Consider the following 115,343-nt stretch of genomic DNA (forward strand, 5'->3'; position numbering starts at 1 on the left):
AGTATCGTAAGGAAATGGTAGACCAACAAGCTAAATTTATGAGTGAACAATTGGCAGTTGAGATTGATTTAGATAGGAAAAAACACGAAAAAAAGTCCTTAAAGCCCGCAAAAGAAAGTGAGGCTAAAGAAAAGAAAATCTCAACGACGGATCCCGAGTGTGGTTGGTTTCATAAGGGCGAACACAAGGAAGTCTTTGCCTATTCTGCTCAAGTTGCTTGCGATAAGCATGGTTGGGCCTTAGCTTATACGGTTGAAGCAGGAAATGTTCATGATAGTCAGGCTTTCCCTGCCCTATTTTCAAAGTTAGAGCCATTCTCGCCCCACTATATTATTGCGGATTCAGGCTACAAGACACCAGCTATTGCCCATTATTTATTAGAGCGAAACATCATTCCTGTCTTTCCTTATACTCGTCCAAAGAGAGTAAAGGGGAACTTAAGGCCTAGTAATTTTGTTTATGATGCAAGTTATGACCATTATGTTTGTCCAGAGAATCAAGTGTTAAGCTATCGCACAACCACTCGAGAAGGCTACCGTGAGTATAAGAGTAATCCCAAAGTATGCGTTTCCTGTCCTTTATTATCCGTTTGTACCCAAAGCAAGAATTTTCAAAAAGTAGTAACGAGACATGTCTGGAAAGATGCCCTTGAATTTTGTGAAGAGATTCGTCACCAAAGAGAAATGAAAGAGCTCTATAAGAAGCGCAAAGAAACAATTGAACGACTCTTTGGGACGGCTAAGGAATACCATAATTTGAGATACACTAGAGAGAAAGGAAAGTCCAAAATGCAGGATCAGGTTGGGCTTACTTTGGCGTGTTTAAATATCAAAAAACTGGTGAAATGGATAGGAAATATCCCTTTTTATTTTTCTCAAATTCAGATTTTGGTATAGATTAGTAGATGATGAGACAAACTATTTTTTAAAAGAGAAAAAGACAAACGCCAAAAATGACGTTTGTCTTCGTTCTGTACTAGCTATAAGCTAGTTGAAGCATCTAATTTTTAGGAGGGCTGGATGGCTAACTTCATTATAGAACTTTCAGTAAAGCAAAAATCATAAAAAGTATAATAAAATTTTCTGAAAATAATTGACAAGAGCTGAATTTTCTTGTAAAATAAATAAAAATTAAATACAACACCGAATGAAGTTTAATAGAAGTGGAAAGTCCTTTGATTTTTCATGACTGTAAATGGACGGAACTCTGGAGAGACCGTAAAGGCACCGAAGGGGCAAGGCAGGCAACTGCTCAAACTCTCAGGTAAAAGGACAGAGCAATGATAGAGCGCTTTTTGGCATTTATCGATGCATTCCAGAGTACATGTTTTTAACATGTACTTTTTCTTTTGGGGTTGAATAGATAGGAGAAAAGGATGTTAAATTTGCTAAAAGAGCTAGATGCTCTGGTATGGGGCCCACCCCTTTTAATTTTATTGGTTGGTACAGGGATTTACTTGACTCTTCGTTTAGGACTTTTACAAATCCTGCGTCTCCCTAAGGCATTCCAGCTTATTTTTACCAAGGATAAAGGGTATGGGGATGTTTCGAGCTTTGCTGCCTTGTGTACAGCCCTAGCAGCAACTGTTGGTACAGGAAATATCATCGGGGTTGCAACGGCTATCAAGGTTGGTGGACCAGGTGCTCTTTTTTGGATGTGGGTGGCTGCTTTCTTTGGAATGGCAACCAAGTATGCAGAAGGACTACTTGCTATTAAATATCGAACCAAGGATGATCATGGTGCGGTAGCAGGAGGACCGATGCATTATATCCTTTTAGGGATGGGCGAAAAATGGCGCCCTCTTGCAATCTTCTTTGCTATAGCTGGAGTACTAGTTGCACTTTTAGGGATTGGTACTTTTACCCAGGTGAATTCCATTACAGAATCCGTGCAAAATACGGCTAGTATTGATCCGACAATTACTGCACTTGTTTTATCTATTTTCGTAGGGATCGCAGTCTTTGGTGGGCTTAAGTCCATTTCTAAGGTGTCAACTACAGTTGTTCCCTTTATGGCTATTGTCTACATCTTGGGAACCTTGACAGTCATTTTCTTTAATATCGAGAAACTCCCTGCAACTCTGGCCTTGGTCTTTACATCAGCTTTTAGTCCCATAGCTGCAGTGGGAGGATTTGCAGGAGCTAGTGTTCGGATGGCTATTCAAAATGGTGTGGCGCGTGGTGTCTTCTCAAACGAGTCTGGATTGGGTTCAGCTCCCATTGCGGCTGCGGCAGCTAAGACCAACGAACCGGTGGAGCAAGGTTTAATTTCCATGACAGGAACCTTTATTGATACCTTGATCATCTGTACATTGACTGGTTTGACAATCTTGGTGACTGGGGTTTGGAATGGTAATTTAGATGGTGTTGCTCTAACTCAGTCAGCTTTTTCTACAGTATTTTCTTTCTTTGGTCCTGCCCTTTTAACAATCTTTTTAGTACTCTTTGCCTTTACTACGATTTTGGGATGGAACTATTACGGAGAGCGTTGTTTTGAATTTCTTTTTGGCGTTCGCTTTATCTGGCTTTATCGTGTTGTCTTTGTACTCATGGTCTTGCTGGGAGGATTTATCGAGCTGGATATGGTCTGGGTCATTGCGGATATTGTTAATGCCCTCATGGCTCTACCAAACTTGATTGCACTCTTAGCCTTATCACCAGTTGTTATCGCTGAGACTAAGAAGTATTTTGATAAATAATGTATGGTTGATATTCCCATTTATAGATAAGACTAGCATCTGTTTGTGAGATGCTAGTTTTTTCACTACTAGGGCTAGTCTTTTATTTTATACTCAATGAAAATCAAAGAGCAAACTAGGAAACTAGCCGCAGGTTGCTCAAAGCACTGCTTTGAGGTTGTAGATAGAACTGACGAAGTCAGCTCAAAACACTGTTTTGAGGTTGCAGATGAAACTGATGAAGTCAGTCACATATATACGGCAAGGCGACGTTGACGCGGTTTGAAGAGATTTTCGAAGAGTATTATGTCATAAGATGAATGAAATTCAAGAGTACCTCTTTTATGATATTCTTTATTTGCACTTTTATTTATTGTATAATAGTCAGCATAAATCTGTTTTTGGTCTGATATGTCTTGTTTCATCTAAGTGCGAAATAAAAATAAACTGGAGGTGTTTATGTCAAAAGATATTCGAAAATTAGTGATTTCACAGGGACTAGCGAATCTAGCAGATGTCTTTTTTAGAGTCATTGTGATTGCAAATGTGTTTGTCTTATCTGGTTCGGTCATTTCAACCTCCCTAGTGCCAATTCTGATAGGTCTATCCTCCTTTTTAGCTAGTTTCTTAGTTCCATTAGTAACGAAGAGATTCGCTTTAAATCGTGTTCTTTTCTTGACTCAATTGGGTAAGACGACTCTGCTAGCGATTTTGGTTTTTCTACTCAAGCAATCTGAAACTATTTCCCTCCCTCTTTTATATGCTATTGTTACCTTAATCTCCGTTTTGGATGGTTTTGCAGCGCCTGTTTCCTATGCGATTGTTCCACGCTATGCAAGTGATTTAGCTAAAGCGAACGCGGCCATTTCTATGAGTGGAGAAAGTGTGCAACTCGTTGGTTGGGGCTTAGGAGGCTTCTTATTTGCGAGTCTGGGAATGAATCCTAGTCTGCTCATTGTGTTAGTTTTGTTTACAATTTCGACGATTTTGATGTTCGGTTTGCCACTAGTCGAAAAAGAAGAGTTATCCTCTGAAACAAGTCTTGAGACGTTAACAAAAGGTTGGCGATTGGTGGCTAAAGAATCAAGATTACTTTTTATTGTCCAAGCCAATCTTTTAGAAATTTTAGCCAATGCTATCTGGGTATCTTCAGTTTTACTTGTGTTTGTGACTGAGATTTTACATCGGTCAGAAAGCTATTGGGGCTACGTCAATACAGCCTATTCCTTGGGGATTATCTTGGGAGGAGCTATTATCTTCCGTCTAGCAGAGAAAGTTGTTACCTATAAATATCAGACTATGACCTTTTCTTTGTTAGCGACAGCACTAGTAACTCTGTTGATAGTGTTATTTCCAAATCCACCTGCTTTTCTATTCCTATCTCTAGTAATTGGTTTTCTATCTCAGATTAAGGAAGTTCCTGAGAGCGTATTTTTACAGGAATCGGTTGATGAGAAGGAACTTGTGAATGTTTACTCCGTTATCGAAGTTGTCTCTACATTGGCCTTTTCTGTCTCTGTTTTTCTAATGAGTTTTATCACAGAATATTTTGGTGTATTTATTGGCTTTGGCTTGGCTATATTCTGTTTGCTAGTAGAGTCCATCTTAGTTTTAAGAAACAAGTATCAGATAAATTAACAGTGTGATCACACATCTGGTGTGATTTTTTTTGTTTTCATAAAAATTTTTTATCAGTGTAATTTAAAATATATATTATGCAAGGTATAGATTCTGTGTTAGACTTATTGTCAACGAAAAGCTAATGACTCATCAATCAAGGCAAGGATTTGTTCAATAGGCTGATGAGATTTCGTAAGATTTTCGCAGAAACCATTCAATTACAAAACGAAAAGAGGTCCCCTTATGACAACATTTACTATCCACACAGTAGAATCAGCACCAGCAGAAGTGAAAGAAGTTCTTGAAACGGTACAAAAGGACAACAATGGTTATATCCCAAATCTTATCGGTCTTTTGGCCAATGCCCCTACAGCCCTAGAGGCTTACCGAACTGTCGGCGCTATTAACCGTCGCAACAGTCTAACACCTGTGGAGCGCGAAGTGGTACAAATCACTGCAGCCGTAACTAATGGTTGTGCCTTTTGCGTCGCTGGACATACAGCATTTTCTATCAAACAAATCCAGATGAATGATGACCTACTTCAAGCCCTTCGCAATCGTACTCCAATCGAAAGCGATCCTAAGCTGGATACCCTAGCTAAGTTTACCTTGGCAGTTATCAATACCAAAGGGCGCGTAGGAGATGAAGCTCTTGGAGAATTTCTTGAAGCAGGCTATACACAAGAAAATGCCTTGGATGTTGTTCTCGGTGTCAGTCTAGCAAGTCTTTGTAACTATGCCAACAACCTAGCTAATACACCGATTAATCCAGAATTACAACCTTATGCATAAGAGGAGGACAAAGTATGGGATTTTTTTCAGAAGAATTTTTAAGTTGGTTAGACCAGCACGCCGATGAAATTGACAAAAAATCATGTCAAGCTGGAGAAGAGCTGATTGAGAAAATTGCTGCAGAAGGTGCCTTTCGTGTAGGAGTACCAAAAGTTCTTGGAGGGCTAGGTGGAAGTGATCAAGATGTTATCGATATCCTTGCAGAACTCGCTCAACATTCCTTAACAGCCTCCTTTATCTCATGGGGGCAACGAACTTTAATAGACAATATTCTTCATACTGATAATGCTTATTTCAAAGAAGTTTACTTGGAAAAACTCTTATCAGGAGAATATGCAGGTGCTACGGCCTTATCTAATGAGGTCAAGTATCTATCTGACTTAGAGGAACTAAATGTTCGAATCCTTGAAGAAAATGGGAATTATTACCTAAAAGGCCGACTTCCTTGGGTGACCAATGCTCGTAAGGATCGCTTCCTCACTATTTTTGTAGCAGGATTTGCAGATGATCCGAGTACAAGTTATGTAGTAGCCGTACCATCGGACGCAGAAAACTTTAGTCGTTCCGAAGATTTGGAATTTGTTTCTCTCCAAGGAGGTAATACAGCAGCTCTGACTTTTAACAAGGTCCCTTTAAAGGAAGAGTGGATTCTATCCAAGGATGCTCATCAATTTTTAGCGCAAAATCGTCCAGCCTTTTTAGGCTACCAATTTGGCCTAGCTTTTGGTTTGGCTGAACGTTCACTCTCAGAAGTCGAAAAAGAATTGGGGAAACGAGGTGTCTTGAAGGAAGAATGGCAACATCAGGTCGAACAGTTAGATGATATTTGACATTCTCTCTATCAAGGACTATCTGAAGAGTCCTATTTCGTTAAAAATCCGCGTGAACTATTCCAGTTACGAATCGATATTGTTGATGTTGTTGCCCAAAGTCTCTTGTTAGAACTACAAGCTGGTGGCGGTAGAGGATACTTTAGTAAATCGACATCTTGCTTCATACGTCGTTGGAATGAAGGTGCCTTTTTACCAATTGTTTCTCCTAGTGCTGTGCAATTGCGACATATTCTAGCGAGAAACTAAAAATAAATAAAATAAAAACGAGGTTTATCTTTTAAACTTCGTTTTTTAATCCTCCATTTAAGCGCTTTTATGCTATACTGATAATAACATGACTATTGGAGGTTCACATGAAAAAACTCCCCTTGGCCTTTTCAGGGTGCTTATTGGGATTGGCTGGAGCAGGCAATCTCATCCTGGATATTTTTCCACTATTATCCCACGTCTTTAGTTTGTCAGGCTTGATTTTATGGTTTTATTTTTTATACAGTCATCTTAGTGATTGGCAAGAAAGCCAGCAAGAACTCAAGAAAGCTCCTCTATTATCGGGAATGGCAACCTTTCCCATGGCAGGGATGATTTTATCAACTTATTTGTTACGAATCTTACCTACGAGTATGAGTATCATAGCGCAAGCTCTTTGGTGGTTTGCCTTTTTACTGGATGTAGGTTTAATCATCTACTTCACTAAAAATTATGTGCAGACTAAACCAAGAACGAGTGCAACGCCAAGTTGGACAGTTCTTTATGTGGGGATAGCAGTAGCAAGCTTGACCTACCCAGTGGTGGGCATAGTCGAGATTGCCTATGGCGCTTGGATTTTTGGCTTTACCTTAACCCTTTTCCTTTATCCTCTGATTTATCAAGATTTGAAAAGCAATCCATTGCCACGGGCTTTACTGGGGCAAGAAGGAATCTATTGTGCTCCCTTTTCTCTACTGTTAGCAGCACTCGTTCGGATCGGAGGTTCAGCTCTTCATGTCTGGATTTTGCTAGTCATGATCCTTGCTTCACAAACTTTCTTTTTCTTTGTTCTCAGTCGTTTACCAAGGATTTTAAAACAGGGATTTCAACCAGCTTTTTCAGCCCTAACCTTCCCAACTATCATCACAGCAACTTCATTGAAAATGGCCCAAGGCATCTTGCAGTTTCCAGTCCTAAACCTTCTCGTTTGGTTAGAGATTATCATTTGTTTAACGATTCTTGTCTATGTATTAGTAGAATATATGCGGTATTTAAGGAACTAAAAAAGCCCCTAGCACTGAAGTGTTAGGGGTTTGTTGTCGAGCATAGAAACAATCAATTGGTTCAGCTTTCTCCTACTGTTCTTCATGTTCGGATAAAAAATAATAAGTCATAGTACCGAAGATTGATCCTACTCCAAGTCCTACTAGTAGGAAAAGTGCGATCATTTTGAGTTCTAGAAACTGCAAGAAGAAATCTGTAATCGAGTGATTTTCAAGGATTACTTTTTTGGAAAATAGGATAAATAAGTAGAGAGTTGGGATGCTAATTCCAACTAACCAACTTCTTAACTTGATTTGATGCTTGCTGTAAGTGATTTGTGTAATCTCGGATTGATCATCATCTTCTAAGTGGAGCCCTCTAGTAGAATATCTTGCCTTGAGACTGAGGGCAAAAATCATCAAGAAGTAGAGATAGGGCATAGCCGTTCGAACTATCTCTATAAAGCGCCCAAACAACAGATAGAATAGGAAGAGGAAGAAGGAAGAGTAAAAGATTTGGACCATGGAACGGGCGCAAGCCTTGTAGATGACCTCTTGACGGCATTCATCAAAGGGGCCTTGAATATGAAAGAAATTTCGAACTAAGCGAGTGGTTAAGTCTTCTTTTTTCATGGTAGTGACCTCTTAATAACCTTGTTTTTGATTAACTTCTTTAAAGAGTTGATAGAGAGTATAGAAGTAGACTAGACTAAAAACGATACAGATGGTTAGAAATAATAGATATCTCCAATCCATAGAATTCGTTAACAGTTGCGGGAAAGATACGAGGATAAAGCAGAGAGATGCGTTTAAGAGGCGTATTTTTTTTGATGTGATTTTCTGAAATCTTTGTCCTTTGTTCAAGACAGGAAGGGCTAAGAGGAAGATGATCAGAAAAGGACGCGTAATTTGGCCATAAACTAGGAAAACTGTCATAAAGATACTGACCAAAATATGGCTGAGAATTAAAGTTTGTAGAGATTTCATAAGTTTCCTCCTAATCGTCGTCTTGATCTTCTCTAGCTTTTTGAATACGAAGAGTGACGACAATATGTACTGTTAATCCGAAAAAGAAGGCTGCAACGATGGTTGACAAGATGCTTCTTGTATTCAAAAGAGCGGTAAGATAGCTTTTGCTATCATCCATTAGGATATTGAGAAGTGGCATTCCAAAGAACATGGCTATTCCATAGCCAAGACCAGCTTTAAGACCAGGATTACGTAACTGTTTCTTTTCTTTCTGGTTCAACACGTCAGGATCAATAGCAGCAATACCAGTTTTTGTAGTTTGACTAGTGACATAGATAGCACAAATCAAGGAAACCAGAAAAATAATGATTGGATATTCGAAAGCGACCATTTGGGGATATTTATAAGCAAGGACAAAGGGGATGAAATTGCCTAAAGTCATCAGGTAAAAGAGAATCATAAAGACTTTATTCCCGATGTGGTCAGCTTCGCGTCGTTTGTGTTCATCAAGTGGCCCTGAAATGCCATAGATACGTTTGATTAGTTTTTCATTGAGGGGTTCTTTTTTCATGGGTAATTTCTCCTAAATAAACGATGTTACTTTGTTGCTTTTACGAATTGATAGAGATAATAAAGATAAGTGATAGAAGAAAGGATAGCGATAGTTAGCAGTATATAATATTTCCAATTACTTGAAATGAGTGTCAGTTGTGGTAAGGATAGAAAGGATAGAATCATAAAGAATAGTGCTAAGTTGAGTATGCGCGTTTTTTGGGAATCTATCTTTAGATAAGTTAGTCCTTTGTTGAGTGCTGGAACAAAGACTGGAAGGAGGACTATATCGTAGATTGGCAAATTCCCTGAAACGATGATGAAGATGAGCAGTGAAGCAAACAAAAGATGATAGGTAAGTAAAGTTAGTAATGATTTCATAAGGTACGTCCTAATCCTTATCCTGCTCTTTTTTAGCTCTTGCAATACGACGGGAAATGAGGAACCGTATGCTCGCTCCGAAGAAGATAGCACCGAAAATGCTTGCTAAACCATTTCTTATAGTGAGAAGAGAATGGAAATAGTCCTGACCTTCACCAGTAAGTATATGGAGAAGAGGGGTTATAAAAAACATCCATAGGCCAAAGAATAAACCAGCTTTCAGACCAGGGTAGTGTAGTTGCTTATTTTCTTTCTCACTCAACATATCTGGTTCAATAGTTGTAATCCCTGTTTTTTGCATTTGGTAGGTGACATAGCCAGCAGCGATGAGGGCAATCACTAAAATCAGAGGAGGATAGACTAGAGCCACTAGTTGGGGATATTTATAGGCTAGAACGAGTGGAATAACATTGCCGAAAATCATCAGATAAAAGAGAATCATAAAGACTTTATTTCCGATGCGGTCAGCCTCACGTCGTTTGTATTCGTCAAGCGGATCAGAAATACCGTAAGTGCGTTTGATCAGTTTTTCCGTGAAGGTTTCTTTTTTCATTTTTCTTCTCCTTTTTAAAAATCATCCTCCCAAAAGAGACTGTTGAGGTCAGTTTGGAGGCTGCGGGCGAGATTGAGACAGAGTTCCAAGGTTGGATTGTACTTGTCGTTTTCAATCATGTTGATGGTTTGCCTCGAGACGCCGATATCCTTGGCAAGTTCGAGTTGGGACTTGCCCAGTTCCTTGCGGAATTCTTTCACACGATTCATACTTCCTCCTTTTTAGATTGTGTCACATATATTTGACTATAGTATATTCTTTTGAAAATAAAATGTCAACTATTTTTGACATATTTTTAAAAGAATCTTGGTGATAATATTTCTATGTGAAGATCTTCTAGCGATTTTATGCTATAATGAAGAAAAATACAGAATTATAAGAGTGAATTGGATAGACTGAAAGCTATCCACTAAAGAAAGAGCAGAAAATGAACCATAAGATTGCAATTTTATCAGACATTCATGGCAATACGACGGCCTTAGCTGCAGTGCTTGAGGACGCAAAAAATTTGGGAGCGACTGAATATTGGCTTTTGGGAGATATTTTTCTACCTGGACCGGGAGCAAATGACTTGGTGGCTCTTTTGAAAGACCTTCCCATTACAGCATCCGTTCGAGGAAACTGGGATGATAGTGTTTTAGAGGTTTTAGATGGACAATATGGTTTAGAGGATCCCAAAGAAATTCAGCTTCTCAGGATGACTCAGTATCTGATGGAGCGTCTAAACCCAGAGCATATTGATTGGTTGAGAAATCTACCTATGGTAGCCAAGAAAGAAGTTGAAGGCTTGCGCTTTTCTCTTTCACATAATTTGCCTGAGAAAAATTATGGTGGTGATTTGCTGGTTGAAAATAATACCGAAAAATTTGACCAACTGCTAGATGAGGTAACGGACGTGGCGGTCTATGGTCATGTTCATAAACAGCTCTTGCGTTATGGTAGCAAAGGGCAACAAATCATCAATCCAGGTTCGATTGGTATGCCTTATTTTAACTGGAAAGAGCTGAAAAATCACCGAGCCCAGTATGCCTTACTCGAAGTTGAAAATGGTGAATTGGTCAATATCCAATTTCGTAAGGTTGCCTATGATTATGAAGCAGAGTTAGAATCAGCCAAGGAAAAAGGCCTTCCTTTTATCGAAATGTATGAAGAGTTGCGACGTGAGGACAACTATCAAGGCCATAATAGAGATTTGTTAGCTAGTTTAATTGACAAGCATGGCTATGTAGAGGATGTCAAGAATTATTTTGATTTTTTGTAAGAGTTGCTTTAATTAACAGATACTAAATAAACGATTGGACTAGCCAATCGTTTTTAATATATCTTATTGTAATTGAGATTGATCTGGTAGGTAAGAACCACCGAGATAGGTTTTGCTGAGTTTTTCAAGGGTTCCGTCTTGGTAGAGTTCTTTGAGGACCTTGTCAAATTGTTCTTTAAATTCTTTTTGATCGCTTGAGAAGATAATGTAGTTGTTTGGATTGTCATTGCTTTCCAAGTCGACTATGTTCAAGTCTAAACCTCGGTCTTGGATGATTTTTTGAACAGAGATTTTATCAAAGATTAGGAAATCAAATTCACCATTTGAAAGATCAGTCAGACGTTTAGCGACATCCTCACCAGAGTATTGGATAGTTGCAGGATTGTCGGAGTGGTTTTGATTCCAGTATGTAACGACCTTGGCAGTAGAAGTTCCGGTGTCATCCTGGGTTGTTTTACCAGCTATGTCTTGAAGAGAAGTAAGTGCCTTGTCTTTTCTTCTCACAAGAACCAAAGGATTTTTTGCGATAGGTAGCGAGTAGAGGTATTTGTCTGTTATTTCTTTGGTGTAGCTCAAGTTGTTGGCAGCAGCTTGGTAACGGCCAGCATCCACTCCAGGGAAGATACTTTCCCAAGCTGTTTTTTGAAATTCAATCTTGTATTGATCCAGTTTTTCATCGACTGCTTTTAAAACCTCAACATCATATCCGGTCAAATTACCATCTTTTTCAAAATCAAAAGGTGGGATGTCTCCAGCAGTTGCTACGACAATGGTTTTAGGACTAGCAGTGGCAGTAGAAGTACTATCTTGTTTGGCTTGTCCACAGGCGATCAACAAGGGACTGATGGCTAATAATAAGAATAATTTTTTCATAAGATAATGGTATCTAGTTTACCAGACAATCAATCAGATATCTAATATATATTTTTTATGGAGATGATAGAGAAACATTATAATTTTAAAATGGAGCCTAGAACTGAAAGTGGAATTTGAAAAAAGATAATTTGTTTCACTAATGAAAAAACTCTGCAAGCTCTTTCAAAATATGGTAAAATGGAAGCAGTAGAATTAGAAAAGGAACTTGCTTATGAAATTTCTTGAGTTAAATAAAAAACGTCATGCGACCAAGCATTTTATTGATAAACCGGTTGATCCGAAGGATGTTCGCACAGCTATTGAAATCGCAACCTTGGCACCTAGTGCTCACAACAGCCAGCCTTGGAAGTTTGTTGTGGTTCGTGAGAGAAATGCTGAACTAGCAAAATTGGCTTTCGGTTCAAACTTTGAGCAAGTAGCATCTGCACCTGTAACCATTGCCTTGTTTACAGACACAGACTTAGCTAAACGCGCTCGTAAGATTGCTCGTGTTGGTGGAGCAAAGAACTTCTCAGAAGAGCAGCTTCAATATTTTATGAAAAATCTTCCAGCAGAATTTGCACGTTATAACGAACAGCAAGTCAGTGACTACCTAGCCCTTAATGCAGGGTTGGTTGCGATGAACTTAGTCCTTGCATTGACTGACCAAGGAATCGGATCAAATATTATCCTTGGTTTTGACAAATCAAAAGTCAACGAAGTTTTGGAAATTGAAGAACGCTTCCGTCCAGAGCTCTTGATTACAGTGGGATACACAGACGAGAAGTTGGAACCAAGCTACCGCTTGCCAGTAGATGAAATTATCGAAAAAAGATAGGAAGAAAAAATGACAGTTATTGATTTTACAGCAGAAGTAGAAAAACGTAAAGAAGACCTCTTGGCTGACTTGTTTAGCCTTTTGGAAATCAACTCAGAACGTGATGACAGTAAGGCTGATGCGCAGCATCCTTTTGGTCCTGGACCAGTAAAAGCCTTGGAGAAATTCCTTGAAATCGCAGACCGTGATGGTTACCCAACAAAAAATGTTGATAACTATGCAGGACATTTTGAGTTTGGTGAAGGGGAAGAAGTTCTCGGTATCTTTGCCCACATGGACGTGGTGCCAGCAGGTAGCGGATGGGACACTGATCCTTATACTCCAACCATCAAGGATGGTCGTCTCTATGCGCGTGGTGCTTCAGATGACAAGGGTCCTACAACTGCTTGTTACTATGGTTTGAAAATCATCAAAGAGCTTGGTCTTCCAACTTCTAAGAAAGTCCGCTTCATCGTGGGAACAGACGAAGAATCAGGCTGGGCAGATATGGACTACTACTTTGAGCATGTAGGACTTGCGAAGCCAGACTTTGGTTTCTCTCCAGATGCTGAATTCCCTATTATTAATGGTGAAAAAGGAAATATCACAGAATACCTCCACTTTGCTGGTGAAAACAAGGGTGAAGCTCGTCTTCACAGCTTCACAGGTGGTTTGCGTGAAAATATGGTGCCAGAATCAGCAACAGCTGTTGTTTCAGGTGACTTGGCTGATTTGCAAGCGAAACTAGATGCCTTTGTTGCAGAGCACAAGCTTAGAGGAGAAATTCAAGAAGAGAACGGCAAGTACAAGGTTACGATTATCGGTAAATCTGCTCACGGTGCTATGCCTGCTTCAGGTGTCAATGGTGCAACTTACCTTGCTCTCTTCCTCAGCCAGTTTGCTTTTGAAGGACCTGCAAAAGACTTCCTTGACATTGCTGGTAAGATTCTCTTGAATGACCATGAAGGCAAAAACTTGAAAGTGGCTCATGTGGATGAAAAGATGGGTGCCCTTTCTATGAATGCTGGTGTCTTCCGTTTTGATGAAACAAGTGCTGACAATACCATTGCCCTTAACTTCCGTTATCCAAAAGGAACAAGTCCAGAGCAAATCAAATCAGTTCTTGAAAACTTGCCTGTTGCTTCAGTTAGCCTTTCTGAACATGGGCACACTCCTCACTATGTGCCAATGGAAGACCCACTCGTTCAAACCTTGTTGAATGTTTATGAAAAACAAACAGGTCTTAAAGGTCACGAACAAGTCATCGGTGGTGGAACATTTGGACGTTTGTTAGAGCGTGGTGTCGCTTACGGTGCTATGTTCCCAGATTCTATCGATACTATGCACCAAGCCAACGAATTTATTGCCTTGGATGATCTCTTCCGTGCAGCAGCCATCTACGCTGAAGCTATTTACGAATTGATTAAATAATGCTATAGAAGTCTGAGATTGTATGCTTGGACTTCTTTTTGGAGGGAAAACAGATGTCTCAAATTGAAAGAATCAAGCAAGCTATTATAGAGGATCCACAGAATGCCAGCTATACTGAGAAAGGGATTGAACCTCTCTTTGCAGCACCAAAGACTGCCCGGATCAATATTATTGGACAGGCACCTGGTCTTAAAACTCAGGAAGCTGGGTTGTACTGGAAGGATAAAAGTGGCGATCGTTTGCGAGAGTGGTTGGGTGTGGATGAAGACACTTTTTACAACTCAGGTTACTTTGCAGTCCTGCCCATGGATTTCTACTTTCCAGGTCATGGGAAATCGGGTGACCTGCCACCTCGTCCAGGTTTTGCAGAAAAATGGCATCCAAAACTCTTGAAGGAGTTACCAGATATTCAATTAACACTCTTGATTGGGCAGTATGCCCAAGCCTACTATCTACATGAGAAAGTTAGTGGTAAGGTGACAGACCGTGTGCATCGGTTCAAGGATTATTTGCCTGATTATTTCCCTCTTGTACACCCATCACCCCGTAATCAAATTTGGATGAAAAAAAATCCTTGGTTTGAGGCAGAAGTGGTGCCTGACTTAAAAGATAGAATCCAAAAAATTCTCGGAGAAGAAAAATGAAAGAAATTACTTTTAACGATTTTTCCCAGCTTTATCAGAAAGAGTCGCTTTCTGTATTGGATGTGAGAGAAGTAGAGGAATTTGAGGCTCTTCATCTAGAAGGTGCTCGTAATTTCCCTCTCAGTCAACTGGCTGATACTTACGAACAATTAGATAAAACCCAGCCTTACTATGTGATTTGTAAGTCAGGTATCCGTTCCGCACGTGCCTGCCAAGTTTTAGCAGAACAAGGCTATGAGGTTGTCAATGTCCAAGGTGGCATGGATGCCTTAGAATAAGAAAAATTTCCTTCGAAACCTTTTAAAAATGAGAAAGGACTCGAAGGATTTTTTTGTATTAAAATTCGGAAAATTGAAAACATTTTAGAATTATTTCGTGACAGCCTTTTCTGGCCTTTAATCATGTTATACTAAGAAAGTATTTTATTTTTAATAAGGAGAGTTTATGGCTAAAAAAGGTGCTTTAACAGGATTACTCCTGTTTGGAATATTTTTTGGAGCAGGTAACTTGATTTTCCCTCCAACTCTGGGCGCACAGTCTGGAGAAAACTTCCTTCCTGCCATTGCAGGATTTGTATTTTCAGGTGTTGGGATTGCGGTCCTAACCTTGATCATTGGAACCCTTAATCCGAAGGGTTATATCTATGAAATTTCTAAGAAAATTTCTCCATGGTTTGCGACGATTTATCTTGCAGTTTTGTACTTGTCGATTGGCCCATTCTTTGCCATCCCTCGTACAGCAACGACATCGTTTGAAGTTGGTATTAGTCCACTCTTGGATCAAGCAGATAAAGGTTTAGGTTTGATTGTCTTCACCATTCTCTACTTTGTAGCTGCCTACCTAATCTCGTTGAATCCTTCAAAAATCTTGGATCGTATCGGTCGAATCTTGACTCCTGTTTTTGCCATCTTAATTGTTATTCTGGTTATCCTTGGAGCTTTCAAGTATGGTGGGAATGCACCACAAGCAGCCTCAGGAGCTTATCAAGCATCAGCCTTTGGTGCAGGTTTCCTTGAAGGATACAATACGCTTGATGCGCTTGCATCGGTTGCCTTCAGTGTTATTGCGGTACAAACCTTGAAACAACTTGGTTTTTCAAGTAAGAAAGAGTACATTTCAACCATTTGGGTTGTTGGAATCGTTGTAGCACTCGGATTTAGTGCTCTTTACATCGGTCTAGGTTTCTTGGGCAATCATTTCCCAGTAACAGAAGAAGCAATGAAGAGTGGAACTCCTGGAGTTTATATCTTGTCTCAAGCGACTCAAGAAATCTTTGGTTCTACTGCTCAGCTTTTCCTTGCGGCTATGGTAACTGTTACTTGCTTTACAACGACTGTAGGGTTGGTTGTATCAACTGCCGAGTTCTTTAACGGACGTTTCCCACAAGTCAGCTACAAGGTTTATGCGACAGTCTTTACCTTGATTGGTTTTGCTATTGCAAATCTTGGTTTGAGTGCTATTATTAAGTACTCTGTACCAGTTCTCGTTATTTTGTACCCAATTACGATTGCCATTGTCATGATTGTGATTGTGAACAAGTTTGTTGCTCTTTCAAAACCAGGAATGCAATTAACGGTTGGCATTGTCACAGCAATTGCTATTGCAAGTGTTTTAGGATCTACTTTTAAAGTTGAGGTCCTTGCAAATATCGTGAACGCTCTACCATTTGCGGAGGCTTCTCTGCCATGGTTGGTACCAGCTATTATCGGTATTCTACTTTCTCTTGTTCTTCCAAATAAACAAGAAAGTGAAGCTTTTGAAATGGAATAATCACTAAAATCACTTTTGTAGCTAAGTCTACAGGAGTGATTTTCTTTTTTTATCCGATGATAAATGTGTTATAATAGGTAGCAAAAGAGGTGAAGAAATGAATCAAACTGTAGAATATATCAAAGAACTAACTGCTATTGCGTCACCAACAGGTTTTACGCGTGAAATTACGAATTATTTAGTTGAGACGCTTGAAAAACTAGGCTATCAACCTATCCGTACTGCTAAAGGTGGAGTGAATGTTACCATTAAAGGTAAAAATAATGAGCAACAACGCTATGTGACTGCTCATGTGGATACCTTGGGAGCTATCGTTCGTGCTGTTAAACCAGATGGTCGTCTCAAGATGGATCGTATTGGTGGCTATCCTTGGAACATGATTGAAGGCGAAAACTGCACGGTCCATGTAGCTAGCACAGGTAAAACCGTATCAGGTACGATTTTGATCCACCAAACTTCTTGTCACGTTTACAAAGATGCTGGAACTGCTGAACGCACACAGGACAATATGGAAGTTCGTTTGGATGAAAAAGTGACCAATGAAAAAGAAACACGTGCACTCGGTATCGAGGTTGGAGATTTTATCAGCTTTGACCCACGAACTGTCGTGACTGAGACAGGCTTTATCAAGTCTCGTCATTTAGATGACAAGGTCAGCGCAGCTATTCTTCTTAATCTTCTCAAAGTTTACAAAGAAGAAGGGATTGAACTTCCTGTAACTACGCATTTTGCCTTTTCAGTCTTTGAAGAAGTGGGACATGGTGCTAACTCAAGTATCCCTAGTCAAGTTGTCGAATATCTGGCTGTGGATATGGGAGCAATGGGAGATGACCAGCAGACGGATGAGTACACAGTGTCAATCTGTGTTAAAGATGCTTCTGGTCCTTACCACTATGAATTCCGTCAACACTTGGTAGCTCTCGCAAAAGAGCAAGACATTCCATTTAAGCTAGATATCTATCCATTTTACGGTTCTGATGCTTCTGCAGCGATGTCAGCTGGAGCAGAGGTCAAGCATGCTCTTCTAGGAGCAGGTATTGAATCAAGCCATTCTTACGAGCGAACTCATATTGATTCTGTAGTGGCTACTGAGCGTATGGTGGATGCTTATCTCAAGAGTGACTTGGTGGACTAAGATGTGCTTGATTTGTGATCGAATTGAACTCATCAAGTCTGGTGATAATCCCTACTTTGTCAAGGAATTAGAAACAGGCTATGTTGTCATTGGTGACCACCAGTATTTTGAAGGTTACACTCTATTCTTAGCCAAGGAACATGTCACAGAACTACATCATCTAGATCCAAGTGTCAAACTTCAATTTTTAGAGGGAATGAGTTTGGTGCAGGAAGCTGTTTCTAAAGCTTTTTCTGCTGAAAAGATGAATGTAGAGTTGTTGGGAAATGGAGACGCTCATGTCCACTGGCATATTTTTCCTAGACGAGCTGGTGATATGAAGGGACACGGTCTTAATGGGCGTGGTCCAGTCTGGTGGGTTCCATGGGAAGAAATGGCAGCAGAAGATTGTCAAGCGCAACCGAAACAATTAGAAAACTTAATTCAAACTTTATCTGTTGCATTGGATAAAGTTATCATATGAAAGGATAAATCATGAAAAAAAGATACCTTATCTTGTCTGGACTACTAGCCCTAACATTGGCGGCTTGTTCGCAAGAAAAACCAGCAACTTCTGACGCAAAAAGTTCTTCAGAGCAATCAACTGTCCAAGAAGGAACCGCGGGAAGTAAATCTCAGGAAGCTAGTCAAAAGAAAGCGGAAGTGGTCAATAAGGGAGATTACTATAGCATTCAAGGCAAGTACGATGAAATTGTTATCGCTAATAAACACTATCCCTTATCTAAAGATTATAATCCAGGAGAAAATCCTACCGCTAAGGCAGAACTGTTGAAACTTATTGCAGCTATGCAGCAAGCAGGTTTCCCAATCAGCGACCACTATAGTGGATTTAGAAGTTATGAGACTCAGGTTAAATTGTATCAAGATTATGTCAATCAAGACGGAAAGGCAGAGGCTGACCGCTATTCTGCACGACCTGGATATAGTGAACACCAAACTGGTCTTGCTTTCGACCTTATCGGCACAGATGGAGACTTAGTGACAGAAGAAAAAGCAGCTCAATGGCTCTTGGATCATGCTGCTGACTATGGCTTTGTAGTTCGTTATCTTAAAGGTAAGGAAAAAGAAACAGGATATATGGCTGAAGAATGGCACCTTCGCTATGTTGGCAAAGAAGCCAAAGAAATTGCAGCAAGTGGCCTCAGTTTGGAAGAGTATTACGGTTTTGAAGGTGGAGACTATGTTGATTAGTCGCAAAACATCTTGCAAGATTACTTAAAATTTGATAAAATGAATAATAATTAAATAGGAATCTGCAAGACTAGTATCTCAGGGGAAGTATATCAGGGAGGAGAGCCGTGACTGAAAGCTCTCTATATGAAAGCTGGGTGAATTCACTTGCCTATGGATTCAGAAATAAAGGTCTGACTTGTCAGATAAAAACGGATGGTACCGCGTGTCAACGCTCCGAATGGAGTTTTTGGCATGTGGTTTTCTTTTTATCTACGAGAGACTGATGGAGGAATTATGTCAACTATTGAAGAACAATTAAAAGCGCTTCGTGAAGAAACGCTGGCTAGCTTGAAGCAGATTACTGCTGAAAATGAAAAAGAGATGCAAGAATTGCGTGTCTCTGTCCTTGGTAAAAAAGGTTCGCTTACTGAAATCCTCAAGGGGATGAAAGATGTCTCTGCTGAGATGCGTCCAATTATCGGAAAACACGTCAATGAAGCTCGTGATGTCTTGACAGCAGCCTTTGAAGAAACTGCTAAGCTCTTGGAAGAAAAGAAAGTTGCAGCTCAATTAGCAAGTGAGAGTATCGATGTGACGCTTCCAGGTCGCCCAGTTGCGACTGGTCACCGTCATGTTCTCACACAAACCAGTGAAGAAATCGAAGATATTTTCATCGGTATGGGGTATCAAGTCGTGGATGGTTTTGAAGTGGAGCAAGACTACTACAACTTTGAGCGTATGAACCTTCCAAAAGACCACCCAGCCCGTGATATGCAGGACACATTCTATATCACAGAAGAAATCTTACTCCGTACCCACACGTCTCCAGTTCAGGCGCGTGCCATGGATGCACATGATTTTTCAAAAGGTCCTTTGAAAATGATCTCGCCAGGGCGTGTTTTCCGTCGTGATACGGACGATGCGACCCACAGTCACCAGTTCCACCAAATCGAAGGTTTGGTTGTTGGGAAAAACATCTCTATGGCAGATCTTCAAGGAACGCTTCAGTTGATTGTCCAAAAAATGTTTGGTGAAGAGCGTCAAATTCGTTTGCGTCCATCTTATTTCCCATTCACAGAGCCATCTGTTGAGGTGGATGTTTCCTGCTTCAAGTGTGGTGGAGAAGGCTGTAACGTATGTAAGAAAACAGGTTGGATCGAAATTATGGGTGCCGGTATGGTTCACCCACGTGTTCTTGAAATGAGTGGTATCGATGCGACTGTTTACTCTGGATTTGCCTTTGGTCTTGGTCAAGAGCGTGTAGCCATGCTCCGTTACGGAATCAACGATATCCGTGGATTCTACCAAGGAGATGTCCGCTTCTCGGAACAGTTTAAATAATGATTAGAAAAGTAGAAATTGCAGATGTTGGGGTGTTGTCCCAGGTTGCCAAACAAACCTTTCGTGAAACATTTGCTCATGATAATACGGAAGAGCAGTTACAGGAATACTTTGAAGAGGCCTATAGTCTGAGAGTTTTGTCAGCTGAGTTGGAAAATCCTGAATCAGCGACCTATTTCATTATACATGAAGAGGAGATAGCTGGTTTTCTCAAAGTCAACTGGGGAAATGCTCAAACTGAGAAAGAATTAGAGAACGCTTTTGAAATTCAACGCCTCTATGTGCTACAAGCATATCAAGGATTTGGACTTGGTAAGCAACTATTTGAATTCGCTTTGGAGCTTGCCGAAAACAATGGTTTTTCCTGGGCTTGGCTAGGTGTTTGGGAGCATAATACAAAAGCTCAAGCATTTTATAATCGATATGGTTTTGAAAAATTTAGCCAACATAGTTTTCTGGTTGGGCAAAAGGTAGATACGGATTGGTTACTGAAAAAGAAATTAAGGTAAGAAGATGATTCTTCTATATGAAATGATAGGAAAGGAAAAAAACTAGAGTGGCAACGGTCATTCTGGGAAACTAAATTATGTTAGTATCATATAAATGGTTAAAAGAATTGGTGGACATTGATGTGCCATCACAAGAGTTGGCTGAAAAAATGTCAACCACAGGGATCGAAGTAGAAGGTGTAGAATCACCTGCTGCTGGTCTCTCAAAAATTGTCGTCGGAGAGATTTTGTCTTGTGAAGATGTGCCAGAAACACACTTGCATGTCTGCCAAGTCAATGTGGGTGAAGAAGAAGCCCGTCAAATCGTCTGTGGAGCACCAAATGTGCGTGCAGGAATCAAGGTTATGGTGGCACTTCCAGGTGCTCGTATTGCAGACAACTACAAAATCAAAAAAGGGAAAATCCGTGGCTTGGAATCCCTTGGGATGATCTGTTCACTTGGTGAGTTGGGTATTTCTGACTCCGTTGTACCGAAAGAATTTGCAGATGGCATCCAAATCTTGCCAGAAACTGCTGTTCCAGGTGAGGAAGTCTTCTCCTATCTAGACTTGGATGATGAAATCATCGAGCTTTCCATCACTCCAAACCGTGCAGATGCTCTTTCTATGCGTGGAGTGGCGTATGAAGTAGCCGCTATCTATGACAAGGAAGTCAACTTTAAAGACTTTACTTTGACTGAAACTGATCAAGCTGCAACTGATGCTCTTTCTGTCAGCATTGACACAGACAAGGCTCCTTACTATGCAGCTCGTATCTTGGACAATGTGATCATCGCACCAAGTCCACAATGGTTGCAAAACCTTCTCATGAACGAAGGAATCCGTCCAATCAATAACGTAGTGGACGTGACAAACTACATCCTTCTCTACTTTGGTCAACCAATGCACGCCTTTGACTTGGATACCTTTGAAGGAACTGACATCCGTGTGCGTGAAGCGCGTGCTGGTGAAAAATTAGTGACCTTGGATGGTGAAGAACGTGACTTGGAAACAAATGACCTAGTCATCACTGTCGCAGACAAGCCAGTAGCCCTTGCAGGTGTTATGGGTGGTCAAGCAACAGAAATCTCTGAAAACTCTAGTCGTGTTGTCCTTGAAGCTGCTGTTTTCAATGGCAAATCTATCCGCAAGACTAGTGGTCGCCTCAACCTTCGTTCTGAGTCGTCTTCTCGCTTTGAAAAAGGGATCAATGTGGCTACTGTCAATGAAGCCCTTGATGCGGCAGCAAGCATGATTGCTGAGCTTGCAGGTGCAACAGTACGTAAGGGGATTGTTTCAGCAGGTGAGCTTGACACTTCTGATGTGGAAGTTTCTTCGACACTTGCAGACGTCAACCGTGTCCTTGGAACAGAACTTTCCTATGCTGATGTGGAAGATGTCTTCCGTCGTCTTGGCTTTGGCCTTTCTGGCAATGCAGAATCATTTACAGTAAGCGTGCCACGTCGTCGTTGGGATATCACTATCGAGGCTGACCTCTTTGAAGAAATCGCTCGGATCTATGGCTATGATCGCTTGCCAACCAGTCTTCCAAAAGACGATGGTACCGCTGGTGAATTGACTGCGACACAAAAACTTCGTCGTCAGGTTCGTACCATTGCTGAAGGTGCTGGATTGACAGAAATCATCACTTATGCTCTTACAACTCCTGAAAAAGCGGTTGAATTTACGATTCAGCCAAGTCATTTGACAGAATTGATGTGGCCAATGACTGTGGACCGTTCAGTTCTCCGTCAAAATATGGTTTCAGGTATTTTGGATACAGTTGCCTACAACGTAGCACGTAAGAATAAAAACTTGGCTCTTTATGAGATTGGAAAAGTTTTCGAGCAAACTGGTAATCCAAAAGAAGAATTGCCAAATGAAATTAACAGCTTTGCCTTTGCCTTGACTGGCTTAGTCGCTGAAAAAGACTTCCAAACAGCAGCAGTTCCTGTTGACTTCTTCTATGCTAAGGGAATTTTGGAAGCTCTCTTTGCTCGCTTGGGTCTTGAAGTGGCTTATACAGCAACCTCTGAAATTGCTAGTCTTCATCCAGGACGTACAGCCTTGATCTCACTCGGTAACCAAGTCCTTGGTTTCCTCGGTCAAGTACATCCTGTTACAGCCAAGGCTTACGACATTCCAGAAACCTATGTGGCAGAGCTCAACCTTTCAGCTATTGAGACAGCTCTTCAACCAGCCGCTCCATTTGTGGAAATTACTAAATTCCCAGCAGTCAGCCGTGATATTGCTCTTCTCTTGAAAGCAGAAGTGACTCACCAAGATGTAGTTGATGCCATCAAATCTGCAGGCGTGAAACGTTTGACAGATATCAAACTCTTTGACGTCTTCTCAGGCGAAAAACTAGGACTTGGTATGAAGTCAATGGCTTATAGCTTGACCTTCCAAAATCCAGAAGATAGCTTGACTGACGAAGAAGTCGCACGCTACATGGAAAAAATTCAAGCATCACTTGAAGAAAAAGTGAATGCAGAAGTGCGTTAAAAACCTTCAATCCATCCCTAGGGATGGATTTTTTAGTAAAAAAAATCATCAAGCTTTAGCCTGATGATTGAATCAAATTGACGGGGAAACAACTTCTTTTTAATACTGTTACAAGATGATCAGACATCGGTATTTTTTGTCATCCAATCAGCTATGAAGTGATAGGTATCGTTTCGATTATTCTCGTTTAGAATTTCGTGACGAGCCTCTTCAACTAATCGAAGGCTTACTTTCGAATGTGAAGCCTTTAGGAGTTTTACAAATCTCTCTATACCTTTACCATTTTCGCCTAGAGGGTCTTCTTGTCCTGAAATCACGAGAATTGGGAGTTGGCTTGGAATCTCATCGATCACTTGTTTACTCGCTACTTGGTTAGAAAAGTAAAAAATAGATCTGTACATAGGAATAGTAGGTATGAATTGACAGAATGGATCCTTCAGATAAGCATGATTGGATTCCTCATTTTTTGAGAGCCAATCGACAGATGTTTTAGGATTCTTAATACTTCGATTAAAGCTATCAGTTGATAGATAAGTCAAGAGTTTACTACGGTGTTTATTCCCTTTTATAAGTCGGATGCATTCTGTTAGTATGAGAGCGAAACTAGTCAGAAATTGAGGCTGTTGGCCAGTCGCCATGATAATCAAGGCATTGATAGGTGGTTTTCGTTTAGCTACATAATAGCGACACATAAGAGAACCCATAGAATGCCCTAGAAGGACGATTGGAAGTTCTGGATAGCTTTCTTGAATAAAAGAGGTCACTCTTTCAATATCATCGATGAGTTCTTCGGGAGATTCAGGAAAGACTCCGAGTTGACTTGGATTTTGAGCAGTATAGCCGTGGCCGAGATGATCATGGCCGATAACAGTAAAGCCTTCGTTATTCATGGCTAGAGCAAATTCTTCATATCGTTCCACGTACTCTACCATTCCATGTACAAGCTGAAGAATGGCTTTTGGCTGTTCAGCTTCCCAAATGATTAAGTTATTGTTGTTTGGTTCGAGTTTAAGTCTTTTTTCATATGAGATTCCTTGCTTATGATAATCTATAGTCTATCAAAAATATACCATAAAAGAGCACGATAAGCTAGGCAGAATGATGAAGATTAGTAGTAACAATTCAGGACTGAAAATGAACATTTGAGGACATAGCCAACGGATTTATCAAGAAATGAGTATAATAAATTTATCACTTAAAATCTGGAGAACTAAAATGCTTGGTGATAAGCTAATAAAGTTCCTATCCAGAAAATATCCTTCTTGAAATCAAGATTTAAAAATGTACATAAATCATTGTAAATGCTATCAAAAAGGAGTATAATGAATGCAATAAATTTCGGAGGTGGATGATGCTCGAAGTAAGAAATCTAGAGAAAAGTTTTGGGCCTAAGCAAGTTTTGTTTGGTGTTGACTTTCAAGCACGACCAGGGCGTATTTTAGGGCTGGTTGGTAAAAATGGAGCTGGGAAAACAACTATTTTTCACAGTATTTTGAAATTTTTAGACTATCAAGGGGAGATTGAGCTTGATGGTCAAGACATTCGTCAGGAGACCTATGCTCGCATTGGTTATCTCCCTGAAGAACGCAGTCTTATGCCTAAATTGACAGTCCTTGAACAAGTTCGTTACTTGGCGACCCTAAAAGGCATGGACACCAAGGAAATCAAAGAAAAACTCCCTCAATGGATGGAAAAACTGGAAGTTAAGGGGAAACTGACGGACAAGATTAAAAGTCTCTCAAAAGGAAATCAACAGAAGATTCAGTTGATTATCACTTTGATTCATGAACCAGACTTGATTATCCTAGATGAGCCTTTTAGTGGCTTGGATCCAGTTAATACCGAACTTCTTAAGCGGGTTATCTTGAAAGAAAAAGAACGTGGCGCGACCATTATCTTTTCTGACCATGTCATGACCAATGTCGAAGAACTTTGTGATGATATCCTCATGATTCGTGATGGGCGTGTGGTCTTGCATGGACCGGTTCAAGAGGTCCGAAATCAATACGGCAAAACACGACTTTTTGTTTCAAGTGAACGAAGCAAGGAAGAACTGGAGAGCCTTCCTCATGTCAAACAGGTTAGCTTGACCAAGCAAGGTAGCTGGAAGTTGATTTTAGATGATGAAAGTGCAGGTAGAGAACTCTTCCCAATCTTGACTCAAGGTCAATATATCGCGACTTTTGATCAACAAGCTCCAACAATCGATGAAATCTTTAAATTAGAATCAGGGGTGGAAGTATGAGAAATATGTGGGTTGTAATCAAAGAAACCTATCTAAGACATGTCAAGTCTTGGAGTTTCTTCTTTATGGTGATTTCGCCTTTCCTCTTTTTAGGTCTTTCTGGAGGAATTGGTGTTCTCCAAGGTTCTTCCTTGGCTCAAAATAGTAAGGTAGCAGTAGTTAGTTCTGTTCCTCTTGTTACAGAAGAACTTAAATCGACCAATGGTCTTAACTTTGACTATAAGGATGAAGTAAGTGCTCAAGCCGCTATCAAGGATGAGAAAATAAAAGGCTATCTGACCATTGACCAGGAGAATAGTGTCCTCAAGGCAGTCTATCATGGTGAGACTTCACTAGAGAGTGGCATTAAGTTAGCAGTGACCGCTAAGTTGAATGAACTTCAATCCCAACTCAACCGTTCAGAAGCAAATTTGTCTCAGGAACAGGAAAAACGCTTGGCTCAAACGGTTCAATTCACAGAACAGATTGATGAAGCCAAGGAAAATAAAAAGATGGTCCAAACCTTTGCGGCTGCAGGACTAGGTTTCTTCCTCTATATGATTTTGATTACTTATGCTAGTGTCACTGCTCAAGAGGTAGCTAGTGAAAAAGGAACCAAAATCATGGAAGTGGTCTTCTCAAGTATTCGTGCTAGCCATTATTTCTACGCCCGCATGATTGCCTTACTTCTAGTCATTTTGACTCATATTGGTATTTATGTTGTAGGTGGTCTTGGAGCTATTTTCTTCTTTAAGGATATGCCTATCTTGGCAAATTCAGGTATTCTAAATCACTTGGGAGAAGCCTTTTCGATCAATACCTTGTTGTTTGTCTTGGTTAGTCTCTTTATGTATGTAGTCTTGGCTGCCTTCTTAGGTTCTATGGTTTCTCGACCAGAAGATTCTGGTAAGGCCTTATCGCCTTTGATGCTTTTGATTATGGTAGGTTTCATAGGGGTAACAGTATTAGGAACTTCTGGTGATAATTTAATCTTGAAAATCGGTTCTTACATTCCATTCGTCTCAACCTTCTTTATGCCTTTCAGAGCTATCAATGGTTACGCAAATGGACTAGAAGCTTGGATTTCGCTTGCTATAACGGTTATTTTTGCAGTAACTGCAACAGTCTTTATCGGACGCATGTATGCTAGTTTGGTCCTTCAAACGGATGATTTGGGGATCTGGAAAACCTTTAAACGAGCTTTAAGTTATAAATAAAGTATCTGACCTGTGAGTGTATCTCCCAGGTCTTTTATACTCTTCGAAAATCTCTTCAAACCACGTCAGCGTCGCCTTGCCGTATTCAAGTAAGCTTCCTAGTTTGCTCTTTGATTTTCATTGAGTATTAATTAGCTGAAATATTTCATATTTATTTCTCCTAAACCTTTGACTATTAAGCAAAATTATCGTACAATAAAGAGTACATGATAAAATGAGATCAGAGTTTATCCACTCTGGCGTTAGTAGTAAAAAATGAGGAGAAACGCTTTGGAATTAGAAGTATTTGCTGGGCAAGAAAAAAGTGAACTATCTATGATTGAGGTGGCTCGTGCCATCTTGGAACTCCGTGGTCGTGATCACGAAATGCATTTTAGTGATTTGGTTAATGAAATCCAAAACTATCTCGGTACCTCTAATAGCGATATTCGTGAAGCTTTGCCTTTGTTCTACACAGAGTTGAACTTTGACGGTAGCTTTATCTCACTTGGAGATAACAAATGGGGTCTTCGTTCATGGTATGGAGTTGATGAAATCGATGAGGAAATCATTGCTCTTGAAGAAAGTGATGATGAAGAAGTAACACCTAAGGCTAAGAAAAAACGTGTCAACGCCTTCATGGATGGTGATGCAGATGCTATTGATTACAGTGCAGATGATCCAGAAGATGAGGATGCATACGAAGAAGATCCAGCTCTTTCTTATGATGATGAAAATCCAGATGATGAGAAGAATGAAGTGGAAGCCTACGATGCTGAAATCAATGAAATCGCCCCAGATGATCTAGATGAAGAAGTCGATCTTAATGAAGAAGACGACGAAGACTCTGAAGAAGAGGAAGAATAAAAATAAAAAGGAGTTGGAGCTGGAATCGGTCTATCAAGTCTCGATTTCCTAGTCCCAGACTCTTTTTAGTTTGAATGAGTTATGCAAAATAGAATGCCAAGTCAACGATTTGTTCTATTTGACAAATGATTCATTTTGAGGTAATATATTGTTCGGGCACCTCTTTTAGAGGTCGGAGCTCCCTAGTTATTAGGGAGCTATTTTTGTTTTTCCAGGAAGCTTTTCTTCTTGGGGTGTAGTTATTGATGAAGGTCTTGTTTTCTCAATCCCCTGTTAGTGAACAAGACCTTGAGCATTTTAGAAAGAGGAATCTATGTCTACGAAATATATTTTTGTCACTGGTGGTGTGGTATCGTCTATTGGGAAAGGGATCGTTGCAGCGAGCCTTGGGCGTCTTTTGAAAAACCGTGGTTTGAAGGTGACCATTCAAAAATTTGACCCTTATATCAATATTGACCCAGGAACCATGAGCCCTTACCAGCACGGAGAAGTATTTGTAACAGATGATGGGGCTGAGACAGATTTGGACCTAGGCCACTATGAGCGTTTCATCGATATCAACCTCAACAAATACTCAAACGTGACAACTGGTAAAATCTACAGCGAAGTTCTTCGTAAGGAACGCCGTGGAGAGTACCTTGGAGCAACTGTCCAAGTTATTCCTCATATTACAGATGCCTTGAAAGAAAAAATCAAGCGTGCTGCTCTTACGACTGACTCTGATGTTATTATTACAGAGGTTGGTGGAACAGTCGGCGATATCGAGTCCCTTCCATTCTTAGAAGCTCTTCGTCAGATGAAGGCAGATGTGGGTGCAGATAATGTTATGTATATCCATACGACCTTGCTTCCTTACCTCAAGGCAGCTGGTGAAATGAAAACCAAACCAACTCAACACTCTGTCAAAGAATTGCGTGGTCTGGGAATCCAGCCTAATATGTTAGTCATCCGTACTGAAAAGCCAGCTGGACAAGGAATTAAAAATAAACTAGCCCAGTTCTGTGATGTGGCACCAGAAGCAGTTATTGAGTCCTTGGATGTGGATCATCTTTACCAAATCCCACTTAATCTGCAGGCACAAGGCATGGATCAAATTGTTTGTGACCATTTGAAAATTGATGCGCCTGCAGCAGATATGGCAGAGTGGTCAGCTATGGTTGACAAGGTTATGAACCTCAAAAAACAAGTCAAGATTGCCCTTGTCGGTAAGTATGTTGAGTTGCAAGATGCCTACATCTCAGTTGTTGAAGCTTTGAAACACTCTGGTTATGCCAATGATGCAGAAGTCAAGATTGATTGGGTTAATGCTAACGATGTGACAGCTGACAATGTGGCAGAACTTCTATCGGACGCTGACGGAATCATTGTGCCGGGTGGTTTTGGTCAACGTGGAACAGAAGGAAAAATTGAAGCGATTCGCTATGCGCGTGAAAATGATGTACCAATGCTGGGAGTCTGCTTGGGTATGCAGTTGACCTGTATCGAGTTTGCCCGTAATGTCTTAGGTCTTGAAGGAGCTAATTCAGCAGAGCTAAATCCTGATACCAAATACCCTATCATCGATATCATGCGTGATCAGATTGATGTTGAGGACATGGGTGGTACCCTTCGTTTGGGACTTTATCCTTCTAAGTTAAAACGTGGTTCTAAGGCAGCGGCAGCTTATCATAACAAAGAAGTGGTCCAACGCCGTCACCGTCACCGTTATGAGTTTAACAATGCCTTCCGTGAACAGTTTGAAGGAGCAGGTTTTGTCTTTTCAGGTGTTTCACCAGACAACCGCTTGGTCGAAATTGTGGAAATTCCAGAAAATAAATTCTTTGTGGCTTGTCAGTACCACCCAGAGCTTTCAAGTCGTCCAAACCGCCCAGAAGAACTCTACACTGCTTTTGTAACAGCAGCTGTCGAAAATAGTAAATAGTCATGATTAAACCTTTGAGAGTCATCTCAGAGGTTTTAATTTGTTTTCACTATCATGAAAATCTGGAAAAAGGACATTATTTTTGGTAAGATAAGGGTATGGATTTTGAAAAAATTGAACAAGCATATACCTATTTACTAGAAAATGTCCAAATCATTCAAAATGATTTGACGACAAATTTTTACGATGCCTTGATTGAGCAAAATGGAATCTATCTGGATGGTCAGACAAATCTGGAAGATATCAAGAAAAACAATCAAGCATTAAAACGATTGGCTCTTCGAAAAGAAGAGTGGTTACGAACCTACCAATTCTTGTTAATGAAGGCAGCGCAAACAGAACCTCTCCAAGCAAATCACCAGTTTACACCAGATGCCATTGGTCACTTGATGATTTTTCTGATAGAGCAACTGTGGCCTGCTGAGAATCTAAGTTTATTAGATTTGGGGTCTGGGATGGGAATTCTGGGCGCTAGCTTCTTAAGGTCCATGAATAAAAAGGTAGATTACCTTGGGATTGAACTAGATGACCTCTTGATCGATCTGGCTGCAAGCATGGCAGAAGTTATGGATCTTCAAATGGGCTTTGTCCAAGGAGATGCAGTACGTCCACAAGTATTAAAAGAAAGTGATATTATTGTGAGCGACCTCCCGATTGGCTACTACCCAGACGATCAGATTGCCTCACGTTACCAAGTGGCAGCAAAGGATGAACATACTTACGCTCATCATCTATTAATGGAGCAATCGCTCAAGTATCTGAAGACGGGAGGCTATGCTATTTTCCTTGCTCCAACAGATCTTTTGACGAGTCCTCAGAGTGATCTCTTGAAATCCTGGCTGACTGATCAAGCTCAACTAGTCGCTATCATAGCTTTACCAGAGGATCTATTCGCTCAAGGAGCCCAGTCTAAGACCATTTTTGTTTTGCAAAAGAAGGTGGGAGAAGGGACAGAGCCCTTTGTTTATCCACTTACTAGCCTTCGGGATCCTGAAATTTTGTTGGAATTTAAGGAAAATTTTCAAAATTGGTGTCAAGAACATGAAATCTAGTATAAATTTTGATATAATAGTTGAAAACGCTTAAAAAAGGGGAAACATTATGACAAAAACCATTGCAATTAACGCTGGAAGCTCTAGCTTGAAATGGCAACTTTACCAAATGCCAGAAGAAAAGGTATTAGCAAAAGGGTTGATTGAGCGAATTGGATTGAAAGATTCTATTTCTACAGTTAAGTTCGATGGTCGTTCAGAGCAACAAGTTCTTGATATTGAAAACCACACCTTGGCTGTAAAAATCTTACTTGATGACTTGATTCGTTTTGATATTATTAAATCTTATGATGAAATTACTGGTGTTGGACACCGTGTCGTTGCAGGTGGAGAGTACTTCAAAGAGTCTACAGTCGTGGAAGGTGATGTAATTGAAAAAGTTGAAGAGTTAGGTCTTCTTGCCCCATTGCACAATCCTGCAAACGCTGCGGGTATTCGCGCCTTCAAAGAATTGTTGCCAGATATTACGAGTGTCGTTGTTTTTGATACTTCCTTCCATACAAGTATGCCAGAGAAAGCTTATCGCTATCCTCTACCAACAAAATATTACACAGAAAACAAGGTTCGTAAGTACGGAGCCCATGGAACTAGCCATCAGTACGTTGCTCAAGAAGCAGCAAAACTCTTGGGTCGTCCACTTGAAGAGTTGAAGTTAATCACTTGTCACATCGGTAATGGTGCTTCTATTACAGCTGTTAAGGGTGGGAAATCTGTTGATACCTCAATGGGATTCACTCCGCTTGGTGGTGTAATGATGGGAACTCGTACAGGGGATATTGACCCAGCCATCATTCCTTATTTAATGCAATATACAGAGGACTTTAACAAGCCTGAGGACATCAGTCGTATTCTCAATCGTGAGTCAGGATTGATGGGTGTTTCTGGTAAATCTAGTGACATGCGTGATGTAATTGCTGCTATGGAGGCAGGAGATCACGATGCTACTTTGGCTTATGAAATGTATGTTGACCGTATCCAAAAACATATTGGTCAATACCTTGCAGTCCTAAATGGAGCAGATGCTATTATTTTCACAGCAGGTATCGGTGAAAATTCTACTAATGTACGTGAAGATGTTATTTCAGGAATTTCTTGGTTCGGTTGTGATGTAGATCCAGAGAAAAATGTCTTTGGTGCAACCGGAGATATTTCGACAGATGCAGCAAGTGTACGTGTACTGGTAATTCCAACGGATGAAGAATTGGTCATTGCACGTGACGTTGAACGTTTGAAAAAATAACAGATCAAAAAATCGACCTTCAATAATAAAGGTCGATTTTTTTGATCTAGGAAAACTACCATTTAGTCAGCGAAACTTCACCACTATTGAGCCAAATCTTTTTCCCCTTGGCTAATTCTATCTGCAGTTGTCCTTGGTCAGAGATGTCACAGGCTTTTCCTGAAATAGTTTGGTGATCTTGCTTAAAAGAGACTTCTTTTCCTAAAACGATAGAGTGCTTTTTATAGAGGTAGAGGAGTTCATCGGCTTCTGTTTCATAGAAACATTTCCAGATTTCAGCAATCAATTCATTGCGAGTAATGGGAGTATGTTGAGAAAATAAGCTTCCAGCTTTAGTTTGTAGATTCTTGGGAAATTCAGCGATCGAAAAGTTGATTCCGACCCCAATGATAACATCTGTAACGAGTCCAGTTTCGACAGAGGTAATGGCTTCTGTTAGAATACCAGCAATTTTTTTCTGGTTCAGATAAATGTCATTGACCCACTTGATATCGACGTCGATTAAACTAAGGTTTTTGATAGCCTTGTAGATAGCTCCAGCTGTCAGAAGTGTATAGGCTGGAAGATTCTGATAAGGGAGATTGGGTTGTAGGTGAAGGGACATGTAAATCCCCCCCCTATCAGGTGAGTAATAAGGACGTTGAAAACGGCCACGTCCCATAGTTTGGCTAGTGGAAAGGTAGAGTTTATCCCCTTTGGCACCAGCTTCCATAGCCTCTTTAGCATCAGTTTGGGTAGATTTTGTTGAGGGTTTAAACTGGACAGTAATGGGACTATTCGCTTCGATTTCCTGAGGCAAGATAAGGTCTCCGTCCAGAAGTTTATACCCACGATTTTTGATACTGTCAATCTCCAGTCCCTCTTGTTGGAGACGTTGGATCGCCTTCCATACTGAAGTTCGAGATAGGTTTAATCTCTCAGCTATTTTTTCTCCGCTTAGATAATCAGTCTCAGTAACTAGTATTTTATAGACTTCTTGGTAGGATTTCATGCTAGACCCTTTCTGGAATAATTAGATTTATTGTACCATATTTTTAAAAAAGGGATAGCGTTTTTTAGAGTAATCTTAGCTAACTATAAAATTTTACCCAGTTTTAGTTAGGTTGATAGAGGCAAAGAGGTTTTCAAATCGCTTGAAAAATGGTAAAATGTTCTAATAGCTTATTTATCTGAATGTGATATTCAGAAGGAAAGGATCTGTTGTGAAATCAATAGGTGTCATTGAAAAGTTAAAAAGTTTATCGAAACAAGAAGGACTTCTTTTAGGAGTTATTCTGAGTATTTTTCTTCCTTTTTATCTTTTTGTTGTTATTTTTATCTCTTACTTACTTTGGTTAGTATATACTGGGGAGATGAAGGGGATCTTGAAACGTTTGTCTCAACACCCTGTCTTGCTCTTTTTTATTGCTTATAGCACTGCAATTTCTCTTCTGGCACAAAATGTGATGGGAGTAGTTTCTTCGGTGGCCATGTTTCTGTTTGCCATCTTCTTTTACTACTATCAATCCCAGTTGACTCCTAAATTTTTCAGGTTGACGATTGAAGGAATATTAGCCTTAAGTGTCTTTGCAGCAGCCTTTGCAGCCTTGGAACATTTCCAAATTGTAAAGAAATTTGATTATACCTTCCTCTCACCACGAATGCAGGTTTGGCATCAGAATCGAGCGGAGGTTGCCTTCTTTAATCCCAATTACTATGGAATTATCTGTTGTTTCTGTATCATGATTGGTTTTTATCTGATTAGCACAACGAAGTTAAGATGGTTACGAATCTTTTCTATGATTGCCATCTTTGCTAATTTATTCGGTTTAAACTTTACGCAGAATCGCACAGCTTTTCCAGCCATCATCTTTGGAGCGATTATTTATCTCTTCACAACTATTAAGAACTGGCGTGCTTTCTGGCTTAGTGTTGGAGTTTTTGGGGTTGGTTTAGCCTTTCTATTTTCAAGTGATTTGGGTGTTCGAATGGGAACCTTAGATTCATCTATGGAAGAGCGTGTTTCTATTTGGAATGCTGGGATGGCCTTGTTTAAGCAAAATCCATTCTGGGGTGAAGGACCGCTAACCTATATGCACTCTTTCCCTCGTATTGGAGCACCTTATCATGAACATGCTCATAGTATTTATATAGATACGATTTTGAGTTATGGAGTTGTTGGTACAGTTCTCTTGGGGATTGCTTCTTCCACTCCAGTACGAATGTTGATTGATATGAGTCAAGTACCTAGTAAGCGTCCTATCCTTGGACTTTACCTCTCTTTCTTGACAGTAGTAGCTGTGCACGGAATTTTTGATTTGGCTCTCTTTTGGATTCAATCATCCTTTATTTTCCTTTTAGTGATGTGTAGTTTACCACTAAAACATAGTATGATTGATGAATTTGTTGATTAAGAAAAAGATAGTAGAAACTAACATTTTCTACTATCTTTCTTTTTCAATTCAATTATTGAATAGCTTGAACCAAGTCTTCAGCTTGTTGTTTTAGGGAAGAAGCAACACTGTCTTCAAGGACTAATTTGCCATCTGCCCAAGCAGAATCATTGACACGAGCTGCAGTGAATTCACCAACAACTTTTGTACGGATGAATGGCAAGAGGTCTTTGTAGATTGCAAAGAGTTGTTCATGACCAGCATTGGCTACAGATGATACTGTTACAATCTTATCTTGAAGAGCAGATGCTCCACGTGTATCAGACAAGTCAATTGCGCGTGAAAGCCAGTCAAGCAAGTTTTTCACTGTACCAGGAATCGAGAAGTTGTAGACTGGAGAGAAGATCCAGATAGCATCAGCAGCAAGAACTGCCTCACGTGCAGCAGCAACAGCTGGAAGTGTAGGAACTTCAAGGTCTTGACTAAATAAAGGAATTGTAGAGTAGTCAAGGTAGCTGACTTCAACATTTTCAGCAAGAGCTTTTTCAGCTTCTAGCGCCATTTGGTGGTTGAAAGAACCTTCACGAAGTGAACCAACGATAAATAATACTTTTTTAGACATAGGGAGTCTCCTTTAGATTTTAATCAGAGTTATCTCTGTTGTTATAAACAATGTTACAACAAAAGGGAATTATTTGCAAGAAATCTGCTCAGAAAATAAAAATCGATGATAGTCAAGATTATTTTTAGGAGTAGAGATTATGAAAAGTCTGTGAAATCAATGATTCAAGCGTCATATACTCCTGTCATAAGAGAAGTTCCGTGCTAAATCCTCCCCTTTATTCACTTGTAATTCACTAGGATAGATGGTAAAATAGACGAGTGAAAATGAGACAGAAAAAAGAAAAAAATTCCTTATTATTTCAGTACAGCATTGGCTTGACCCTGCTGGCTCTAGTTGTGACTTCTTCCTTTCTCTATTTGGTGTGGCTTAGCATGAAGCCTTATCAGACAGCAAAGGTAGAAGGGGAAAAACTTGCCAAGCAGTATGCGAATCTAGAAACGGTCAGCCAGGTTGATTTCTTTAATGGCTTAGAAAGCTATTATAGCGTTCTTGGTCAAGATAAGAATCAGAAACAAGTTGCTGTTTTAATAGAGAAAAGTAATAACAATATTTACGTATATCAACTAGAAAATGGTATTTCACAAGAAAAAGCAGAAGCAGTTGTTAGAGAAAAAGGAGCTACTGAAATTGATACGGTTACCTTTGGACGCTATGCTGAAAAGCCTGTTTGGGAAATCAAGTCTGGAGGAGACTATTATCTAGTAGATTTTGAAACTGGTGCCCTAATCGAAAAGGAGAAGCTATGAAATTATCTAAACGTGTCTTAGAAATGGAAGAAAGTGTCACTCTGGCTAGTGATGCAAGAGCAAAGAAGTTAAAAGCTGAAGGAAAAGATGTTCTTTTCTTAACTTTAGGTCAGCCCGATTTTCATACTCCTGAAAATATTCAAGATGCTGCTGTTGCAGCCATTCGAGATGGACGTGCTTCTTTCTATACGGTAGCTTCAGGTTTGCCTGAGTTAAAAGCAGCAGTCAATACCTATTTTGAACGTTATTATGGTTATTCTGTAGCAGCTAACGAAGTTACCTTTGCTACAGGTGCCAAGTTCTCTCTCTACACCTTCTTTATGGCTGTAGTCAACCCTGGAGATGAGGTCATCATTCCTACTCCTTACTGGGTTAGCTATGGGGATCAGGTTAAGATGGCAGAAGGTGTTCCAGTATTTGTCCAAGCCAAAGAAGACAATCACTTTAAAGTGACTGTTGAGCAATTAGAAGCAGCTCGTACAGTTAAGACCAAGGTCTTGGTTCTTAACTCACCATCTAATCCTACCGGTATGATCTATTCTCGTGAGGAACTCTTGGCCATTGGAAATTGGGCTGTTGAACATGACATTCTCATCCTAGCAGATGATATTTATGGTCGTTTGGTCTATAACGGAAATGAATTCGTCCCAATCTCTAGTCTATCAGAAGCCATTCGCAACCAAACCATTGTCATCAATGGAGTGTCTAAGGCCTATGCTATGACTGGTTGGCGTGTAGGTTATGCAGTGGGTGATCCAGAAATCATTGCTGCCATGAGCAAATTGACAGGTCAAACGACTTCTAACCTAACCGCTGTTTCACAATACGCAACAATCGAGGCGCTAACTGGACCGCAAGATTCTGTGGAAGTTATGCGTCAAGCATTTGAAGAACGTTTGAATACCATCTATCCACTCTTGTGTGAAGTCCCTGGTTTTGAAGTTGTCAAACCACAAGGAGCTTTCTATCTCTTCCCAAATGTTAAAAAAGCTATGGAGATGAAAGGCTATACCGACGTAACAGCATTTACAACGGCTATTCTTGAAGAAGTTGGTCTGGCCTTGATTACAGGAGCCGGATTTGGAGCACCAGAAAATGTTCGTCTCAGCTACGCAACAGACTTGGAAACTCTAAAAGAAGCCATTCGTCGTTTGCACCAATTTATGGAAAAATAAGAAGTTAAACCTCCGTCCTTATGGCGGAGGTTTTTGTTGCTAAAAACTTATGAATTTCTGTCAAACTAGCTAGCTATCAGGCATTATTTGTGGTACAATAATGAGTAATAATGTCTTTGGACAAGTTAAACGAAAAAAGGAAGATAAATGATGACAAAACGTGTAACAATTATCGAAGTAAAAGATTACGTTGGTCAAGAAGTCACTATCGGTGCTTGGATTGCCAACAAATCAGGAAAAGGGAAAATTGCCTTTTTACAATTGCGTGACGGAACAGCCTTTTTCCAAGGTGTAGCTTTTAAACCAAACTTTATCGAAAAATTTGGAGAAGAAGTAGGTCTTGAAAAATTTGACACCATCAAACGCCTAAGCCAAGAAACATCTGTTTTCGTGACAGGGATTGTCAAAGAAGACGAGCGTTCTAAATTTGGTTACGAATTGGATATTACAGACATCGAAGTGATCGGTGAATCTCAAGATTACCCAATCACTCCAAAAGAACACGGAACAGACTTCTTGATGGACAACCGTCACTTGTGGCTTCGTTCTCGTAAGCAAGTAGCTGTCATGCAAATCCGTAATGCTATCATCTATGCAACTTATGAGTTCTTCGACAAGAACGGCTTTATGAAGTTTGATAGCCCAATTCTTTCAGGAAATGCTGCAGAAGATTCTACAGAACTTTTTGAAACTGACTACTTTGGAACACCAGCCTACTTGAGTCAATCAGGTCAGCTTTACCTTGAAGCTGGTGCTATGGCCCTTGGTCGCGTCTTTGACTTTGGTCCAGTATTCCGTGCTGAAAAATCAAAAACTCGTCGTCACTTGACTGAGTTCTGGATGATGGATGCTGAGTACTCATACTTGACACACGATGAGTCACTTGACTTGCAAGAAGCTTATGTGAAAGCTCTTCTACAAGGTGTTCTTGACCGTGCACCTCAAGCCTTGGAAACCTTGGAACGTGATACAGAGCTTTTGAAACGCTACATTGCAGAGCCATTCAAACGCATCACTTACGATCAAGCCATTGATCTCTTGCAAGAGCATGAAAATGATGAAGATGCTGACTACGAACATCTCGAGCATGGTGATGACTTCGGTTCGCCACATGAAACTTGGATTTCAAATCACTTTGGTGTACCAACCTTCGTGATTAACTACCCAGCAGACATCAAGGCCTTCTACATGAAACCAGTTCCTGGTAACCCAGACCGCGTTCTTTGTGCAGACTTGCTCGCACCAGAAGGTTACGGAGAAATCATCGGTGGTTCTATGCGTGAGGAAGACTACGATGCTCTTGTGGCTAAGATGGAAGAACTTGGCATGGATCGTACAGAATATGAATTTTACCTTGACCTTCGTAAATATGGTACAGTACCACACGGTGGATTTGGTATCGGTATCGAGCGTATGGTAACCTTCGCAGCTGGTACAAAACACATCCGTGAAGCTATTCCATTCCCACGTATGTTGCACCGTATCAAACCTTAATAACCATAAAAACGCCGTCTGGCGTTTTTATACTCTTCGAAAATCAAATTCAAACTACGTCAGCTTCACCTTGCCGTATATATGTTACTGACTTCGTCAGTTCTATCCACAACCTCAAAACAGTGTTTTGAGCAGCCTGCGGCTAGCTTCCTAGTTTGCTCTTTGATTTTCATTGAGTATTACTTTAAATGAAAGAGGTAGAGAAAATGTAGGCAAATCTAAGTAAGTCTTTTAGAAACAGTCATATTACATATTGAAAGAGAGAAAACGATGTTTAAAAGAACTTACAAACGCAATATTCCACTCTTAGCAGGTCTGGAATTCACTTCTTATTTTGGAATCACCAGTTTTTGGATTTTATTTTTTATCCAAAATGGTCTTTCCTTACTTCAAATCGGTCTACTAGAAAGTATCTTTCACGGTACAAGTCTCTTGTGTGAAATCCCGTCTGGTATGTTGGCCGATCGATTTAGCTACAAGACCAATCTCTATTTGGCTCGCTTGGCCAGTATTGTATCCTCTATCTTGATTTTGTTTGGTCAGGGGAATTTTTGGATCTATGCTTTTGCTATGATGGTCAACGCTTGGTCCTACAATTTTGATTCGGGGACCAGTACCGCTTTCTTATATGATTCTGCGGTAGAAGCAGGTCAAAAGGGCCGCTATCTTCAGATTTCTAGTTTTTTGTCTGGTGTGGCAGAAGTCACCCGAACCCTAGGTACAGTTGTGGCAGGCTTCTTTATTCACGGAGCACTTGCCTGGACCTATCTGATTGCTATAGGATTTTCATTTCTTTCTATTATTTTGATTTATTTTATGAAAGAACCAATGGCCAAGAGAGAAAAAAATGAAGCCTTAACCTTTAAAACAATTGTTCTGCAAGTCCGAAAAGAATGGCAGGAAAAGCTAGTACTCTTTTACTGGATGCTGACTTATCAGCTAGTCGGAACACTCATGTGTATGTTTTACTTTTACTATCAGCAGAAAGTAAGTGACTTAGCAGGATGGCAAGTTTCACTGGTTATGCTGATTGGTAGTTTGCTAAATCTATTGGCGGTTTATGTAGCTAGTCAAATCGGTAAAAAATGGAATAGTAATCGAGTTTTTCCGGCTCTTGTTGCACTAACGGGCTTGGCCTTGTTGTTGGTGTTTTCAGGGACCCCCTTTGCTTTTCTTCTTGTATATCTTTTAACTGATACACTTTATGCAGTTTATCAGCCTATCTATTTCAATGACTTACAAGGTTATTTACCGTCCAGTGTGAGAGCAACTATGCTTAGTATCAATTCCATGCTCTTTAGTCTTTCCATGATTGTCATATTTCCACTGACAGGCTGGATGATTGATCGTTGGGGTCTTGTAGCTGTCTTTTTAGTTCTAGGTCTTATCTTGCTTTTAACCTGTCCTATCTTAATAATTAGTCTGACAAGGATGGGCAAGCTATTAGAGAAGGACTTAAAAACTGAGTAAAGCACGAAAACCTATTTGCTCAAAGAATCATCCTGTGGTACAATAGCAAGAGGAAAAGGAGAAGAGTATGATCGATGTAGAAGAAATTCTAAGTAAGATGAATCCCAATCAAAAGATCAACTATGACCGTGTCATGCAAAAGATGGTTCAAGTTTGGGAAAAAAATGAAGAAAGACCAACCATTCTCATGCACGTCTGTTGTGCTCCTTGTAGTACCTATACTTTAGAGTATTTGACCAAGTATGCAGATGTAACCATTTATTTTGCTAATTCAAATATCCATCCTAAAGCTGAGTATCACAAGCGTGCTTATGTGACCAAAAAATTTGTCAGTGATTTCAATGAACGAACTGGCAATCATGTCCAATACCTAGAAGCACCCTATGAGCCCAACGAATACCGTCAGCTGGTCAGAGGTTTGGAAGAAGAACCTGAAGGTGGCGATCGCTGCAAGGTTTGTTTTGATTATCGTTTGGACAAGACAGCGCAAGTGGCTATGGACTTAGGATTTGATTACTTCGGTTCAGCCCTAACCATCAGTCCTCACAAAAATTCACAAACCATCAATAGTATCGGGATTGATGTGCAAAAAATCTACACAACTCATTATCTTCCGAGCGACTTTAAGAAAAATCAAGGCTATAAACGTTCAGTGGAGATGTGTGAAGAGTATGACATTTACCGTCAATGTTATTGTGGCTGTGTCTATGCCGCTCAAGCTCAAAATATTGACTTGGTACAGGTCAAGAAGGATGCAACCGCCTTTATGGTAGATAAGGATATCGAAAAAGACTATTCGCATATCAAGTTCACTGTTACAAAATTAGATATTTAGATGAAAACCTGCCCAATGTGGCAGGTTTTTTGCTAGGAAAAGGTGATATGGAGAGAAATCTATGGACCAATCTTTGAATTCCTAGTCCATGACTCGCGAGCCTTCAATAAACTAGTTGAGACTTAAAACTTGTGGATAAACATGAAGTTTAGGTTAAAAGTATTTTTTGGAATTTAGAATGCTGATAAATAGCTCAATACTGTGGTAAAATTATTCCTTTTTTGCATTTATACAACTTATGTTACACTACCTTTATTCTTGTGATATAATGTCAATTATAGAGTGGAGGTCATTCAGAATGATTGATAAGGTAATTGAACAATATAAAAATCATGATAATCTTGATATTCGAGTAGAATTGCATAAGAAGTATTCAAAAAATAAACTGGGATTTAATAATTGGATATTTTCTAACTACCAAATCACTGATGAAGTAAAGGTGCTAGAATTAGGATGTGGTACAGGAGAACTGTGGAAAAGCAATCTTGATTCTATAGACAAGCTGAAGCAATTGATTATAACGGATTTTTCTAATGACATGGTAGAAACTACGAAGTCAGTGATTGGAAATAGAGACAATGTTAACTATGAAATAATTGATATTCAAAAGATTTCTTTTAAAAATGAAACTTTTGATATTGTTATTGCTAATATGCTTCTACATCATGTAAATGACATTGATAAAGCTATCTCTGAAGTGAATAGAGTATTAAAAAAAGGAGGAATTTTTTATTGTGCTACATTTGGTGAAAATGGAGTTGTAGATTATTTGGCAAGCTTATTTAAAGATGTGGTTAATCAAAATTTGGAAAATAAAACTTTTACTTTACAAAATGGGAAGACTTTTTTAAATAGGTATTTTGACACTGTGGAAAAATTAATTTATGATGATGAGCTACAGGTGACAAGTATAGACGATCTAGTTCAATATATTCAATCCTTGAAAGGAATTTCCGAAATAGGTTCACTAGAAGAGGAAATAATTCGTAATAGATTGGAAAGTGAGTTTAATAATGGTATGCTAATCATTCCTAAAGAATATGGTATGTTTATAGCTCGAAAAGAAAGTTAAGGGAAGGAAATTGTGAAAAATTACGGAGAAGCTTTTAGATATTTTAGAAAATTAAACGGATATTCTTTAGAGTATGCTGCAGCTGATTCTATATCTAAATCTCAACTTTCTAGATTTGAAAGGGGAGAAAATGAAATTTCTCTTTCAACGTTTTTTGAATTATTATCAAATATCAATGTTTCGATCGAGAATTTTTGTAATTATCTAGAACATTATAAAAGATCGGAGCTTGATGATTTTTTGGTTAATTTATCTCCAAATTTTTATAGTTTGAATACTAAAGGATTGGAGGAAATAAAAAATGAGCAACAAAAACTTTTTGAGAAGAGTGGAGAAAAAACTTATAGAATAAATACAATTATGGTTCAGGGACTATTAAATCAGATAGATTGTAATCATATAGTTAGTAGAGATGATCTAAATTTAGTATATGACTATTTATTCCAGAAGGAACGATGGGAGTCCTATGAGATAGCGCTGATTGGTAATTTATATCATCTTTTTGAAATAGATTATATCTACAGGGTCGGAAAAGAAATACTAGAGCGTACACATTATTACGAAAAAATCGGTAAGAATAGAAATTTAGTTGTGTCTGCTTGTTTAAATTTTTGGTTCTGTTGCCTTGAGAATTCACATCTAATATATGCAGACTACTTTGAAATGAAATTAAGAAAATTATTAAAAGATGACACAAAAGTCTTTGAAAAATCTACATTCAAGTTTGTAGAAGGATATAAAATATACCTGATAGAATCTAAAGAATCTGGAATTAAGCAAATGCAAAATGTCATTAAATATTTTGAGTTTATTGAGTCTAAAAATATTGCTTTATATTTTCAAAAACGATCAAATGAGCTGGTAGATTAAATAGCATTTTCTCTGTTAAGTCATTTTTTCCAAAGATTGTACTATAGGATTGATGCTATGCGGAAATACAATAACTAAATTTTTTGATAGGAAGGTGACCTGTATTTTTTATACTAATCATCTTCGTATTTTTTGTATTAGACGATAGAAGATTGTTGTAAACTTACAAGGAATAAAGACATTAAAAAAGTATTAGTATATCTATTTATTTTGTATATCTTGCGAATTCTATCATAATGGATTTATTCCTTTTTGTGTTTACACAACTTATTTTACACTACCCAAAAAACGAGGTCAGGATTTTAATCCTGACCTCTGACAACTTTACCGATTCTTTAGTTCTACGTAGCGTTTGTACCAAATGTTGACATAGGCTTCTGAGAAAGGACCTCGCTCATTGTTAATCCAATCAACAAGAATCTTAACATGCTCTTTCAGAATATAGTCTAGATCAGAAGAATACTTCATTTTTCGCTTATGTCGTTCATACTCCTCAACGTCCAAGAGGCGTTTCTCACCATCTGTAAAAACTTTAACATCCAAATCATAGTCAATGTATTTTAAAGCTTCTTCATCCAGATAGTAAGGACTAGCCATATTGCAGTAGTAGGAGATACCATTTTCACGAATCATAGCGATAATATTAAACCAATATTTCTTGTGAAAGTAAACAATAGCCGGTTCTCGAGTTACCCAACGACGACCGTCACTTTCGGTAACAAGTGTGTGGTCGTTGACGCCGATAATAGCGTTCTCTGTTGTTTTTAGTACCATGGTGTCCCGCCAAGTGCGGTGGAGACTCCCATCATGCTTATAACTTTGAATTGTAATAAAGTCGCCTTCTTTTGGAAGTTTCATAACTAACCAACTTTCTACAATTTATAAGTTTATCGTTTACTATTGTATCACATTTTTGTTTAAAGTTCTTAGTTTTTTCATGAAAAAATTAAAGATATTCTCTGAGAGCGCTGGCTATATCCGAAAAATCATAACCTTTTCTAGCTAAAACTTGGGTCAAACGTTGTTTCAGTTCGTATCCTTCATACTTTCGTGAGTATTTGGGGTATTGCTTATCCAACTCTTTAAAAATCAGCTCTTGGACAGTTTCTTCATCGACCTGGTTATCTAGTTGATCAAAGGCAGCCTTGGCTTCTGAGTAGGAAAAACCTTTATTGGTTAGGCCTTGGATAATCTTATCTTGTAGAGCACGGGCAGGCAATTTTCCCTGGTATTTTTTCAATAGTTTTTCAGCTGTACGCTCTGCGACTTCCGCCATATCAAATTCTTGTAAGACTTCTTGGATAATGGCCTTAGCAACCCCTTTTTGAGAAATCTTCTGCATCAGCATATAGCTTCCCTTATCTCCTGAAAGCTGATTGGAATTGATGATAGCTTGTGCATATTGGCGGTCATTGATCCAATTGTCATCCTTTAGAGACTGAATGACTTTGGGAATGATTTTCTCATCAATTTCATGTTTGGCAAGATAATCTCTAACTTCTTTTTCAGTACGGACCTTGAAGGATAAGTGGTAGAGAGCTAGATTTTTACTGTAGGAAAATTGCGCAAAGGATTTAATCTCAGTTAGTTCCTCAGCTGAAATCTCTTTCCCTTTTGTCAACATAAAGCGAACAATGGTATCCTCTGTAATGTAGCAGGATTGGTCGCTATCAAGTTCGAGCAGATAGAGTCTTTTTTTCTTTTCAAGTTTTGTGATTTTCATATTTTCCTCTTACCCAAATGCTTCAAAGGCAGCAACGAGTCGAAGTTTGTTGCAATCAACCAGCTCTCTCCCGTAATAGTTAAGAAATAGTTCAGCGTATTTAGGGTCCTTTAGGTTATAGTTTAGGGACCAAACTGCCCAAAAGAGATCGATATGCCGGTCACTGAAATCAGCCAAACTAAGATCAATAAAACAAGAGAAGTGGTCAGCATCTTTGAGAATAAAGTTTGGTAGACAGGCATCCCCGTGAATAAAGGCATCTGTTTTTAAAAGGTGCCCTTGTTCTTGGATGAGTTGGAAGGCCTCTTCGCGACTGTTAATTTGGAATTGGGGTAGGAGCGCCTTGGCATAGAACTCCCCTTTTTCATAGTTTTTAAAGGCTCTTTCTTTATAGGCTTTTAAATGATTTTTTGATGGAAAATTTTGTGGGTTTAAGTTGTGAAGCTTTTTAAGAGCCTCTGCCATGGTTCGGCAGATTTTTTCTGGCTGGTCTAAAAAAGCGAGAGCATCATGACCAATAGCCTCTTTAGTCAGGAGGTAGTCTTTATCTGTAGATAGGTAGTGGATGACTGGAGTTCCTATTCCCTCTTGTTCAAACCAACTTGCAATGCTAGCTTCTCGCTCTAATCTTCCCTTTTGATCAATTTTTAAATAGTAACCTGAATCAAGATAGAGAACTCTTGCGCCTGAATGAGAAGAGCTGTCAGAAAGGGTTGCCCCCTCTATATAAGTTCGTAATTGTTCAGGAAAATCCAATGGGGAAAAAGATATCTTTGTATTCATGGTTTTATTGTAACATATTCTTAACCATTGAGAAACTACGTGGTATAATAGACTTATGAATCTAAAAGTCAAACAAAAAATTCCATTAAAAATCAAGCGCATGGGGATTAACGGGGAAGGAATTGGTTTTTTCCAGAAAACCCTCGTTTTTGTTCCTGGTGCCCTCAAGGGAGAAGATATCTATTGTCAGGTAACTTCTGTTAAGCGTAACTACGTCGAGGCTAAGCTGCTTGAGGTCAATAAAAAATCCAAGTTTCGAGTGGTTCCAGACTGTACCATTTATAATGAGTGTGGAGGCTGTCAAATCATGCACCTGCATTACGACAAGCAGCTGGAGTTTAAGACGGACCTTCTCCATCAAGCTCTGAAAAAATTTGCCCCTGCTGGCTACGAAAACTATGAGATCAGACCAACTATTGGTATGCAGGAACCCAAGTATTATCGAGCTAAACTACAATTCCAAACGCGAAAGTTTAAAGGTCAAGTCAAGACTGGTTTGTATGCTCAGAATTCCCATTATTTGGTCGAGTTAAAAGACTGCCTGGTTCAAGACAAGGAGACGCAGATTATTGCCAATCGCATTGCTGAACTCTTGACCTATCATCAAATTCCGATTACAGATGAACGGAAAATTCTTGGAGTTCGGACCATCATGGTTCGTCGAGCACGGAAAACTGGGCAAGTCCAGATTATCATTGTGACCAATCGCCAATTGAATTTGACTCAATTTGTGAAAGACCTAGTCAAGGATTATCCTGAAGTAGTGACTGTCGCAGTCAATACCAATACTGCTAAAACTAGTGAAATTTATGGGGACAAGACTGAGATTATTTGGGGTCAAGATAGTATACGTGAGGGTGTTTTAGACTATGAATTTTCTCTTTCGCCTCGAGCTTTCTATCAGCTCAATCCTGAACAGACGGAAATTCTCTATAGTGAAGCCGTTAAGGCCTTGGACGTGACTGAGAACGACCATCTAATTGATGCCTATTGTGGTGTTGGGACCATTGGTTTTGCCTTTGCAAAAAAAGTCAAAAGTTTGAGAGGGATGGATATTATCCCAGAAGCCATTGAGGATGCCAAAGCAAATGCCCAGCGTATGGGGTATACCAATACTCACTATGAAGCAGGGACTGCAGAAGAAATTATTCCTCGTTGGTACAAGGAAGGCTATCGTGCAGATGCCTTGATTGTGGATCCGCCACGTACAGGTTTAGATGATAAGCTCTTGGATACCATTGTCAAATACGCTCCTGAAAAGATGGTTTATGTATCTTGTAATGTGTCTACCTTGGCGCGTGATTTAGTTCGTCTGGTAGAGGTCTATGATCTACACTATATCCAGTCTGTTGATATGTTTCCACACACGGCTAGAACAGAAGCAGTGGTCAAATTGACCAAGCGAAAGCCAGCTTCCAAATAGAAATGGCAACTGGAAAGTTTTTGAAAAGAAGACTTCTAGTTACAGAGTAAGATTTGCAAGCTGTCTATAAATATGATAAAATAAGTAGAAAATAAAATGAAAAAAGAGGTATGTGAAATGTCACGTAAACCATTTATCGCTGGTAACTGGAAAATGAATAAAAACCCAGAAGAAGCAAAAGCATTCGTTGAAGCTGTAGCATCAAAACTTCCTTCATCAGACCTTGTTGAAGCAGGTATCGCAGCTCCTGCTCTTGACTTGACAACTGTTCTTGCTGCTGCTAAAGGTTCAAACCTTAAAGTTGCTGCTCAAAACTGCTACTTTGAAAATGCAGGTGCTTTCACTGGTGAAATTAGCCCACAAGTTTTGAAAGAAATCGGTACTGACTACGTTGTTATCGGTCACTCAGAACGCCGTGACTACTTCCACGAAACAGATGAAGACATCAACAAAAAAGCAAAAGCAATCTTTGCTAACGGTATGCTTCCAATCATCTGTTGTGGTGAGTCACTTGAAACTTACGAAGCTGGTAAAGCAGCAGAATTCGTAGGTGCTCAAGTTTCAGCTGCTCTTGCTGGATTGACTGCAGAACAAGTAGCTTCAACAGTTATCGCTTATGAGCCAATCTGGGCTATCGGTACTGGTAAATCTGCTTCACAAGACGATGCACAAAAAATGTGTAAAGTTGTTCGTGACGTTGTAGCTGCTGACTTCGGTCAAGAAGTAGCTGACAAAGTACGTGTTCAATACGGTGGTTCAGTTAAACCTGAAAACGTTGCTGAATACATGGCTTGCCCAGACGTTGACGGAGCTCTTGTTGGTGGTGCATCACTTGACCCAGAAAGCTTCTTGGCATTGCTTGACTTTGTAAAATAAGCCTTAAATATCTGAGACAGACAGTTCCCTCTCTCGAGGTTTTGGCTGCCTGTCTTCTTTTTAGTAAAATGGCGTGCGAAAGCACGCTCTTTTCTGCATTTTAGAAGAAAAAGAAAGGAGAATTATGCTTTATATTTGGTCTTATCTCAAACGTTATCCCAAGTGGCTACTATTAGACTTCCTCGGAGCTATTTTCTTTGTCATTGTCAATCTTGGGCTACCGACTGTACTGGCTCGCATGATTGACCAGGGAATCAACCAAGGAGACAAGGATAAGCTCTATTTTTGGGCTATCGTCATGTTGATCATAATCGTCTTGGGAACATTTGGACGGGTTGTTCTGGCTTATGCTGCTAGTAAACTGACCACGAATATGGTTAAGGACATGCGGGATGATGTCTATGCTAAGCTGCAAGAGTATTCTCATCACGAATATGAACAAATTGGTGTGTCTTCACTAGTCACTCGTATCACCAGTGATGCTTTTGTTCTCATGCAGTTTGCAGAGCAGACGCTTAAGTTGGGTGTTATCACTCCTATGATGATGCTGTCGAGTATTCTCATGATTTTCTTGACCAGTCCTTCACTAGCTTGGATTGTTGCTTTTTCCGTTCCTTTTCTAGCTGTAGTAGTCATTTATGTGGCGGTGAAAACGCGTCCCTTATCTGAAAAACAACAGAAAACTTTGGATAAGATTAACCAGTATGTCCGTGAAAATTTGATGGGGCTACGAGTGATTCGTGCCTTTGCTCGTGAAGATTTCCAAGAAAAACGTTTCGAAGAGAAAAATGCAATCTATGCAGATAATTCGAATCGTTTGTTCAAATTGACTGGTTTGACAGAGCCGCTTTTTGTGCAAATCATTATTGCCATGATTGTAGCTATCGTTTGGTTTGCTTTGGATCCTCTCAAACAGGGAAGTTTGCAGATTGGGGATTTGGTGGCCTTTATCGAGTATAGTTTCCACGCTCTCTTGTCCTTCCTTTTCTTGTCAAACCTCTTTACCATGTACCCTAGAACGGCCGTATCCAGTGAACGCTTGAAGGAAATCATGGATATGCCGATTTCCATTGATCCAAATGAGGACGGAATTCAAGAAACAGAAACCCATGGTTATCTAGAATTTGATAATGTAACCTTTGCCTATCCTGGGGAAACAGAAAGCCCTGTTTTGCATAATATTTCCTTTACTGCTAAACCGGGAGAAACCATTGCTTTTATCGGCTCAACTGGTTCAGGTAAGTCTACTCTAGTTCAATTGATTCCTCGTTTCTACGATGTTACGCTAGGGAAAATTAAGGTCGATGGTGTTGATGTCCGAGATTACCGTCTCAAATCACTCCGCCAGAAAATTGGATTTATTCCACAAAAAGCCTTGCTCTTTACAGGGACTATCGCAGACAATCTCCGTTACGGAAAAGAGGACGCTAGTCATGAGGACTTGCACCAAGCAGCTGATGTAGCCCAAGCCAAAGACTTTATCGAAAGTCGAGAAGAAGGTTTTGCAACTCATCTGGCTGAAGGGGGAAGCAATCTATCAGGTGGTCAAAAGCAACGCTTGTCGATTGCCCGCGCAGTCATCAAGGGTCCAGACATCTACATTTTTGATGATTCTTTCTCAGCCTTGGACTATCGTACAGATGCTATCTTGCGCCGTCGTCTCAGGGAAGTGACGCAAGATGCTACGGTATTGATTGTTGCGCAGCGTGTTGGAACTATCATGGATGCTGACCAGATTATCGTCCTTGATAAGGGCGAAATCGTTGGTCGTGGCCGTCATGAAGAATTGATGGAAACTAATGACATCTATCGAGAAATTGCTGAGTCGCAGTTGAAAAATGCGTCTCTGACAGAAGAATAGGAGGTGAAGGATGAAACAACAATCTAGTCTAGCTCGTCTATGGAGCTATTTAAAAGCCTACCGTTTCTCTGTTTTCTTTGCAGTCTTCTTGAAAATAGTCAGCGTCATTATGAGTGTTATCGAGCCTTTCGTATTGGGACTTGCTATCACTGAGTTAACCAGCAATCTTCTTGCCATGGCAAATGGTGTTGCAGGAGCAGGGATTAATACCAGCTATATCGCAGTGATTCTGATGATCTATCTCTTGCGTGGCCTTTTTTATGAGTTGGGGTCTTATTACTCAAACTACTTCATGACCAATGCTGTCCAGTCTATGATACAGGATTTGCGAAATGAAATGAGTGAAAAAATCAATCGTATTCCTGTGTCTTACTTTGATAAGCATCAGTTTGGAGATTTGTTAGGTCGTTTTACAAGTGACGTTGAAACTGTTTCGAACGCTCTACAACAATCTTTCTTACAAATTGTCAACGCAGTCTTTACCATTCTTTTTGTTATGGGAATGGTCCTCTATCTAAATCTTCAGTTAGCTATCATTGTTATCTTGTCGATTCCGATAACTTATTTTGGAGCTAAAACAATTCTGAATCGTTCGCAACCATACTTTAAACAGCAGGCAGCCATTCTAGGACGTATGAATGGATTTGTACAGGAAAACTTGACAGGTTTCAATGTCCTCAAACTTTTTGGCCGTGAAGAAAACTCTCAAGAGAGATTTGAAAAGATTACGGATGAATTGCAACAAGTTGGATTCAAGGCGAGCTTTATTTCAGGATTGATGATGCCAGCCTTACACATTGTATCTGACTTAACTTATCTGATAGTCGCTGTCCTAGGAGGATTGCAGGTTATTGCAGGTCGCTTGACGATCGGTAATATGCAGGCTTTCGTTCAGTATGTATGGCAGGTCAGTCAACCAATCCAAAATATCACTCAATTAGCGGGACAAATGCAAAGTGCCAAGTCTTCACTTGACCGTGTCTTTGAAGTTTTGGATGAAGAGGAAGAAGTCCAAACTGCGGAAGTAAAAGACTTGGCACCATTGACAGGTCAAGTTAGCTTCAAGAATGTCGATTTCCAATACGTGGAAAACAAACCATTGATTCGCAATTTCAACCTAGATGTTAAACCTGGAGAGATGGTAGCTATAGTTGGACCTACTGGAGCAGGTAAAACAACTTTGATTAACCTTCTTATGCGTTTTTACGATGTGACAGCTGGTGCCATTTTAGTGGATGGCCAAGATATTCGTGACCTGTCTCGTCAGGACTACCGTCGTCAGTTTGGGATGGTCCTACAGGATGCTTGGCTCTATGAGGGCAGTATCAAGGAAAATCTTCGCTTTGGAAATCTTGAGGCAACAGATGAGGAAATCGTCGAAGCGGCTAAGGCTGCCAATGTGGACCACTTTATCCGTACTCTTCCTGGTGGCTACAACATGGAGATGAACCAAGAATCAAGTAATATTTCTCTTGGTCAGAAGCAGTTGTTAACTATCGCGCGTGCTCTCTTGGCTGATCCAAAAATTTTAATCCTTGATGAAGCGACATCATCAGTTGACACCCGTTTAGAACTCTTGATTCAAAAAGCTATGAAGCGTTTGATGAAGGGAAGAACAAGCTTTGTCATTGCACATCGACTTTCGACTATTCAGGAAGCTGACAAAATTTTGGTGCTGAAAGATGGGCAGATTATCGAACAAGGAAATCATGAAAGTCTCCTAGCTGCAAAAGGTTTCTATTATGATCTTTATCAAAGTCAATTTTCTAGTAAAAACAGTGAAAATAGCTAGGATAAATAGCCACTCATTTTCTTAAATTATCAGTCAATTAGAACTTTTTTAATATGGGTTAATTTTCTTGCTTTTGTCTACTAGGTGTAGTATACTGAGATAGTAATCAATAAATATGGTTGCAAAAATAATATTATGAGGTGAGAAAAATGGTAGAATTGAAAAAAGATGCATTAAAAGACGTAACAACATTATCTAAATCAGCGCCTGAAGCGCTAGCAAAAACAAAGGAAGTGCTTAACCAAGCAGTAGCAGACTTGTATGTGGCTCACATTGCCCTTCACCAAGTACACTGGTACATGCGTGGTCGTGGTTTCCAAGTATGGCATCCTAAGATGGATGAATACATGGATAGCCTTGATGGTTACCTTGATGAAATCAGCGAACGCTTGATTACACTTGGTGGCAAACCATACTCTACATTGACAGAATTTCTTCAACACAGTGAAATCGAAGAAGAAGTTGGAGAATTCCGTAATGTAGAAGAAAGTTTGGAACGTGTTCTTGAAATTTATCGTTACCTCATCACTCTTTTCCAAAAAGCTTTGGATGTAACAGATGAAGAAGGTGATGATGTAACCAATGATATCTTCGTTGGTGCTAAGGCAGACCTTGAAAAAACAGTCTGGATGCTTGCAGCAGAATTAGGACAAGCACCTGGTTTGTAAGATACTCTATTTTGTCAAAAATCCGTAGAAGTTTTCTACGGATTTTTTCTATTCAGGAGGGCATTCCAAAACAGTCTTTTTTGAAGATTTTTGATAAAATAGAACTATCAATGAAAAGGATGAAAGCATGACAAAGAAAATCGTAGCCATTTGGGCTCAAGATGAAAAGGGTGTGATCGGAAAAGAGGATCGCTTGCCATGGCATTTGCCAGCAGAGTTAAAACATTTTAAAGAAACAACCTTGAATCATGCCATTTTAATGGGTCGTGTAACCTTTGATGGGATGGGACGACGATTGCTTCCAGGACGTGAGACTCTGATTTTGACGCGCAATCCTGAAGAGTCAATTGAGGGGACTCTGGTTTTCCAAAATGTTGAGGATGTTTTAGACTGGTACCATCATCAGGCTAAGAATCTCTATATCATTGGTGGCAAGCAGATTTTTCAGCTTTTTGAACCTTATCTCGATGAGATTATTGTGACACAAATTCATGCTCAAGTTGAAGGGGATACCTATTTCCCAGAAGATTTTGACTTGACTGCTTTTGAGACTGTTTCAAGCAAATCTTATTCCAAAGATGAGAAAAATGTCTATGATTTTACCATCGAATACAGAAAGAGAAAGGAAGTCTAATGGAGCGTAGTATTTTTGGTTTTTTCACAGCTCTTTTGTGTGCTGTCTGTCTTGTGGCTGGATCACACGCTTTTCGTAAAAAGCGCTACGGACTTGCTACTCTACTTTGGCTTAATGCTTTTACAAACTTGGTGAATAGCATTCATGCTTTTTATATGACCTTATTTTAGATAGAAAAATCATTTAGAACGGAAGGGAATCATGCCTACAAATAGGAAAAATGATATGATGGTTTATTGCTCATTTTGTGGCAAAAGCCAAGAAGAAGTTAAAAAAATAATCGCTGGGAACAACGCCTTTATCTGTAATGAATGTGTGGAGTTGGCCCAGGAAATTATTCGTGAGGAGTTGGCTGAGGAAGTCTTGGCAGACTTGTCTGAAGTACCAAAACCAATCGAACTCTTAAACATCTTGAACCACTATGTGATTGGTCAAGATCGTGCCAAACGTGCTTTGGCAGTTGCTGTATATAACCACTACAAACGCATCAATTTCCATGACACTCGTGAAGAATCAGAAGATGTGGATTTGCAAAAGTCAAACATTTTGATGATTGGTCCAACTGGTTCAGGGAAGACTTTCCTTGCTCAAACTCTTGCTCGAAGTTTGAATGTGCCTTTTGCTATTGCTGATGCAACGGCTCTTACTGAGGCTGGTTATGTTGGTGAGGACGTGGAAAATATCCTCCTCAAACTTTTGCAAGCAGCTGACTTTAACATCGAACGTGCAGAACGTGGAATTATCTACGTAGATGAAATTGACAAGATTGCTAAGAAGAGCGAGAATGTTTCTATTACACGTGATGTTTCTGGTGAAGGTGTGCAACAAGCCCTCCTCAAGATTATCGAAGGTACAGTAGCAAGTGTTCCTCCACAAGGTGGACGTAAACATCCACAACAAGAAATGATTCAAGTAGATACCAAGAATATCCTCTTCATCGTGGGTGGTGCCTTTGATGGCATCGAAGAAATTGTCAAGCAGCGTTTGGGTGAAAAAGTTATCGGTTTCGGACAAAACAACAAAGCAATTGACGAAAACAGCTCTTACATGCAAGAAATCATTGCAGAAGATATTCAGAAATTCGGTATTATTCCTGAGTTGATTGGACGCTTGCCTGTCTTTGCAGCCTTGGAGCAGTTGACAGTAGGTGACTTGGTTCGCATTTTGAAAGAGCCAAGAAATGCCTTGGTTAAACAATACCAGACCTTGCTTTCATATGATGATGTTGAGTTAGAATTTGACGACGAAGCCCTCCAGGAAATTGCCAATAAAGCAATCGAACGCAAAACTGGTGCGCGTGGTCTTCGCTCAATCATCGAAGAAACCATGCTAGACGTTATGTTTGAAGTTCCAAGTCAAGAAAATGTGAAAACAGTTCGTATCACAAAAGAAGCGGTTGACGGAACGGCTAAGCCAATCCTAGAGACAGCCTAGAGGTGACTATGGAAATCAATACACACAATGCTGAGATTTTGCTGAGTGCGGCTAACAAATCTCACTATCCGCAGGATGAACTTCCAGAAATTGCGCTCGCAGGTCGCTCAAATGTTGGTAAATCAAGTTTTATCAATACCATGCTCAATCGTAAGAACCTAGCTCGTACTTCAGGAAAACCAGGAAAAACACAACTACTTAATTTCTTTAATATTGATGATAAGATGCGTTTTGTAGATGTACCTGGTTACGGTTATGCCCGTGTGTCCAAAAAGGAACGCGAAAAATGGGGACGCATGATTGAGGAGTACTTAACCACTCGAGAAAATCTTCGAGCAGTTGTCAGTCTCGTTGACCTTCGTCATGATCCGTCAGCAGATGATGTACAGATGTACGAATTTCTTAAATATTATGAGATTCCTGTCATCATCGTGGCGACTAAGGCAGACAAGATTCCGCGTGGTAAATGGAATAAGCACGAATCAGCTATTAAAAAGAAATTAAACTTTGATCCAAGTGATGATTTCATCCTCTTTTCTTCAGTGACAAAAGCAGGAATGGACCAAGCTTGGGATGCTATTTTAGAAAAATTGTGAGGAATACATATGGCAAAAACAATTCATACAGATAAAGCTCCAAAGGCAATCGGACCTTACGTTCAAGGAAAAATCGTTGGCAACCTTTTGTTTGCTAGCGGTCAAGTTCCTCTATCTCCTGAAACTGGAGAAATCGTAGGAGAAACGATCCAAGAACAGACTGAACAAGTTTTGAAAAACATTGGAGCTATTTTAGCAGAAGCAGGGACAGATTTTGACCATGTTGTTAAAACAACTTGCTTCTTGAGTGATATGAACGACTTTGTACCTTTTAACGAGGTATACCAAACAGCCTTTAACAAGGAATTTCCAGCTCGTTCAGCTGTAGAAGTAGCTCGTCTTCCTCGCGATGTTAAAGTCGAAATTGAAGTCATCGCAGAGATTGGATAAGCGAGTTGAAGTTTGGTTCTTCCAAACTTCTTTTGATATAAGGAGACAAAGATGACAAAGAAACAACTTCACCTGGTGATTGTTACAGGGATGAGTGGTGCAGGGAAAACTGTAGCCATTCAATCCTTTGAAGATTTAGGATATTTTACCATTGATAATATGCCACCTGCCCTCTTACCCAAATTTTTACAGTTGGTTGAGACCAAGGATGATGATCATAAGTTGGCCCTAGTGGTTGATATGCGTAGTCGTTCTTTCTTCTCAGAGATTCAGGCTGTCTTGGATGAATTGGAAAATCAAGATGATTTGGACTTTAAAATCCTCTTTTTGGATGCGGCTGATAAAGAATTAGTGGCACGTTATAAGGAAACAAGAAGAAGTCACCCACTAGCAGCAGATGGTCGTATCTTGGACGGAATCAAGCTGGAACGCGAACTCTTGGCACCCTTGAAAAATATGAGTCAAAACGTGGTTGACACAACAGAGTTAACTCCTCGTGAACTCCGTAAGACCATTGCAGAGCAGTTTTCAGATCAAGAACAGGCTCAGTCCTTCCGTATTGAGGTTATGTCTTTCGGGTTTAAATATGGCATTCCTATTGATGCTGACTTGGTATTTGATGTTCGTTTCCTCCCAAATCCTTACTATCTACCAGAACTTCGCAATCAGACAGGTGAGGACCAGGCCGTTTATGACTATGTTATGAATCATGAGGAATCTGAAGATTTCTACCGCCATTTGTTGGCTTTGATTGAACCAATCCTACCTGGCTACAAAAAAGAAGGAAAATCTGTTTTAACCATTGCAGTAGGTTGTACAGGTGGGCAGCACCGAAGTGTTGCCTTTGCCAAACGATTAGCCAATGATTTGTCTAAGAATTGGCCTGTAAATGAAAGTCATCGTGATAAAGATCGAAGAAAGGAAACGGTAAACCGTTCATGAGAAAACCAAAAATTACGGTGATTGGTGGAGGAACCGGAATCCCTGTTATTTTAAATAGTTTAAGGGAAAAGGATGTGGAAATTGCAGCCATTGTAACCGTTGCGGATGATGGCGGTTCTTCAGGCGAATTGCGTAAAAATATTCAACAGTTGACACCTCCAGGGGATTTACGTAATGTTCTTGTGGCCATGTCAGATATGCCAAAATTCTATGAAAAGGTCTTTCAATACCGTTTTTCTGAGGATGCAGGTGCTTTTGCTGGTCATCCATTAGGAAACATTATCATAGCTGGCTTATCTGAAATGCAGGGTTCAACCTATAATGCTATGCAATTACTGAGTAAATTTTTCCATACGACAGGAAAGATTTATCCATCTAGTGACCATCCCTTGACACTCCATGCCGTCTTTAAAGATGGAACAGAAGTAGCTGGAGAAAGTCACATTGCAGACCATCCAGGCATGATTGACCATGTTTATGTCACCAACACTCTAGACGATGAGAAACCGCAGGCTAGCCGCCGAGTTGTGAATACCATTCTTGAGAGTGATATGATTGTCTTGGGTCCAGGCTCCCTCTTTACTTCGATTTTGCCTAATATCGTCATTGAGGAGATTGGTCAGGCTCTTCTGGAAACCAAGGCTGAAATTGCCTATGTCTGCAACATCATGACTCAGCGCGGAGAGACAGAACATTTCTCAGATAGTGATCACGTAGCAGTCTTGCATCGTCATCTTGGTCGTCCCTTTATTGATACAGTACTTGTCAATATCGAAAAGGTTCCAAGAGACTATATGGACACTAATCGTTTCGATGAGTATCTAGTTCAGGTTGAGCATGATTTCGATGGTTTGCATCAACAAGTTCCCCGTGTCATTTCATCCAACTTCCTACGTTTGGAAAATGGTGGTGCTTTCCATGATGGGAATTTAATCGTGGATGAATTAATGCGCATCATACAGGTGAGAAAATGAGTTTCACAGTAGCAGTAAAAGAAGAAATCCTAGGTCAACACCACCTGAGTCGCTATGAATTATCAGCTATTATCAAGATGTCTGGAAGCGTAGGTTTGTCTAGTTCTGGCTTGACCTTATCCGTTGTTACAGAGAGTGCCAAACTTGCCCGCCATCTCTATGAATCGTTTTTACACTTTTATGGTATCAAGTCGGAGATTCGTCATCATCAGAGAAGTAATCTTCGTAAAAATCGGGTATATACTGTGTTTACAGATGAGCAAGTCCAAGAACTTTTAGCGGATTTGCGTTTGGCTGATTCTTTCTTTGGTCTGGAGACGGGAATTGATCCAGATATTTTAGGAGATGAAGAAGCAGGTCGTGCCTATCTTTGTGGTGCATTTTTAGCAAATGGGAGTATTCGGGATCCCGAGTCAGGCAAGTATCAGCTGGAAATTAGTTCAGTTTATCTAGATCATGCCCAAGGGATTGCGGCGCTCCTTCAGCATTTCTTATTGGACGCCAAGGTGATTGAGCGAAAAAAAGGTGCAGTGACCTATCTCCAGCGGGCTGAAGACATCATGGACTTCCTAATAGTGATTGGAGCCATGCAGGCGCGTGATACTTTCGAAGGCATCAAAATCTTACGTGAAACTCGTAACGACCTCAATCGTGCTAATAATGCAGAGACGGCTAATATTGCTCGTACGGTTTCTGCAAGCATGAAAACCATTAATAATATCAGTAAAATCAAAGATAGAATTGGCTTGGATAATCTGCCAGCAGACTTGCAGGAAGTTGCCCGTCTGCGTATCCAGCATCCAGACTATTCTATCCAGAAGCTGGCAGATAGTCTGACAAATCCCTTAACCAAAAGTGGTGTCAATCATCGCTTGAGAAAGATCAACAAAATCGCAGAGGAATTGTAAAATATAATATATTGATGTTCAAAAAAGATACATCGAGATTGATGTTTAAAAATTTTTAAAATAACCTCAAATTTCAAAAATTCTACTGAAGTTTCATTCAGTGGAATTTTTATTTTTAATCTTCATTAAATTGCATAGTTATAGTTTTTTTAAAATTAATAGATAATTATGTATTTTCTTTATAAAATCTTTAAATTTATATTTTATTATTGAAGTGTAAATTTAAGGAGGATCAAAATGGAAAAAAATATTTTAGAGACGCGGAACTTGTCAAAGAAATTTGGGAATCAACTTGTAGTGAATAATATTTCATTACAAGTGAAAGAGAATTGTATCTACGGATTACTTGGTCCAAATGGTGCTGGGAAATCAACTACACTAAAGATGATAACAGGAATGCTCCACAAATCGTCCGGAGATATTATCTTTAATGATCATATATGGAGTAGAAAGGATCTCGAACAAATTGGTGCCTTGATAGAGTTACCTCCCTTGTATGAGAACTTAAGTGCAAGAGAAAATTTAAAAGTAAGAACAATGTTACTTGGATTACCCGAATCAAGAATTGATGAAGTTCTACAAATCGTTGGTCTATCAAATACAGGTAAAAAAAGAAGTGGAAAATTTTCTTTGGGAATGAAACAACGATTAGGAATTGCAATAGCACTGTTAAATAATCCTAAATTATTAATTTTAGATGAACCAACCAATGGCTTAGATCCATTGGGAATTCAAGAATTAAGGGAGATGATTCTTGGCTTCCCAAAACAAGGCATTACAGTAATTCTATCTAGCCATAATATTTCCGAAGTTGAGCAAGTTGCAGATTATATCGGGATAATATGTGAAGGTGAATTAAAATACCAAGATATAAAAGACTCTCAAGAAAGTTTAGAAAATTTATTTTTGGAAGTAGTAAAGAAGGAGAATTAAAAAATGATGAATTATATTCTTGGTGATTATTTAAAATATAAAAGAACTTTTTTAAAAAAAATAATCTATATAATACCTATATCTTTGATAATTCTATCTTATTTACTGGTACCACCATATTTTACAGTAGATTCATATAATTGGTGGTATACTATAATTATGCCAATCACTTATGCACTGATTCCTGCTTTAATTAATCGATACGAAGACAAAAAAATAAAATATAGGGCAGTTTATCCTCTCAGTATTGATTTGAGAAAGATTTGGATATCAAAAATTATAGTGGCAAGCTGTTTGATTCTGATGGCCAGTTTGGTTCATTTGATAGCAGTTTTAATTGTACAATTTATTTTTGGAGATCAAATATTTTTAAGCTATAGCTTTAGTACTTTATTAGTCTCAAGTATAGTATTAGTGGTATCAAGCATATGGCAAATTCCATTTTGTCTACTATTAGCTAAAAAGTTTGGTTTTTCTACTAGTCTTATGATAAATGGTTTATTAGGTGTTGCACTTGGAATTGTGTTTTCTGCTGGAAATTATTGGCTGTTATCTCCATATAGTTGGAGTATAAGAACGATGGTTCCAATGCTGAAAATTATGCCAAATGGACTACCAGCAGATTCAGGAAATATGATGTTAAGTACATCCATTTTGCCTCCATGTATCTTCTCAATTCTGTTATTTCTTCTATTATCTTACTTATCATCTATTTGGTTTGCAAAACAGGAGGTGGGATAGTGATAAATATTTTAAAGTCTGAACTATATAAGATAAAACATACTTGGTTACCCTGGTTATATCTGTTTCTCCCAATACTATTTGTGATTATGATATATGCTGGTTTTAAATTTACGAGCCTAAGTAGGTATTCAATAGAGGATGTCACATTAAATTATTTGATTACGTTAGGTGCATTGTTCCCGATTATTATTGGTTTTATTACTGCAAAGGTAATAGAAATGGAAGCAGAAGCAGGTTGTTTTCAGATAATGTTAACTGGTTCGCAATCAAGAACTAGTATGTATATTGGTAAGTTATTATCCTTATTGTTGTGTGCATCTCTATCACTTGTTTTACTCCAAAGTAGTTTTTTGATGTTTTTTAATTATCAAGAATTTTATGATTTGATATTGGAATCAGTCTTAATGATTATCGGAGTTGTTCCGTTATATTTAATACATCTGGTTATTAGCCTCAGATTTGGGAGTGGTGCCTCTATTGGTCTTGGTTTCTTTGAAATATTGATAGCTCTGCTTGCTGTTACAAGTATGGGGGATAAGATTTGGTATTACATACCAAGTTCTTGGTCTTCAAGACTTTGTGGTCTTTATTTTGTAGATAAAATATCTGGTGAAAACTTATTTTATTATGAATTTTTTAAATGGTCTTTAGTTGCAACACCAATGATAGTTGTAATTTTATTTGTAAGTTTGATTTGGTTTAGTAAATGGAACGGCAGAACTAATATGGAATAGAAATGAAGGTGGTAATAAGATGGTGAAAATATTAGCTATAGATGATGAAATGGATCTTTTGATCTTAATCAAAAATATTTTAACGCAAAAATTATATCATGTAGATATTTTTCAAAATCCAACAGAAGTACCTATTTCTAAATTAACAGAGTATGATTTAATCTTGTTAGATATAATGATGCCAAAAATCGATGGTATATCTTATTGTAAATCTATTAGAGATAGAGTAGACTGTCCCATCTTATTTTTAACTGCAAAATCTTTGGAAAGTGACATTGTTTCAGGTTTTTCAACAGGAGCTGATGATTACATTTTAAAACCTTTTGGAGTAAATGAATTAATTGCGAGAGTTGATGCTCATTTACGTCGAGAAAACCGAGAGAGACATTTAAGTTTAAATCTTGGAGAAATTAGATTTGATTTATCAGCGAATATAATTTATGTAAATGATAAGAAAATTCCTTTTACAAAATCTGAGTATCGAATTTGTGAACTTCTGGCACGTAGACGTGGACAAGTATTTTCAAGGGAACAGATTTATGAGATGATATTTGGATATGATGGAATAGGTAATTCTTCAGCTATTTCAGAACATATTAAAAATATTCGCGCAAAATTACAGAAGGAAGGTGTATCTCCAGTAGTAACTGTATGGGGGATTGGATATAAATGGGAATAAAATTAAAAGGTCAATCACTAAAAATAATATTTTTAGAATATCTAATAAGTGTAGGAATTGTACTGTTTCTTTCGCTTGGTTTAGTAATTCTGATGTTCGCAGCCATGTATTCATTAGGATTTATTTTACCTGCTGATTACACAGAAAATCAGATTTATGAGAGGAAGAATGCGATAGCCAATACAGAGACCTTTGATAAAAATCTTATACCAGATAATGCCTCATATCTATTAATTTCAAAGGATGGAAATATCATTACTAGTTCAATGAGTAAAGATGAAGAAGATCGAGCAATTCGATACTATAATAATGAGAGAGTATATAATACCCCATCTTATAGCTATATAGAAATTTTACGAAATGACGGTTATTGTATTATTCAATATTCAGTAAAACCCTATTTTACAAATAAATTCATGGCAAAATATTTTCCTAATGTCAATGTAGTGTATGTCAGTATTCTTATTTTAGTTAGTTTACTAAATACATTGGTTGTTACAATAGTATGGGCTAAATATCTTGTGAAACAACTCTCACCTATATTTGCTGCTTCCGAAAAAATATCAGAACAAACTTTAGATTTTGAACTGCATTATTCAAGAGTCAAAGAATTTAATGAAGTTCTATTTAGTTTAGAGAAAATGAGAAATGCTTTGCAAGAGTCATTAATCAAAGAGTGGATACAGGAAGAAAACAAGCAAAAACAGATTTCTGCTTTGATACATGACTTGAAAACCCCAGTATCTATTGTTCAAGGAAATGCTGAGTTGCTTAAAAAGACATCTGTGACAGAGGACCAGAGTATTTATATAGATTATATACTGAGGAATAGCAATAGAATATCTGAATATATAAAAACACTTCTAATCATGAATAAGAATTCTAATGCCACTGAATACCAGCCACAATCGTTGGCAGTAAAAACTGTATCAGAACAATTGGTAACAGTTTCTAAAGAACTAATGTCAATTAATTCTAACAATCTAAAAACTAATGTAGTAGTTGAAGATGGTATAATGAGTGTAGACTTGAAACTCTTAGAGAGAGCATTGCAAAATGTCTTAGCGAATTCAATTGAAAATAATAATGGAATAGTTACATTGGAATTGAATTTAAAAACTGTAGATGAATTTTTAGAAATATCAGTATTAGATAACGGGAAAGGTTTTTCTGATATCGATTTAATTCACGCAAAAGAACAGTTCTATCGTGGAGATTATAGCAGGCATTCTGCAACCAATTATGGTATTGGATTATTTATTACTGAACAAATAATTAAATTACATGGTGGATCAGTAATCTTGAAAAATAGAGAAGCTTGTCGTGGTGCTGAAGTTAAATTTATATTACCGATACAGAATGATAAATGAGCCAGATTAACACTTAACTTATGTAATAATTAATCTAACAGCCACTAACATCAAACTTTATAACATGTTCATAACTGTATTTAACGTCAATTTGTAAATGTTAACTTCGAACTTTCACTACAAATTACACTAAGATAGAATATTATCTAGTATTACTCATACGGTGCACAGAGTTTGTTAGTCTGAATATGTCGGAATGAGGGGAAATATTAAAAAACTAATCAATAAGTATTAAACTTTATATAAAAAGCAAATAAAGGTGGTTAGTGGAAAAGTTTTTAAAATCATAAAAACGCATAATAGCAAGTTCTTTAGATACTTGTTATTATGCGTTTTATCATGAAATTTCACTTGATTTTTTAATAAAATTGTAATTTTGACATTATAGACTTGTAGAGTGTTTTGGTTGTACTTTTTGTTCGGGGTCAATGTAGTTGATAGCATTATTAACGGCAGTTGGTGCTTCACCTAGACCGGTTGCAATCAAGTCAATCTTACCTTCATAGTAGCAGCAGTCACCGATAGCATAAATTCCAGCTTGGCTTGACTCCTGCTTGCTATTGACGATAATCTTGTGGCGGTTAAGGTCTAATCCCCACTTTTTAAGATTACCGACAGAAGATTTAAAGCCATAGTTGACAAAGAGATGATCTAGTTCAAGGTTTTCGGTCTCATCGGATTTAACTTTTGATATTTCAAGCTTGTCTAAAGTTTTTCCATCTCCAAGAAGCTGACTTGGCACAAATGGTGTTTTGATAGTCACAGAAGACTCTTGCAATGCTTGGACGCTATGCTCAAGAGCACGGAAGTTATCGCGACGATGCACAAGTGTAGTTGGAGCAATCTTTTCAAAAGCTAGTGCCCAGTCAACGGCTGAGTCACCACCACCCAGAATGGTTACCTTCTGACCAGCGTATTGTTGCATATTAGAAACATGGTAGTGGATATTGTCGTAGCCTTCAACACCTTCTAATTCGAGTGGACGTGGTTTAAAGGCACCACCACCCATAGCAATAATAACGGTTTTAGAAGTATGGTTTCCCTTATTAGTTGTAATCTTAAAAACATCATCCTCTTTTTCAATCTCAAGAACAGTTTCATTGAGGTGTACAGGCATCTCAAACCCTTCAAGTTGTTCCAAAAGGCGGTTAGTCAATTCTTCCCCTGTGAGGTTTGGAAAACCAGGAACATCGAGAATTTGTTTTTCAGGATATAGGATAGCAGGTTGACCACCTAGTTGAGGAAGAGAATCGATGATTTGTACTTTGGCTTGACGAAGGTGAGCATAAAAGGCTGCGAAAAGACCGACAGGTCCACCTCCTACAATGGTGATATCATATAGTTCAGACATGGTTTCTCCTTAATTCATTTCTATCATTTTATTCTATCATATTTTCTACCAATTTAAAATGAAGTAGGGGGAAGAAAATTTTCATATAAAATGATATAATGAAGAGTAGCTTTTTTATGGAGAGGAGGCCTAGAATGAATTTTCAGCAATTATCTAATCTTCAATACTGGTCTAGTTTATTTTCCAGTCCTTGGAGTATTCTGATAAATGTGATTGATATTCTTATCGTTGCCTATATCTTATACCAATTTACAAAATCAATTGCAGGAACCAAGATTATGATCCTGGTTCGAGGTGTTTTAGTTTTTATCTTAGCTCAGATAGCAGCAAATACCCTGGGCTTGACGACTATTTCTTGGTTGATCAATCAATTGATTACTTACGGTGTTATCGCAGCGGTTGTTATTTTCTCTCCAGAAATACGGACAGGTTTAGAGCGATTAGGACGTGCGACTGATTTCTTTTCAAGTACACCAATGAGTTCAGAAGAACAGATGATTCAGGCCTTTGTTAAAGCGGTAGAATATATGAGTCCGCGGAAAATTGGAGCACTTGTATCAGTTCAGCGTGTCAGAACCTTGCAGGAATATATTTCCACGGGGATTCCTTTAGATGCTAAGATTTCTGCAGAACTCTTAATCAATATCTTCATTCCAAACACACCTTTACATGATGGTGCAGTCATTATAAAAGGTGATCGAATAGCTGTAACATCTGCTTATCTTCCGCTTACTGAAGACACTGGTATTTCTAAGGAGTTTGGAACGCGACATCGTGCAGCCATTGGTTTATCTGAGGTTTCTGATGCTCTCACTTTTGTGGTATCAGAGGAAACTGGAGGTATTTCCATTACCTATAATGGTGTCTTTAAGCATGATTTAACGATGGAAGAATTTGAGGAAGAGCTACGTCGTATACTGATTCCGGAAAATTCACAAGAGCCAAGCTTAACAGAGCGTATATTAGGAGGCTGGAAGAATGAAAAAAAATAGTTTATATATCATCTCCTCACTCCTCTTTGCTTGCGTTTTATTTATTTACGCTACCTCTATAAATTATCAAAACAATAATAATGCAAGACCGGCTCGAACAGAAACCTATACCAATACGGTCGTAAATGTACCGATTGATATTCAGTACGATAGTGAGCAGTATTTTATTAGCGGTTTTAGTTCAGAAGTAACAGTATTTTTGACTGGATCCAATCGAGTCACCTTGGCTAGTGAGATGCAAGAAAGCACTCGTAAATTTAAGGTTACTGCAGATTTAACACAAGCGACAGAAGGAACCGTTGAGGTTCCCTTGACCATTGAGAATCTACCGAGCGGTTTAACAGCCCTAGCAACACCGCAGAAAATCACCGTTAAAATTGGGAAGAAGGCAACACGGGATAATTTACCAGTCACTCCACAGATTGACTCTGGTAAGGTTGATGAACGAATTCTCATCGATAGTGTGACTGTTTCAGATGAACGCGTTTCGGTTACTAGTGATGTTGATACCTTGTCTAAGATTGATAAGATTGTGGCTGTTTTACCAACTAGTGAAAAAATTACAGGAAATTATACGGGTTCAGTTCCTCTACAAGCTATTGATAAGAATGGAACAGTTTTACCAACGGTGATTAAACCGTATGAAACAACCATGAAGATAACAACGAAACAAGTTCGATCAGCAAGTAGTTCTAGCTCATCAATGACAAGCTCATCTTCGGGCAGTTCGTCTTCAACTGGTTCTGAAACCAAGCCAGACTCTTCAAAAAAAGATTAATAAAACAATAGAAAAGGATAAAAAAATGGGTAAATATTTTGGAACGGACGGAGTCCGTGGAGAAGCAAACGTAGAATTAACGCCAGAATTAGCTTTTAAATTGGGACGTTTTGGAGGTTATGTCCTCAGTCAACATACGACTGAAGCACCAAAAGTTTTTGTAGGACGTGACACTCGTATCTCAGGTCAAATGCTTGAAGCAGCGTTGATTGCTGGTCTCCTTTCAGTCGGAATTCACGTTTATAAGCTTGGAGTTCTTGCAACACCAGCAGTAGCTTACTTGGTGAAAACTGAGGGAGCGAGTGCAGGTGTCATGATTTCAGCAAGTCACAACCCAGCTCTTGATAACGGAATTAAATTCTTTGGTGGTGACGGCTTTAAACTAGACGATGACAAAGAAGCAGAAATCGAAGCCTTGCTTGATGCAAGTGAAGATACTCTTCCACGTCCAAGTGCAGAGGGCTTAGGTACGGTTGTAGACTACCCAGAAGGTTTGCGTAAATATGAAGCCTACCTCGTTTCAACTGGAACTCCTCTTGAAGGGATGAAGGTTGCCTTGGACACTGCTAACGGAGCAGCTGCAACAAGTGCTCGTCAAATTTTTGTAGACCTAGGTGCTCAATTAACAGTTATTGGTGAAACACCAGATGGTCTTAACATCAACTTGAACGTTGGTTCAACTCATCCAGAAGCCTTACAAGAACTTGTGAAAGAAAGCCAGTCTGCCATTGGTTTAGCCTTTGATGGGGACAGTGACCGTTTAATTGCTGTTGATGAAAATGGCGACATCGTCGATGGTGACAAGATTATGTACATTATCGGGAAATACCTCTCTGAAAAAGGTCAATTGGCACAAAATACAATTGTGACAACAGTTATGTCCAACCTTGGTTTCCATAAGGCCTTGGATCGTGAAGGGATCAATAAGGCAGTTACTGCTGTTGGAGACCGCTATGTCGTTGAAGAAATGAGAAAATCTGGCTACAATCTAGGTGGTGAGCAGTCAGGTCACGTTATCTTGATGGACTATAATACTACTGGTGATGGTCAGCTTTCAGCGGTTCAATTGACGAAGATCATGCAAGAAACAGGTAAGAGTTTGTCTCAATTGGCCTCAGAAGTGACCATTTACCCACAAAAATTGGTCAATATCCGTGTGGAAAATGCCATGAAAGAAAAAGCTATGGAAGTTCCAGCTATCAAGGCTATTATTGATAAGATGGAAGAAGAGATGGCAGGTAACGGACGCATCCTCGTTCGCCCAAGTGGAACGGAGCCACTCTTGCGTGTCATGGCTGAAGCCCCAACCACTGAGGAAGTAGACTACTATGTAGACACTATTGCTGAAGTTGTTAAAACTGAGATTGGTATTTAGTAAATCTAGCAGAAAATAAAAAAATATGGTACAATGGCAACTATATTGTACCAATGGAGATGAAAATGAATTTAAAACGTGAACAAGAATTTGTTAGTCAGTATCACTTTGATGCGCGTAACTTTGAATGGGAAAATGAAAATGGAGCACCTGAAACTAAGGTTGATGTAAACTTCCAGTTGCTTCAGCATGATCAAGAAAATCAAGTGACCTCTTTAGTAGTTGTTTTGAGCTTTATGATTGTCTTTGATAGATTTGTCATTAGTGGAACGATTTCTCAAGTCAATCATGTTGAAGGCCGTATTATCGACCAACCAAGTGATTTCAGCCAAGAAGAGGTTGAGACACTAGCTCGTCCATGTTTGGATATGCTTAATCGTTTGACTTATGAAGTAACAGAAATTGCCCTTGATATACCGGGAATTAATTTGGAGTTTTAAGAAATGAAATTAGCGGTCATAACAGACTCATCTGCTTTTCTACAAGCGGAAACCTTGCGGAAAGAAGATTTATTTGTGCTAGACATTCCTGTGAATATCGATGGACAGGAGTATGTTGAAGGTGTAAATCTAACCGCTCAAGAATTTTATGAAAAAATGGCTTCAGCAAGCGAATTGCCAAAAACGAGCCAACCAAGTATTGCCAAGTTGGATGAAATTTTATCATCATTGAAAGAAAAAGGATATACTCATGTTCTGGGTCTCTTCCTTTCTTCTGGAATCTCAGGATTTCACCAAAATATCCAGTATATGACGGATGAGTTCGAAGGATTAACCATTGCTTTTCCTGATACTCGTATTACAAGTGCTCCTCTAGGCTATATGGTTGAGAGTGTCTTTAGATGGGCAGAGCAAGGCGAAGAGTTTACTACCATTTTAGATCAGTTGGAAAATCAAATCCAGAAAACTTCAGCCTTTATCATGGTGGACGATCTTGACCATCTAGTTAAAGGGGGACGACTCTCTAATGGTGCAGCCATTTTGGGGAATCTCCTTAGTATCAAGCCAATCCTATATTTCAATGACCAAGGTGTGATAGAAGTATATGAAAAGGTTCGTACAGAGAAAAAGGCTACAAAACGCTTAGTTGAAATTGTTAAAGAAGCAACAGCTAATGGGAATTACCAGATTACTGTCATTCACGGGAATGCTCCTCAAAAAGCAGCAGATTTGCGCCAGCTTTTAATCGATGGTGGAGTGGCTACAGATGTTTCAATTGCAACCTTCGGTAGTGTTATTGGGACTCACCTTGGAGAAGGAAGTATTGCTCTGGGATATACACCCATAATTTAGACTATTTTTCATGGACAGCTAAGGTCCTTTGTATCTTAGAAATTGAACACGCCTGGAGCCATGTTTGAAAAAGATAGTTCTTCCAAGGAGTAGATACTCCTTGCTCAGACCTCCTATTTTCACTTTGTGTTCTTACAGGCTTTGTATCTTAGAAATTGAACACGGACTACCTGCCTCTTGAAAAAAGATGCCTGTCTTGCCTTTCGTGGAAAGTCAGCGCCATTCCCTATTTTTCATGGGCAGCAAACGTCCTTTGTATCTTAAACAGGAGTAGAGATTGAGATGAGTATTCGAGTAATTATTGCTGGTTTTAAGGGGAGAATGGGCCAAGCTGCTTGTCAAATGGTTTTGTCTGATCCTGAACTTGAACTGGTAGCAGTTTTAGATCCTTTTGAGTCTGCATCTGACTGGCAGGGAATTCCAGTATTCAATGATAAGAATGACTTGGCAGGTTTTGAGGCAGATGTATGGGTTGACTTTACAACACCAGCTGTTGCCTATGAGAATACACGCTTTGCTCTTGAAAATGGCTTTGCTCCAGTAGTTGGAACAACAGGTTTCACTAGTCAAGAGATTGAAGAACTAAAAGAATTTTCTCGTTCTAAAAACTTGGGTGGCTTGATTGCTCCTAACTTTGCTTTGGGTGCTGTCTTGCTCATGCAATTTGCGGCACAAGCTGCAAAATACTTCCCAAATGTAGAGATTATTGAGCTTCACCATGACAAGAAAAAAGATGCTCCGAGCGGAACAGCTATCAAAACAGCGGAATTGATGGCAGAAGTTCGTGAGTCTATCCAACAAGGTGCTAGTGATGAGGAAGAACTCATTTCAGGGGCACGTGGAGCTAACTTTGATGGTATGCGAATCCACTCAGTCCGTTTGCCAGGTTTGGTAGCTCATCAGGAAGTTATATTTGGAAATCAGGGAGAAGGATTGACTCTACGTCATGACTCCTATGATCGTAGCTCCTTCATGACAGGGGTGAATTTGGGAATCAAAGAAGTTGTCAAGCGTCATGAGCTTGTCTATGGATTAGAACACTTATTATGAGATTAACACAAATGCCTTCTGAATTTCAGAAGGCTTTACCAGTATTAGAAAAAATTAAAGAAGCAGGCTTTGAAGCCTATTTTGTTGGAGGCTCTGTTAGGGATGCCCTACTCAATCGTCCCATCCATGATGTGGATATTGCGACTTCATCTTATCCAGAAGAGACCAAGCAGATTTTTCCACGGACAGCTGACATTGGCATTGAGCACGGAACAGTTTTGGTTTTAGACGGAGATGAAGAGTACGAAGTAACCACTTTTAGAACTGAGGATGTCTATGTAGACTACCGTAGACCAAGTTCAGTTTCTTTTGTTCGTTCGTTAGAAGAGGATCTCAAACGCCGTGATTTTACAGTCAATGCCTTTGCCTTGGATGAGATGGGAAAAATCATTGATTTGTTCGATGGTTTGAGAGATCTAGATAATCAAGTTTTACGAGCAGTTGGTGTAGCTAGTGAGCGTTTCAACGAAGATGCTTTGCGGATTATGCGTGGTTTCCGTTTTCAGGCCAGTCTTGGCTTTGAGCTTGAACAAGAAACCTTTGAAGCTATGAAAGATCTGACACCACTCTTAGAGAAAATTTCTGTGGAACGTACTTTTGTTGAATTTGATAAACTTCTACTAGCTCCTCATTGGCGAGTAGGTCTGTCTTCTATGATTGCAAGTAAAGCTTATGATTATCTTCCGGATATGGCTGGTGGTCAGGAGAAACTCCAATCTTTGTTTGACTTAGATGCTGATTTTACCTTTGAATCTTCTGAACAAGCTTGGGCTGCACTTTTATGGGTTTTAGAAGTGGAAGATGCTCAACAATTTTTGAAACATTGGAAAACTTCGCGTCAATTCGCCAAGCAAGTTCAGGATTTGCTGACTATTTTGGCCTTGCGTGAAAAGGGAGAATTGAGCAAGCGCGATTGTTACCGTTTTGACTTAGATTTACTCTTGCAGGCTGAAAACCTTCGTCAGGCGCAAGGAAAAGACTTTGATCCACAGGCCATCGAAGAGACTTACCACAGCTTAACCATCCATGATAAAAAAGAAATTCAAATCAATGGTGGGATTTTGATCAAAGAATATGGCTATCAACCAGGACCAGAAATGGGAGAAATTTTAGCAGAGATTGAGTATGCTATTGTAGATGGAGATTTGGAAAATAACTTGGAAGCTATTCATGCCTACTTGAGGGAGAAAAAATGAGTGATTTTATTGTTGAAAAACTAAGTAAATCCGTAGGAGACAAGACTGTCTTTAAGGATATTTCCTTTATCATCCATGACTTGGATAGAATCGGTCTTATCGGTGTCAACGGAACTGGGAAAACAACCCTTTTAGATGTACTTTCAGGAGTTTCAGGTTTCGATGGTGATGTTAGCCCATTTTCAGCAAAGAATGATTACAAAATTGGCTACTTGACTCAGGACCCAGATTTTGATGATAGCAAGACTGTCTTGGATACTGTTCTATCGAGCGATTTGAAAGAAATACAGTTGATCCGTGAGTATGAATTGCTCATGCTCAACTACAGTGAAGATAAGCAAGCCAGTTTGGAGCGGGTTATGGCGGAGATGGATTCTCTCCAGGCTTGGGAAATCGAAAGTCAGGTCAAGACTGTTCTCAGTAAACTGGGGATTCAAGACCTATCAACTCCTGTTGGAGCTTTGTCGGGTGGTCTCCGTAGACGGGTTCAATTGGCGCAAGTGCTTTTAGGAAACCATGATCTCTTGTTACTAGATGAGCCGACCAACCATCTGGACATTGCGACCATTGAGTGGCTGACCCTCTTTTTGAAAAATTCCAAGAAAACGGTTTTCTTTATCACCCACGATCGTTATTTCCTAGATGCGCTTTCGACGAGAATTTTCGAGTTGGACCGTGCTGGTTTGACCGAATATCAAGGAAATTACCAAGACTATGTTCGCCTCAAGGCTGAACAGGATGAGCGCGATGCAGCTCTTCTCCACAAAAAAGAGCAACTTTATAAGCAGGAATTGGCCTGGATGCGCAGACAACCACAGGCTCGTGCAACCAAGCAACAAGCACGTATCAATCGTTTCCATGATCTGAAAAAAGAAGTCTCAGGAACTACAGCTGAGACAGACTTGAGCATGAATTTTGAAACCAGCCGTATCGGTAAAAAGGTGATCGAGTTTAAGGATGTTTCCTTTGCCTATGATGACAAACCGATTTTGCAACATTTTAACCTTTTGGTTCAAGCCAAAGACCGTATCGGAATCGTTGGGGACAACGGTGTTGGGAAGTCAACCCTTCTTAACCTCATTGCAGGAAGTCTTGAACCAACTGATGGACAAGTTATCATCGGCGAAACTGTTCGCATCGCCTATTTCTCTCAACAAATTGAGGGTTTGGATGAAAGCAAGCGTGTTATCAATTACTTGCAGGAAGTGGCAGAAGAGGTCAAGACCAGCGGTGGTTCTACGACTTCGATTGCAGAGCTGCTGGAGCAGTTTCTTTTCCCACGTTCGACGCATGGAACCTTGATTGAGAAATTGTCTGGGGGAGAGAAAAAACGACTTTACCTCCTTAAACTACTCCTCGAAAAACCAAATGTTCTCCTCTTGGATGAGCCAACCAATGACCTAGATATTGCGACCTTGACAGTTTTGGAGAATTTCTTGCAAGGCTTTGCTGGTCCAGTTTTGACAGTTAGCCATGACCGCTATTTTTTGGATAAGGTAGCGACCAAGATTCTCGCTTTTGAAGATGGTAAGATTCGTCCTTTCTTTGGGCATTATACCGACTACCTAGATGAAAAAGCCTTCGAAGCAGAAGCAACAAGCCAAGTTCAAAAGGCTGAGAAGGAAAAAGTTGTCAAAGTCCGTGAAGAAAAGAAACGCATGACCTACCAAGAAAAGCAGGAGTGGGCAAGTATTGAAAGTGATATCGAAGCCTTGGAAAATCGTATCTCTGTTATTGAAGAAGAAATGCAGGCCAATGGCTCTGACTTTGGCAAACTAGCTACCCTTCAAAAAGAGTTAGATGAGAAGAATGAAGACTTGCTTGAAAAATATGAACGCTATGAATATTTAAGTGGCTTGGCTTAATGGAAGAGAAAATCATCAAATGGAGCAGTAAGAAAATCATTTGGACCATTCTTCTCTGCTTAGTTGAGTTAGCTTTTCTTCTTTGGATCCTATCTTTTATGATGACCTATCCCAAGGAGGTATCTTTGGGAATGGTTTTATTAAGGCTTTTTATTGGGTTCTTAATCATCGTTGTTGGCTTAATTTTGTATCAACGTTTGCGACTTCTTTTTTCAGATAAAGAGTATTTGAAATGTACGGCCCAAGGATTTTCCTATAAACCATATCCAAAGAAAGACTGGCAGTTTTATTCCTGGAGGCAAGTAGAAACATTTTCTCTTATGAGAATCAAGGGTGGTGGAAGTTCGAGGGATTTTTACCAGATTGAAGTTTGTTTTTTTGACAAAGACCTTGTAAAAACGAAATCTCTATGGAATCGACTACGAAGTAAATTTTCAAGTGCTAAACCTGCTGTCGACTTGATAATTCCGATTCATTTACTGGATGTTGGTTTGCCAGAGAGAGTATTTGAAACGATGACATACTTTGAGCGAGAGTGGCGTATCGAACAAAATCGTCAAGGCCATCAAAAATCCAAATTCAAATCTAAAAGTAAAAAGAAGGAAAGATTTTATTGAGTCATTCCATTCGCAACATTAAAGAATAGCGTTGAAACCTTGGACTGGCTTTCCAGGGTTTCTTTCTATTTCTCTTTTCTAAGATTTATGGTATAATAGGGAGTAAAAACTTAAAAAGAAAGAAATGCTATGAACTTAAAAGATTACATTGCAAGTATTGAAAATTATCCACAAGAAGGAATTACATTCCGTGATATCAGCCCTTTGATGGCCAATGGCAATGCCTACAGCTATGCTGTTCGTGAAATTGTTCAATATGCTACTGACAAAAAGATCGATATGATCGTAGGACCAGAAGCGCGTGGATTTATCGTTGGATGTCCAGTCGCTTTTGAGTTGGGAATTGGTTTTGCTCCTGTGCGTAAACCTGGGAAATTGCCGCGCGAAGTCATTTCAGCTGACTACGAAAAAGAATATGGAGTTGATACTTTGACTATGCACGCAGATGCTATCAAACCAGGTCAACGTGTTCTGATCGTAGATGACCTTTTGGCAACAGGTGGTACTGTGAAAGCAACCATCGAAATGATTGAAAAACTTGGTGGTATCGTAGCTGGTTGTGCCTTCTTGATTGAGCTTGATGAGCTTAAGGGTCGTGAAGCCATCGGAGATTACGATTATAAAGTACTTATGCATTATTAATGAAAAACAGTCCCTAGGGCTGTTTTCTCTTCATCTGATATAAAAAAAGGCTATATCTAGTTAGAGAAAAACTATAATTGAAAACTATATCTTCTTACAGTATAATAAAGGGAAGGACTTTCGTCAGCTGATTTTTCATTTGACGACTGTATGTTCGTTTGATCCTATAATTGATACAGTAAGGAGATTTCCATGCCGATTCGAATTGATAAAAAATTACCAGCAGTTGAGATTTTACGAACGGAAAATATTTTCGTCATGGATGACCAGCGGGCGGCTCATCAGGATATTCGACCACTGAAAATTCTGATTTTAAACTTGATGCCACAGAAGATGGTTACAGAGACTCAGCTTTTACGACATTTAGCTAATACTCCCTTGCAGTTAGATATTGATTTCTTATATATGGAAAGTCATCAGTCGAAAACAACTCGTTCTGAGCATATGGAGACTTTTTATAAGACCTTCTCGGAAGTTAAAGACCAGTATTTTGATGGCTTGATTATCACAGGAGCGCCGGTTGAGCATCTTCCTTTTGAAGAAGTGGACTATTGGGAGGAATTTACTCAGGTCATCGATTGGTCAAAGACACATGTCTTTTCAACCCTGCATATTTGCTGGGGAGCACAGGCTGGCCTCTACTATCGTTACGGCGTAGATAAACACCAAATGGCTCAAAAGCTTTCGGGAATTTATCCTCAGGATGTTTTAAAAGAAGGTCATCTTTTGCTGAGAGGTTTTGATGACTTGTATGTGTCTCCTCATTCTCGTCACACAGAAATTCTCAAAGAAGACATTGTAAATAAAACCAATCTAGAGATTTTAGCATCTGGAAAAGAGGTGGGAATCTCTATCCTTGCAAGCCGAGATTTAAGAGAAGTTTATAGCTTTGGGCATTTAGAGTATGATCGTGATACCCTAGCGAAAGAATATTTTAGAGATCTAGATGCTGGTTTAGATCCCCATATACCAGAAAATTATTTCAAAAATGATGACATCCATGAACTTCCTTGTATGCGTTGGAGTTCCTCAGCAGCTCTCTTTTTCAGTAACTGGGTAAATTATGCAGTTTACCAAGAAACCCCTTTTGAGTGGAAGAGTGCAGAAGAAGATGTATCTCATTTTGGATATTTATAAGAGGAATTATGACATATTTAGATGCTTTTAAATCAGGGAACTTGGTATTACCAAGTGCTCTGCTCTTAAACTACAATCAACTGTTTTCATCAAGCGATGATTTCTTAGTTTGGCAATTCTTTTATCTACAAAATACAACAGCTTTAGGGGAATTGTCCCCAAGCCAGATTGCTGAGAAAATTGGCAAGCAAGTCTTTGAAGTCAATCAAGCGATTTCGCGCTTGACAGAAAAAGGCTTACTTCAATACCGAACCATTGAACTCAATGGTGAGATAGAAGTGATTTTTGATGCGACTTTAGCTTTAGAGCGCTTAGACCAACTTTTTGAAAAGCAAGAACCTAGCCAAGCGCTACCTGCTAAAAATGATTTGAAAGACTTGGTGGAAACCTTCCAACAAGAGCTAGGTCGTCTCTTAAGTCCTTTTGAGATCGAAGATTTGGAAAAGAGTTTGAAAGAAGACGGGACCAGTGCGGACCTGATTAAAGAAGCCCTACGTGAGGCTGTTTTGAATGGAAAACCAAATTGGAAGTACATCCAGGCTATCTTACGAAACTGGCGTCATGAAGGCATTAAGAGTGTAGTCCAGGTAGAGGCTAAGCGTCAGGAGAGAGAAGCGACTAATCCTCAAAATGTTCAAGTTTCTGCAGATTTTCAAAATGCTATGGATCTTTGGAAAGACTAATTTTAAGTATTGATAATAGAAAAAAATGCCTACAGGCTAGAAAGAAAATCTAGCTTGTGGGCATTTTTTGTGTGTTTTATACTCAATGAAAATCAAAGAGCAAACTAGGAAGCGAGCCGCAGGTTGCTCAAAACACCGTTTTGAGGTTGTGGATAGAACTGACGAAGTCAGTAACACATATACGGCAAGGAGAAGCTGACGTGGTTTGAAGAGATTTTCGAAGAGTATTAATTGATTAGTTAGCCAGTCCCCATACACTAAGAGAGCGTTCTGTAACTGGGAAATCTCCATAACCTTCAGCATTGATAGTTACTTGATCTGAATGGTTACCAAGTAAATCAACAAAGGTTTGGTCAGCACATTCTTGACCGACGAACATGGTTTTAGAGTTTGCTTGGGCATTAGAAATCACGATGGCAAGTGGTGATTGATTTTCAGCTCCTGAACGAACCCAACCGATACAATTAGGGTCATCAAAGTAGTCCGTTTGCTCTCCGTAAGCCAACTCTTTTCGAATAGCTAGCAAACGGTCAAGAACATCTTTGAAATCTTGCTGAGCATATTGACCAGAAATACCATAGTAGTCTCCGTAAAAGACACATGGGAGTCCCTGCTCTCGCAAAAGAATGAGGGCGTAGGCTGCTGATTTAAACCATTCTTCAACAGTGGATTCAAGAGCCTGGCCACGTTGAGTATCATGGTTATCGACAAAGGTTACAGCTCGGTCTGGATTGAGTTGTACTAGACTATCCTCAAAGATGCTTGTTAAATCATAGTCATCTCCAGCCTTGCTTGCTTCAAAGAGATTTTGGTGAAGGCGAACATCGACAAGATCAAAGCGCTCTTCAATCTTTTCAAGGTAATCCAGATTTGCTTCCTTGTCTGGATTCCAGAATTCTCCAAAGACATAGAAATCTTGGCCATATTTTTCTTTGATATCGCGAATGAAGTTGCGCATAAAGAAAGAGTCAATGTGTTTGACTGCATCCAAACGGAAACCTGTTACACCAGTCGTTTCGATAAACCAATTTGCCCAATCGTAGATATTTTGTATGACTTCTGGATGCTTGAAATCTAGGTCTGCATACATGAGATAGTCATAGTTACCATTTTCGTTATCAACTAATTCCTCGTTAGCCCAGCCTTTGTTGTCTCCCTGTATCAGATAGATCCCAGATTTACGGCGTTTAGCATCGTAGTCAGTTCCAGTAAAGTGGTACCAGTGCCAGTGGAAGTCATTGTAGGTATTTTGTCGTCCATCAAAGGTAAAACCTGTCCAGCCATTGATGGTAAAAGGTTCTCCTAGTTCCAGAGTTCGATCTTCTGGATCCACCTCGATAACTTGGAAAGATTCTAAATGGTCAGCGGCTGCCTTATGATTTAAGACGATATCAGCCATAGGTTGAATCCCATGAGATTTTAAAGTTTGGATGGCATGAAGATAGTCTTCTTTAAAGCCATACTTGGTACGTACAGTACCCTTCTGATTAAATTCTCCAAGGTCAAACAAGTCATAGACGCCATAGCCAACATCTTTTTCATTTGTTGCTTTAAAAGCAGGGGGCATCCAAATGTGACTAATGCCTAAGTTGGCTAGATGTTCAGCGTCGTCAGCTAGGCGTGTCCAGTGCTGACCGTCGTGGGGCAAATACCACTCAAAATATTGCATTAGGGTTTGATTTTTCATAGTTGATCCTCTTACTTACAGTGATGAGAATTATTGTAGCACAAAGCCAAAGAATATGCAAACGTTTGCGTTATAATTAAACTCTTTGAATTTTATGTCTATTTTTCAATTGGAAGTGTTGAAATACTATAAAAGAAAAATAGTAGGACTAATGGGAGGAAAAATTTTCTCAGATAGGGTAGGATGATGGATGAATCAATAGTTTCTATTTTGTGAATTGTCACAAAATTTGTTATAATAGTATTTATGAATAAAGTATTCGTCAGTAGACGTGTTGAAAAAAAACTAAACCAAGGTCTAGTACTTTTGGAGGAAATTGATTTTCCAGAACTATCTGAAACTGACCAGGAAGTCGAGCTATTTAGTCAAGATAAACAGTTTTTGGGTAAGGCTTATCTATCTCGTCAAAATAAAGGGATTGGTTGGTTCGTAACTAATCAGAAAGTTTCTTTTGACCAAGTCTTTTTTGAAAACCTATTTACTCAAGCTAAATCCAAACGTGATGCCTACTACCAAGATGATTTAACAACGGCCTTTCGCTTGTTTAATCAAGAAGGCGATGGCTTTGGTGGAATGACTTTGGATCTCTATGAAGATTATGTTATTTTCTCCTGGTATAACTCCTATGTCTATGGGCTTCGCCAACAGATCCTAGCAGCCTTTGCTCAGGTTTTCCCTGAAGTCTTAGGTGCCTATGAAAAGATTCGTTTTAAAGGTCTAGACTATGAGTCTGCCCATATCTATGGTCAAGAAGCACCAGAAAATTTTACAGTTCTTGAGAATGGAGTTCTCTATCAAGTCTTTATGAATGACGGTCTTATGACAGGTATCTTCTTGGACCAACATGAAGTGCGTGGTAGCTTGGTTGATGGTTTAGCTATGGGAAAATCCTTACTCAATATGTTTTCCTACACAGCAGCTTTCTCAGTTGCTGCAGCTATGGGAGGAGCTAGTGAAACAACCTCTGTAGACCTAGCCAAACGTTCCAGAGAACTGTCAGAAGCTCATTTTCATGCCAATGGACTCAGTCTTGACAATCATCGTTTCATTGTTATGGATGTCTTTGAATACTTTAAATACGCTAAACGTAAGGGCTTGTCTTATGATGTGATCGTTCTTGATCCACCTAGCTTTGCCCGTAATAAAAAGCAAACTTTCTCTGTAGCTAAGGACTATCACAAGTTGATTTCCCAGAGTTTAGAGATTTTAAATCCGGGAGGTATGATCATTGCTAGCACCAATGCTGCCAATGTTTCCCGTCAAAAATTTATAGAACAAATCGACAAAGGATTTGCAGGAAGAAAGTACCAGGTTCTTAATAAATATGGACTTCCAGCAGACTTTGTCTACAATGAAAAAGATGAAAGTAGTAATTACCTTAAGGTGATTAGCATGAAGGTAACTAAATGAAATTAGTCGTTTCAGTAATGCCAAAGAGTTTAGAAGAGGCGCAAGGAATCGATGCCATGCGGTATATCGATGCTGATATCATTGAGTGGCGTGCCGACTTCCTACCAAAGGAAGCTATTTTACAGGTAGCTCCAGCTATTTTTGAAAAATTTGCAGGTCGCGAACTCCTCTTCACCCTACGTACTCGTGCTGAGGGGGGCGAGATCGATTTGGATTCGGCAGAGTATGTACAAATTATCAAAGATGTAGCTCAACTCTATCAACCAGAATATATCGATTTTGAGTATTTTTCTCACAAGGATGTTTTTGAAGAGATGCTTGATTTTCCAAATCTAGTCTTGAGTTATCATAATTTCCAAGAAACTCCAGAGAATATGATGGAAATCTTATCCGAGCTAACCAGCCTAACGCCCAAAGTGGTTAAAGTATCGGTTATGGCTCATACAGAACAAGATGTATTGGACCTTATGAACTTTACACGTGGCTTTAAAACATTGAACCCAGAACAAGAATATGTGACGATTTCTATGGGGAAAGTGGGTAAGGTCTCACGTATTACTTCAGATGTAACGGGCTCTAGCTGGTCTTTTGCAAGTCTGGACGAAGCCAGTGCTCCAGGACAGATTTCACTTTCTAGCATGAAAAAAATTCGGGAGATACTAAATGAAGATTGATGGCTACACACGTTTAGCAGCTGTAGTCGCCAATCCTATCAAACACTCCATTTCACCCTTCATTCACAACAGAGCTTTTGAGGCAACTCATACCAATGGTGTCTATCTTGCTTGGGAAGTAGAAGCGACTGACTTGGCAGAAACAGTTACCAACATTCGTCGTTACCAGATGTTTGGAATCAATCTTTCTATGCCCTACAAGGAGCAGGTGATTCCTTATTTGGATCAATTGAGTGAAGAAGCTCGTTTAATTGGAGCTGTCAATACAGTGGTGAATCGAGAGGGAACTTTAATTGGATATAACACAGATGGCAAGGGATTCTTTAAGAGCTTGCCTTCTTTTAAAATATCTGGGAAAAGAATGGTCTTGTTAGGAGCAGGCGGTGCAGCCAAGGCAATTTTGGCGCAGGCAATCTTGGATGGAGTCAGTCAGGTTTCTGTCTTTGTTCGTTCGGGTTCAATAGAAAAAACAAGACCTTACTTAGAAAAATTACAAAATGAAACAGGGTTTAAAGTAGATTTATTTGCTTTAGAAGATGATTCTGAACTGCAAGCAAGGATAACTGATTCGGATTTACTGGTAAATGCGACTAGTGTTGGTATGGATGGAGTATCTCTGCCAATCTCAGCAAGTATCCTTTTACCAGAGAGGCTCTTGGTAGCTGATGTGATTTATCAACCCTTTGAAACACCATTTTTTAAGTGGGCAAGAAACCAGGGCAATCACGCTGTTAATGGCCTAGGCATGTTGCTTTACCAAGCTGCGGAAGCTTTTCAGTTATGGACAGGTAAGGAAATGCCAACCGATCAAATCTGGGAATTACTAAAACAAAAGTATCAAAAATGAAAAAAGGAGAACTGCTATGAAAATCAGAATAGACCTTCCCCACCATCCTTATGATATTCAGATTGAAAAAGGATGCTTGTCTCAAGCAGGAAAATGGTTGCGGGAACTTTGGCAACCGCAAAAAGTCGTTATCATTACCGATAACCATGTGGCTTCTCTCTATGCAGAAAAAGTTAAATTGAGCCTAGAGGATGCTGGTTTTCAAGTGGCAGTTTTTGACTTTCTAGAGGGTGAAGAGCGAAAAAATCTAACCACAGTTCAAAAGGCTTATGAATTTTTGGTCAAGCAAGATTTGACTCGTAGCGATGGTATCGTAGCTCTAGGTGGTGGTGTCGTTGGTGATTTGGCTGGCTTTGTAGCCTCAACCTATATGCGAGGTATTCACTTTGTTCAAATTCCGACCAGTTTGACTGCTCAAGTCGACTCTTCAATCGGTGGTAAGACAGGAGTGAATACTCCTTTTGCCAAGAATATGGTAGGAACTTTTGCCCAGCCAGATGGCGTTTTAATTGACCCAACGGTTCTTGAAACCCTAGGTAAACGAGAGTTGATTGAAGGAATGGGTGAAGTCATCAAGTACGGCTTAATTGAAGATCCAGAACTCTGGGACTTATTATCCGAGATGGATGGTTCTGTGGATAGTATTTTGGAGCATTCAGAAAGTTTGATTGAGCATTCTTGCCAGGTGAAACGCAAGATGGTAGTTGAGGATGAATTAGACAATGGCATTCGTCTATATCTCAACTTTGGTCATACAATCGGCCATGCTATTGAAGCAACTGCTGGTTATGGACGTGTTATGCATGGTGAGGCAGTAGCGATGGGAATGGTTCAGGTCTCTAAAGTAGCCGAACAAAAAGGACTCATGCCAGTGGGAATCACTCAGTCAATCCGAGAAATGTGTCAGAAATTTGGCCTTCCTGTGGATTATGAAAACTGGGATGTTGATAAGCTTTATCAGGCCTTGACTCATGATAAAAAAGCGCGTGGCAACACCATGAAATTAGTCTTGGTACCAGAACTTAGTTCAGCAAAGATTCACCCAGTTTCTCTCGAAGAAATGAAAGATTACTTGGTAAAATAAGGAGAATGTATGAGATATTTAACAGCAGGAGAATCACACGGTCCTCGTCTGACAACAATTATTGAAGGAATCCCAGCAGGTCTTCCTTTGACTGCCGAGGATATCAATGAGGATCTCAAACGTCGCCAAGGTGGTTACGGTCGTGGTGGACGCATGAAGATCGAGAGCGACCAAGTTGTCTTTACTTCTGGTGTTCGCCACGGGAAGACGACAGGGGCTCCCATTACCATGGATGTCATTAACAAAGACCACCAAAAATGGTTGGATATCATGTCTGCAGAGGATATTGAAGACAAACTTAAAAGCAAACGAAAAATCACTCATCCTCGCCCTGGTCACGCTGACTTGGTAGGAGGTATCAAATACCGCTTTGATGATTTGAGAAATTCCCTAGAACGTTCATCTGCCCGTGAAACGACTATGCGAGTAGCAGTCGGGGCTGTGGCTAAACGACTATTGGCTGAGCTTGATATTGAAATTGCTAACCATGTTGTTGTCTTTGGTGGTAAGGAAATCGATGTTCCAGAAAACTTGACAGTCGCAGAGATTAAGAAACTAGCTGCCCAGTCAGAAGTTTCTATCGTCAACCAAGAACGTGAGCAGGAGATCAAGGACTATATTGACCAAATCAAACGCGATGGTGATACCATTGGTGGAGTTGTTGAAACGGTTGTCGGTAGTGTTCCGGTTGGTCTTGGTTCCTACGTCCAATGGGATCGCAAACTAGATGCAAGATTAGCTCAAGCGGTTGTCTCCATCAATGCCTTTAAGGGTGTGGAGTTTGGTCTTGGTTTTAAAGCTGGTTATCTCAAGGGTAGCCAAGTCATGGATGAAATCCTCTGGTCACAAGAAGATGGCTATACTCGTCGGACCAATAATCTTGGAGGTTTCGAAGGTGGTATGACCAATGGTCAATCGATTATTGTTCGTGGGGTTATGAAACCAATTCCAACTCTCTATAAACCATTGATGAGCGTTGATATTGAAACCCATGAGCCTTATAAGGCAACGGTGGAGAGAAGTGACCCAACCGCTCTTCCAGCAGCAGGTGTTGTTATGGAAGCAGTCGTAGCAACGGTCTTGGCCCAGGAAATTCTAGAGAAATTCTCTTCTGATAATCTGGAGGAATTAAAAGAAACTGTTGCTAAACATCGGGAGTATACAAAGAATTATTAAGGAGTGCTTATGGCGAAAACCATCTATATCGCAGGATTGGGTTTGATTGGTGCTTCCATGGCACTTGGAATCAAGCGGGATCATCCTGATTATGAAATTTTAGGATACAATCGCAGTCAGGCATCTAGAGATATTGCCTTGGAGCGAGGAATGATTGATCGTGCGACGGATGATTTTGCCAGTTTTGCTCCACTTGCAGACGTCATCATTCTTACCCTGCCAATTAAGCAAACCATTACTTTTTTACAAGAATTGGCAACTTTGGATTTGAAAGAAGGTGTCATTATTTCCGATGCTGGATCGACCAAGTCAGCTATCGTGGCTACAGCAGAGAAGTATTTTGCTGATAAGTCCGTTCGCTTTGTAGGAGCTCATCCTATGGCAGGGAGTCATAAGACAGGAGCGGCCTCTGCAGATGTCAACCTCTTTGAAAATGCCTATTATATCTTGACGCCATCTAGTCTGACAACTCCGGATACGCTTGAAGAAATGAAAGACTTGCTGTCAGGTCTTCATGCTCGTTTCATTGAAATCGATGCTGAAGAGCATGACCGAGTGACTTCTCAGATTAGCCATTTTCCGCATATCTTAGCATCAGGCCTGATGGAACAAACTGCAAGTTATGCTGAAGAGCATGAAATGGCGCGACGTTTTGCGGCAGGTGGTTTCCGTGATATGACTCGAATCGCCGAAAGTGAGCCAGGAATGTGGACTTCTATCCTCTTATCCAATCGAGAGACTATCATTGAGCGTATTGAGAATTTCAAGGGTCGTTTGGACGAGATTGAGCAAGCAATCAGCAAGGGTGATGAAAACCAAATCTGGAACTTTTTCAATCAAGCGCGTGAGCAACGGCAGGCTATGGAAATCCATAAACGTGGTGGTGTAGATAGCTCATTTGACCTCTATGTAGACGTTCCCGATGAGGAAGATGTTATCTTGCGCATCTTGGAATTGCTAAGAGGAACTTCCTTGGTCAATATCCATATCAATGAGGAAAACCGTGAAGATATTCACGGGATTCTGCAAATTTCCTTTAAGAATGCTCAGGATTTAAAACGTGCTGAGCAAGTCATTACAGAAAATACGAATTACACAGTCGTTATTAAATAAGGAGGACAATTATGTCAAATATTTATGATAGTGCAAACGAACTTAGTCGTGGACTACGCGAATTGCCTGAATATAAGGCGGTTAAGGAAGCTAGAGATGCCATCCAAGCAGATGCAGAAGCTAGCAAGATTTTTGCGGATTATGTTGCTTTTCAGCATGAAATCCAAGTCATGGCCCAAACTGGTCAAATGCCCGACGCTTCTTTCCAAGAAAAAATGGAAAGCTTTGGCAAGTTGATTCAGGGCAACGCTCTCTTGTCAGCCTTCTTTGCCAAACAGCAACAACTTTCTATTTATCTATCTGATATTGAAAAAATTGTTTTTGAACCAATTTCAGAACTTTTAAAATAAGAATTTACCTCATAAAGTCAGGAATTTTTAAGAAATTTCTGACTTTTTATGATAAAATAAGAAAAAGTATTGTCAGTATGAGGTCTAGTATGAAGTTAAAAACAAACATTAACCATTTGAATGGTAGTATTCGAGTACCAGGGGATAAGTCCATCAGTCATCGCTCTATCATTTTTGGGAGCTTGGCTGAGGGTGAGACTAAGGTTTATGATATCTTGCGTGGCGAAGATGTTTTGTCAACCATCCAAGTATTTCGGGACCTAGGCGTTGAGATAGAGGACAAAGACGGCGTCGTTACCATTCAAGGTGTTGGGATGGATGGATTGAAAGTCCCTAAGAACGCTCTCGATATGGGGAATTCTGGGACCTCTATTCGTTTGATTTCAGGTGTACTTGCTGGTGCAGACTTTGAAGTAGAGATGTTTGGAGATGACAGTCTTTCCAAACGTCCTATGGACCGTGTGACCCTTCCTTTGAAAAAAATGGGAGTTAGCATTTCTGGTCAAACAGAGAGAGACTTGCCACCTTTGCACTTAAAAGGTACAAAAAATTTAAGACCTATTCATTATGAATTGCCCATTGCCTCTGCTCAAGTAAAGTCAGCCTTGATTTTTGCGGCTTTGCAGGCTCAGGGTCAGTCTGTCATCATTGAGAAGGAGTGCACTCGTAATCATACAGAAGATATGTTGAGTCAATTTGGTGGAGACTTGAGTGTCGATGGTAAGAAAATCACAGTTCAGGGACCACAGAAACTAAATGGACAAACGGTTGTCGTACCTGGAGATATTTCTAGTGCAGCCTTTTGGTTGGTGGCAGGTTTGATTGTTCCTAATTCTCGTGTGGTACTTAAGAATGTAGGTATTAATGAAACTCGTACAGGGATTATTGATGTTATCCGTGCTATGGGTGGCAAATTAGAGATTACTGATATTGATCCAATTGCTAAGTCTGCAACCTTGACTGTTGAAACTTCAGATTTGAAGGGAACAGAGATTGGTGGAGCTTTGATTCCACGTTTAATTGATGAATTACCAATTATTGCTCTCCTAGCTACCCAAGCTCAAGGGCAAACGGTCATCAAAGATGCAGAAGAACTCAAGGTTAAAGAAACTGACCGTATTCAAGTTGTCGCAGATGCTTTAAATAGTATGGGAGCAACTATCACCCCTACAGCAGACGGCATGATTATCAAAGGGAAATCTGCCCTCCATGGAGCCAGAGTCAATACCTTTGGAGACCACCGTATCGGTATGATGACAGCCATTGCAGCACTCTTAGTTGCAGATGGAGATGTCGAATTGGATCGTGCAGAAGCCATTAATACTAGCTACCCAAGCTTCTTTGATGATTTGGAGACTTTGATTCATGGCTAAGGTTTTACTTGGATTTATGGGGGCAGGAAAATCTACTATTGCTAGAGGATTAGATTATGACTTTGTAGACATGGATGCCTTGCTTGAAGATCGACTGGGGATGACAATTGCTCGTTTCTTTGAAGAAAAAGGAGAAGCAGCCTTCCGTCAGATAGAAGAAGAAGTTTTGGCTGATCTGCTAAAAACGGACCAAGTCGTGTCTACTGGTGGTGGAGTGGTCATTTCTCAGAAAAATCGAGCCTTGCTGAAGGAAAATTCCGATAACATCTATCTAAAAGCAGATTTTGAGACCCTTTACCAGCGAATTTCAGCTGATAAGGACAATCAACGCCCACTATTTCTGAACAATAGCACGGAAGATTTGGCTGCAATTTTTAATGAAAGACAGACTTGGTATGAGGAAGTGGCTAGTAAAGTTATCGATGTGTCCAAGCTAAGCCCAGAGGAAATTATAGAGGAATTGAGATGAAAATTGCCTATCTAGGTCCCAAAGGATCTTTTTCGCACCATGTTGTGCAGACGGCTTTTCCACATGAGGAACTAGAGCCTTTTTCAAATATTACGGACGTTATAAAGGCCTATGAACAGGGAATGGTAGACTATTCAGTAGTTCCAGTTGAAAATTCCATTGAAGGTAGTGTTCATGAAACCTTGGACTATCTTTTCCATCAGGCTCGCATTCAAGCTGTGGCAGAGATTGTTCAGCCAATCCATCAACAGCTGATGGCAGTGCCAGGGCAATCTAAAATTGAGAAAATCTTTTCTCACCCACAGGCCTTGGCACAGGGGAAGAAATTTATTGACGAGCATTATCCAGATGCGCAACTAGAAGTCACTGCCAGTACAGCCTACGCTGCGCGCTATGTTTCTGAGCATCCTGATCAACCATTTGCGGCGATTGCTCCAAGAAGTTCTGCAGAGGAATATGGTTTAGAACTCATCGCTCAAGATATTCAAGAAATGGAAGCCAATTTTACTCGTTTTTGGGTTTTGGGACCTAACTTACCACAAATTCCCTTGAGTTCAGGTTCTGAAAAGATGAGTCTAGCTTTGACTTTGCCAGATAATCTTCCAGGTGCATTATATAAGGCACTTTCTACCTTTGCTTGGCGAGGAATCGACTTGACTAAAATTGAGAGTCGTCCCCTAAAAACAGCCTTGGGAGAATACTTTTTTATCATTGATGTGGACTATGCTGATAAAGAACTGGTCCATTTTGCTCAAAAAGAACTAAAAACGATTGGAATCCAGTATAAAGTACTAGGTGCTTATCCTATCTATACCATACAGGATAAAGGAAAGGAGAAGGAATGACTAGAGAGAATCCTTTGACACACCATGAAAAACTGAGATATGACTATCTTTTGAAAAATATTCATTATTTGAATGAGAAAGAAAAGAGAGAATTTGACTTATTACATGCTAAGTTAGAAGGTCAAAAAAGTTCAGCGGAAGTTTTCAATCCAGAAACTAAAGAACAACTTCTTTCAGACTCTGGTATCGACCTGCCAACCTATGCTAATCGTAGTCGTTCTAGCCGCCGTAGTGGTGGAGCTCAACTGGAAACGAAGGTTCCAAAAGCTAAGAAGCCAAAGAAAAAAAGAGGTTTTCGTTTTAAACGATTATTTGCTTGGTTAGGGATGTTATTGCTTTGTGTAGCAGTAGGAATGATCGTCATGTTCTTAAAGGGATTCCAATCGGCGAATCCTAATAGCTCAAATGGGCCCAAAGATGCCAAAGCTGCTCAGGTTGAGATTTTTAATGGACAGGATACCCGAGATGGTGTTAATATTCTTATTTTGGGTACGGATGGACGTATAGGACAGAATAGTGCAGAAACACGGACAGATTCCATTATGGTTCTGAATGTAAGTGGCAAAGATAAAAAATTGAAGCTTGTTAGCTTTATGCGTGATAACTTGGTCTATATTGATGGATATAGCCAAGTCATCAATGGTCAAAAACAGACTGACCATAAATTAAACTTAGCCTACGAATTAGGGGAACAAGAAGGTAAACAAGGAGCAGAAATGGTCCGCAAGGTGCTCAAGGATAATTTTGATCTAGACATTAAATATTATGCCCTTGTCGATTTCCAAGCCTTTGCGACAGCCATTGATATGCTCTTCCCTGATGGTGTGACCATTGATGCTCAGTTTTCAACTCTAAACGGGGTCCCAGTGACAGAAGCGACTGTAGGCGATGACTTGCACGCAACGGAAACTGAATCACCGACTCAAACCATTAAAGTAGGAAAACAACAGATGAATGGTTCGACTCTTCTTAACTATGCACGTTTCCGTGATGATGATGAAGGGGATTATGGTCGTACTCGTAGACAGCAACAAGTCATGACTGCTGTTTTACAGCAAATTAAAGATCCGACAAAACTTTTCACAGGCTCAGAAGCACTAGGAAAAGTATTTGCCATGACCTCTACAAATCTTCCATATACTTTCTTATTGACTAACGGATTATCAGTCCTTGAAGGAGGTCAGAATGGTATTGAAAGATTGACAGTTCCAGAACTTGGAGACTGGGTAGACGACTTTGACGTATACGGTGGTCAATCACTTCAAGTAGATCAAAAAGCTTACCAAAATAAACTGGCCCAGATGGGATTTAGGTAAACTGAAAAAAACGAATCAGAGCTTGGAATACCTATGGCAACAGGTGTTTCGGGCTTTGATTTTTCACATGGTTAGATGGATTTATAAACTGTTTTTATGGTATAATAGAATGATGTATTCTATTAGGAGAGGAAGAGAATAAGATGAGTGATTTAAAGGCAATTCAAACTCGTAGCTTAGAGATGGCTGAATATTTTGTCGCCTTTTGTAAAGAACACGATTTACTCTGTTATTTGTGTGGTGGAGGAGCTATTGGTGCTCTACGAAATAAAGGTTTTATCCCTTGGGATGATGATTTAGACTTCTTCATGCCCCGCAAGGATTATGAAAAATTAGCAGAGCTATGGCCTCGTTATGCGGACGAGCGTTACTTCCTATCAAAAAGTGATAGAGACTTTGTTGACCGCAACCTCTTTATAACTATTCGAGACAAGGAAACAACTTGCATCAAGCCTTACCAACAAGATTTGGACCTCCCACACGGATTGGCTCTGGATGTTCTTCCCTTGGACTACTACCCTAAAAATCCAGCTGAACGTAAGAAACAAGTACGTTGGGCTTTGATTTATTCCCTCTTCTGTGCACAAACCATTCCAGAAAAACATGGAGCCCTCATGAAATGGGGCAGCACTATTTTATTAGGATTAACTCCTAAATCCCTTCGTTATCGTATCTGGAAAAAAGCTGAGAAAGAAATGACCAAGTATGGTCTAGCAGAAAGTGATGGCATCACGGAATTATGCTCAGGTCCAGGATACATGAAAAAGAAATATCCAATTCAAGCATTTGAAGATAATATTTTCCTACCATTCGAAGGAACAGAAATGCCTATTCCAGTTGGTTATGATGCCTATCTCAGCACAGCTTTTGGTGACTACATGACACCACCGCCGGCAGACAAGCAAGTGCCTCACCACGATGCCCTTATAGCAGATATGGATAAGAGTTACACTGAATATAAGGGAGAATATGGAGCATGATGAAAGAAAAAATTAGCGTTATTGTCCCAGTCTATAATGTAGAAGCTTATTTGGAACGATGTGTTGAGTCAATCTTAAAGCAGACTTATACCAATTTTGAATTGCTTCTTATTGATGATGGTTCGACAGACCAGAGTGGTGAATTGTGTGATCAGTTGGTATCTAAAAATGAAAATATCAAAGTTTTTCATATTAAGAATGCTGGAGTCTCAAATGCTAGAAATGTAGGTATTCAACATTCAAGAGGAGAATGGATTACTTTTATTGACAGTGATGATTTTATTACACCAGATTACTTGGAAACTTTAATAAGTGTAGTTGACAGTGACGAGTCTATAGGGTTTAGTATAGCACGTCTCCATCATATAAAAAATGGTCAAATTACAGAATTACCGAATTTTTCAGGAAAAGAAGAGAAGTGGTCGACAGAGCAGACGATGAGAGAATTATTGACGACAACTAGAACTTCTTTTTTCCCTGTTGCAAAATTATTTAAAAGAGAGATTGTTTCAAGTTTTACATTCAATACAGACTATCATTTGGCTGAAGATGCTTTGTTTTTAACAGAAGTTTTACTAAAAACCAGATGTACTAGTGTATTTGTTGATAAACCAATCTACTATTATGATCATCGTCAGGGAAGTGCAACAACTTCTGTCAACAATCATGTATTTGATACCATAGAGGTCTATAAAATTATTATTTCTGAAGTTTTTCAAATATTTCCAAAACTAAAAACTGAATTAGTGAATAGAGAATGTTGGTCATATATCACAGTGTACGATAAAATAATCTTTACAGATTCAAGTCAATATCCAACAGAAAAAATTAAGTTGAGAAAGTGGATTATTAAACATTTATCTGAGATATTAAAAGATCCTTATTTTACTAATTTTCGAAAAATAGCCGTTTTGTCCCTCCTTGTTTCTCCATGGATCTATAGACAAATCGTCGGCTTAAATCAATAATGTCATTTAAAGGAGTTGAAGATGAATTTTTCAAAAACGAATGAATGCTTTGAAAAATCAAAATTTTGGATTTCATATCTGTTTGTTTTTATTTCGATTTTAAGCATGAGTTCACTAGTGTATAAAGTAACAAGTCCTATTTATAAAGGATTGTCAGCAATTGTTGTTCTTTGTATTTGTTTAACCTTATTTTTAAATTGGAAACGAATAGAAATCGATAAGAAATATCTAGGTTTATTTGGACTCTTAGCAGGTAGTCATCTAGTAGCAACAGTGGTTAATCGTTCGGGTCACTTGCTTGGGAATATGATTGAAATCTTCTTTATGATAGCCTACATTTTGCTATTTACTATGGTGAATTCAGAATATCTTAAGAAGTTAATTCGCTTGATTGCTGGAACGGTTCAATTTGTTTCTTTTTTCTCTGCTATATTTGCCTTTGTTCTTTTAATATTTAGAATTTTAATATTGTTTAAAATTGGAGAACACTCCTATTATTATGGTGTTATGAATGGTCGTTTATGGGGAGTTGTTAATCCAAATGCAAGTGCTATTTTTTCTTATATTAGTATTGTGTTTGCATTGTATCTTATCCACAAAGGAAGTAAGTACTCGGTTTATCTGAAGATAAATAATGTAATTCAATTTCTAAATTTTGCGGCTATGCAAAGTAGAGGTGCCTTATTATCAGCCGTTTTAATGCTGGGATTTTATTCGCTTTTTATTGCCAGAGGAAATCTACTGAAAAAATGTCTCACATTTCTGGTTGCTGGTACCTTAATTGTAGCTAGCAATATTGGTATTAGTTATGTAACTTCAGTATATATTTTAGCTGCTAAGGCAACAGTCATTGACTTAAATAAAGGTGAGTCTTATTCTGAGACAGATTCGGACGTGGCTAAGAAAAATGGTGAACTTCACCTAATCGAAACAACTCCAAGCGGACGTACTTATATTTGGGAAAATGCTATTAAAATGGGAAGTGCAAAACCATTATTTGGATATGGTGTTCGAAACGTCACTGATTATTATACAGAGTACTTTAGCAAATTTGAAATTCAAAATTCACTAATTGGTGGTAATTTCCATAATATATTGATTACAATTTTTGTAAGTTCTGGATTATTAGGACTCATTTCTTTCATACTCATAATCGCTTATGTAAGTTTACGTTTTATAACTTATTTAGTTGTGACTAAGAAAAATGATGAAAAATTAATTATAATTCTATTTTTTGGGATTTTATTTGGTCAATTATTTGAAAGTCAGATCATCTACTCCACAAATTTTATCAACATAATTTTCTGGTTAGTAATTGGTTATGGTTTAACGATTTGTTTGAAAGAAAAAAATATCCGCTATGAGGAAGTAACAGATATTTCCGAAATTCAAAAAATGGAATTAGGAATTATGGAGTACATTCATGAAGTTTGTCAGAAAATTGGTGCCAAATATTTCTTAGCTTATGGTAGTCTAATTGGGGCAGTTCGTCATAAAGGTTTTATTCCTTGGGACGATGATATGGATATTTGTATGCTTCGAGATGATTATGAAAAATTACAAGATTATCTGATTGCACATCCAGATGAACGATATGAACTCATGTCTTATAAAAATAATATCAATTATGTTTATCCTTTCATGAAGATCAAAGATAATCAGACCTATCTAGTCGAGGAGGATGTGCGAATTGATTCGAATATGGGTATCTATGTAGATATTTTCCCTGTAGATGGTTATGAAGATGATCAGGCGTTTAAGGATAAAATGACCAAAATTATTAAAAAACGTCAATTAAGTTGTTATACTTTCAAAGGAATTACGAATACTAAAAGTGTAGTCAATTCAATGATTCGCTATATTTCTGTTATGATCTTTTATTTCACAAACACAAATAAGTATGTTTCTCAAATCAATGAATTAGCAAAATCTAGAAAAGTAGAGGATTATGAACAAGTAGACTACCTTATTTATAAAGATATGAATAAACCTGTTTGGAAACGCGAATGGTTAGAAAATGTTGAAACTGGCAATTTTGAAGGTAAGGAATTCATGATACCAAACCACTACCATGAAATTCTCACTTCAGATTATGGGGACTACATGCAGTTGCCACCAGTAGAGCAACAAGTTTCTCACCATGATTTTAAACTATGGAAAATTATAGAGAATGGATAATTTTTTCGTCTTAGAAAAGAGCAAAAATTAGGAGTGACAAAGATGTCTGAGAGAATTTTAAGCTTAGAAGAAATCAAGCAAGTAGAACTTGATATTCTAGAGTATTTACATAAAATCTGTGAAAAACATGATATTAAGTATTTCATCGATTTTGGAACCTTGCTAGGAGCTGTACGTCACCAAGGTTTTATTCCTTGGGATGATGATACAGATATTTCCTTAGCTCGGGATGAATTTGAAAAACTTTATAAGGTTTTAAAAAATGAAAATCATCCATACTATAAAATGATTTCCTTTAGAGAAACAAAGGGCTATCCATATAGTTATATGAGAGTCTATGATATAAGAACACGTAGAGATGCCAATCTTAGAGATTCTACGGTTGTGTTAGGAACCTGTGTTGATGTATTTCCGTATGATGGTGTTGCAACGGATAAAAGTGACCGTAAAAAAATGAAACTCTATCAATATCTTATTCGCCTCTCTTCTTTAAATTTTAAGGGGATCAAGTCTGAGAATGGGGGACTTAAAAATCTACCTCGCTACCTTGGGTCAGCTATTTTTCAGCTAAGTTCTCCACAAACTTGGAATCAAAAACTAGAGAATATGGCTTTGAAATATAGTTTAGATCAAGCTAAGTATCTTGCTTGTACGATATTTGATCCTAGCCTTCCAGAGGGAATCAAAAAAGAATGGCTCTATGATCTGATTGATCTACCATACGAAAACATCGTAGTGAAGGCTCCTAGAAAATACCATGAAATACTTGTTTATGAATTTGGAGAAAACTATATGACTCCACCACCTATTGAGCAACAAGTTCCAGGAGGAGATAAGAATTATTGGATTGATTAACGAAAAAGTCTAGAAGAAATAGAGAAAGTTTGATGTATTATGAAATCTATTAAAAAATCAATATTATTTAGTGCCTTGTTCTTAGCGGCATCCATAATTCAAGCACCGACAGTCAATGCAGATACTATCTCAGCAGGTGCAGGGAATCGAATCCATTTTATCAATACAAAAGCTAAATCTGGAAGTGATGCTATCCTACTAGAAAGTAATGGTCATTATGCCTTGATTGATATGGGAGAAGATTATGATTTCCCGGATGGTTCGGATCCACGCTATCCAATTCGCTGGGGGATATCCATTCGAAATTATCAGGTCATGGAAGATCGTTTGATTCGCCACCTTGATCAGTTAGGTGTAAAGAAATTGGATTTTATACTAGGAACTCATGTTCATAGTGACCATATAGGTGGAGCAGATGAAATTCTTAATCGTTATCAGGTTGATAAATTTTATTTGAAAAAATATTCGGATAAACGAATTACAAGTACTTGGGGATTGTGGGATAATCTTTTCAATTACGATAATGCTCTCCGCGCTGCACAGAACAAGGGAGTTAAACTTATTCAAGACATAAAGGATGAAGATAGCCATTTTAAATTTGGGGACATGGATATTCAACTTTATAATTATAAAAATGAATATGATGCTGATGGAAACTTAAAGAGGGTTCTTGATGATAATTCCAATTCAATCGTTGCAGTAGTTACAGTAGCAGGAAAAAGAATTTATCTTGGTGGTGATTTGGATAATGCTGAGGGAGCTGAAGATAAATTAGGACCTGTTATTGGAAAAGTGGATATGATGAAATGGAATCATCACTACGATGCCAAGATTTCTAATACAATTGGATTTATAGACCATCTCTCTCCTAGTATGGTCATCCAAACAACTGGAGGAGATATTAACCTCGCTTCAACGAGAGACTATCTTCAAAAGAAAAATATCCAAGTGATTCACGCATCTAGTCAAACTCAGGATGCGACTGTGTTTGATATTAGTGATCAAGGATTTACAAACGTTTCAGGGGATTTTCCAAATATTCCTACTGTTGATGAGAAATGGTATCAAGAAGATGGTTATTGGAAATATCGTTTGAAAGATGGTCAGATGGCTATCGGTTGGAAAGAAATTTCTGGAGCAACATATTTCTTTAATGGAAAAGGTCAAATGCAATCTGGTAGATGGGTGCATGTAAATGATGGCTGGGATCCATATAGTGACGGCGACTGGTATTATCTTAATACAGATGGTAAAATGCATATTGGTGGTTGGTTCTATCATGATAATACTTGGTACTATATTCAGTCGAATGGTGCAAGACGATACAATGAATTAGCTGAAATTGGTGGGCAAAAGTATCTGTTTGATAAAGATGGTAAAATGCTTACTGGTTTACAAGTCTTCAAAGGTAAGAAGATGCTCTTTGCAAGTAGCGGTGCTTTGCAAACAGAAGGGACAGCTTCAAGCTGGCAAAAGCTAGGTTCAAACTGGTATTATTATGATGAAGATGGTCTTCGAACAGTGGGCTTGAAGAAAATCAATGGACTAACCTACTATTTTGATAATAATGGGATCATGCAAACTGGTTGGGCCATGATTGAAGGTCATTGGAATTATTTTGCAAGTTCTGGAGCGATGAAAACAGGCTGGATTAAGGATGGTGACACTTGGTATTATCTAGATAAAGATGGTGTCATGCTAACGGGTCTTCAAGAGATTGATGGCACTCGTTATTACCTCAATGCAAGTGGGGCTATGCAAACTGGTTGGGCCATGATTGAAGGTCATTGGAACTATTTTGCAAGTTCTGGAGCTATGAAAACAGGTTGGATCAAGGATAAGGATACTTGGTACTATCTAGATAAAGATGGTATCATGCTAACCGGTCTTCAAGAGATTGATGGCACTCGTTATTATCTCAATGCAAGTGGAGCAATGCAGATAGGCTGGAAATGGTTTGACAATCATTATAGTTATTTCACAAGCAGTGGAGCTATGAAAACAGGTTGGCTCAAAGATAAGGACTTTTGGTACTATCTAGATAAAGATGGTATCATGCTAACCGGTCTTCAAGAAATTGATGGCACTCGTTATTACCTTAATGCAAGTGGAGCCATGCAGACAGGCTGGAAATGGTTTGACAATCATTATAGTTATTTCACAAGTAGTGGAGCTATGAAAACAGGTTGGCTCAAAGATAAGGACCTTTGGTACTATCTAGATAAAGATGGTATCATGCTAACCGGTCTTCAAGAAATTGATGGCACTCATTATTACCTCAATGCAAGCGGCGCTATGGAGACTGGTTGGAAATTGTTGAACAACCATTATTATTACTTCACAAGCAGTGGAGCCATGAAGACAGGTTGGTTCAAAGATAAAGGGCTTTGGTACTATCTCAAACCTGATGATGGTGTCATGGCAACCGGTCTTCAAGAAATTGATGGCACTCGTTATTACCTCAATGCAAGTGGTGCTATGGAGACTGGTTGGAAACAACTGAATGGCAACTGGTATTATTTCCAAGCAGATGGTTCCTTATTGAGAAATGGGACAACACCTGATGGCTACAAGGTCAATCAAGATGGCATTTGGAGCTTGAATCCTGATAAAGTAGAAGTTCAGGGAAGTCAAGAAGAACCTAAGAAGGATTCTGATAAGCCAGTTGAGAAAGAGAAGCATTCAGCAGAAGTCAATGAAAAAAATGAAGTTTCTGAAACAAAACCGACTTTGAAGGTAGATAAAGAATAATCTTAGTTGCTTTGCTATAAAGCTGATCAGGTGCTGTGTTCAGACCTGTCAGATACTTTTCTTTTAAAATAGTATTTATATACATCTCAGAGAATCAATCAATGTTTTTTGGATAAGAAACTTGATCAGCTCTGAGATGTTTTTCGATTTCTCACAGACTAAATGATTGAGAATAGCCTTCTCGTCTTCAAATAGAAATATTTTGATAAGAAATTTTAAAAAACACCGATTAGATAAATAAGAAAAATTATGGTATAATAAAACGATACAAAAAAGGAGTATATATGGACATTTCAGAAATTCGTCAAAAAATTGACGCCAATCGTGAAAAATTAGCTTCTTTTAGGGGGTCTCTTTGACCTCGAAGGGTTAGAAGAAGAAATTGCCATTTTGGAAAACAAAATGACAGAACCTGATTTTTGGAACGATAATATTGCGGCCCAAAAAACGTCGCAAGAATTAAATGAACTAAAAAACACCTACAATACTTTCCACAAGATGGAGGAGTTGCAGGATGAAGCTGAAATCTTACTAGACTTTTTAGCAGAGGATGAGTCTGATAAGGATGAGTTGGTGGAGAAGTTAGCTGAGCTAGATCAGATGATGACTAGCTACGAGATGACTCTACTCTTGTCAGAGCCTTATGATCATAATAATGCTATTTTAGAGATTCACCCAGGATCTGGTGGAACAGAAGCCCAAGACTGGGGCGATATGCTTCTTCGTATGTACACTCGTTATGGTAACGCTAAAGGCTTTAAGGTTGAAGTCTTGGATTATCAAGCAGGTGATGAAGCAGGTATTAAGTCAGTGACCTTGTCTTTTGAAGGTCCAAATGCTTATGGACTTCTCAAGTCAGAAATGGGAGTTCACCGTTTGGTACGTATCTCACCATTTGACTCAGCTAAGCGTCGTCACACCTCGTTTACTTCTGTAGAAGTTATGCCAGAGTTGGATGATACTATTGAAGTTGACATCCGAGAAGATGATATCAAGATGGATACTTTCCGCTCGGGTGGAGCAGGTGGACAAAACGTCAACAAGGTTTCAACAGGTGTCCGCTTGACCCACATTCCAACAGGAATTGTTGTTGCATCGACTGTTGACCGTACTCAGTATGGAAACCGTGACCGTGCGATGAAGATGCTTCAGGCAAAACTCTATCAGATGGAGCAGGAAAAGAAAGCTGCGGAGGTAGATGCCCTTAAGGGGGATAAGAAGGAAATCACATGGGGAAGCCAAATCCGCTCCTATGTATTTACCCCTTATACCATGGTCAAAGACCACCGTACCAGCTTTGAAGTTGCGCAGGTAGATAAGGTCATGGATGGAGACTTAGATGGTTTCATCGATGCCTATTTAAAATGGCGTATTAGTTAAAAGAAAGGAAGTCACATGTCGATCATTGAAATGAGAGATGTTGTCAAAAAGTATGACAACGGGACAACAGCCCTACGTGGCGTCTCTGTGAAAATTGAACCAGGAGAATTTGCCTATATCGTAGGTCCTTCAGGTGCAGGTAAGTCAACCTTTATCCGTGCCTTGTATCGTGAGGTTAAAGTTGAAAAAGGAAGTTTGCAGGTTGCAGGTTTTAACCTCGTGAAGATTAAAAAGAAAGATATTCCACTCCTTCGTCGTAGTGTTGGAGTTGTCTTTCAGGATTACAAACTTTTGCCAAAGAAAACTGTTTATGAGAACATTGCTTACGCAATGGAGGTTGTCGGTGAAAGCCGTCGCAATATCAAAAAACGTGTTATGGAAGTTTTGGATCTTGTTGGTTTAAAACACAAGGTTCGTTCATTCCCTAATGAATTGTCAGGTGGTGAGCAACAACGTATCGCCATTGCGCGTGCTATCGTAAATAATCCTAAAGTTTTGATTGCTGATGAACCAACAGGTAACTTAGACCCAGATAACTCATGGGAAATCATGAACCTCTTGGAGCGCATCAATCTCCAAGGGACAACTGTTTTGATGGCGACCCACAACAGTCAAATCGTAAATACCTTGCGCCACCGTGTCATTGCCATCGAGAATGGTCGTGTGGTTCGTGACGAAGCGAAAGGAGAGTACGGATACGATGATTAGTAGATTTTTCCGCCACCTATTCGAAGCTTTAAAGAGTTTAAAGCGTAATGGGTGGATGACCATTGCTGCTGTCAGTTCAGTAATGATTACCTTGACCTTGGTTGCTATTTTTGCCTCAGTTATCTTTAATACTGCAAAATTGGCAACGGATATCGAAAACAATGTCCGCGTCATGGTTTATGTCCGTAAAGACGTTGAAGACAATAGTGAAACCATCGTAAAAGAAGGACAGACAGTCACTAACAATGACTACCACAAGGTTTATGATGCCCTCAAGGCTATGCCAGCTGTTAAAAATGTAACCTTCTCAAGTAAAGAAGAGCAGTACCAAAAGCTGACTGAAACCATGGGTGACGATTGGAAGGTTTTTGAAGGAGATGCCAATCCTCTTCATGATGCCTACATTGTCGATACCAATTCACCAAGTGATGTGAAACCAGTCGCTGAAGAAGCTAAGAAAATCGAAGGAGTTTCGGAGGTTCAAGATGGTGGTGCCAATACGGAGCGCCTCTTCAAGTTGGCTTCCTTCATCCGTGTTTGGGGATTGGTCATTGCAGGACTCTTGATTTTCATCGCAGTCTTCTTGATTTCAAATACCATTCGTATCACTATCATTTCACGTAGTCGTGAAATTCAAATCATGCGTTTGGTTGGTGCTAAAAATAGCTACATTCGTGGTCCATTCTTGCTAGAAGGTGCCTTCATTGGGCTATTAGGAGCAACTATTCCATCAATCATGGTTTACTTTATCTATAACCGAGTCTACCAATCAGTTAACCCATCTTTGGTTGGACAAAATCTATCCTTGATTACCCCAGATGCTTTTATTCCATTGATGATCGGTCTCTTGTTTGTCATCGGAATCTGTATCGGTTCACTTGGTTCAGGAATCTCAATGCGTCGATTCTTGAAAATCTAAGTAAGATAGTTTACTAAAATCTATAAAAGTAGGATACCATCAGGCTTGACCGAGTCAGATGGTCCTACTTTTTATGTGGAACTTATAAATTATACTCTTCAAAAATCTCTTTAAACCACGTCAGCTTCCATCTGCAACCTCAAAATAGTATTTTGAGCTGACTTCGTCAGTTATATCGACAACCTTAAAACGGTGTTTTGAGCAACCTGCGGCTCGCTTCCTAGTTTGCTCTTTGATTTTCATTGAGTATCAGTTGCTTGCCAATTCTTGGGAAACAGTGTATGATAGGAAAGGACCTTTTTGCTAAAAGAGTGATAGGGACTAGATGAAAGAAATCTTTTATTTCTACAGTAATATCTAGCTCTTTTGACTTAACATAAATAATGAATGAGGATAAAATGAAACAATTTTTGGAAAAAGTGAGTATACTTTCCCTGTCGTTAGTATTAATCACATCATTTTCAATATCAAGTGCCCTCCCTGCTATGTTTGACTATTATCAGGGCTACTCGGCAGGTCAGGTCGAGCTCTTGGTCAGCCTCCCTTCCTTTGGAATTATGGTAATGCTCCTCTTAAATGGAGTTTTAGAACGACTTTTTCCAGAACGTCTCCAATTAACCTTGGGACTCTTGATTTTATCAATCAGTGGAACAGCTCCTTTCTGGTATCAGGGTTATTACTTTGTTTTTGCGACACGCTTGCTATTTGGGATTGGTGTGGGGATGCTAAACGCCAAGGCTATCTCTATCATCAGTGAACGATACCACGGCAAAACTCGTATCCAGATGCTTGGTTTTCGTGGCTCAGCTGAGGTGGTGGGAGCCTCTATCTTGACCTTGGCAGTCGGTCAACTTTTGGCCTTTGGGTGGACCGCAACCTTCCTAGCCTATGCAGCAGGTCTAGTGGTTCTTGTACTCTTCCTTCTCTTTGTCCCTTATAACAAAGAAGAAGTTCATGAGTCTAAGCAAAAGACAGAAGAAGTAGTAAGATTGACTCGCTCTATGAAACAGTTGATTTTCTTTCTAGCCATCGGGGCTGCAGTCATTGTATGTACCAATACAGCCATTACCTTCCGTATTCCTAGTCTCATGATTGAGGCAGGCTTTGGAGATGCTCAATTGTCAAGTCTGGTACTCAGTGCCATGCAGTTGATTGGGATTCTGGCGGGAATTAGCTTTTCTTTCCTCATCTCTGCCTTTAAGGAAAAACTTTTATTGGTTGCGGGTGTAACCTTTGGTATCGGGCAAATCATCATTGCTCTCTCACCTTCACTCTGGGTAGTCGTTGCAGGTTCAGTCTTAGGAGGATTTGCCTACAGCATCGCTCTTACGACAGTCTTTCAATTGATATCTGAAAGAATCTCAGCAAAACTCCTCAACAAAGCAACTTCCTATACTGTTTTGGGATGTAGTTTTGGTGCTTCGTTAACACCTTTTGTTCTTTCAGGAATTAGCTTAGTAACAACGAATGGTCGAATGACCTTTATCATTCTAGGAGCATGGATGATCGCGACCTCAGTCCTTGTTTCTCTCCTATTGAAAAAAGAAGGTTAACAAAAAGAGGCTGGGCAAAAAGTTTTTAAAATCAGAAAAGCGCATACTATCAGGTGTTGAAAGCCTTGATACTATGCGTTTTATTTTTTTCATTTTCTGATAATACTCTTCGAAAATCAAATTCAAACCACGTCAGCTTCACCTTGCCGTACTCAAGTACAGCCTGCGACTAGCTTTCTAGTTTGCTCTTTGATTTTCATTGAGTATAAAATTGAGTTTTTGCTCAACCTCTTTTTAGTGATCAGGCGAACATTTGCCAAAAGTAATCAATGATGTAGGTCAATCCATAAGTGTAAACAACCAGGGTAAAGGGCTTGGTCAAGATGATGATGGTCATGTAGCGCTTGAAGCTCATCTTGGTCAGAGCAGCCAGCATACAGAGAAAGTCCGCTGGGCTAACTGGCCAAATCATCATAAAAATAAAGAAACGGTCAAAACGATTGCCCTTATCCAACCAGCCAATGTACTTGTCATAGGTGCGCTTGCTGACGACAGACTGAACAAAGGGGGCTCCGTAGAGACGCACCAGGTAAAAGATAATGGCGCAACCAATAACAATACCGAAATAGTTGTAGATCGTCCCCACGATATGACCGTAGATAAAGACACCTGCCACAGAGGTTAGAGCACCAGGAATGATGGGAACGACCGTCTGCAATATCTGTAAAAAGATAAAAAGTGGTGGTCCCCAGATACCGGCCTGTTGGATAAAGGCAGATAGGGTTTCCTTAGAATGCAGAACACCAGCCTGATAGGCCCAGATACAGAAAATCAAAGTACCAACTCCACCGATGATGGAAGAAATATTGATTGCTTGCTGTAGAAGGGGAGAAACAGCTTTCATTTGTTTATCGTGTGACATGTAAACTCCTCTTGAGTAGTATGATTCTACTATACCATATTTTAAGGAGAAAGACTATTTGTATTACGAAAGTGAAGTTAGTGAAATCAGAAGTTTTTCTGATAGGACTATGATATAATAATAGCAAGAATATTGTCCCTGAAGGAGGAATATAGATGCAGGTAAAACCAGAACTGGAAATAGAAAAACAACTGATTAACCAGCTGGTAACTGGTGAAAGCCAATGGACTTATAGAGAAGACTTAAAAACAGAAGAACAACTATGGGACAATTTCTTTGAGAAAATAGCCCAAAACAACGTTGCTCTGCTAGCAGACCATCCCTTGACTGAGCAGGAAAAACGCCAGATTCAGAACCAACTCAACTTTGTCAGCTACTATGATGCTGCCAAGTGGTTGGTCGGAGAAAACGGCATTGCCAAAGTCGAAGTTCAAAGAGAAGATGCTAGCTTAGGTACCATCCGTTTGTCAGTCATTTGGCGTGACAATATCGCAGCAGGAAAGTCTAGCTACGAAGTTGTCAATCAAGTCCAACGAGAAAAAGTAAATCCTATGGATCAAGACCGTAGACTGGATGTTACTCTTCTCATCAACGGCTTACCCATGATTCAAATCGAGCTCAAGAGTTCCCAAGCAGCCTTTATCGATGCCTTTCATCAGATAAAAAAATATGACCGTGAAGGAAAATTCCGTGGTATCTACTCTAGCTTGCAGATGTTTGTTGTGACCAACAAAGTAGATACTCGCTATATTGCTGCAGCTCGTGAAAATAAACTTAACAAACAATTTCTAACCAAATGGGTGGATAAGGACAATCATCCTGTGACAAACTTGACTAGCTTTGCCCATGAAGTTCTTTCGATCCCTCGTGCTCATCAGATGGTCATGCAGTATTCTGTCATTGACGATAGCAAGAAATCTCTCATCCTTTTGCGCCCCTATCAGATCCATGCCATCGAAGCGGTGCAGGAAGCCTCTCGCCAGCAAGCATCAGGCTATGTTTGGCATACAACAGGTTCAGGGAAGACCTTGACCTCTTATAAGGTAGCTCGCAATCTCCTTCAAATTCCATCTATCCAAAAGACGATTTTTGTCGTTGACCGTAGGGACTTGGACCAACAAACCACATCTTCCTTCCTCTCATATGCGACCAATGACGTCATCGATATCGACGATACGGACAATACACATGATTTGGTCAAGCGCTTAGGAAGTAATGATAAACGTGTCGTGGTGACAACCATCCAGAAAATCACGACCATGATGCGCAAGTTTGACCAAGGTCTTTACCAACGAGATGCGGACAAAATCAAGGGACTCCGAGTGGCTTTTGTCGTGGATGAATGCCACCGTGCCGTGACGCCACAAACACAAAAAGACATTAAAGCCTTTTTCCCTCAGTCCCTTTGGTATGGATTTACAGGGACGCCCATCTTTAAGGAAAATAAACGCCAGCAGGTCGGTGACCTAGCTCAAACCACCCAGCAACAGTATGGAGACCGTCTCCATGAGTATACAGTCAAGGAAGCCATCCATGACGGAGCTGTCTTAGGCTTTAAGGTGGATTATCGCAATACCCTCATCACAGACCAGTCTGAAAATGAAATACCAGATACTGTCTACGAAAATGAGGAGCACATGCTGGAAGTCTTGGATGCCATTATCAATAAATCCCGCCAACAACTAGGCTTCCAAAAAGGTGTGGGCAATACCTACAATGCCATCCTAACTGTCAAATCCATCCCTCAAGCTCAAGCCTACTATGACCTTCTCAAAAGAGTCAAGGCTGGTCAAACACGGGTCAAGGTATCAGAGAGAGTCAAGATGGTCCTTCCAGACTTTCCGAAATTTACCATTACCTACTCTGTCACAGAAAATGAAGAGGACTCAAGAGCCAACCAAGACCATATGAAACAGGTCTTAGAGGACTATAACCAAGAGTTTGATACTCACTTTACCATGGCGGATCTTCGTGGCTTCAATACAGATGTCAATAACCGCCTAGCTCGAAAACAGGATAAGTATCTCTATCGCAATGAACAGTTGGACTTGGTTATCGTGGTCAATCGTCTCTTAACGGGATTTGATGCGCCTTGTCTATCGACTCTCTTTATCGACAGAAAGCCCATGCAACCGCAGGATTTGATACAGGCCTTTAGCCGAACCAACCGTATCTTTGATTCTAGTAAGAACTATGGCCATATCATTACCTTCCAAAAGCCTTTAGTCTTTAAGGAAGCAGTCGATAATGCCCTCAAGCTTTACTCAAATGGTGGTGAAAATGATGTCCTAGCGCCTAGCTGGGAAGAGGAAAAGAGAAACTTTTTGAGAAGTTGTAGCAACTTCCAAAATCTCATCACAGATGACCCTGTAGAAGGACTCCAACTCGAACAAATCTCTACTCCACAGTTGAGAAAAATCGCCAAAGCCTATCAAGGATTTGATAAGTACCTAGCTTCTATCCGAGTGTATAAAGAGTATGATGAGGAAGAAATCTATGCAGAGACTGGACTAACTGCAGAAGAATTGGAAACCTATCTAGGCTTCTATCGAAATATCCTTGCCGAACTTAAAAGTCGTTCAGAAGATGGTGATGAGGATGGGGAGCCACTGGATATCCACTACGAACTGGAGTCTATCCAAGTCGATGAGATTAACTATGCCTATATACTGACCCTGATCGAAAGCCTGATCGAGCAAGAGCAAAGCCAGGAAAAGAGTCTCAGTGCACAGGACAGAGAAGCAGTGGATACCTATATCCAAAGTCTGGAGAAGACCAATCCAAACCTTGCCCAGATTATCTCAGAGCTTTGGCAAGAAGTACAGGCAAATCCTGACCGCTACAGAGGTCAATCCATCGCCAATATCCTTGACCAGATGATTGAGGCAGTCATCCAGCAGCATATCCAAGACTTTAGTAAGATCTGGTATGTGGGCGAAGATGAACTCCGCTACTATGTCAATCACTACCGCAAGGGAGCGAAAAAACAACTAGGAGAAAGTCAACTGACTAAGAGTCAGCGCTACAAGGACTATAAAGTTGAGGTGTCAGATGCCCTCAATCCACTCCTCTATAAAAAACAAATCAAAGAAGCCTATACTCAACTGATCGAAGAAGTCATTGAGCCACTTAGGGTTGGGAGATAGGAATTGAAAACTAAATATTTTAGCTTTATAGAAAATTCTAATAAGTAGTATGACTAACCCCCTCAGAAATGAATTTCTAAGGGGATTTTGATGTCTGTAGAAATGTTTGGAAGAACTTGAATTAACTGGTATAATAAATAAAGGCAAATATAAAATGAAGGATTATCCATGAAAAAAAATTATATTGAACATGAAGTAAAAGTAAAACTCATGGATTCGATACTTAATAATGATAGAGATTATCAATGGTTTCTAGATTATCTTGAAAATAATTTTGATTACGATGATATTGATTCATGGGAAGACTTTGAGAATAGGTATGTGTCTTTTTCAAAAGTATTTGATTATTTATCTAAAATACAAAAGATTGAAAATGAAGAATTAAAAACAAATATTGTTTTGTTAAAAGATATTATTTTGATTTCTAGATTCAGGCTAGATTTAATTACATGGTCACACCTATCCATTAAAGTTCAGTCAAATTTTGGGAAAATATTAGCAGTAGCACTATATATCACTAAATTGATGAGTTTAAAAAATCAATTAAAAGATGAAATTAATTTTGGGATTTTTTCTATTAAGAATTTTTGGCAGGCATATAATTTAGATGAAGTTATTGAGCGTAAAGAATTTATTTACGATTATTTGGAAAGTATTTCAATAGAAAACTTTGATAGAGAAAAAGAAATTATTTCTTCTAATTTAAATCATGAGGAAACAACTTGCTCAATGCAATTCCTTGCTGTATTAAAATCATTAGCTTTTAATACAACTACATTTTCTTACAAATATAAAAAATATGAATACAATGTGATAACGTGGCAAGAGAGAGTTGTATTAGGATTTGTAACTCGCCCACTTGATGTCTTGCTAAAAGATGAGGACTTTAATTCACATTTTTCAGTTGAACAATTACAAAAATTAATTGATTATTTCCATGGTGATGGAGTAGTGCGATTTATAATTGAGTCTATAATTTATGAAAAATTTAATCTCTTGCCTTCATCAATGGTAGTTGAAAACCATATACAGTTGTTACTCTTTAATATTTCTATGAAGTCTGATTTTGAACTTTTAAGCTCAAGTTCAGTATTGTTTTTATCAAAACTTTTTAAAGAAAGAGATTTTAAAAATGTAAGTATCAGTAATTATTTGCATCGTAATTTTATTCAAGCTATTCAAAAAGTTGAAGAACCAAAACAAATTGAAAAATTAAAAGATTTAGGCTTCCCAACCAGTGTGCACCAGAATGAAAAATTAAAGGAGTATTCAGTTACTATTTATAAGTCAATTTCTAATGTACATAGTACTGCAGATTTAATTTATTATTTTGATAATGTATCACTTGTTAAGTATTTAGATAATGAATATTTCTATCTAATATGCCAAAAATTTCGAGAAATCGTTATTGAGAAAGAAGAGAAACAATCATTAGAGACAGCTAATATGTTTCTAATGTATATGAAATTTCTTTACTTTATTAGTAATAATCGAGGTGAAGAATTAAATAAAGATTTGGTAACTAATGAAGTTATTTCTATCCAACATATGTGGGAAAATTCTTTTTATGAACAAGAACTTAACAACTTGCAAGAATTTACTTATCAACAGGAAATTTCGAATACAGAAATTGATAAAATTAATGATTTATTAACAAAACATCCATTTACCATAGCGAAACAATGTATATCGGTTACAGAACAAAAGACTATTCAAATTATGGAAACAGCTTCTGAAAATGCTTTGGTTTATTTCGTGAATAAAATAATAATTGATCCAATATTTCCTAAAGAAAGTTCCAATATAGAACTGGAAAGACATGATGTTGATCAATTGTTAGAGAAACAAGTAAAATCAATTATTGATAAAAAGAGTTATAAGTTTCTTAATATTTTAAAAGCAAGTAAATATATGCTTTCTTTGCATGAAGATTATATAAAAAATGTGACCTTTTTATCTGCTGTCTTTAATAGAACAGAGGAGGTGTACCTTTATTTAAATAGTTGTAGCAGATTCAATTTTATTGAATTTGAGAAAGAACTCAAAATTGCTCACATTACTCAGTTATTTCCGTTACTGGAAGAAAAAATTAGAGAACTTGCAAGATTATCAGGTTATAATCCTTTCAAAATGCAGAAGAAAGAATTTATGAATTATCGAGATCCAAGTTCAATTCTCAGAGAGATAATTACTGAAGTTTTTAATCTTACAGATAGCTTTGAGAATATTCCTGATTTGTTATTTGTCTATCATTTTATGTATAATAGTAATTCACTCAATATTCGAAATGAGTGTATACATGGTAGAGATTTTTTAAGTGGTGAAAGATTGATTTTAGCATTTAAAGTTACAATGTTATCCATCCAGATGATTGAGAATAGAATTAAATTAATTAAAGAAAATTCAAGATAAATGAGAAATGATTTATGATAAAAGTAAATAAACCTAAAATAAGACTCAATGAATTTGAAAATATTTGGACTAAATCTAGATTAGGAGAATTATACGAAGTTTATTCCGGGAACACTCCGTCACGATCTGATAGTAGAAATTATCAAAATGGAGAAATTCCATGGATAAAAACAACAGATTTAAATAATTCTCTAATATGCTCTAATGAGGAAAAAATCTCAGTTTATGGAGCAACAAAATTAAAACTTTTACCTGAAAATTCTGTATTGATAGCAATGTACGGTGGATTTAATCAAATTGGAAGAACAGGGTTACTAGCTTATCCTGCTACGATTAATCAAGCCCTAGCTGCTTTGATGCCAGTCAATGAAATTAATCCAAATTTTCTACTAAATTTTTTAAATTTTAAAAAGGAAAGCTGGAAAAATGTTGCAGCGAGTAGTAGAAAAGATCCTAACATTACAAAAAATGATGTAGAAAAATTTATAATATCTTTTCCATCTTTAGAAGAACAATCCGGCATCGGCTCCCTTTTCCGCACCCTTGATGACCTTCTGGCTAGCTACAAGGATAATCTTGCTAACTACCAATCCCTTAAGGCAACCATGCTTTCCAAGATGTTTCCCGAGGCTGGACATACATTTCCTGAGATTCGCTTGGATGGATTTGAAGGTGAGTGGGAGATAAAACGCGCAGATGAGATTTTTAAGTCTGTATCTCAGAAAAATAGAGCTTCATTACCCGTACTGTCTGCTTCTCAAATTGATGGTATGGTTTTGAGAGATGAAATTGGTATTGATATTAAATATGATGAAGCTACTCTTAATAATTACAAGGTAGTTAAACCAGGTCAATTTGTGATTCATTTACGTTCTTTTCAAGGAGGTTTTGCATTATCTAAATTAGAAGGAATAACCTCGCCTGCATATACTGTTATTGATTTTATTGATAAATCAAATAACTTATCCGATTTTTGGAACTCAATTTTGACTTCAAGAGACTTTATAAAACGATTAGAGACAGTCACTTATGGAATCAGAGATGGGAAAAGTATCAGTTTTAAAGACTTTTCTAGCTTGAAATTTATATTTCCAGAGTTCGAAGAACAACAAGCCATCGGTGCTTATTTCTCTAGCCTCGATAACCTCATTGCTGCTCATCAAGAAAAAATTTCGCAGCTTGAGACTTTGAAAAAGAAACTCTTGAAAGATATGTTTATTTAAGGAGGAATTATGCACAGTCCTATTATAGATTTAATTGAACGGATAGAATCAGAAAAGAACAGACTCTATTTTAACTTTGTCCAACTAGCTGATTATGAAAAAGAATCATTAGCGACTTCATATAATACTGTAGATACTTACTTTTTAATACTCATTGATTTGATTAAAAGAGAATTAAATGATATTTTTTTATCTGAGGATGTAACAGAAAAGTACAAAAAACTTCGTGATAATTGGTTAGAAAGCATATACTATTGTTTTGGTAGTGACAATTATTATTATGAATCACAGTTACCGCAAATTATAGAGAATTTTAAAATAATTAAACTTTTCTCTTTTATTTCGAGAGTAAAATCAACGACTATAATTATTGGAGCTAATGGTTCAGGGAAATCAAGTCTTATTAATGAATTGAGGAAAAATAATATAAATGAGATATTTATTTTGCCTGCTCAAAAATTATTATATTTTGTTTCCACTATTCATAATCGTAATGAAATTACTAAAGAAAAATATATTCAAGATTTAAAAGAAGTAGATATTAAATATGATACAATTGATTTACAAACCTTACAAATTGAAAAGGATTTTTCAAATACTTTTACTAAACTAATAACATTTTTGATAAAGAATTATGCTAAGATAGCGACTGATAAATCGAGAGGGGTGGACGGGTTATCTATAGCTTTATGGGATAGAGTAGAACAAATATGGAATAAAATTTTTCCTGAAATATCATTTCATCTTGAGCCTGATAATCGAGTTGTTGAAGTTGAAAAAAACGGCTCTAAATATAGTATAAATGGGCTTAGTGATGGGGAACGTTGTATATTATTTTATATAGGTAATGTACTTCTTGCTCCGGAAGATAGCTATATCATTGTTGATGAACCAGAAACATTTTTAAATGCTGCTATCTATAATGAATTATGGGATTTACTGATATCAGAACGACCTGATTGTCAATTTATTTTTGCTTCACATAATATGGACTTTGTTCAATCAAGAACAAATGCAAGTTACATGTGGTGCAAGAAATTTGAAACACCTTATAATTTAGATTATCAGATATTGGAAGAATCACAGGAAATGCCTTTCTCATTATTAACCGAAGTATCTGGTACAAAGAAGCCGATTTTATTTTGTGAAGGAACTAAAACTAGTATAGACTATCAGATTTATTCCAAATTATTTAGCGATTTTTGTTTTGTAAAACCAGTCCAGGGACATAAACAAGTTATTCAATACACAAAAGCTTATAATAAATTAAAGGAATTATATGGTAATATAGCTTACGGCATTATTGATTATGACTGGATGGATGAGGCAAGAATTGAAAACTATAAAAAGAAAAATATTTTTGTGCTTCCTTTTAATGAGATAGAGATGCTTTTGATAGATGAAGAAATAGTGAAGTTTGTTCTAGGGGATGATGAACAGGATAAAACGCAAAAATGTAATAAACTAAAAGACGCTGTTATTAGTTCGTGTACAACAAATAAAGATAAGATAATACGAATTGCCTTGAAAAAGAAACTTGATGAATTTATGGAAGGGCATTTGATAGAAACAAGAGAACCAACCGAGGATGAAGCACGGACATTTTTAGAAAATTTATCAGAAAAATTTGATATAACTGTAATATTAGAAAATATAACTAAAATGGTGGAAGATAGCATAGCATCTTCAGATTTTTCGACAATTTTAAAGATTTGTAACTTGAAAAATGAAATAATTGGTTCCAAAGAAATTAAAGAAATAGTTTCTAACTTAAAAGAAAAAGCTTTAAGTAGTATTGCAATGAATAATGATTTACAGATTACATTACGTCATAAATACTTTGAAGAATTAGAAGTAAAACTATTGAACAAATAGATAGATTTTTGAATTAATAAAAAAGAAAGAAACATTATGGAAACAACACAAACGTCCCAGTCGCTCTACCAAGCCCTGTGGAACTCAGCGGATGTTCTCCGCTCTAAGATGGATGCTAATGACTACAAGTCCTATCTCTTGGGCATGGTCTTTTATAAGTATCTGTCAGACAAGATGCTCTTTTTCGTGGCGGAGACCATGGAGGAGGGGACAGATAGTCTTGAGGATGCCCTTGAGGTCTATCGCAACTACTACGAGGATGCGGATACCCATGAGGATTTGGTCTCTGTCATGAATGACGAGCTCAACTATATCATCAAGCCAGACTTGACCTTTACGGCTCTAGTGGCGCGTGTCAATGAGGGAACTTTCCAGCTGGAAGATCTAGCTCAGGGTTTTCGTGATATCGAGCAGAGTGACGACCTCTATGAAAATCTCTTTGAAGATATCGACCTCTACTCTAAAAAGCTAGGGGCGACTCCGCAAAAGCAAAACCAAACGGTGGCGGCGGTCATGAAGGAGTTGGCTGTGCTAGATGTGGCTGGTCATGCAGGCGATATGCTGGGGGATGCCTATGAGTATCTGATTGGTCAGTTTGCGACTGACTCGGGTAAGAAGGCTGGTGAGTTCTATACACCTCAGCCTGTTGCCAAGCTCATGACTCAGATTGCCTTTTTGGGTCGTGAGGACCAGCTAGGCTTTACTATCTATGATGCGACTATGGGGTCTGGCTCTCTCTTGCTCAATGCCAAGAAATACTCTCACAAACCGCAGACAGTGGTCTACTTTGGTCAGGAGCTCAATACCTCAACCTATAACTTGGCTCGGATGAACATGATTCTACACGGTGTTCCTGTTGAAAATCAATTTCTCCACAATGCCGATACACTGGATGAAGACTGGCCGACTCAAGAGCCGACTAACTTTGACGGTGTTCTTATGAACCCTCCCTACTCTGCTAAGTGGTCAGCAAACTCTGGCTTTATGGCGGATCCTCGTTTCTCTCCTTTTGGGAAACTGGCACCCCAGTCCAAGGCTGATTTTGCCTTTCTCCTACATGGATATTACCACCTCAAGCAGGATAATGGGGTCATGGCTATCGTCCTTCCTCACGGTGTTCTTTTCCGTGGAAATGCGGAGGGAACCATTCGCAAGGCCTTGTTAGAAGAAGGAGCTATTGATACGGTTATCGGTCTACCAGCCAATATCTTCTTTAATACCAGCATTCCGACAACGGTCATCATTCTCAAAAAGAATCGAACCAATCGTGATGTCTACTTTATAGATGCCTCTAAGGAGTTTGATAAAGGGAAAAACCAGAATATCATGACGGATGCTCATATCGAGAAGATTCTGGAAGCCTACAAGTCTCGTGAGGAGATTGATAAGTTTGCCCACCTAGCAAGCTATGAAGAAATCGTTGAAAATGACTACAACCTCAATATCCCTCGCTATGTAGATACTTTTGAGGAAGAAGAAGTAGAGCCACTGAAAGACATCGTCAGCAAGATTAACACGACAAATGAAGCAATCCAAAACCAAACGGCTTCTCTACTCGAAATGCTCGGTCAACTCCACGGAACCACACCAGAAGCAGATGCTGAACTCAAAGAGTTTTTGAAAGAGTTTAAAGGGTGATGGGGCTAGTTGATTCACTTATAATTCGCTCATTTTATAGATACAACTTTGTTTCCGTATTTCCTGGGAACTAGTAGAAAATTAGGAGAAATATGGAAAATAACAACCAACGTGCCCTTTGTCAGCAACTCTGGGCTAGGAACAAATACCTCGTCTTGAGCCATTCCAGCAATATTTACAATGAGATTCGTCAGTATCTCAAGCAAGAAGTGGTGGAGCTGAGTCAGGTTCAAGAGATGATTGACCGTGCCTGCCAGATTCCAGAACACAGAGGTCAGGTTTGCAATGCCTTTCAGCATATTTGGGGCTATTTTAAAAAGCAAGCCAGCCTTGATGAGCGTAAAGACTATATGCTTTTGCTGGATCGCTATCGCTTTGGTCAGGCTTCCAAGCAAGACTTGATTGCTAGAACTAGAGATTTGCTTGAGCGTTACCCAAATGCTTATCTGCAAGATTCTACCCTGCTGAAAGGAGACTCCCATGAGACTTTGGCATGAGGCTTTGATTCCACAACTTCCCCGTCCTCAGCTCTTGGGGCAACATCGAGAGTGCTGCGCCCTTCGTGGCAATGGCTGGGGCAGAAAGCATGCGACGGTTGACTATGTTTTTACTCACTCGCCTTATCATCTCTATGCCTATCATCGCTTGATCATGGCGGAGATGGCTGACCGTGGCTACAATGTCAGTCCAGAGTGGTTAGATAAGAACTACCGAGGGAAAACTTGCCCTCCTTATCAAGACTTAGCAGAGGAAAAGCTGAAAAGTCCTATCTATAGCGAACATGACGCTGCCTACTATGAGGAGTGTCTGGCTAATCTCCGTGAGAAGGGGATAGAGCTGGAGTGATAATAAGGATTATAACTCTTTTTGTAAATTTTTCGAATAATAAAAATGAGACCTTTAGAATGATTCTAAGGTCTTCTTTTTGTAAGTATTTGGATTTACTTTTAATAACTTTTAAGTTATAATTTAATTAAAAAGAGGTTGCTTGGTGCACACAATCTATTTCTATAAGGACAAAAATGGAAATGAGCCAGTCTTGGATTATATGAGAGAATTGGCCAGTCGTAAAAGTAAAGATAGTCGCATAAAACTCAATAAACTAAACGACTATATCGAGCTACTTAGTCAGCATGGGACTAGAGCTGGTGAACCCTATATGAAACATTTAGAAGATGAGATATGGGAACTAAGACCTCTTCGGGATAGGATTTTATTTGTAGCTTGGCTTGATGGGAGTTTTGTTCTTTTACATCATTTTGTCAAAAAGACTCAGAAAACTCCTAGGAGAGAAATTGAAAAAGCCAAGCGTGAACTGAAGGACTTAAAAGAAAGAGGAGTAAGTGATGAAAAATAGTGCCATTGGGAGTAATTGGAAGGATGTTCGGTCTCAACTCTTTACCAAGGAAGAAATTCTTGAAAGTGATCTGCGTGTAGCTATCATGAGTGAGTTGATTGAGGCTAGACATGAGCAAGGAATTAGTCAGAAAAAGCTAGAAGAACTTAGTGGAGTGAGCCAACCTGTCATAGCTAGGATGGAAACAGGAAAGACGAGCCCTCAGTTGGATACGGTCTTAAAAGTTTTAGCCAGTTTAGGAAAGACACTAGCAGTAGTTCCACTTGAACGGGAAAAAAGTTGATTAAACTGACCTATAGTCTTTTCTAATAACAAGCCATAGGCAGGCTCCTAATTGCGAATCTAGGACTGTGAACTTTGTTTGCGTGAAAGACTATCAATCATTGTCTATCAAAGGATTTGAGGCATTTGTCTCAAATCCTTTTTTGTGCTCGAAATGTAGATATAGTTTCAAACTATATCAAAACCTAATTTTTTACAATTATACAGATGATTTCTTTTCTGTTAAGATAGTTTCAACAACAATTTTTGGAGGACAAAACATGTCAACTACAATTATCGGTTTCCCTCGTTTGGGTGAATTCCGCGAATTAAAATTTACAACTGAAAAATACTTTAGAAAAGAAATCTCAGAAGAAGAACTCTTGGCTGCGGCTAAAGAATTGCGTGCAAAACACTGGAACATTGTCAAAGAAAAAGGCATCACTGAAATTCCATCAAATGACTTTTCTCACTATGACAACTTCCTAGATGCTGCTTTCCTTTTCAACGTAGTTCCTGCATCAGTACAAAACTTGGAATTGTCTGATCTTGAACGCTACTTTGCTTTGGGACGTGGTTACCAAGGAGAAAAAGGGGATGTTCGCGCTCTTCCAATGAAGAAATGGTTCAACACCAACTACCACTACATCGTTCCTAAATTTGAAAAAGACACTCAAGTAAAATTGGCTGGACACAAGATCTTTGATGAGTTCCAAGAAGCTAAAGACCTTGGCCTCAACACTCGTCCAGTCCTTGTAGGTCCATTCACTTTCCTTCAATTGTCAGACTTTGAAGAAGGTGTGAAAGCAGAAGACTTCGTAGATAGCTTAGTAGCTGCTTACCAAGATGTTTTTGCGAAATTGGCTGAACTTGGTGCAACTCGTATCCAACTCGACGAAGCTGCTCTTGTCAAAGACTTGACAGCTGAAGAAAAAGCTCTCTTCTTGAACCTCTACAACAAACTTTTGGCTGATAAAAAAGGTCTTGAAGTCTTGCTTCAAACTTACTTCGGTGATGTTCGTGACGTCTACGCTGACCTTGTAAACTTGCCAGTTGATGCTATCGGTTTGGACTTCGTTGAAGGTAAGAAAACTCTTGAACTCGTTAAAGGTGGTTTCCCAGCTGACAAGACTCTTTATGCAGGTATTGTCAATGGTAAGAACATCTGGCGTAACAACTATGAAAAGAGCTTGGCTGTTCTTGAGCAAATTCCAGCTGAAAACATCGTTTTGACTAGCTCATGCTCACTTCTTCATGTGCCATTTACAACTGCTAACGAAGAATTTGAACCAGCTATCTTGAACCACTTTGCCTTTGCAGTTGAAAAATTGGATGAGATTCGTGATTTGGATGCTATCCGCAATGGTCAAGGTGAACAAGCTCTTGCAGCTAACAAAGAACTCTTTGCGACTGAACGTGTTGGTGAAAATGCAGAACTTCGTGCGCGCATCGCTGGTTTAACAGACGCAGACTATACTCGTTTGCCAGCCTTTGCAGAACGTGAAGCTATCCAAGAAGAAGCTTTCAAACTTCCAGCTCTTCCAACAACAACTATCGGTTCATTCCCTCAAACAAAAGAAGTTCGTGCGAAGCGTTTGGCTTACCGTAAAGGTGAATTGTCTCAAGAAGAGTACGACGCTTTCCTTGCTGAAACAATTGACGAATGGATCAAATGGCAAGAAGATATCGACTTTGATGTTCTTGTTCACGGTGAATTTGAGCGTAACGACATGGTTGAGTACTTTGGTCAAAACTTGTCAGGATACCTCTTCTCTAAAAATGGTTGGGTACAATCATACGGTATGCGTGGAGTTAAACCACCAATCATCTGGGGTGATGTAACTCGTCTTAACCCTATCACTGTTAAATGGTCTAGCTATGCACAAAGCCGTACAAACAAACCTGTTAAAGGTATGTTGACTGGACCTGTTACCATCCTCAACTGGTCATTCCCTCGTGAAGACATCTCTATCAAGGATTCAACTCTTCAAATCGCCCTTGCCATCAAGGATGAAGTGCTTGACCTTGAAGCTGCTGGTGTGAAAATCATCCAAATCGACGAAGCTGCTCTTCGTGAAAAATTGCCACTCCGTCGTAGCGACTGGTACGAAGACTACCTTGACTGGGCAATTCCTGCCTTCCGCTTGGTACACTCAACAGTAGCACCAGATACACAAATCCACACTCACATGTGTTACTCAGAATTTACAGATATCATCCCAGCTATCGACAACTTGGATGCGGACGTTATCTCGTTTGAGGCTAGCCGTTCAAATCTTGAAATCTTGGACGAACTCAAAGCGAAAAACTTCCAAACAGAAGTGGGACCTGGGGTTTACGATATCCACTCACCTCGTGTGCCAAATGAAGGCGAAATCGACAACACAATCGAAGCCATCCTTGCTAAAGTGCCAAGCAAGAAAGTTTGGATCAACCCTGACTGTGGTCTGAAAACACGTGGTATTCCAGAAACAAAAGAAAGCTTGATCCGCCTTGTTGAAGCAGCAAAAGCTGCGCGTGAGAAATTGTAAGATAAGGATTTCTCTAGGAGCGCTGTTTGGTCAATCTGCCTGTTTCACTTGGATTCTAGGAATCCAGCTAACGAAAAAAATCAACTAGAAAAGGATAATGACTATGTCACGCCAAACACCGTCACTCTCATTTGAAGTGTTCCCTCCAAACCCAGCCGTGGGTAATGATAAAATTATTTCAGCCTTGCAGGACATGCAGGAGTTGGCTCCCCACTTTATCAGTGTGACTGCCAGCAATAATAAATTTAATATCAAGGAAACGACGGTTCGTTTGGCTGACTTTATCCAAAATGACTTGGCGATTCCCACCATTGCTCACTTGCCAGCTATTTATCTGACTAAGGATAAAGTGGCTGAGACCATTGCAGATTTGGATAAGGTGGGAGTACAGAAAATCTTGGCTCTTCGTGGAGATATCATTCCAGGTGTTGAGCCACAGAAGGATTTCCGTTATGCGACTGATTTGATTGAGTTCATCAAGGAACAGGCGCCACACTTTGACATTGTTGGAGCTTGTTACCCAGAAGGGCACCCTGATTCGCCAAACCAAATCTCAGATATTCAAAATCTCAAGAAAAAAGTGGATGCAGGTTGCTCAAGTCTAGTAACGCAACTCTTCTTTGATAATGAGCGTTTCTACGATTTCCAAGACAAGTGTACCTTGGCTGGAATTGATGTGCCCATTCATGCAGGGATCATGCCAATCCTCAACCGTAACCAAGCGCTTCGTCTCTTGAAGACTTGTGAGAATATTCATCTTCCACGTAAGTTTAAGG

The 115,343-nt window shown here is 39.0% G+C and carries 108 protein-coding genes, 1 pseudogene and 1 riboswitch (1 of these 110 running past the window's edge); of the genes and pseudogenes, 92 read left to right on the top strand and 17 right to left on the bottom strand.

Annotated elements, in window-relative coordinates:
- The 6 genes and pseudogenes from QM450_RS04360 to QM450_RS04385 form a co-directional block, all read left to right on the top strand.
- Nucleotides 1-896, top strand: an 896-nt coding sequence (locus QM450_RS04360; RefSeq protein ID WP_414319777.1) for a transposase, incomplete at its 5' end; no start/stop codon positions are given.
- 300 nt (nt 897-1,196) lie between these two features.
- Nucleotides 1,197-1,285, top strand: a riboswitch (glycine riboswitch).
- Between the two features lie 90 nt (nt 1,286-1,375).
- Nucleotides 1,376-2,698, top strand: a complete 1,323-nt coding sequence (locus QM450_RS04365; protein ID WP_414318865.1) for an alanine/glycine:cation symporter family protein — start codon at nt 1,376-1,378, stop codon at nt 2,696-2,698.
- A gap of 438 nt (nt 2,699-3,136) precedes the next feature.
- Nucleotides 3,137-4,315, top strand: a complete 1,179-nt coding sequence (locus QM450_RS04370) for a ryptide export MFS transporter (RefSeq protein WP_414319778.1) — start codon at nt 3,137-3,139, stop codon at nt 4,313-4,315.
- 225 nt (nt 4,316-4,540) lie between these two features.
- On the top strand, nt 4,541-5,089 hold the full coding sequence (locus QM450_RS04375; protein ID WP_045763587.1) for a carboxymuconolactone decarboxylase family protein: 549 nt from the start codon (nt 4,541-4,543) through the stop codon (nt 5,087-5,089).
- Between the two features lie 14 nt (nt 5,090-5,103).
- Nucleotides 5,104-6,168 (top strand): annotated as a pseudogene (locus QM450_RS04380) (acyl-CoA dehydrogenase family protein).
- Nucleotides 6,169-6,275: 107 nt separating this feature from the next.
- Nucleotides 6,276-7,172, top strand: a complete 897-nt coding sequence (locus tag QM450_RS04385) for a TDT family transporter (RefSeq protein ID WP_414319779.1) — start codon at nt 6,276-6,278, stop codon at nt 7,170-7,172.
- 72 nt (nt 7,173-7,244) lie between these two features.
- On the opposite strand, the gene QM450_RS04390 is transcribed toward QM450_RS04385, so the two are convergent.
- Genes QM450_RS04390 through QM450_RS04415 form a run of 6 tightly spaced genes read right to left on the bottom strand, consistent with a single transcriptional unit; the run spans nt 7,245 to nt 9,815 of the window.
- Nucleotides 7,245-7,784 carry a DUF3278 domain-containing protein gene (locus QM450_RS04390; RefSeq protein WP_414319780.1) on the bottom strand — a complete coding sequence of 180 codons (540 nt, stop codon included), beginning with the start codon at nt 7,782-7,784 and terminating at the stop codon, nt 7,245-7,247.
- Between the two features lie 12 nt (nt 7,785-7,796).
- Nucleotides 7,797-8,138, bottom strand: a complete 342-nt coding sequence (locus tag QM450_RS04395) for a hypothetical protein (protein ID WP_075228452.1) — start codon at nt 8,136-8,138, stop codon at nt 7,797-7,799.
- Between the two features lie 10 nt (nt 8,139-8,148).
- Nucleotides 8,149-8,691 (bottom strand): DUF6773 family protein, encoded by a 543-nt coding sequence (locus QM450_RS04400; RefSeq protein WP_414319781.1) that lies wholly within the window; start codon nt 8,689-8,691, stop codon nt 8,149-8,151.
- Between the two features lie 26 nt (nt 8,692-8,717).
- Nucleotides 8,718-9,053, bottom strand: coding sequence for a hypothetical protein (locus QM450_RS04405; RefSeq protein ID WP_414319782.1), 336 nt, complete (start codon nt 9,051-9,053; stop codon nt 8,718-8,720).
- Nucleotides 9,054-9,063: 10 nt separating this feature from the next.
- Nucleotides 9,064-9,606 (bottom strand): DUF3278 domain-containing protein, encoded by a 543-nt coding sequence (locus tag QM450_RS04410; RefSeq protein WP_414319783.1) that lies wholly within the window; start codon nt 9,604-9,606, stop codon nt 9,064-9,066.
- Between the two features lie 14 nt (nt 9,607-9,620).
- On the bottom strand, nt 9,621-9,815 hold the full coding sequence (locus QM450_RS04415; RefSeq protein ID WP_006152985.1) for a helix-turn-helix transcriptional regulator: 195 nt from the start codon (nt 9,813-9,815) through the stop codon (nt 9,621-9,623).
- Nucleotides 9,816-10,033: 218 nt separating this feature from the next.
- Here QM450_RS04415 and QM450_RS04420 point away from each other — a divergent pair, with 218 nt between their 5' ends.
- Nucleotides 10,034-10,867 (top strand): metallophosphoesterase family protein, encoded by an 834-nt coding sequence (locus tag QM450_RS04420; protein ID WP_414319784.1) that lies wholly within the window; start codon nt 10,034-10,036, stop codon nt 10,865-10,867.
- 63 nt (nt 10,868-10,930) lie between these two features.
- Here the strand turns inward: QM450_RS04420 and QM450_RS04425 are convergent, their stop codons facing one another.
- Nucleotides 10,931-11,740, bottom strand: coding sequence for an amino acid ABC transporter substrate-binding protein (locus QM450_RS04425; protein ID WP_414319785.1), 810 nt, complete (start codon nt 11,738-11,740; stop codon nt 10,931-10,933).
- Nucleotides 11,741-11,954: 214 nt separating this feature from the next.
- Between QM450_RS04425 and QM450_RS04430 the strand changes: the two genes are divergently transcribed.
- The 11 genes from QM450_RS04430 (at nt 11,955) to pheT (ending at nt 23,025) form a co-directional block, all read left to right on the top strand.
- Nucleotides 11,955-12,560 carry a nitroreductase family protein gene (locus QM450_RS04430; protein ID WP_414319786.1) on the top strand — a complete coding sequence of 202 codons (606 nt, stop codon included), beginning with the start codon at nt 11,955-11,957 and terminating at the stop codon, nt 12,558-12,560.
- A 9-nt stretch (nt 12,561-12,569) separates the two neighbouring features.
- Complete coding sequence (pepV, locus tag QM450_RS04435; protein WP_414319787.1) at nt 12,570-13,970, top strand: dipeptidase PepV; 1,401 nt, start codon at nt 12,570-12,572, stop codon at nt 13,968-13,970.
- A gap of 53 nt (nt 13,971-14,023) precedes the next feature.
- On the top strand, nt 14,024-14,614 hold the full coding sequence (locus QM450_RS04440) for a uracil-DNA glycosylase family protein (RefSeq protein ID WP_414319788.1): 591 nt from the start codon (nt 14,024-14,026) through the stop codon (nt 14,612-14,614).
- Entirely contained in the window at nt 14,611-14,892 is a 282-nt protein-coding gene (locus tag QM450_RS04445) for a rhodanese-like domain-containing protein (RefSeq protein WP_414319789.1), read from the top strand. Before QM450_RS04440 ends, QM450_RS04445 begins: the two co-directional genes overlap by 4 nt.
- Before the next feature lie 166 nt (nt 14,893-15,058).
- Entirely contained in the window at nt 15,059-16,384 is a 1,326-nt protein-coding gene (gene brnQ, locus QM450_RS04450) for a branched-chain amino acid transport system II carrier protein (protein ID WP_414319790.1), read from the top strand.
- Nucleotides 16,385-16,481: 97 nt separating this feature from the next.
- Nucleotides 16,482-17,519, top strand: coding sequence for a M42 family metallopeptidase (locus QM450_RS04455; RefSeq protein ID WP_414319791.1), 1,038 nt, complete (start codon nt 16,482-16,484; stop codon nt 17,517-17,519).
- Nucleotide 17,520: 1 nt separating this feature from the next.
- The gene (locus QM450_RS04460; protein WP_414319792.1) at nt 17,521-17,982 is read left to right on the top strand and encodes an HIT family protein; all 462 of its coding nucleotides are present in this window, start codon (nt 17,521-17,523) and stop codon (nt 17,980-17,982) included.
- An 11-nt stretch (nt 17,983-17,993) separates the two neighbouring features.
- The gene (ldcB, locus tag QM450_RS04465; protein WP_414319793.1) at nt 17,994-18,710 is read left to right on the top strand and encodes an LD-carboxypeptidase LdcB/DacB; all 717 of its coding nucleotides are present in this window, start codon (nt 17,994-17,996) and stop codon (nt 18,708-18,710) included.
- 276 nt (nt 18,711-18,986) lie between these two features.
- Nucleotides 18,987-20,033 (top strand): phenylalanine--tRNA ligase subunit alpha, encoded by a 1,047-nt coding sequence (gene pheS / locus QM450_RS04470; protein WP_000103745.1) that lies wholly within the window; start codon nt 18,987-18,989, stop codon nt 20,031-20,033.
- Entirely contained in the window at nt 20,033-20,542 is a 510-nt protein-coding gene (locus tag QM450_RS04475; protein ID WP_414317790.1) for a GNAT family N-acetyltransferase, read from the top strand. Before pheS ends, QM450_RS04475 begins: the two co-directional genes overlap by 1 nt.
- A 77-nt stretch (nt 20,543-20,619) precedes the next feature.
- Nucleotides 20,620-23,025, top strand: coding sequence for a phenylalanine--tRNA ligase subunit beta (gene pheT, locus QM450_RS04480; protein ID WP_414319794.1), 2,406 nt, complete (start codon nt 20,620-20,622; stop codon nt 23,023-23,025).
- A gap of 119 nt (nt 23,026-23,144) precedes the next feature.
- Here the strand turns inward: pheT and QM450_RS04485 are convergent, their stop codons facing one another.
- The gene (locus QM450_RS04485) at nt 23,145-24,077 is read right to left on the bottom strand and encodes an alpha/beta fold hydrolase (protein WP_414319864.1); all 933 of its coding nucleotides are present in this window, start codon (nt 24,075-24,077) and stop codon (nt 23,145-23,147) included.
- A gap of 299 nt (nt 24,078-24,376) precedes the next feature.
- Between QM450_RS04485 and QM450_RS04490 the strand changes: the two genes are divergently transcribed.
- The 6 genes from QM450_RS04490 to QM450_RS04515 all read left to right on the top strand — a co-directional run bounded on the left by QM450_RS04490 (nt 24,377) and on the right by QM450_RS04515 (nt 31,525).
- On the top strand, nt 24,377-25,270 hold the full coding sequence (locus tag QM450_RS04490; protein WP_006147212.1) for an ABC transporter ATP-binding protein: 894 nt from the start codon (nt 24,377-24,379) through the stop codon (nt 25,268-25,270).
- Entirely contained in the window at nt 25,267-26,466 is a 1,200-nt protein-coding gene (locus QM450_RS04495) for an ABC transporter permease (RefSeq protein ID WP_414319795.1), read from the top strand. Before QM450_RS04490 ends, QM450_RS04495 begins: the two co-directional genes overlap by 4 nt.
- Before the next feature lie 270 nt (nt 26,467-26,736).
- Nucleotides 26,737-27,312, top strand: a complete 576-nt coding sequence (rpoE, locus tag QM450_RS04500) for a DNA-directed RNA polymerase subunit delta (RefSeq protein WP_075232134.1) — start codon at nt 26,737-26,739, stop codon at nt 27,310-27,312.
- Nucleotides 27,313-27,625: 313 nt separating this feature from the next.
- Nucleotides 27,626-29,233: a CTP synthase gene (locus QM450_RS04505; protein ID WP_375555721.1), complete on the top strand. Its 1,608-nt coding sequence runs from the start codon at nt 27,626-27,628 to the stop codon at nt 29,231-29,233.
- 98 nt (nt 29,234-29,331) lie between these two features.
- On the top strand, nt 29,332-30,285 hold the full coding sequence (locus QM450_RS04510; RefSeq protein WP_414319796.1) for a class I SAM-dependent methyltransferase: 954 nt from the start codon (nt 29,332-29,334) through the stop codon (nt 30,283-30,285).
- 49 nt (nt 30,286-30,334) lie between these two features.
- Nucleotides 30,335-31,525, top strand: coding sequence for an acetate kinase (locus QM450_RS04515; RefSeq protein WP_414319797.1), 1,191 nt, complete (start codon nt 30,335-30,337; stop codon nt 31,523-31,525).
- A 55-nt stretch (nt 31,526-31,580) separates the two neighbouring features.
- Here the strand turns inward: QM450_RS04515 and birA are convergent, their stop codons facing one another.
- Nucleotides 31,581-32,516, bottom strand: a complete 936-nt coding sequence (gene birA, locus QM450_RS04520) for a bifunctional biotin--[acetyl-CoA-carboxylase] ligase/biotin operon repressor BirA (protein WP_414275863.1) — start codon at nt 32,514-32,516, stop codon at nt 31,581-31,583.
- Nucleotides 32,517-32,727: 211 nt separating this feature from the next.
- Here birA and QM450_RS04525 point away from each other — a divergent pair, with 211 nt between their 5' ends.
- Nucleotides 32,728-33,918: an O-antigen ligase family protein gene (locus QM450_RS04525; RefSeq protein WP_414319798.1), complete on the top strand. Its 1,191-nt coding sequence runs from the start codon at nt 32,728-32,730 to the stop codon at nt 33,916-33,918.
- Nucleotides 33,919-33,970: 52 nt separating this feature from the next.
- Here QM450_RS04525 and QM450_RS04530 read toward each other — a convergent pair whose 3' ends face one another.
- Nucleotides 33,971-34,519 carry an NADPH-dependent FMN reductase gene (locus QM450_RS04530; protein WP_414319799.1) on the bottom strand — a complete coding sequence of 183 codons (549 nt, stop codon included), beginning with the start codon at nt 34,517-34,519 and terminating at the stop codon, nt 33,971-33,973.
- A gap of 260 nt (nt 34,520-34,779) precedes the next feature.
- Here QM450_RS04530 and QM450_RS04535 point away from each other — a divergent pair, with 260 nt between their 5' ends.
- The 7 genes from QM450_RS04535 to QM450_RS04565 all read left to right on the top strand — a co-directional run bounded on the left by QM450_RS04535 (nt 34,780) and on the right by QM450_RS04565 (nt 42,184).
- Entirely contained in the window at nt 34,780-35,268 is a 489-nt protein-coding gene (locus QM450_RS04535; protein WP_371607518.1) for a DUF5590 domain-containing protein, read from the top strand.
- Nucleotides 35,265-36,443 (top strand): pyridoxal phosphate-dependent aminotransferase, encoded by a 1,179-nt coding sequence (locus QM450_RS04540; protein WP_414319800.1) that lies wholly within the window; start codon nt 35,265-35,267, stop codon nt 36,441-36,443. Before QM450_RS04535 ends, QM450_RS04540 begins: the two co-directional genes overlap by 4 nt.
- 150 nt (nt 36,444-36,593) lie before the next feature.
- The gene (asnS, locus tag QM450_RS04545; RefSeq protein WP_414319865.1) at nt 36,594-37,937 is read left to right on the top strand and encodes an asparagine--tRNA ligase; all 1,344 of its coding nucleotides are present in this window, start codon (nt 36,594-36,596) and stop codon (nt 37,935-37,937) included.
- A 270-nt stretch (nt 37,938-38,207) separates the two neighbouring features.
- The gene (locus tag QM450_RS04550) at nt 38,208-39,407 is read left to right on the top strand and encodes an MFS transporter (RefSeq protein ID WP_414319801.1); all 1,200 of its coding nucleotides are present in this window, start codon (nt 38,208-38,210) and stop codon (nt 39,405-39,407) included.
- Nucleotides 39,408-39,474: 67 nt separating this feature from the next.
- The gene (locus QM450_RS04555) at nt 39,475-40,242 is read left to right on the top strand and encodes an epoxyqueuosine reductase QueH (protein WP_049504710.1); all 768 of its coding nucleotides are present in this window, start codon (nt 39,475-39,477) and stop codon (nt 40,240-40,242) included.
- 298 nt (nt 40,243-40,540) lie between these two features.
- Complete coding sequence (locus QM450_RS04560; protein WP_414319802.1) at nt 40,541-41,314, top strand: class I SAM-dependent methyltransferase; 774 nt, start codon at nt 40,541-40,543, stop codon at nt 41,312-41,314.
- 12 nt (nt 41,315-41,326) lie between these two features.
- Entirely contained in the window at nt 41,327-42,184 is an 858-nt protein-coding gene (locus tag QM450_RS04565) for a helix-turn-helix domain-containing protein (RefSeq protein WP_414319803.1), read from the top strand.
- Nucleotides 42,185-42,508: 324 nt separating this feature from the next.
- Here the strand turns inward: QM450_RS04565 and QM450_RS04570 are convergent, their stop codons facing one another.
- From QM450_RS04570 to QM450_RS04580, 3 genes are all read right to left on the bottom strand, one after another.
- On the bottom strand, nt 42,509-43,042 hold the full coding sequence (locus tag QM450_RS04570) for a DUF402 domain-containing protein (RefSeq protein WP_000775325.1): 534 nt from the start codon (nt 43,040-43,042) through the stop codon (nt 42,509-42,511).
- 88 nt (nt 43,043-43,130) lie between these two features.
- Nucleotides 43,131-43,907, bottom strand: coding sequence for a recombination regulator RecX (gene recX, locus QM450_RS04575; RefSeq protein ID WP_414319804.1), 777 nt, complete (start codon nt 43,905-43,907; stop codon nt 43,131-43,133).
- Nucleotides 43,908-43,916: 9 nt separating this feature from the next.
- Nucleotides 43,917-44,690 carry an aminoglycoside 3'-phosphotransferase gene (locus QM450_RS04580; protein ID WP_414319805.1) on the bottom strand — a complete coding sequence of 258 codons (774 nt, stop codon included), beginning with the start codon at nt 44,688-44,690 and terminating at the stop codon, nt 43,917-43,919.
- A gap of 55 nt (nt 44,691-44,745) precedes the next feature.
- Here QM450_RS04580 and rlmD point away from each other — a divergent pair, with 55 nt between their 5' ends.
- The 17 genes from rlmD to QM450_RS04665 all read left to right on the top strand — a co-directional run bounded on the left by rlmD (nt 44,746) and on the right by QM450_RS04665 (nt 61,648).
- Complete coding sequence (rlmD, locus tag QM450_RS04585; RefSeq protein WP_414319806.1) at nt 44,746-46,113, top strand: 23S rRNA (uracil(1939)-C(5))-methyltransferase RlmD; 1,368 nt, start codon at nt 44,746-44,748, stop codon at nt 46,111-46,113.
- 117 nt (nt 46,114-46,230) lie between these two features.
- Entirely contained in the window at nt 46,231-46,989 is a 759-nt protein-coding gene (gene tpiA / locus QM450_RS04590) for a triose-phosphate isomerase (protein ID WP_414319807.1), read from the top strand.
- A gap of 124 nt (nt 46,990-47,113) precedes the next feature.
- The gene (locus QM450_RS04595) at nt 47,114-48,850 is read left to right on the top strand and encodes an ABC transporter ATP-binding protein (RefSeq protein WP_414319808.1); all 1,737 of its coding nucleotides are present in this window, start codon (nt 47,114-47,116) and stop codon (nt 48,848-48,850) included.
- 10 nt (nt 48,851-48,860) lie between these two features.
- Complete coding sequence (locus QM450_RS04600) at nt 48,861-50,642, top strand: ABC transporter ATP-binding protein (RefSeq protein ID WP_414319809.1); 1,782 nt, start codon at nt 48,861-48,863, stop codon at nt 50,640-50,642.
- Nucleotides 50,643-50,791: 149 nt separating this feature from the next.
- Complete coding sequence (locus QM450_RS04605) at nt 50,792-51,310, top strand: Dps family protein (RefSeq protein ID WP_000229851.1); 519 nt, start codon at nt 50,792-50,794, stop codon at nt 51,308-51,310.
- 127 nt (nt 51,311-51,437) lie between these two features.
- Nucleotides 51,438-51,944 carry a dihydrofolate reductase gene (locus tag QM450_RS04610; protein WP_049548564.1) on the top strand — a complete coding sequence of 169 codons (507 nt, stop codon included), beginning with the start codon at nt 51,438-51,440 and terminating at the stop codon, nt 51,942-51,944.
- A 201-nt stretch (nt 51,945-52,145) separates the two neighbouring features.
- Nucleotides 52,146-53,378 (top strand): ATP-dependent Clp protease ATP-binding subunit ClpX, encoded by a 1,233-nt coding sequence (gene clpX / locus QM450_RS04615; RefSeq protein WP_414319810.1) that lies wholly within the window; start codon nt 52,146-52,148, stop codon nt 53,376-53,378.
- An 8-nt stretch (nt 53,379-53,386) separates the two neighbouring features.
- Nucleotides 53,387-53,974, top strand: a complete 588-nt coding sequence (gene yihA, locus QM450_RS04620) for a ribosome biogenesis GTP-binding protein YihA/YsxC (RefSeq protein WP_049494688.1) — start codon at nt 53,387-53,389, stop codon at nt 53,972-53,974.
- A gap of 9 nt (nt 53,975-53,983) precedes the next feature.
- Nucleotides 53,984-54,364 (top strand): RidA family protein, encoded by a 381-nt coding sequence (locus QM450_RS04625; protein ID WP_001140424.1) that lies wholly within the window; start codon nt 53,984-53,986, stop codon nt 54,362-54,364.
- Between the two features lie 51 nt (nt 54,365-54,415).
- On the top strand, nt 54,416-55,306 hold the full coding sequence (rapZ, locus tag QM450_RS04630) for an RNase adapter RapZ (protein ID WP_371559815.1): 891 nt from the start codon (nt 54,416-54,418) through the stop codon (nt 55,304-55,306).
- Nucleotides 55,303-56,280, top strand: a complete 978-nt coding sequence (locus QM450_RS04635) for a YvcK family protein (RefSeq protein ID WP_371559813.1) — start codon at nt 55,303-55,305, stop codon at nt 56,278-56,280. The genes rapZ and QM450_RS04635 overlap by 4 nt, the downstream gene beginning before the upstream one ends.
- Nucleotides 56,277-57,188 (top strand): DNA-binding protein WhiA, encoded by a 912-nt coding sequence (gene whiA / locus QM450_RS04640; RefSeq protein WP_371559811.1) that lies wholly within the window; start codon nt 56,277-56,279, stop codon nt 57,186-57,188. The genes QM450_RS04635 and whiA overlap by 4 nt, the downstream gene beginning before the upstream one ends.
- Nucleotides 57,189-57,425: 237 nt before the next feature.
- Entirely contained in the window at nt 57,426-58,121 is a 696-nt protein-coding gene (locus tag QM450_RS04645; protein WP_414319811.1) for a lantibiotic protection ABC transporter ATP-binding protein, read from the top strand.
- A 3-nt stretch (nt 58,122-58,124) separates the two neighbouring features.
- A complete protein-coding gene (locus QM450_RS04650) occupies nt 58,125-58,862 on the top strand; it encodes a lantibiotic immunity ABC transporter MutE/EpiE family permease subunit (protein WP_414319812.1) in 738 nt (245 codons plus the stop codon).
- Nucleotides 58,862-59,599 carry a lantibiotic immunity ABC transporter MutG family permease subunit gene (locus tag QM450_RS04655; protein WP_414319813.1) on the top strand — a complete coding sequence of 246 codons (738 nt, stop codon included), beginning with the start codon at nt 58,862-58,864 and terminating at the stop codon, nt 59,597-59,599. The genes QM450_RS04650 and QM450_RS04655 overlap by 1 nt, the downstream gene beginning before the upstream one ends.
- Nucleotides 59,600-59,618: 19 nt before the next feature.
- The gene (locus tag QM450_RS04660; RefSeq protein WP_375555739.1) at nt 59,619-60,278 is read left to right on the top strand and encodes a response regulator transcription factor; all 660 of its coding nucleotides are present in this window, start codon (nt 59,619-59,621) and stop codon (nt 60,276-60,278) included.
- Nucleotides 60,269-61,648, top strand: coding sequence for a sensor histidine kinase (locus QM450_RS04665; RefSeq protein ID WP_375555740.1), 1,380 nt, complete (start codon nt 60,269-60,271; stop codon nt 61,646-61,648). The genes QM450_RS04660 and QM450_RS04665 overlap by 10 nt, the downstream gene beginning before the upstream one ends.
- 382 nt (nt 61,649-62,030) lie before the next feature.
- On the opposite strand, the gene QM450_RS04670 is transcribed toward QM450_RS04665, so the two are convergent.
- Entirely contained in the window at nt 62,031-62,999 is a 969-nt protein-coding gene (locus tag QM450_RS04670; protein WP_414319814.1) for an NAD(P)/FAD-dependent oxidoreductase, read from the bottom strand.
- Nucleotides 63,000-63,133: 134 nt separating this feature from the next.
- Between QM450_RS04670 and cdaA the strand changes: the two genes are divergently transcribed.
- The 12 genes from cdaA (at nt 63,134) to QM450_RS04730 (ending at nt 74,626) form a co-directional block, all read left to right on the top strand.
- Nucleotides 63,134-63,991 (top strand): diadenylate cyclase CdaA, encoded by an 858-nt coding sequence (gene cdaA / locus QM450_RS04675; protein WP_045763531.1) that lies wholly within the window; start codon nt 63,134-63,136, stop codon nt 63,989-63,991.
- On the top strand, nt 63,978-64,769 hold the full coding sequence (locus QM450_RS04680) for a YbbR-like domain-containing protein (RefSeq protein WP_414319815.1): 792 nt from the start codon (nt 63,978-63,980) through the stop codon (nt 64,767-64,769). The genes cdaA and QM450_RS04680 overlap by 14 nt, the downstream gene beginning before the upstream one ends.
- A 25-nt stretch (nt 64,770-64,794) precedes the next feature.
- Nucleotides 64,795-66,144, top strand: coding sequence for a phosphoglucosamine mutase (gene glmM, locus QM450_RS04685; RefSeq protein WP_414319816.1), 1,350 nt, complete (start codon nt 64,795-64,797; stop codon nt 66,142-66,144).
- Nucleotides 66,145-66,209: 65 nt separating this feature from the next.
- Nucleotides 66,210-66,584 carry a DUF1149 family protein gene (locus tag QM450_RS04690; protein ID WP_153224934.1) on the top strand — a complete coding sequence of 125 codons (375 nt, stop codon included), beginning with the start codon at nt 66,210-66,212 and terminating at the stop codon, nt 66,582-66,584.
- A gap of 3 nt (nt 66,585-66,587) precedes the next feature.
- Nucleotides 66,588-67,436: a DegV family protein gene (locus QM450_RS04695; protein WP_414319817.1), complete on the top strand. Its 849-nt coding sequence runs from the start codon at nt 66,588-66,590 to the stop codon at nt 67,434-67,436.
- 282 nt (nt 67,437-67,718) lie between these two features.
- Nucleotides 67,719-68,486, top strand: a complete 768-nt coding sequence (dapB, locus tag QM450_RS04700) for a 4-hydroxy-tetrahydrodipicolinate reductase (RefSeq protein WP_414319818.1) — start codon at nt 67,719-67,721, stop codon at nt 68,484-68,486.
- The gene (locus tag QM450_RS04705) at nt 68,483-69,682 is read left to right on the top strand and encodes a CCA tRNA nucleotidyltransferase (protein ID WP_414319819.1); all 1,200 of its coding nucleotides are present in this window, start codon (nt 68,483-68,485) and stop codon (nt 69,680-69,682) included. Before dapB ends, QM450_RS04705 begins: the two co-directional genes overlap by 4 nt.
- On the top strand, nt 69,679-71,547 hold the full coding sequence (locus QM450_RS04710; protein ID WP_414319820.1) for an ABC-F family ATP-binding cassette domain-containing protein: 1,869 nt from the start codon (nt 69,679-69,681) through the stop codon (nt 71,545-71,547). Before QM450_RS04705 ends, QM450_RS04710 begins: the two co-directional genes overlap by 4 nt.
- Nucleotides 71,547-72,164: a hypothetical protein gene (locus QM450_RS04715; protein ID WP_414319821.1), complete on the top strand. Its 618-nt coding sequence runs from the start codon at nt 71,547-71,549 to the stop codon at nt 72,162-72,164. Before QM450_RS04710 ends, QM450_RS04715 begins: the two co-directional genes overlap by 1 nt.
- A gap of 129 nt (nt 72,165-72,293) precedes the next feature.
- The gene (locus tag QM450_RS04720) at nt 72,294-72,806 is read left to right on the top strand and encodes an adenine phosphoribosyltransferase (RefSeq protein ID WP_006145170.1); all 513 of its coding nucleotides are present in this window, start codon (nt 72,294-72,296) and stop codon (nt 72,804-72,806) included.
- Between the two features lie 192 nt (nt 72,807-72,998).
- Nucleotides 72,999-73,943, top strand: a complete 945-nt coding sequence (metA, locus tag QM450_RS04725; protein WP_414319822.1) for a homoserine O-acetyltransferase MetA — start codon at nt 72,999-73,001, stop codon at nt 73,941-73,943.
- Between the two features lie 8 nt (nt 73,944-73,951).
- On the top strand, nt 73,952-74,626 hold the full coding sequence (locus tag QM450_RS04730; RefSeq protein ID WP_223140707.1) for a DnaD domain-containing protein: 675 nt from the start codon (nt 73,952-73,954) through the stop codon (nt 74,624-74,626).
- Nucleotides 74,627-74,861: 235 nt separating this feature from the next.
- Here QM450_RS04730 and QM450_RS04735 read toward each other — a convergent pair whose 3' ends face one another.
- The gene (locus tag QM450_RS04735) at nt 74,862-76,313 is read right to left on the bottom strand and encodes an alpha-amylase (RefSeq protein WP_414319823.1); all 1,452 of its coding nucleotides are present in this window, start codon (nt 76,311-76,313) and stop codon (nt 74,862-74,864) included.
- 246 nt (nt 76,314-76,559) lie between these two features.
- Between QM450_RS04735 and QM450_RS04740 the strand changes: the two genes are divergently transcribed.
- The 19 genes from QM450_RS04740 (at nt 76,560) to ftsX (ending at nt 97,709) form a co-directional block, all read left to right on the top strand.
- Nucleotides 76,560-77,723 carry a class I SAM-dependent rRNA methyltransferase gene (locus QM450_RS04740; protein ID WP_414319824.1) on the top strand — a complete coding sequence of 388 codons (1,164 nt, stop codon included), beginning with the start codon at nt 76,560-76,562 and terminating at the stop codon, nt 77,721-77,723.
- The gene (gene aroD, locus QM450_RS04745) at nt 77,720-78,397 is read left to right on the top strand and encodes a type I 3-dehydroquinate dehydratase (RefSeq protein ID WP_049508709.1); all 678 of its coding nucleotides are present in this window, start codon (nt 77,720-77,722) and stop codon (nt 78,395-78,397) included. The genes QM450_RS04740 and aroD overlap by 4 nt, the downstream gene beginning before the upstream one ends.
- Nucleotides 78,387-79,244: a shikimate dehydrogenase gene (locus QM450_RS04750; RefSeq protein WP_414319825.1), complete on the top strand. Its 858-nt coding sequence runs from the start codon at nt 78,387-78,389 to the stop codon at nt 79,242-79,244. The genes aroD and QM450_RS04750 overlap by 11 nt, the downstream gene beginning before the upstream one ends.
- A gap of 16 nt (nt 79,245-79,260) precedes the next feature.
- Nucleotides 79,261-80,328, top strand: a complete 1,068-nt coding sequence (aroB, locus tag QM450_RS04755; RefSeq protein WP_414319826.1) for a 3-dehydroquinate synthase — start codon at nt 79,261-79,263, stop codon at nt 80,326-80,328.
- A 9-nt stretch (nt 80,329-80,337) separates the two neighbouring features.
- Nucleotides 80,338-81,504, top strand: coding sequence for a chorismate synthase (aroC, locus tag QM450_RS04760; RefSeq protein ID WP_414319827.1), 1,167 nt, complete (start codon nt 80,338-80,340; stop codon nt 81,502-81,504).
- Between the two features lie 9 nt (nt 81,505-81,513).
- Nucleotides 81,514-82,617, top strand: coding sequence for a prephenate dehydrogenase (locus QM450_RS04765; RefSeq protein WP_414319828.1), 1,104 nt, complete (start codon nt 81,514-81,516; stop codon nt 82,615-82,617).
- A gap of 11 nt (nt 82,618-82,628) precedes the next feature.
- Nucleotides 82,629-82,967 carry a YlbF/YmcA family competence regulator gene (locus QM450_RS04770; protein ID WP_000065982.1) on the top strand — a complete coding sequence of 113 codons (339 nt, stop codon included), beginning with the start codon at nt 82,629-82,631 and terminating at the stop codon, nt 82,965-82,967.
- A gap of 89 nt (nt 82,968-83,056) precedes the next feature.
- Nucleotides 83,057-84,340, top strand: coding sequence for a 3-phosphoshikimate 1-carboxyvinyltransferase (gene aroA, locus QM450_RS04775; RefSeq protein WP_414319829.1), 1,284 nt, complete (start codon nt 83,057-83,059; stop codon nt 84,338-84,340).
- Nucleotides 84,333-84,809, top strand: a complete 477-nt coding sequence (locus QM450_RS04780; RefSeq protein WP_414319830.1) for a shikimate kinase — start codon at nt 84,333-84,335, stop codon at nt 84,807-84,809. The genes aroA and QM450_RS04780 overlap by 8 nt, the downstream gene beginning before the upstream one ends.
- On the top strand, nt 84,806-85,654 hold the full coding sequence (gene pheA / locus QM450_RS04785) for a prephenate dehydratase (protein ID WP_414319831.1): 849 nt from the start codon (nt 84,806-84,808) through the stop codon (nt 85,652-85,654). Before QM450_RS04780 ends, pheA begins: the two co-directional genes overlap by 4 nt.
- Complete coding sequence (locus QM450_RS04790; protein WP_414319832.1) at nt 85,651-86,970, top strand: LCP family protein; 1,320 nt, start codon at nt 85,651-85,653, stop codon at nt 86,968-86,970. Before pheA ends, QM450_RS04790 begins: the two co-directional genes overlap by 4 nt.
- Before the next feature lie 143 nt (nt 86,971-87,113).
- Nucleotides 87,114-87,950, top strand: a complete 837-nt coding sequence (locus QM450_RS04795) for a LicD family protein (RefSeq protein WP_414319833.1) — start codon at nt 87,114-87,116, stop codon at nt 87,948-87,950.
- Nucleotides 87,947-88,918: a glycosyltransferase family 2 protein gene (locus QM450_RS04800; protein ID WP_414319834.1), complete on the top strand. Its 972-nt coding sequence runs from the start codon at nt 87,947-87,949 to the stop codon at nt 88,916-88,918. Before QM450_RS04795 ends, QM450_RS04800 begins: the two co-directional genes overlap by 4 nt.
- Nucleotides 88,919-88,939: 21 nt before the next feature.
- Nucleotides 88,940-91,096, top strand: a complete 2,157-nt coding sequence (locus QM450_RS04805; protein ID WP_414319835.1) for a LicD family protein — start codon at nt 88,940-88,942, stop codon at nt 91,094-91,096.
- Between the two features lie 42 nt (nt 91,097-91,138).
- On the top strand, nt 91,139-91,951 hold the full coding sequence (locus tag QM450_RS04810) for a LicD family protein (protein WP_414319836.1): 813 nt from the start codon (nt 91,139-91,141) through the stop codon (nt 91,949-91,951).
- 39 nt (nt 91,952-91,990) lie between these two features.
- A complete protein-coding gene (locus tag QM450_RS04815; RefSeq protein ID WP_414319837.1) occupies nt 91,991-94,702 on the top strand; it encodes an MBL fold metallo-hydrolase in 2,712 nt (903 codons plus the stop codon).
- Between the two features lie 284 nt (nt 94,703-94,986).
- Nucleotides 94,987-96,082, top strand: a protein-coding gene (prfB, locus tag QM450_RS04820) for a peptide chain release factor 2 (protein WP_414319838.1) whose coding sequence is annotated in 2 segments (ribosomal slippage) — nt 94,987-95,058 and nt 95,060-96,082 — 1,095 coding nt in all. Because the reading frame shifts where the segments join, the coding sequence is not laid out codon by codon here.
- Between the two features lie 15 nt (nt 96,083-96,097).
- Nucleotides 96,098-96,790: a cell division ATP-binding protein FtsE gene (gene ftsE, locus QM450_RS04825; protein WP_049548597.1), complete on the top strand. Its 693-nt coding sequence runs from the start codon at nt 96,098-96,100 to the stop codon at nt 96,788-96,790.
- The gene (gene ftsX, locus QM450_RS04830) at nt 96,783-97,709 is read left to right on the top strand and encodes a permease-like cell division protein FtsX (protein ID WP_414319839.1); all 927 of its coding nucleotides are present in this window, start codon (nt 96,783-96,785) and stop codon (nt 97,707-97,709) included. Before ftsE ends, ftsX begins: the two co-directional genes overlap by 8 nt.
- A 120-nt stretch (nt 97,710-97,829) precedes the next feature.
- Here ftsX and QM450_RS04835 read toward each other — a convergent pair whose 3' ends face one another.
- Entirely contained in the window at nt 97,830-97,952 is a 123-nt protein-coding gene (locus QM450_RS04835; RefSeq protein ID WP_414319840.1) for a hypothetical protein, read from the bottom strand.
- A gap of 155 nt (nt 97,953-98,107) precedes the next feature.
- On the opposite strand from QM450_RS04835, the gene QM450_RS04840 reads away from it, so the two are divergent.
- Complete coding sequence (locus QM450_RS04840) at nt 98,108-99,262, top strand: MFS transporter (protein WP_414276659.1); 1,155 nt, start codon at nt 98,108-98,110, stop codon at nt 99,260-99,262.
- 241 nt (nt 99,263-99,503) lie between these two features.
- Here QM450_RS04840 and QM450_RS04845 read toward each other — a convergent pair whose 3' ends face one another.
- On the bottom strand, nt 99,504-100,124 hold the full coding sequence (locus QM450_RS04845; RefSeq protein ID WP_248035311.1) for a TVP38/TMEM64 family protein: 621 nt from the start codon (nt 100,122-100,124) through the stop codon (nt 99,504-99,506).
- A 155-nt stretch (nt 100,125-100,279) separates the two neighbouring features.
- Here QM450_RS04845 and QM450_RS04850 point away from each other — a divergent pair, with 155 nt between their 5' ends.
- The 11 genes from QM450_RS04850 to metF form a co-directional block, all read left to right on the top strand.
- Nucleotides 100,280-103,270 (top strand): type I restriction endonuclease subunit R, encoded by a 2,991-nt coding sequence (locus QM450_RS04850; RefSeq protein WP_414319841.1) that lies wholly within the window; start codon nt 100,280-100,282, stop codon nt 103,268-103,270.
- Between the two features lie 168 nt (nt 103,271-103,438).
- Nucleotides 103,439-105,682 carry an exodeoxyribonuclease V subunit gamma gene (locus QM450_RS04855; RefSeq protein WP_414319842.1) on the top strand — a complete coding sequence of 748 codons (2,244 nt, stop codon included), beginning with the start codon at nt 103,439-103,441 and terminating at the stop codon, nt 105,680-105,682.
- A gap of 14 nt (nt 105,683-105,696) precedes the next feature.
- The gene (locus QM450_RS04860) at nt 105,697-106,905 is read left to right on the top strand and encodes a restriction endonuclease subunit S (RefSeq protein WP_414319843.1); all 1,209 of its coding nucleotides are present in this window, start codon (nt 105,697-105,699) and stop codon (nt 106,903-106,905) included.
- Nucleotides 106,906-106,914: 9 nt separating this feature from the next.
- On the top strand, nt 106,915-108,780 hold the full coding sequence (locus QM450_RS04865) for an AAA family ATPase (RefSeq protein ID WP_414319844.1): 1,866 nt from the start codon (nt 106,915-106,917) through the stop codon (nt 108,778-108,780).
- 36 nt (nt 108,781-108,816) lie between these two features.
- Complete coding sequence (locus QM450_RS04870) at nt 108,817-110,418, top strand: type I restriction-modification system subunit M (RefSeq protein ID WP_414319845.1); 1,602 nt, start codon at nt 108,817-108,819, stop codon at nt 110,416-110,418.
- A 92-nt stretch (nt 110,419-110,510) separates the two neighbouring features.
- Nucleotides 110,511-110,915 carry a YbgA family protein gene (locus QM450_RS04875; protein ID WP_414319846.1) on the top strand — a complete coding sequence of 135 codons (405 nt, stop codon included), beginning with the start codon at nt 110,511-110,513 and terminating at the stop codon, nt 110,913-110,915.
- Entirely contained in the window at nt 110,899-111,264 is a 366-nt protein-coding gene (locus QM450_RS04880; RefSeq protein WP_414319847.1) for a TIGR02328 family protein, read from the top strand. The genes QM450_RS04875 and QM450_RS04880 overlap by 17 nt, the downstream gene beginning before the upstream one ends.
- Before the next feature lie 145 nt (nt 111,265-111,409).
- Nucleotides 111,410-111,775 (top strand): type II toxin-antitoxin system RelE/ParE family toxin, encoded by a 366-nt coding sequence (locus QM450_RS04885; RefSeq protein ID WP_000556946.1) that lies wholly within the window; start codon nt 111,410-111,412, stop codon nt 111,773-111,775.
- The gene (locus QM450_RS04890; protein WP_414319848.1) at nt 111,765-112,058 is read left to right on the top strand and encodes a helix-turn-helix domain-containing protein; all 294 of its coding nucleotides are present in this window, start codon (nt 111,765-111,767) and stop codon (nt 112,056-112,058) included. Before QM450_RS04885 ends, QM450_RS04890 begins: the two co-directional genes overlap by 11 nt.
- 259 nt (nt 112,059-112,317) lie before the next feature.
- On the top strand, nt 112,318-114,567 hold the full coding sequence (gene metE, locus QM450_RS04895) for a 5-methyltetrahydropteroyltriglutamate--homocysteine S-methyltransferase (protein ID WP_414319849.1): 2,250 nt from the start codon (nt 112,318-112,320) through the stop codon (nt 114,565-114,567).
- Between the two features lie 103 nt (nt 114,568-114,670).
- Nucleotides 114,671-115,343, top strand: the 5' portion of a protein-coding gene (metF, locus tag QM450_RS04900) for a methylenetetrahydrofolate reductase [NAD(P)H] (protein ID WP_414319850.1). The gene runs 194 nt beyond the window's last position; only the first 673 of its 867 coding nucleotides appear in the window; it begins with the start codon at nt 114,671-114,673; the stop codon falls past the right edge of the window.

The sequence above is a fragment of the Streptococcus infantis genome, from assembly GCF_047464615.1.
Taxonomy (GTDB): domain Bacteria; phylum Bacillota; class Bacilli; order Lactobacillales; family Streptococcaceae; genus Streptococcus; species Streptococcus infantis_Y.

What these genes read in the sequence shown, in the direction of transcription:
- QM450_RS04365 (WP_414318865.1), top strand. Translation starts at nt 1,376, where the DNA reads ATGTTAAATTTGCTAAAAGAGCTAGATGCTCTGGTATGGGGCCCACCC.
- QM450_RS04370 (WP_414319778.1), top strand. Translation starts at nt 3,137, where the DNA reads ATGTCAAAAGATATTCGAAAATTAGTGATTTCACAGGGACTAGCGAAT.
- QM450_RS04375 (WP_045763587.1), top strand. Translation starts at nt 4,541, where the DNA reads ATGACAACATTTACTATCCACACAGTAGAATCAGCACCAGCAGAAGTG.
- QM450_RS04385 (WP_414319779.1), top strand. Translation starts at nt 6,276, where the DNA reads ATGAAAAAACTCCCCTTGGCCTTTTCAGGGTGCTTATTGGGATTGGCT.
- QM450_RS04390 (WP_414319780.1), bottom strand. Translation starts at nt 7,784, where the DNA reads ATGAAAAAAGAAGACTTAACCACTCGCTTAGTTCGAAATTTCTTTCAT.
- QM450_RS04395 (WP_075228452.1), bottom strand. Translation starts at nt 8,138, where the DNA reads ATGAAATCTCTACAAACTTTAATTCTCAGCCATATTTTGGTCAGTATC.
- QM450_RS04400 (WP_414319781.1), bottom strand. Translation starts at nt 8,691, where the DNA reads ATGAAAAAAGAACCCCTCAATGAAAAACTAATCAAACGTATCTATGGC.
- QM450_RS04405 (WP_414319782.1), bottom strand. Translation starts at nt 9,053, where the DNA reads ATGAAATCATTACTAACTTTACTTACCTATCATCTTTTGTTTGCTTCA.
- QM450_RS04410 (WP_414319783.1), bottom strand. Translation starts at nt 9,606, where the DNA reads ATGAAAAAAGAAACCTTCACGGAAAAACTGATCAAACGCACTTACGGT.
- QM450_RS04415 (WP_006152985.1), bottom strand. Translation starts at nt 9,815, where the DNA reads ATGAATCGTGTGAAAGAATTCCGCAAGGAACTGGGCAAGTCCCAACTC.
- QM450_RS04420 (WP_414319784.1), top strand. Translation starts at nt 10,034, where the DNA reads ATGAACCATAAGATTGCAATTTTATCAGACATTCATGGCAATACGACG.
- QM450_RS04425 (WP_414319785.1), bottom strand. Translation starts at nt 11,740, where the DNA reads ATGAAAAAATTATTCTTATTATTAGCCATCAGTCCCTTGTTGATCGCC.
- QM450_RS04430 (WP_414319786.1), top strand. Translation starts at nt 11,955, where the DNA reads ATGAAATTTCTTGAGTTAAATAAAAAACGTCATGCGACCAAGCATTTT.
- pepV (WP_414319787.1), top strand. Translation starts at nt 12,570, where the DNA reads ATGACAGTTATTGATTTTACAGCAGAAGTAGAAAAACGTAAAGAAGAC.
- QM450_RS04440 (WP_414319788.1), top strand. Translation starts at nt 14,024, where the DNA reads ATGTCTCAAATTGAAAGAATCAAGCAAGCTATTATAGAGGATCCACAG.
- QM450_RS04445 (WP_414319789.1), top strand. Translation starts at nt 14,611, where the DNA reads ATGAAAGAAATTACTTTTAACGATTTTTCCCAGCTTTATCAGAAAGAG.
- brnQ (WP_414319790.1), top strand. Translation starts at nt 15,059, where the DNA reads ATGGCTAAAAAAGGTGCTTTAACAGGATTACTCCTGTTTGGAATATTT.
- QM450_RS04455 (WP_414319791.1), top strand. Translation starts at nt 16,482, where the DNA reads ATGAATCAAACTGTAGAATATATCAAAGAACTAACTGCTATTGCGTCA.
- QM450_RS04460 (WP_414319792.1), top strand. Translation starts at nt 17,521, where the DNA reads ATGTGCTTGATTTGTGATCGAATTGAACTCATCAAGTCTGGTGATAAT.
- ldcB (WP_414319793.1), top strand. Translation starts at nt 17,994, where the DNA reads ATGAAAAAAAGATACCTTATCTTGTCTGGACTACTAGCCCTAACATTG.
- pheS (WP_000103745.1), top strand. Translation starts at nt 18,987, where the DNA reads ATGTCAACTATTGAAGAACAATTAAAAGCGCTTCGTGAAGAAACGCTG.
- QM450_RS04475 (WP_414317790.1), top strand. Translation starts at nt 20,033, where the DNA reads ATGATTAGAAAAGTAGAAATTGCAGATGTTGGGGTGTTGTCCCAGGTT.
- pheT (WP_414319794.1), top strand. Translation starts at nt 20,620, where the DNA reads ATGTTAGTATCATATAAATGGTTAAAAGAATTGGTGGACATTGATGTG.
- QM450_RS04490 (WP_006147212.1), top strand. Translation starts at nt 24,377, where the DNA reads ATGCTCGAAGTAAGAAATCTAGAGAAAAGTTTTGGGCCTAAGCAAGTT.
- QM450_RS04495 (WP_414319795.1), top strand. Translation starts at nt 25,267, where the DNA reads ATGAGAAATATGTGGGTTGTAATCAAAGAAACCTATCTAAGACATGTC.
- QM450_RS04505 (WP_375555721.1), top strand. Translation starts at nt 27,626, where the DNA reads ATGTCTACGAAATATATTTTTGTCACTGGTGGTGTGGTATCGTCTATT.
- QM450_RS04510 (WP_414319796.1), top strand. Translation starts at nt 29,332, where the DNA reads ATGGATTTTGAAAAAATTGAACAAGCATATACCTATTTACTAGAAAAT.
- QM450_RS04515 (WP_414319797.1), top strand. Translation starts at nt 30,335, where the DNA reads ATGACAAAAACCATTGCAATTAACGCTGGAAGCTCTAGCTTGAAATGG.
- birA (WP_414275863.1), bottom strand. Translation starts at nt 32,516, where the DNA reads ATGAAATCCTACCAAGAAGTCTATAAAATACTAGTTACTGAGACTGAT.
- QM450_RS04530 (WP_414319799.1), bottom strand. Translation starts at nt 34,519, where the DNA reads ATGTCTAAAAAAGTATTATTTATCGTTGGTTCACTTCGTGAAGGTTCT.
- QM450_RS04540 (WP_414319800.1), top strand. Translation starts at nt 35,265, where the DNA reads ATGAAATTATCTAAACGTGTCTTAGAAATGGAAGAAAGTGTCACTCTG.
- asnS (WP_414319865.1), top strand. Translation starts at nt 36,594, where the DNA reads ATGACAAAACGTGTAACAATTATCGAAGTAAAAGATTACGTTGGTCAA.
- QM450_RS04550 (WP_414319801.1), top strand. Translation starts at nt 38,208, where the DNA reads ATGTTTAAAAGAACTTACAAACGCAATATTCCACTCTTAGCAGGTCTG.
- QM450_RS04555 (WP_049504710.1), top strand. Translation starts at nt 39,475, where the DNA reads ATGATCGATGTAGAAGAAATTCTAAGTAAGATGAATCCCAATCAAAAG.
- QM450_RS04560 (WP_414319802.1), top strand. Translation starts at nt 40,541, where the DNA reads ATGATTGATAAGGTAATTGAACAATATAAAAATCATGATAATCTTGAT.
- QM450_RS04570 (WP_000775325.1), bottom strand. Translation starts at nt 43,042, where the DNA reads ATGAAACTTCCAAAAGAAGGCGACTTTATTACAATTCAAAGTTATAAG.
- recX (WP_414319804.1), bottom strand. Translation starts at nt 43,907, where the DNA reads ATGAAAATCACAAAACTTGAAAAGAAAAAAAGACTCTATCTGCTCGAA.
- QM450_RS04580 (WP_414319805.1), bottom strand. Translation starts at nt 44,690, where the DNA reads ATGAATACAAAGATATCTTTTTCCCCATTGGATTTTCCTGAACAATTA.
- rlmD (WP_414319806.1), top strand. Translation starts at nt 44,746, where the DNA reads ATGAATCTAAAAGTCAAACAAAAAATTCCATTAAAAATCAAGCGCATG.
- tpiA (WP_414319807.1), top strand. Translation starts at nt 46,231, where the DNA reads ATGTCACGTAAACCATTTATCGCTGGTAACTGGAAAATGAATAAAAAC.
- QM450_RS04595 (WP_414319808.1), top strand. Translation starts at nt 47,114, where the DNA reads ATGCTTTATATTTGGTCTTATCTCAAACGTTATCCCAAGTGGCTACTA.
- QM450_RS04600 (WP_414319809.1), top strand. Translation starts at nt 48,861, where the DNA reads ATGAAACAACAATCTAGTCTAGCTCGTCTATGGAGCTATTTAAAAGCC.
- QM450_RS04605 (WP_000229851.1), top strand. Translation starts at nt 50,792, where the DNA reads ATGGTAGAATTGAAAAAAGATGCATTAAAAGACGTAACAACATTATCT.
- QM450_RS04610 (WP_049548564.1), top strand. Translation starts at nt 51,438, where the DNA reads ATGACAAAGAAAATCGTAGCCATTTGGGCTCAAGATGAAAAGGGTGTG.
- clpX (WP_414319810.1), top strand. Translation starts at nt 52,146, where the DNA reads ATGCCTACAAATAGGAAAAATGATATGATGGTTTATTGCTCATTTTGT.
- yihA (WP_049494688.1), top strand. Translation starts at nt 53,387, where the DNA reads ATGGAAATCAATACACACAATGCTGAGATTTTGCTGAGTGCGGCTAAC.
- QM450_RS04625 (WP_001140424.1), top strand. Translation starts at nt 53,984, where the DNA reads ATGGCAAAAACAATTCATACAGATAAAGCTCCAAAGGCAATCGGACCT.
- rapZ (WP_371559815.1), top strand. Translation starts at nt 54,416, where the DNA reads ATGACAAAGAAACAACTTCACCTGGTGATTGTTACAGGGATGAGTGGT.
- QM450_RS04635 (WP_371559813.1), top strand. Translation starts at nt 55,303, where the DNA reads ATGAGAAAACCAAAAATTACGGTGATTGGTGGAGGAACCGGAATCCCT.
- whiA (WP_371559811.1), top strand. Translation starts at nt 56,277, where the DNA reads ATGAGTTTCACAGTAGCAGTAAAAGAAGAAATCCTAGGTCAACACCAC.
- QM450_RS04645 (WP_414319811.1), top strand. Translation starts at nt 57,426, where the DNA reads ATGGAAAAAAATATTTTAGAGACGCGGAACTTGTCAAAGAAATTTGGG.
- QM450_RS04650 (WP_414319812.1), top strand. Translation starts at nt 58,125, where the DNA reads ATGATGAATTATATTCTTGGTGATTATTTAAAATATAAAAGAACTTTT.
- QM450_RS04660 (WP_375555739.1), top strand. Translation starts at nt 59,619, where the DNA reads ATGGTGAAAATATTAGCTATAGATGATGAAATGGATCTTTTGATCTTA.
- QM450_RS04665 (WP_375555740.1), top strand. Translation starts at nt 60,269, where the DNA reads ATGGGAATAAAATTAAAAGGTCAATCACTAAAAATAATATTTTTAGAA.
- QM450_RS04670 (WP_414319814.1), bottom strand. Translation starts at nt 62,999, where the DNA reads ATGTCTGAACTATATGATATCACCATTGTAGGAGGTGGACCTGTCGGT.
- cdaA (WP_045763531.1), top strand. Translation starts at nt 63,134, where the DNA reads ATGAATTTTCAGCAATTATCTAATCTTCAATACTGGTCTAGTTTATTT.
- QM450_RS04680 (WP_414319815.1), top strand. Translation starts at nt 63,978, where the DNA reads ATGAAAAAAAATAGTTTATATATCATCTCCTCACTCCTCTTTGCTTGC.
- glmM (WP_414319816.1), top strand. Translation starts at nt 64,795, where the DNA reads ATGGGTAAATATTTTGGAACGGACGGAGTCCGTGGAGAAGCAAACGTA.
- QM450_RS04690 (WP_153224934.1), top strand. Translation starts at nt 66,210, where the DNA reads ATGAATTTAAAACGTGAACAAGAATTTGTTAGTCAGTATCACTTTGAT.
- QM450_RS04695 (WP_414319817.1), top strand. Translation starts at nt 66,588, where the DNA reads ATGAAATTAGCGGTCATAACAGACTCATCTGCTTTTCTACAAGCGGAA.
- dapB (WP_414319818.1), top strand. Translation starts at nt 67,719, where the DNA reads ATGAGTATTCGAGTAATTATTGCTGGTTTTAAGGGGAGAATGGGCCAA.
- QM450_RS04705 (WP_414319819.1), top strand. Translation starts at nt 68,483, where the DNA reads ATGAGATTAACACAAATGCCTTCTGAATTTCAGAAGGCTTTACCAGTA.
- QM450_RS04710 (WP_414319820.1), top strand. Translation starts at nt 69,679, where the DNA reads ATGAGTGATTTTATTGTTGAAAAACTAAGTAAATCCGTAGGAGACAAG.
- QM450_RS04715 (WP_414319821.1), top strand. Translation starts at nt 71,547, where the DNA reads ATGGAAGAGAAAATCATCAAATGGAGCAGTAAGAAAATCATTTGGACC.
- QM450_RS04720 (WP_006145170.1), top strand. Translation starts at nt 72,294, where the DNA reads ATGAACTTAAAAGATTACATTGCAAGTATTGAAAATTATCCACAAGAA.
- metA (WP_414319822.1), top strand. Translation starts at nt 72,999, where the DNA reads ATGCCGATTCGAATTGATAAAAAATTACCAGCAGTTGAGATTTTACGA.
- QM450_RS04730 (WP_223140707.1), top strand. Translation starts at nt 73,952, where the DNA reads ATGACATATTTAGATGCTTTTAAATCAGGGAACTTGGTATTACCAAGT.
- QM450_RS04735 (WP_414319823.1), bottom strand. Translation starts at nt 76,313, where the DNA reads ATGAAAAATCAAACCCTAATGCAATATTTTGAGTGGTATTTGCCCCAC.
- QM450_RS04740 (WP_414319824.1), top strand. Translation starts at nt 76,560, where the DNA reads ATGAATAAAGTATTCGTCAGTAGACGTGTTGAAAAAAAACTAAACCAA.
- aroD (WP_049508709.1), top strand. Translation starts at nt 77,720, where the DNA reads ATGAAATTAGTCGTTTCAGTAATGCCAAAGAGTTTAGAAGAGGCGCAA.
- QM450_RS04750 (WP_414319825.1), top strand. Translation starts at nt 78,387, where the DNA reads ATGAAGATTGATGGCTACACACGTTTAGCAGCTGTAGTCGCCAATCCT.
- aroB (WP_414319826.1), top strand. Translation starts at nt 79,261, where the DNA reads ATGAAAATCAGAATAGACCTTCCCCACCATCCTTATGATATTCAGATT.
- aroC (WP_414319827.1), top strand. Translation starts at nt 80,338, where the DNA reads ATGAGATATTTAACAGCAGGAGAATCACACGGTCCTCGTCTGACAACA.
- QM450_RS04765 (WP_414319828.1), top strand. Translation starts at nt 81,514, where the DNA reads ATGGCGAAAACCATCTATATCGCAGGATTGGGTTTGATTGGTGCTTCC.
- QM450_RS04770 (WP_000065982.1), top strand. Translation starts at nt 82,629, where the DNA reads ATGTCAAATATTTATGATAGTGCAAACGAACTTAGTCGTGGACTACGC.
- aroA (WP_414319829.1), top strand. Translation starts at nt 83,057, where the DNA reads ATGAAGTTAAAAACAAACATTAACCATTTGAATGGTAGTATTCGAGTA.
- QM450_RS04780 (WP_414319830.1), top strand. Translation starts at nt 84,333, where the DNA reads ATGGCTAAGGTTTTACTTGGATTTATGGGGGCAGGAAAATCTACTATT.
- pheA (WP_414319831.1), top strand. Translation starts at nt 84,806, where the DNA reads ATGAAAATTGCCTATCTAGGTCCCAAAGGATCTTTTTCGCACCATGTT.
- QM450_RS04790 (WP_414319832.1), top strand. Translation starts at nt 85,651, where the DNA reads ATGACTAGAGAGAATCCTTTGACACACCATGAAAAACTGAGATATGAC.
- QM450_RS04795 (WP_414319833.1), top strand. Translation starts at nt 87,114, where the DNA reads ATGAGTGATTTAAAGGCAATTCAAACTCGTAGCTTAGAGATGGCTGAA.
- QM450_RS04800 (WP_414319834.1), top strand. Translation starts at nt 87,947, where the DNA reads ATGATGAAAGAAAAAATTAGCGTTATTGTCCCAGTCTATAATGTAGAA.
- QM450_RS04805 (WP_414319835.1), top strand. Translation starts at nt 88,940, where the DNA reads ATGAATTTTTCAAAAACGAATGAATGCTTTGAAAAATCAAAATTTTGG.
- QM450_RS04810 (WP_414319836.1), top strand. Translation starts at nt 91,139, where the DNA reads ATGTCTGAGAGAATTTTAAGCTTAGAAGAAATCAAGCAAGTAGAACTT.
- QM450_RS04815 (WP_414319837.1), top strand. Translation starts at nt 91,991, where the DNA reads ATGAAATCTATTAAAAAATCAATATTATTTAGTGCCTTGTTCTTAGCG.
- ftsE (WP_049548597.1), top strand. Translation starts at nt 96,098, where the DNA reads ATGTCGATCATTGAAATGAGAGATGTTGTCAAAAAGTATGACAACGGG.
- ftsX (WP_414319839.1), top strand. Translation starts at nt 96,783, where the DNA reads ATGATTAGTAGATTTTTCCGCCACCTATTCGAAGCTTTAAAGAGTTTA.
- QM450_RS04835 (WP_414319840.1), bottom strand. Translation starts at nt 97,952, where the DNA reads ATGAAAATCAAAGAGCAAACTAGGAAGCGAGCCGCAGGTTGCTCAAAA.
- QM450_RS04840 (WP_414276659.1), top strand. Translation starts at nt 98,108, where the DNA reads ATGAAACAATTTTTGGAAAAAGTGAGTATACTTTCCCTGTCGTTAGTA.
- QM450_RS04845 (WP_248035311.1), bottom strand. Translation starts at nt 100,124, where the DNA reads ATGTCACACGATAAACAAATGAAAGCTGTTTCTCCCCTTCTACAGCAA.
- QM450_RS04850 (WP_414319841.1), top strand. Translation starts at nt 100,280, where the DNA reads ATGCAGGTAAAACCAGAACTGGAAATAGAAAAACAACTGATTAACCAG.
- QM450_RS04855 (WP_414319842.1), top strand. Translation starts at nt 103,439, where the DNA reads ATGAAAAAAAATTATATTGAACATGAAGTAAAAGTAAAACTCATGGAT.
- QM450_RS04860 (WP_414319843.1), top strand. Translation starts at nt 105,697, where the DNA reads ATGATAAAAGTAAATAAACCTAAAATAAGACTCAATGAATTTGAAAAT.
- QM450_RS04865 (WP_414319844.1), top strand. Translation starts at nt 106,915, where the DNA reads ATGCACAGTCCTATTATAGATTTAATTGAACGGATAGAATCAGAAAAG.
- QM450_RS04870 (WP_414319845.1), top strand. Translation starts at nt 108,817, where the DNA reads ATGGAAACAACACAAACGTCCCAGTCGCTCTACCAAGCCCTGTGGAAC.
- QM450_RS04875 (WP_414319846.1), top strand. Translation starts at nt 110,511, where the DNA reads ATGGAAAATAACAACCAACGTGCCCTTTGTCAGCAACTCTGGGCTAGG.
- QM450_RS04880 (WP_414319847.1), top strand. Translation starts at nt 110,899, where the DNA reads ATGAGACTTTGGCATGAGGCTTTGATTCCACAACTTCCCCGTCCTCAG.
- QM450_RS04890 (WP_414319848.1), top strand. Translation starts at nt 111,765, where the DNA reads ATGAAAAATAGTGCCATTGGGAGTAATTGGAAGGATGTTCGGTCTCAA.
- metE (WP_414319849.1), top strand. Translation starts at nt 112,318, where the DNA reads ATGTCAACTACAATTATCGGTTTCCCTCGTTTGGGTGAATTCCGCGAA.